Here is a 102,072-nt window from a genome sequence, read left to right as displayed (position 1 = left end):
CACGTCGAGGTGACGGGGGCGAGGGGGTCAGGGCTCGCCCGTGACCAGGCGGCGGAGGGTCTCGATCGGGAGCTTGGGGGTGCGGTCCGCGCGGAGCAGCCCGTTGGTCTCCTGGCCCGTGTCCGTGAGCTGCGTCCAGCAGAAGCCCGCGATCGGCGGGCACGCGCGCACGGCGTCGAGGAGGTCGCCCACGCGGGCCTCGAAGTCCTCGTCCGACGTCGCCGTCGAGTAGCCCCACGCGTCGTCGCGCCCGCCCGCGTAGCTGACGCCGCCGAACTCGGTGAGCATGAGCGGCTGCCCCCGGTCCGGGACGTCGACGAGCCGGACCCGTCGCCCCGCGGGCCCGATGCCGTCGAGCAGGGCGCGCACCGCCTCGGGCGTCCCGTACCGCGCGCGCAGCTCGTCGCCGCGCTCGGCGTAGTCGTGGATCGACCAGATGTCCGAGTCGGTGTGCTCCCAGCCGTCGTTGGACACCACGGGTCGGGTCGGGTCGAGCGCGCGCGTGAGGTGGGCGAGGCCGAGGGAGTACGCGCGCTGCGCCGGGTCGTGCGCGATGTGCTGGACGCCCCAGCTCTCGTTGAGCGGCACCCAGGTGACGATGCTCGGGTGCGACAGGTCGCGCCGCACGAGCTCGGCCCACTCGGTCGCGAGCAGCTGCACCGACCGCGGCGAGAACGCGTACGCGTTCGCCGTCTCGCCCCACAGCGTGAGCCCGAGCCGGTCGGCCCAGAAGAGGAACCGCGGGTCCTCGGCCTTCTGGTGCACGCGCGCCGAGTTGAAGCCCAGCTCCTTGATGAGCTCGACCTCGCGCCGCAGCGCGTCGGGGCCGGGCGCCGCGAGGTGGCTCTCCTCCCAGTACCCCTGCTCGAGCACCGAGCGCAGCGGGTAGGGCCGGTCGTTGAGCAGGAAGACGCCGTGCGCGACGGCGACGGTCCGCAGCCCGAGGTAGGACGCGACCGCGTCGTGCGCGGACTCGCCGCCCTCGCCGTCGGGGACGACGTCGACCCACGCGTCGAGCAGCGTCGGCCGCTCGGGCGACCACAGCAGCTCCTCGTAGCGCTGCCCGTTGTGCTGGGTCGGCAGGTCGACGGCGACGCGCACGTCCTGCTCGACCGTCCGCAGCCACTGCTCGGCGAGCACCTCGCCCTCGTGCGCGACCCGCACGCGCACGACGACGGCCTCGCGCGGCCGCTCGCTGAGCCGCACGGTCGCGTGCACCGCGCCCACCGGCACGTCGGCGCGCCACGCGAGCTCCGCGACGTGCAGGCGCGGGACGGCCTCGAGCCACACGGGCTGCCAGATGCCGGTCGTGCGGTGGTACCAGATCGAGTGCGGCTCGGGCCGCCAGTCCTGCTTGCCGCGCGGCTGCGCGACGTCGAGCGGGTCGTCCTCGGCGCGCACGACGAGCGTCAGGTCACCGCCGTCCGCGCCGGCGACGACCGACGTCACGTCGAACGCGAAGGGCGTCTGGCCGCCGACGTGCCGGCCGAGGTGGACCCCGCCCAGCCAGACGTCGGCCGCGTGGTCGACGGCGCCCAGGTGCAGCAGGAGCCGCTCGCCCTGGCTGCCGCGGCCGGCCCGCGCGAGGTCCGCCGCGCCGAGCGGCCGGCGGTACCAGACGACGTGGTGGTGCGGGTCCCCGATGCCGGACAGGCGCGACTCGGGCGGGAACGGCACCTCGATCCGGCGCGTGAACGGGTCGTCCGCGTCGCCCGGGAGGTCGAACCACCGCGCGTCGCGCCCGACGTCGTCCGGGTCGGCCGCGAAGTCCCACGCGCCGCACAGGTCCGCCCAGGCGGGACGCACGAGCTGCGGGCGCGGGTACGTGCCGTCGCCCTGGCTCGCGCGCGGGCGAGCGCCCGCCCCGCCCGGCGCCGTCCCCGGAGCGACGTCCTGCGCCGCGCCCACGTCCTCCGCGCCCAGGCTGCCGGGCGCCTCCCCGATCGGCGTGCTCATCGTGCGTCCCCTCCGTCGGTGGCCGGGCCGGTCCGCGCCGCCCGCGTGCTCTCGCGCTCCACGAGCCGGTGCCCGACGACGACCTGCGTCGCCCCCGCCGGCCCGCCCCCGTCCGCCCCGTCGCCCACGCCCGGACCCGCCCCGGCAGCCGTCGCCCGCCCGTCGAGCAGCAGCGCGATGGCGGTCTCGGCGATGGCGCGCTTGTCGGGCGCGACCGTGCTGAGGCTGGGCACGCTGTAGCGCCCCTCCTCGATGTCGTCGATGCCGATGACGGCGACGTCGTCCGGGGCCGTGAGGCCGCGGTCCCGGAGGGCGCGCAGCGCCCCGAGGGCGAGGAGGTCGTTGAAGCAGAAGACGGCGTCGGGCGGCTCGGGCAGGGCGAGCAGCGCGTGCATCGCGTCGGCGCCGTCGGCCCGGTGGAAGTCGTGCACCGGCGCGACGAGCTCCTCGCGCACCGGCATGCCGGCCCGCTCGAGCGCGCGGCGGTAGCCCTCGAGCCGCAGGATCGCGGTCTCGGCCGGCGTCGCGTCGTCGCCCGTCGCGTGCTTGGCGCCGATGGCCGCGATCCGCGTCCGCCCGAGCGCAACGAGGTGCTCGGTGGCGGCCTGGGCCGCGGCGCGGTTGTCGATCGCGACGTGCGGGAACGGCGCCTCGTCGCCCACGTGCTCGCCGAGGAGGACGAGCGGCGTGTCGTCCATCCGGTGGCGCAGGTCCTCGGCCGTCACCGCGAGCGGGCTGAGCACGAGGCCGTCCATGAGCGGCATGTCGATGCCGTCGCTGATCGCGCGCTCCGACGTCGCCTGGCCGTCGGTCTGGTTGAGCAGCACGGTGAGCTGGCGCGCCTTGGCGGCGCGCACGAGCTCCGACGCGATCTCGGCGAAGTACGGCTGGGTGAGCTCGGGGAGCGCGACCGCGATCATGCCGCTGTTGCCGCGGCGCAGGTGGCGGGCGGCGACGTTGGGCCGGTACTGGAGCTGGGCCAGCGCGTCCTCGACCTTGGCGCGCGTGTGCGCGGTGATGGCGCCCTTGCCGTTGACGACGTTCGAGACGGTCTTGATCGACACGCCCGCGCGCTCGGCGACGTCCTGCAGGCGGATCCTGGCCACGCCGCCACCTCCTTCGCTGGTCCTGCGGTGCAGGTCCTCGGCCCTGCACGCCATCGTGCCGTGGCCGCGCCCCGCCCGCCGTGCGGTCCGGACCGTGACCGGATCGTTGCCCGGACGCCCCCCGTCCCGAGTGGCGGACCCGGCGACCCGGGGCGACAGTAACGACATCGACACAACTCTTACAAGGTTTACCACTCCATCTGTACAAGGTTTACCGCGATGGGGTAGGAAACACCCGTAAAGGTTTACCGGGAGCGGCCGGGCGCTGCGCCTGGCCGGTCGACCTCACGAGGAGCTCAACGATGAGAACCACGACCCACACCCAGCGACGCCGGCTCGCCGTCGGCGCCCTGACCGCGGTGGCGGCCCTCGGGCTCGCGGCGTGCGGCGGCGGCATGACCCCCGAGGAGGCCGCGGGCGGCGGGGACGCCGCGGAGGCCCCCGAGTTCACGGGCGAGTACACCGGCCCGGACGTCGAGCTCGCCTACTGGAACGGCTTCACCGGCGGTGACGGCCCGTTCATGCAGGAGATGGTCGACCAGTTCATGGAGGAGCACGACAACATCACGGTCGTGCCCAACACGATCCAGTGGGCCGACTTCTACCAGCGCGTGCCCGCGGCCGTGAACGCGAACGAGGGCCCGGACGTCGGCGTCATGCACGCCGACCAGCTCGCGACCAACGCGGTGCGCAACGTCATCGTCCCGCTCGACAGCGTCGCCGAGGCGCTCGAGCTCTCCGAGGACGACTTCAGCACCGAGGTGTGGAGCGCCGGCCTCTACGAGGACCAGCGGTACGGCATCCCGCTCGACGTCCACTCGCTCGCGATGTACTACAACACCGAGCACTTCGCGGCCGCCGGCATCACCGAGCCCCCGACCGACGAGGCGTCCTTCATGGAGGCGCTCGACAAGCTCAAGGCGGCCGGCTACACCACGCCCTTCTGGATGCCCGCGCGCTGGCCGGCGCACCTCATGTTCCTGTCGCTCCTGTGGCAGAACGGCGGCCAGCCCTACTCCGACGACGGCACCGAGGCGACCTTCGGCGGCCCCGAGGGCGTCGAGGCGCTCGAGTGGATGCGCGGCATGGTGGACCAGGGCTACAGCCCGTCCGACGTCGCCCAGGACTCGCAGTACGTCGCGTTCAAGAACGGCGAGACGTCGATCACCTGGGACGGCATCTGGCAGATCAACGACCTCGAGGCGTCGGGCCTGCCCTACGCGCTCGCGCCGGTCCCGACGATCTTCGACGAGCAGGCCTTCTGGGCGAACTCGCACCAGTTCTTCATGACCAAGCAGGCCACGGGCGACGAGAACAAGGCGCAGGCCGCGCAGGTGTTCATCGCCTGGATGAGCGAGCACTCGGCCGAGTGGGCGGGTGCCGCGATGATCCCGGCCCGCACGTCGGTGCAGGAGGAGGGCGCGCTCGAGGGCACCGCCCAGGAGCCCATCGCCGGCCTGCTGGACAGCGTGCGCTTCCTCCCCGCGGTCCCGGGCCTCGGCCAGGTGACCACGGAGACGATCGAGCGCGCGGTGGCCGACAGCGTCCTCGGGCAGCAGGAGCCCGCGGCGGCTCTCGAGGCGGCCCAGGCCCAGGCGACCGAGCTCATGGCGGAGAACGCCGAGAGCTTCGGGGGCTGACATGACGACGACGCGCGTCGCGGCGCCCGGGGACACGGCGGATGCTCTGCAGCACAGCCGCAGGGCGCCGCGACGTGGCGTCGCCAAGCACGGCCCGGCCACCCCGTGGCTGTTCCTCGCCCCCTACCTCGCCCTCTTCGGGACGTTCGTGGTGGCGCCGGTGGTCCTCGGCGCCTGGATCAGCCTGCACCGGTGGGACTACACGCTGCCGGGCAAGCCGTTCGTGGGCCTCGAGAACTACCAGGACCTGTTCGACTCGGGCTCGACCGTGTACGCGGACTTCTGGAACTCGATGCAGGCCACGGGGATCTTCACGCTCGCGAGCGTGCCCCTGCTGCTCGTCATCCCGCTCCTGGTCGCGCTCGTGATGAACAAGAAGTTCCCGGGCCGGAACCTCTTCCGGGCCGTGTACTTCGCGCCCTACGTGCTCGGCGTCGCCGTCGTCGCCGTGCTGTGGCGCTACCTGCTCGACAACAACATCGGGCTGATCAACTACTACCTGGGCCTGCTCGGCCTGCCGGACGACACCGCCTGGACGACGTCGACGCCCGCGGCCTGGGTCGCGCTCGTCGGCGTCACGGTGTGGTGGACGCTGGGCTACAACTCGGTGATCTACCTCGCCGCGCTCCAGGACATCCCGCGCGAGCTCTACGAGGCCGCGCGCGTCGACGGCGCCAACGCGTGGCAGCAGTTCCGCAACGTGACGATCCCGGGGCTGCGGCCCGTCCTCGTGTTCATCACGATGATCACGATCCTGGCCTCGGCGAACATGTTCGGGCAGTCGTACCTCATCACCCAGGGCGGCCCCGGGCGCGAGACCCGGACGGCGATCTACGAGATCGCCGAGACCGGCCTGCGGCAGTACCAGATGGGCTCGGCGGCCGCGATGAGCTATGTGCTCACCGCGTTCCTCATGGTGCTGAGCGTCATCGTCTTCTGGCTCTTCCGGGAGAGGAAGTCGTCATGACCGCCGACGTCGAGACCCGTCCGGCCGCGCCCGCCGCCCGGCGGGGGAGCAGCTCCGGCGAGGTGGGGGACAGGGGCGGCGTGCGCGTCGTCCTGCGGTACGTCCTGCTCGTCGTGCTGGGCCTGCTGTTCCTCAGCCCGCTCATCTTCATGATCGTCACGTCGTTCAAGACGCGCGGCGAGGCGGCGGGCATCCCGCCGTCGTGGATCCCGAACCCCTTCACCACGCAGGCCTACGAGTCGATCCTCGCGGCGCCCGGCACGCCCGTGCTCCGCTGGTTCGCGAACAGCCTCGTGGCCGCGCTCGCGCACGCGGCGATCGTCGTGATCACCTCGGCGATGGCGGCCTACGCGCTGGCCCGGATGGAGTTCCGCGGGCGTGGGGTCGTCTTCGGCATGATCATCGCGACGCTCTTCGTGCCGCCGGTCATCCTCGTCATCCCGAACTACCTCATCGTCGGCGAGCTCGGCTGGCTCAACACCCTCGTCGCAGTCATCGTCCCGACGGCGGCGTCCGCCTTCGGGGTGTTCTTCCTGCGGCAGTTCTTCCTCAGCATCCCGGAGGAGCTCGAGGAGGCCGCGCGGCTGGACGGCGCCAGCCCGCTGCAGATCTTCCTCAAGGTGATCATGCCGCTGTCGCGGCCGGCGCTCGCGACGCTCGCGCTGCTCGCGCTCCTCACCAACTGGAACGACTTCCTGTGGCCGGTCTACGTGCTCTTCAGCCCCGAGCTGCAGACGCTGCCCGCCGGCCTGTCGACGCTCCAGTCGGCGAACTCGGTCCGGTACGACCTGCTCATGGCGGGCGCGGTCATCGCGAGCGTGCCCGTGCTGATCCTCTTCGTCTTCCTCCAGCGCTTCATCATCGAGGGCGTCTCCCGCTCGGGCCTCAAGGGATGAGCGCGTGAGGGCGCTCCCCCTCGTCGGCGCCGCCGCCGCAGCCTGCCTCCTCCTCGCGGGCTGCGGCGACGGCGGCGGCGGCGGCGCGAGCGGGGCCGGCGCGACGCCGTCGTCCGAGGCGTCGGGCGGTGCGCAGGACGAGCAGGGAGACCCGGACCCGGTCCACGGCGCCAACCCCGTCGTCGACGACGACTTCCCCGACCCCGACGTGCTCGAGGTCGACGGCACCTACTACGCCTACGCGACCAACGGGAACCTGCGGAACGTGCGGGTCGCGAGCTCGACCGACCTCGTCGGGTGGACCGAGCTCGACGACGCGCTCCCGACGCTCCCGTCCTTCGTCATCCCCGGGAAGACGTGGGCGCCCGAGGTGACCGAGGTGGAGCCCGGCCGCTACGTCCTCTACTACACGGCGACCAACTACCGCCCGACGCTCCAGTGCCTCGGCGTCGCCGTCGCGGACTCGCCGGAGGGACCGTTCGAGCCCGTCGGCGACGCCATGCTCGTGTGCCCCGAGGCGGAGGGCGGCGCGATCGACGCGTCGACGTTCCGCGACGCCGACGGCACGCTCTACCTGCTCTGGAAGAACGACGGCAACTGCTGCGGGCTCGACACGTGGCTGCAGATCGCGCCCCTCACGCCCGACGGCACGGCGCTGGCCGGCGAGCCCGTGCGGCTCGTCCAGCAGGACCAGCCGTGGGAGGGGAACCTCGTCGAGGCGCCGACCCTCGTCGAGCGCGACGGGACCTACGTGCTCCTGTACTCGGCCAACGACTACGGCGGCCCGGCGTACACGATCGGCTACGCGACGGCGTCGTCGGTCCTGGGGCCGTACACGAAGAACCCCGAGCCGCTGCTCACGACGTACCAGTTCGACAGCCGCTACGTCGGCCCGGGCGGGCAGGACGTCGTGGTCGGACCCGACGGCGAGGACCGCCTCGTCTTCCACTCCTGGTACGGCCAGAACACCTACCGCGGCATGAACGTCCTGCCCCTCGCGTGGCAGGACGGCCACCCGGTCGTCGCGCCCGGCTGACCCTCCCCGACCGGTCCGCGGACGGGGAGGGCCGGCGCAGGTCAGGCGGCGTCGAGGATGTCGACGACGAAGATCAGCGTCGAGTCCGGCGGGATCGTCTCGCCCGAGCCCTCGGGGCCGTAGCCCTTGTCGCTCGGGATGACGAGCAGCACCTGGCTGCCGACCGTCTTGCCGACGAGGCCCTCGTCCCAGCCGGGGATGACGCTCTGCGTGCCGATCGGCGTCGTGAACGGGCTCTCGCCGCCCCACGAGGAGTCGAACTCGGTGCCGTCGAACAGCCAGCCGGTGTACTGCACGGTGATCTGCTGACCGGTCTCGACCACGGGCCCGGAGCCCTCGATGAGGGTCTGCGCGACGAGCGTCGTCGGCTCGGCGGTGCCGGCGGGGACCTCGATCGACGGCTCGCCGTCGTCGGCGAGGGTCACGAGCGGCAGGCCGGCCGGGGGCTCGACGGCGTCGCCCTCGGCGCGCGTCGGGATGTCCCGCGCGTCCGTGACCTCGATCGCCATGAGCGTCGCGGGGTAGGCGGCGCTCTGCTCGGTCTCCTCGGCGCCGGGCGCCGCGAAGAGCACGCGCACGCCGACCTTCTGCCCGACGAGGGTGTCGCGCAGGGCCGCGATGAGGGTCGGGTCGTCGAGCGCGAGCTGCTCGGGGGCGTCCGACTCCCACGTCGAGCCGAGCACCGTGCCGTCGTCGCCCGAGACGGCCACGTACTGGATGGTGACCTTCTGCTCGGGACCGATCTCGTCGCCGTCGCCCTCGAGGTCGACGCGCGCGACCGGCGCGGAGACCGCGAACGGCTGGTCGAACGTCAGCGTCGGCGCCGCGCCCAGGTCGCCCTCGGCGACGACGGCCTCGAGCGCCGCGACGTCGTCGGGCGACGCCTCGGCGGCGGCGTCCGGCGAGGCGTCGGCGGACGCGGTCGGCTCGGCCTCGGGCGCGTCGCCCGTGCAGCCCGCGAGCACGAGGGCGGCGGTGATGGTCAGGGCGGTGGCCAGGTGTCGGCGCACGGTGATCCTTCGTCGTCGGTCGCCGTCCCGCGACGCGCTGGTGCGTCCGGCGGGCGGCTCGTCCGCGGCGGCGGACCTCCCGCAGGGTACGTGGTGTTCCTGGGAGCCCGCTGGGAGGTCCGACCCGGCAGCGGCTCGGCGTGCGGGGTCGGCAGGCCGGTGTGAGCCTGGACCCATGCGATTCGGGTACACGTTGATGACCGAGCAGAGCGGACCGCGCGAGCTCGTGCGGCACGCCGTCGACGCCGAGCGCGTCGGCTTCGACTTCGAGGTCTCGAGCGACCACTACTTCCCCTGGCTCGACGAGCAGGGCCACGCGTCGTACGCGTGGACCGTGCTCGGCGCCGTCGCGCACGCCACGAGCCGGGTCGAGCTCATGACGTACGTGACGTGCCCGACGATCCGCTACCACCCCGTCGTCGTCGCGCAGAAGGCGGCGACCATGGGCGTGCTCAGCGAGGGGCGCTTCCTGCTCAACCTCGGGGCGGGGGAGAACCTCAACGAGCACGTGGTCGGCGAGCGCTGGCCCGCGGTCGCCGAGCGCCACGACATGCTCGAGGAGGCGATCGAGATCATCCGCCTCCTGCTCGACGGCGAGCGCCTCAACTTCGACGGCGAGTACTACCGCGCCGACCAGGCCTACCTGTGGGACCGGCCCGACGAGCCCGTCGAGATCGGCGTCGCCGTCTCGGGCGCCGTGTCGATCGAGCGGTTCGCGCCGCTCGCCGACCACCTCGTGACGACCGAGCCCGAGGCGTCGATCCTGCAGAAGTGGGACGAGGTGCGCGACCAGCACGGCGAGGGCGGGTCGCGGAAGATCGGCCAGATCCCGATCTGCTGGGACACCGACGCCGAGGCGGCGAAGGCCCGCGCGCACCAGCAGTTCCGCTGGTTCGGCGGCGGCTGGAAGGTCAACGCCGACCTGCCCACGACGGAGGCCTTCGACAGCGCCTCCCAGTTCGTCCGGCCCGAGGACGTGGCGGGGTCCATCCCCTGCGGGCCGGACCTCGACGCCGTGGTCGAGGCGGCGTCGGCCTTCTGGGAGGCCGGCTTCACCGACCTCGCCCTGCTCCAGGTCGGCGAGGAGAAGCAGCAGGAGTTCCTCGACGAGGCGGCCGGGCCGCTGCTCGAGAAGCTGCGCGCGGCCGCGCCCTCGGACTGAGCGGAGCGGAGCCCGGCCCGGCCCGGCCGGCCCGCGGACCCGCCCCGGCGCCGCAGGCGCCGTCGGTAGAGTCACGGCCTGGGGCGCCCTGGCGGCGCCCAGCGTCAGGAGGCCGCCATCGACACCCCACGAACGACGATCTCGCAGATCGCCGCCGAGGCGGGCGTCTCGGTGCCGACGGTGTCCAAGGTGCTCAACGGCCGGGCCGACGTCGCCTCCGAGACGCGCGCGCGCATCGAGAAGATCATCAAGCAGCACGGCTACCAGCGCCGCCGCGCCGGCGTGCCCGTCGGGCCCCGGCTCGTCGACCTCGTCTTCCACGAGCTCGGCGGCCCGTGGGCGCTCGAGATCATCACGGGCGTCGAGCGCGTCGCGCGCGAGGAGGGCGTCGAGGTCGTGCTCTCCGAGTGCGGCGGGCACCGCACGCCGCGCCAGGAGTGGCTCGACAGCGTGCTGGCCCGCCGCCCCGCCGGCGTGATCATGGTCTTCTCCGACCTCGACCACGACCAGCGCGCGCAGCTCGAGGCCCGCTCGATCCCGTTCGTCGTCGTCGACCCGGTCGGGGAGGAGCAGGGCGGCGTCCCCTCGATCGGCTCGGCGAACTGGACGGGCGGGCTCGTGGCGACGCGCCACCTCATCGGCCTCGGGCACGAGCGCATCGCCGTCATCGGCGGGCCCGCGGAGACGCTCGCGAGCCGGGCCCGCATCGCCGGCTACCGCGACGCCATGGTGACCGCGGGCCTCGCGGTCGACGAGGCGCTCGTGCGCAACGGCGACTTCTACGTCGGCGGCGGCTACGAGCACGGCCGCAGCCTGCTGTCCCTGCCCGACCGCCCGACGGCGGTCTTCGCGGGCAGCGACCTGCAGGCCCTGGGCGTGCTGCGCGCGGCGCGCGACCTCGGCCTGGACGTGCCGCGGGACCTGTCGGTGGTCGGGTACGACGACCTGCCCGTGGCGAGCTGGATCACGCCGTCGCTCACCACCGTGCACCAGCCGCTGGTCGAGATGGCGGACGCCGCGACGCACCTCGTGCTCGCGCTCGCGGCCGGGCGGCGCCCCCGCACCACGCGCATGGACCTGGACGTCCACCTCGTCGTGCGCGAGAGCACCGCCCGGCGCGAGGCCTGACGCGGCCGAGGGGCGTCAGGCCGCGCGTCGCGCCGCGAGCGTGCGGCCGGCCTCGACCGCGGCCTCCTCCGCCGTCTTGCGCTCGAGCGCCGCGGCCTCCGTCAGGGCGTCCATCGCCGGGTTGACGCCGACGAGCGTCATCTCGCGCTCGACGACCGTGAGGTCGGCGCCCCACACGTCCGCGAGCACCCGCCGGAGGTAGGCCGTGCTGTGGTCCCAGCCCTCGCGCGGGGTCCCCGGGCCGTAGGCGCCGCCGCGCGTGGTGACGAGCACCGTCGGCGTCCCGTCGAGCAGCCGGGTCCCGGTGGGGGCGCCTGCGACGGCCAGGTCGATCCACGTCTTGACGTGCTGCGAGACGCCCCAGTTGTAGAGGGGCAGGGCGAGGACGGCGCCCGTCGCGTCCCGCAGCTCTCCCGCGAGCGTGCCGGCGAGCGCGAGCGCCTCGCGCTGCGCGTCGGTCCGGTCGCCCTCTGGCAGGAACCCGGCCCCGACCGCCATCGGCCAGGCGTCGGCAGGAAGCGGCTCGCGGCCGAGGTGGCGCCGGACGACGGGCACGTCCGGGTGGCGGGCGACGAGCTCGGCGAGCACGACGTCGGCGAGAGCGCTGCTCGCGGAGCGCTCGCCCTGGATGGAGGCGTCGATACGGAGGACGGTCATGAGGACTCCTGACTTGAACATTCAAGTGGACGTGACCGACGCTGGCGACACGACTTGAATGTTCAAGTGAGCGCTACGCTGAGCCGGTGGAGCCCGCCGCCGAGACGCCCGACGAGGTGCCCTGGCTCACGCGTCAGCAGCAGCTCGAGTGGCGGGACCTCTTCACCCTCCTCATGACGCTGCCCCCCGCCCTCGACCTCCAGCTGCGGCGCGACGCGGGGCTCAACCTCTTCGAGTACCACGTGCTCGCCGGGCTCTCGGAGTCGCCCGGGCGCACCCTCGTGCTGAGCGACCTCGCCGCGTCGGCGCGCGGGTCGCTCTCCCGGCTCTCGCACGCGGTCACCCGGCTCGAGCGCGCCGGCTTCGTCGAGCGCCGCACGCTCACCGACCGCGGGGGCCGCGCCGTCGAGGCGCGCCTCACGGACGCCGGGTTCGCCCGGCTCGAGGAGGTGGCCCCCGGCCACGTGCGCGCGGTGCGCCGGCTCCTCGTCGACCCGCTGACGCCCGAGCAGCTCACCGCGCTCGCCGCCGCGGCCCGCGCGATCACGGCCGCGACGCTCGCCGAGCCCGCGGACGACGCCGCAGCGCCCGACGCCTGCTGACCTGACCGGCCCGCCGAGGACGTCCTCCCGCGCTGCGGGCCGGTAGGGTGGGCGCATCCCATCACGAGCGGCCGAGAGACCTGGCTCCACGACGCCGCAGCAACCCCCCGCCCCGGCGGGTGCGGGTGCTCACGCCAGGACCGATGGAGCGGCATGGACGACGGCCTGACGACCTCCGAGCGCGCGCCCGCGCCCGACGACGCGCGTGCGGCGCACGAGCCGGTCATCCCGCGCCCGCCGCGCCCCGCGGGACTGCCCGGGCGGCTCACCGACGAGCGCCCCACGGTCTCGTTCGAGCTCTACCCGCCGCGCAGCGAGAAGGCGGCCGGCACGCTCCGGACGACGATCGCGCGCCTGGCCGAGGCGCGGCCCGACTTCTTCTCGGTCACCTACGGCGCCTCCGGGTCGTCGCGTGAGAGCTCGCGCGGCGTCGTCGAGCACGTCCTCGACACCTCGGACCTGCCCGCGGTCGCGCACCTCACGTGCCTGGGCAGCCCTCCCGACGAGGTCCGTGCGGTCGCCGAGCAGCTCGTCGCACTCGGCGTGCGCGACTTCCTCGCGCTGCGCGGCGACCCGCCCGCCGGGGACCCGGGCTGGACCCCGGACCCGCACGGCCTGCAGCGGGCGAGCCAGCTCGTCGAGCTGCTCCGCGACGTCTCGGCCGAGCTGCCCGCGGGGGACCGGCTGAGCGTCTCGGTCGCCGCGAGCCCCACGGCGCTCCAGGTCGGCGGCGCGAGCTGCGGCGATCTCCTCGCGCTGCGCGCCAAGCAGGACGCGGGCGCCGACTTCGCGATCACCCAGGTGTTCTTCGAGGTCGAGGACTACGTCCGGTACGTCGAGGCCGCGCGCGCCGCGGGCGTCGTCCTGCCGCTGCTGCCCGGCGTCGTGCCGCTCACCGACCCGCGCCGCCTGCGCCGGCTCGAGGAGGTCAGCGGGGTCGCCGTGCCGACGCACGTCCTGGCGGCGCTCGAGGCCGAGGAGGACCCGGAGGCGCGCACGGCCGTCGGCCGCGCGCTCGGCGCCGCGCTCGCGGCCGGCGTGCTCGCCGCTGGCGCCCCCGGCCTCCACCTCTACACGTTCAACCAGCACCAGGCGTCGCTCGACCTGCTCGACGACGTCGGCCTGCGCGCGAGGGCCGAGCCGCTCGCCTGAGTGGTCGGGGTCACGCCGGCCCGCGGCGAGGTCCCGGGTGCGGCGTGGCAGGCTGGTCGGGTGCGTACCGCGAGCCCGTCCGACCTGCGCCGGTGGCGTCGTCACCTCGCCGACGAGCGCGCCGAGGCCGCCGTCTACCGCGAGCTCGCGGGCCGGCGCTCGGGCGAGGAGCGGGAGATCCTGCTCGCCCTCGCCGAGGCCGAGGGCCGTCACGCGGCGCACTGGGAGCAGCTGCTCGGCGACCAGGTCGGCGCGCCCCGGCGCGGCGACGTCCGGTTCCGCGTGCTCGCCTGGCTCGCCCGGCGCTTCGGCTCCGTCTTCGTGCTCGCGCTCGCGCAGCGCGCCGAGGCGCGCGCGACCTACGAGCGCGACGCCGACGCGACGCCGACCATGGCCGCCGACGAGCGCATCCACGAGGAGGTCGTGCGCGCGCTCGCGGCCCGCGGCCGCAACCGGCTCTCGGGGACCTTCCGCGCCGCGGTCTTCGGCGCCAACGACGGCCTCGTCTCCAACCTCGCGCTCGTCATCGGCGTCGCGGCGGCGGGCACGCCGAACGGGACCATCCTCGTCACGGGCCTCGCCGGGCTGCTCGCGGGCGCGCTGTCCATGGGCGCGGGCGAGTACATCTCGGTGCGCTCGCAGCGCGAGCTCCTCGCTGCCTCGAGGCCGAGCCTCGCGGCGGGCGACGCCCTGCCCCACCTCGACGCCGACGCCAACGAGCTGGCGCTCGTCTACCGCGCCCGCGGCATGACCCTCGAGGAGGCGCGGACCCGCGCCGACGAGGTGCTGGCCGACATCGCGCTCGTGCGCCGCACCGGCCCGACGGCCGGTGGTCCCCAGCCCGGCGAGCTGCACTACGCGTTCCACCGGGACGCGACCGCGCCGCGGCGTGGCGACGACGCCCCGGACGGGGCCGACGGTGCGACGGAGGACGAGCCCGTCGACGAGCACGAGATCGTCGGCTCCGACGTCGGTGCGGCCCTGTCGAGCTTCTGCTTCTTCGCGTCGGGTGCCGCGGTGCCCGTGCTGCCGTTCCTGCTCGGGCTCGAGGGCACCGTCGCGCTCGTCGTCGCCGTCGCCGCCGTCAGCGTCGCGCTGCTCGGGACGGGCGCGGTCGTCGGCCTCATCTCGGGCGGACCGCCCGTGCTGCGCGCGCTGCGCCAGCTCGCGATCGGCGCGGGCGCCGCCGCGGTGACGTGGGGCCTCGGCGCGCTGTTCGGCACGACCGTCGCCTGACACCCGTCCGGCCGCCGGCAGGGGACCGGCCGGGTGACACCGCGGGTGAGAACGTGGCCCGGCGCGCCCGCACGCACGTTACGGCCGAGTAACCTTCGGCGCGGCAGACCGGACCGACCAGGGCAGGGCATGAGCGACGACGGCGTGCGCGGGGAGGACCCTGCGACCGACGACGCCCCGGCGCGCCCGCCGCTGGCCCCCGCGGTGCTCGGCGGCCTGACCGTCGAGGAGGTCTGCCGGCGCAACCTCCTCGAGCACTCGGACGAGGTCATCTACTTCAAGGACCTCGACAGCCGCTTCCTGCTGGTGAGCGCGGGGTGCGCGGCGCTCCACCGGATGACGCCCGAGCAGATGGTCGGCCTGTCGGACTTCGACCTCTTCGAGCCCGCGCACGCGCACATCGCCTACGCCGACGAGCAGCGCGTCATCGCGACGGGCGTCCCGATGGTCGACCAGGCCGAGCGCGAGCGCTGGGCCGACCGGCCCGACTCCTGGGTCGCGAGCAGCAAGTTCCCGCTGCGCGCGCCCGACGGCGCGATCATCGGCACCTTCGGCATCTCGCGGAACGTCACCCGGCTCGTCGTCGCCGAGCAGGAGGCCGCGCGCAACGTCCGCGCGACCGAGGCGGCCAACGCCGAGCTGCGCCGCGTCGAGGCCCAGCTGCGCGCCGTGCTCGACGGCACGACCGACGCGATCGCCCGCTACGACGCCGACCTGCGCTACCGCTACCTCAACCCTGCGGGCGAGCGGGTGCGCGGCCTCACGCTCGACCGGCTCCTGGGCCGCACGGACCGCGAGGCGGGCATGGTGGACCCGTTCGTGGGCGCGTGGGAGGCCGCGCTGCGGCGCGTCCTCGCCTCGGGCGAGCCGGACGACCTCGACTACGCGGGCGAGTCGGCCGACGGCGAGGAGGCGTTCTTCCACACGCGCCTCGCGCCCGACCGCGACGCGGCGGGCGTCGTCGTCGGCGTCCTCACCTCCACCCGCGACGTGACCGAGCTCAAGCGCGCCGAGCAGGCCCTCGCGCGCCAGGCGATGCACGACTCGGTGACCGGCCTGGCCAACCGGTACCTGCTCACCGACCGCGTCACGCAGGCGCTCGTGCGGATGGAGCGGTACCCGAGCCGGATCGCGCTGTACTTCATCGACCTCGACCACTTCAAGCACGTCAACGACTCCTACGGGCACGACGTCGGCGACAGCGTCCTCGTCGCGGTGGCCGAGCGCCTGCGCCGGCTGGCGCGCAAGCAGGACACGGTCGCGCGGCTGGGCGGCGACGAGTTCGTCGTCCTGTGCGACCGCGTCGTCACGGACGAGGACGCCCGGGACATCGCGGGCCGCATCGTCGCCGCGCTCGCCGAGCCCGTCGTCGTCGGATCGCGGCGCATCCCCCTGTCCGCGAGCGTCGGCGCGGTGCTCGCGGAGGACCCGGCCACGAGCCCGTCCGACCTGCTGCGCGGCGCGGACGCGGCGATGTACCGGGCCAAGCAGGAGGGCCGCAACCGGTTCACCGTCGTCGACCCGGACGAGCTCGAGCCCGTCGAGGAGACCGCGGTGCTCGAGCTCGAGCTGCGCGAGGCGCTCGAGGACGGGCACCTGCGCCTGCTCTTCCAGCCCCTGCTGTCGCTCAGCGACCAGCGCCTGCTCGGGTTCGAGGCCCTCCTCCGCTGGGACCACCCGACGCGCGGGACGCTCGCGCCCGGCGACTTCCTCGCCGCGGCCGAGGCGGCGGGCCTCATGGGCGCCGTCGGCGCCTGGGTGCTCGACGCGGCCTGCGCGCAGCTCGCCGCGTGGGACCCGCGCCGCCCCGAGGGGTCGGCCCGGCTGACCATGGCCGTCAACGTCTCGGGCCGCCAGCTGCGCGAGCCCGGCCTCGTGGAGCTCGTCCGCGAGGTGCTCGGCCGCTACGCCCTCGAGCCCGCCCAGCTGAGCCTCGAGCTCACCGAGCGCGCGCTCGTGCACGAGGGTCCGGCGGCGCACGACACGCTCGAGGAGCTCGGTCGGCTGGGCGTGCGCCTCGCGGTCGACGACTTCGGCACGACGTACTCCTCGCTCGCGCGCCTGCCCCACTTCCCGGTGAGCGTCGTGAAGCTCGACCAGCTGGCCGGCGCGCCGTGGCAGCGCGGCATGGTCGCCGCGGTCATCGCGATGGCGCACGGCCTGGGCATGAGCGTCGTCGGGGAGGGGATCGAGACGTCCGACCAGCTCGACGAGCTCGTCGACCTCGCGTGCGACGACGGCCAGGGCTACCTGCTGAGCCGCCCGCTCTCGCGCGACGAGGTCGACGCGCTGCTCGCCGCCGGCGGCACACGGTTCCCGGGCCTCACGTCGGACGACGGTCGCGCCGGGGCCGACCTGCGCTGACCGGCGCTCAGACGGGCGCGGGCCCCTCAGCCGCGGGCTCCTCGGCGGCAACCTCGTCGTCCCGCACCGCGAGCGCGGCGGCCTGCGCGTGCCGTGCCTCGCCGCGGCGCAGGATGGGGATCGCGGCGGCGACCGCGAGGACCGCGAGGGCGCCGGACACCATGACGACGAGGAAGCCCGCGTGGCTCCCGCCGCGGTCGATCTGCGCACCGGCGATCGAGGAGCCGAAGGAGACGCCGACCCCGAGCGACGTCCCGACCCACGTCAGCCCCTCGGTGAGCTGCCCGCGCGGCACGAGCTGCTGCACGAGCCCGTTGCCGTTGATGATCGTCGGGGCGATCGCGAAGCCGAGGACGAACATCACGGCGGCCAGCGCCGCGAGGTCCCGCACCACCGAGAAGAGCGAGACGCCGACCGCGAGCACGACCATGCCGATCGCGAACCGGCGCCAGAGCGGGCTCACCCAGTGGCGCGCGCCGTACGCGAGGCCGGACAGCAGCGAGCCCGCGGCGAACACCGCGAGGATGATGCCCGCGGTGCCCTTGCTGCCCTGCTCCTCGGCGAACGCCACGGTCGCGACGTCGGTCGCCCCGAAGATCGAGCCCATGCACACGAAGACGAGGGCGAGCACGACCATGCCGCCCGAGCGCATGACGCTGCGGTGCGCCACCCCGGCCTCGCGGACGACGACGGGGGGCTCGGTGGCGCGCAGCGAGACGAACCACGCCCCGCCCACGATCACCGCGACCACGGGCACGACGAGCCCCGCCACGGGGTGGACGCCGGTCGCGAGCAGCGTCGCGAGCACGGGGCCGACGATGAAGACGAGCTCGTCGACCGCCGACTCGAGCGAGTAGGCGGTGTGCACCGCGCGCGGGTCGGTGAGCACGTACGACCACCGGGCGCGCACGAGGGCGCCGATCGAGCCCGCGGCCGCGCCCGTGAGGACGGCGGCGACGTAGAGCCACGCCGGGTCCGCCCGCACGAGCGCGAGGCCCACGAGCCCGGCGATGCCCACGCCCGTGAGCACGACCGCGGGTCGCATGACCCGGGCCTGGCCGAACCGGTCGACGAGGCGCGAGAGCTGGGGCGAGCAGATCGCGTGCGTGATGACCTGGACCGCGGAGATGCGCCCGGCGAGCCCGTAGGAGCCGTAGACCTCGGAGACCATGAGCACGATGCCGATGCCGACCATCGACATGGGCAGGCGCGCGATCGCGCCGGCGACCGAGAAGGCGGCCGCCCCGGGGCGCGCGAAGACCTCGCGGTACGGCTGGAGCATGGGCACCAGTCTCCCAGGCCCCGCCGACAGGGTGCGCCGGCTCGCACCGCGACCAGGGCGGCCCGCCCGTGCGGACCGGTCATCCCACCTGTGACTCCCGAGGGCATTCACCCCGTCCCCGCCGGGACTTCACCCCGGCCCGGCCCGTCCGAGGTGGCCTCTGCGTGCGAGGATGCAGCGCACCGACGGCCGAGCGGCCGGGGCGCGGGCGCACCGCGGCAGTCACAGGGGGTAGGCGACGTGGGTCGCACGGGTGTCATGGAGGTGCGCTCGGACCGCGCGCGCGCCGACGTGGCCCCGGGCCGGGCGGACCTGCGACGTCGGCGGCCCCCCGACCCCGCGGTCGGGTACGGACCGCTGGGCCTCGCCGGGCTCGCGGCCGGCGTCTACCTCCTCGCCTACGTCGCGGTCGAGCTGGCGCCGACCGACACGGGCGTCGCCGCGTGGTGGCCCGCCGCCGGCCTCGCCGCGGTCGCGGCCCTGTGGGCACCGCGCGACCGGCGCTGGCTGGTCGCGCTCGTCGTGGCCGTCGCGAGCGGCCTCGCCAACTACGCCGCCGGCCGTCCCTGGTCCGCGAGCCTCGGCTTCGGCCTGAGCAACGCGGCCGAGGCCGTCGTCGTCGCCGCGGTGCTGCTGCGGCACGGGCGACCGCGCCTCGAGAGCCTCGAGGACATCTTCCGGCTCCTGGCCGCGACGCTCGCGGGCAACGTGGTCATGGGCCTCGGGGGCGGGCTCACGGTCCTGCTCACGACCGGCGAGGGGTTCTGGCTCACGGCGCGCACGGTGGTGACGAGCCACGGCGCGGCGATCCTCGTCGTCGCGCCGCTGGGGCTGAGCGTGCTCGCGGTGCGCTCGGCGGGCACGCTCGTCGAGCGGCTGCTCCAGTGGGCGACCCTGACGGTCGTCCTGCTGCTCACGTTCGCGCCGCAGCAGGACCTGCCCCTGTCGTTCCTCGTCGTGCCGTTCCTCGTGTGGGGTGCGCTCCGCCTCGGTGTGCGGACCGTGGGGGCCCAGCTGGTCCTCGTCGCCGTCGTGATCACGTGGTTCAGCCGGTACGACGGCGGTCCGTTCGTCCCCCAGCTCGGCGGGGAGACCGTGCTGCGCGCGTCCATGGTCCAGTCCTTCCTGCTCGTGTGCGCGCTCGTGACCGTGCCCCTCGCGGTGAGCGTCGCGCAGCGCCGCGCCGCCCTCGAGCGCGTCGCGGCGAGCGAGCGCCTCTACCGGCAGGGCTTCACGGACGCGCTGCTCGGCATGGTCCTGCTCCGGGGCTGCGCGGCCGCGCCGGCCCACGCGCACGCCGACGAGCCGGGCGCCCACGACGGTGACGGGCTCGACGTCGTCGAGCTCAACGAGGTCGCACGGCGCATGCTGGCGCGCGACGACCTCACGGGGACCTCCTGGACGGCCCTCCTGGACGACGACGACCGGCGCGAGCTCGCGCGGCGCACCGACGAGATGCGCACGGGCTCGCTCGACGGCTGGCACGGCGAGGTCGCGCTCCGGGGCGCGCGGGGATCGCGGTGGGTCGAGGTCGCGCTCTCCCCGCTCGCGCAGAGCGCGGGCGAGGACCTCTTCGTCGCCCAGATGGTCGACGTCACCGCCCGGCGCGCGGCCGAGGAGAGGCTCACCGCGCAGGCCCGTCAGGACGGCCTCACGGGGCTCAGCAACCGCACCCACCTGCGCGAGCGGATCGACGAGGCGCTCGCCGCGCTGCCCGGCGGCGGCGCCGACGGCTCCAGCGGCCGCGGCGCGCCCGGCCCGGGTGGCGTGGGCGGCCCGGACGGTGTGGGCACGGCCGTCCTGTTCTGCGACCTCGACGACTTCAAGGACGTCAACGACTCCGCCGGCCACACCGAGGGCGACCGCGTGCTCGTGGAGATCGCCCGGCGCGTCGAGCGCGTGCTCGGCCCGGGCGACCTCGCCGCCCGGCTGGGCGGCGACGAGTTCGTCGTCCTGCGTCCCCGCGCGTCCGGTGCGGCCGAGGCCGAGGAGCTGGCGGCCGCGGTGCTCGACGCGCTCGCGCCGCCGGTCGTCGTGCCGGGTCACAGCTTCACGCTCGGCGCGAGCATCGGGATCGCGTGGGGCGGCCCCGGAGGGACCGCCGACGGGCTCCTGCGCGACGCCGACGCCGCGATGTACGCCGCGAAGCGCGAGGGGAAGCGGCGCGCGGTGCTCTTCTCGGACGAGCACCGGGCGCGCGCGGTGCGCGCCGTGCGGATCGAGGCCGAGGTCCGCCGCGCCCTGGAGCGCGGCGAGCTCGACGTCTTCATGCAGCCCGTGGTGGACCTGCGCGACGGTCGCACGGTCGCGGCCGAGGCGCTCGTGCGGTGGCACCACCCGGAGCGCGGGCTGCTCGGGCCCGACGAGTGGCTCGACGTCGTCGAGACGTCCGGGCTCATGCCCGAGCTCGGGACGTGGGTGCTGCGCCGCTCCTGCGCGCTCGCGGCGGCGTGGCCCGAGGGCGCGTCCGGCGAGGCTCCCGTGATCCACGTCAACGTCTCGGCGCGCCAGCTCGAGGTCCCCGGCTTCGTCGAGGTCGTCCAGGCGGTGCTCGTCGAGACGGGCCTCGAGCCGGGCCGGCTGGTGCTCGAGTTCACGGAGACCCAGCTCGACACGGTGAGCGACGCGCTGCTCGCCGACCTCGCCTCGCTGCGGCGCGCCGGCATCGGGCTCGCCGCGGACGACTTCGGCACCGGCTACAGCCCGCTGACGCGCATCACGGAGCTGCCCATCTCGATGATCAAGGTGGACCGCAGGTTCGTCGCGGCCATGCTCGACGACGTGCGGAGCCAGGCGATCGTCACGACCCTCGTGCGGCTCAGCGACTCGCTCGCGCTCGAGCTCGTCGCGGAGGGCGTGGAGACCGAGGAGCAGGCGCAGGCGCTGCGCATGCTCGGCTGCCCGACCGGTCAGGGGTACCTGTGGTCGCGCCCCGTGCCCGCGGAGCAGTTCCACGAGAGCCTGCGGGTCGCCGCGCGGCGCTGAGCCGCGCCGTCGCCGTGCCGGCGGGCGGCTGCGGCGGGCGATCGCTCAGGCGCCGAGCGTCTGGGTCACCAGCTCCTGCGCCGCCGCCTGCACCTGCGCCAGGTGCTCGGCCGAGACGAACGACTCGGCGTAGACCTTGTAGACGTCCTCGGTGCCCGACGGGCGCGCGGCGAACCACGCGTTCGGCGTCGTGACCTTGAGCCCGCCGATCGGCGCGCCGTTGCCGGGGGCCTCGACGAGCCGCCCCGTGATCGGCTCGCCCGCGAGCGTCTCCGCGGTGACCTGCTCGGGTCGCAGCGACCCCAGCGCCGTCTTCTGCTCGCGCGTGGCGGGCGCGTCGACGCGCGCGTACCAGGACTCGCCGTGCCGCTCGACGAGCCGGCGGTGGAGCTGGGACGGCGAGTGGCCCGTCCGGGCCGTGATCTCGGACGCCAGGAGCGCGAGGAGGATGCCGTCCTTGTCCGTGGACCACACCGTGCCGTCGTGGCGCAGGAAGGACGCGCCCGCCGACTCCTCGCCGCCGAACCCGACCGAGCCGTCGAGCAGCCCGGGCACGAACCACTTGAAGCCCACGGGCACCTCGAGCAGCCGCCGGCCGAGGTCGGCCGCGACCCGGTCGATGAGCGCGGACGAGACGAGCGTCTTGCCGATCGCGGCCTCCGGGCCCCACCCCGGGCGCGCGCCGCCGTAGAGGTAGCTGATGGCGACCGCGAGGTAGTGGTTGGGGTTCATGAGGCCCGCGTCGGGCGTGACGATGCCGTGCCGGTCGGCGTCGGCGTCGTTGCCCGTCGCGACGTCGAACGGCGTCGAGCCGTCCTCGTCCGTCCGCTGCATCGCCTGCACGAGCGACGCCATGGCCGACGGCGACGAGCAGTCCATCCGGATCTTGCCGTCCCAGTCGAGCGTCATGAAGGACCACCGCGGGTCGACGCGCGGGTTGACCACGGTGAGGTCCAGGCCGTGCCGCTCGGCGATCTCGCCCCAGTACTCGACCGCCGCGCCGCCCAGGGGGTCGGCGCCGATGCGGACCCCGCTGCTGCGGATGAGGTCGATGTCGAGCACGTTCGGCAGGTCCGCGACGTAGGCGGACATGAAGTCGTGCCTGCGCGTCGTCGGCGCCGCGAGCGCCGCGTCGAGCTGGACGCGCCGGATGCCCGCGAGGCCCTGGCGGAGCAGCTCGTTGGCGCGGTCGGCGATCCAGCCGGTCGCGTCCGAGCCCGCGGGACCGCCGTGCGGCGGGTTGTACTTGAAGCCGCCGTCGCGCGGGGGGTTGTGCGAGGGCGTCACGACGATGCCGTCCGCGAGGCCCGTGCCGGCGGAGCTGCCGTTGCCCGGTCCGCCCGTGCCGACCCGGACGCCCTGCCCGGTGCCCGCGCCGTTGTGCAGCAGGATCGCGTGCGAGACCGCGGGCGTCGGCGTGAACCCGTCGCGCGCGTCGACGTGCACCTCGACCTCGGCGGCGGCGAGGACCTCGAGGGCCGTCTGCCAGGCGGGCAGGGAGAGCGCGTGGGTGTCGCGGCCGAGGAAGAGCGGTCCGTCGGTGCCCTGGCTGCGCCGGTACTCGACGATGGCGGCCGTGATGGCCACGATGTGCGCCTCGTTGAACGCCGAGTCGAGGCTCGAGCCGCGGTGGCCCGACGTCCCGAACGCCACCTGCTGGGCGGGGTCGGCGACGTCCGGGGTGCGGTCGTAGTACGCGCCGACGACGGCGTCGGTGTCGATGAGGTCCTCGGGCAGGGCGGGCGTTCCGGCGCGCGGGTGCATGGGGCGATCCTCGCACCGAGCGCCCTCCCGACGCACGGGGTGCGGACCGCCGGTAGGCTCGTCGGCCATGGCCAGGAGAGCAACCGTCGAGTTCGTGCTGCGCCCCTTCGAGGGGCTCCCGGGGGAGCCCGACTGGGTCGCGATGCGCGAGGTGGTCCCCGCGGCGACCGCGACCGCGCGCACGACGAAGGAGCACGGCGCGCGCGACGTCACGGTGACGACCGTGCTGCCGATGGCGTGGCCCGCGCTCCACCGCGGCGACGGGACGATCATGCTGGCGCTCCAGCAGCACGCCGGGTCGGGGGACGCGTCGCGCGACCTCGCGGCGCTGCTCCTCCGGGCGCTCGAGCTGAAGCCCGGCACCCCGATCACCTCGGCGCCGCTGCCCGAGCCCGGCCCGCGCCTGCAGGACGTCCTCGACCTGTCCGTGCCCTTCGAGGTCACGGTCCACGAGGGCTTCGACTACTGGACCTCGGCCGACGCCGAGCTGACGCCCGAGGTCGTCGCGTCGCTCGAGCGCATGAACGAGACGATCGTCCCGACGCAGCGCCTCACGTCCGTCGACGCCGCCTACTGGGCGCGCATGGGGGACCGCGAGTACCTGCGCTGGGCGATGCCGCACGACGAGCAGGACTTCCTCGACGCGCTCGCCCGCCTGCACGCCCAGCGCCGCTCGGGCCTCGGGGACGACGGCGAGGTGGGCAAGTTCATCGGGGCCTTCCGCTCGTGCGGGATCCTCGTGCCCGTGTGGGACCTCGAGTTCGGCACCGAGCCCGCCGAGCTCGAGCAGCCCGTGCGCGAGCTCGGCGAGCGGCTGTCCGAGGCGCTCGCGGTGACCGGCCCGCTGGACGCGAACGAGCGCCGCGCGCGGGCGGGCCTCGTCGCCCGCCAGCTCACGCTGCGCTGAACCGGCCCGTGCGCGCGGGGGGCGCGCACGGACACCGACGGCGGGATGACCCGCCGTTGACCAGGACCTGGCGCGCCGATGACGCGCCGTCGATCCGTCTATAAGGTGGACAGGTGCCCCCCAGACGCCGAGGCGAGACGCCGGCGACCACGCCCCAGCAGCGCGTCGCGGTCGTCATCCCTGCGAAGGACGAGTCGCGGCGGATCGCCGCCACGGTGCGGGCGGCGCGCGCCATCCCGCACGTGGACCTCGTGCTCGTGGTCGACGACGGGAGCGAGGACGCCACGCAGCACGTCGCCCGCGAGGCGGGCGCGGTCGTCGTGCGTCACTCGCACAACCGCGGCAAGGCCGCCGCGATGGAGACGGGCGCCGCGGTGGTCGCCATGCGGGACACCGAGGACCGTCCCGCGCGCCTCCTGCTGTTCCTGGACGGGGACCTCGGCGAGTCCGCGGTCAACGCCGCGCCCCTGGTCCCGCCGGTGCTCGAGGGCGCCGCCGACGTGTCGATCGCCCTCCTGCCGCCGCAGCCCGGGGCCGGCGGCCGGGGGATCGTCGTCGGGCTCGCGCGCCGGTCCATCCAGTCGATGACGGGCTGGACGCCCACGCAGCCGCTCTCGGGCATGCGCTGCCTCACGCGCGAGGCCTTCGAGGCGGCGACGCCGCTCGCCCGCGGCTGGGGCGTCGAGACGGGCATGACGATCGACCTGCTGAGCAAGGGTTTCGTCGCTGTCGAGGTGCCGTGCGACCTGCGCCACCGCGCGTCCGGGACGGACCTGCGCGGGCAGATGCACCGCGCCGCGCAGTACCGCGACGTGCTGCTCGCCGTGAACGCGCGCCGCGTGCGCGGCGCGGTGCGCGGCGTGACCCGTCGCGCCCAGGGCTGACGCCGCTCGGCGCGGGCGTGCTCAGCCGGGGCTGAGGGCGGGCTCCGGCACGGCCGCCCGTCGGCCCTGCGCGACGCCGAGCAGCCAGCCGGCGCACACCGCGACCAGCAGGGGCACCGCGACCGAGACGCCGATGGCCGGGATGACGATGCCCGAGTCGTTGACGGCGAAGCCGATGCCGAGCGTCACCGCGAGCGCCACGAGGCCGGGGCGCAGCATGGGCGCCTCGGTGCCGAGCGCCGAGAGCGGCTCCCCGGCCGAGAGCCAGCCGAACGCGCCGCCGTCGGGCGCCGTCGCGACGCCGCGCAGCGGCCGCAGCAGCACGAGCACGACGACGGCGATGCCCGCGAGCGCGAGCACGGTGAGCCAGGTGCCACCGAGGTTGGCGAGGTTCTGCGCGAGCTTGCGCGCGACGACGCCGCCCAGGCCGCCGTCGAGCACGGTGTCGACGAACCGGCCGAGGTGCGTGCGCTGGTCCGCGGGCCGCAGCCAGTCCAGCACCGCGAAGGCGGAGACGACCGCGACGCCCGCGCCGAGCACCGCGACGAGCCGCCACCACGACAGGCGCACGCCCGCGGCCAGGAGCGCGAGGACCGCGAACCCGGGCACGAGCGCGGGCGGGCCGCCGAAGTCGCTCCCGAGCCCGGGCATGCCGTCGAGCACGGTCGCGGTGACGCCGACGACGGCGACGACGAGCGCCGCGGCGCGGCGACGGCCCGCCCGCACGAGCGGGTCGGCCAGCACGAGCGCGCTCAGCAGGGTCGCCGCGGCGAAGAGCGAGAACGCGGTGTTGTTGAAGCCGTAGAACCGTCCCGCGACGACGGGCTGCACGCCCATCGGCGCGGACACCTGCAGCGGCGCGCCGAGCACGATGTCGACGGCGATGACGAGGGCCGTGACCCCCGCGACGACGCCCGCCGGGGCGAGCACGGGCCGGCGCCAGCGCGGGAGCAGCGCGAGTGCGGCGACCACCGCGATCCAGCCGACGATGACGCCGGTCAGCGCCCACGCGGGCGAGCCCGCGCGCCACCAGGGCACCAGGTTGGCCAGGATGCTGGCCACCGGCAGCGCACCCACGACGACCCCGGCGCCGCGCAGGCCGTGCAGCACGGTCCGCGGGTGCGAGCGGACGGTGTCGAGCACACGCGCGGCGACGCCGCCGGGGCGACGGTTCGCGAGGCGGTCGAGCGCGCCGAGCGAGCGGCCGTTGAGGCCGAGCGACACGAGCAGGTAGAGCACGAGGTTCGCGACGATGAGGAGCGTGTAGAAGCGCGGCGTCAGCGGGCGGACGGCCACCGAGTGCTGGTCGATGTCGAGCACCGCGGTGAGGCGCTGGTTGGCGTTCGCCGGTCCGTCGACCGGGAGCACCGGGGCGCCGACGAGCGCGCCGCCCGGCGCCTCGTCGAGGAGGCCCAGCGAGGCGAGGACCGTGGGTGTCACGTCGGTCGCCTGGACCATGCCCGGCTGGCGGGTCGACCGCGAGCCCAGCAGGGACGCGGCGTAGGTGCTGCCGTCCGGCGCGGGGCCGAGAGCGGCGGCGAGCTGCATCCGGGCGCGCGTGCCCGAGTCGGCGAGCGACACGAGCAGGACCGTGACCTCGCGGTCGCTCGCCTCGACGGCGGCGAGGACGGCGCCGATGCGGTCGTCGACCGGACGCACCTGGTCCGGGCGCGTGGGCTCGGTGATGACGTCGGGTCCGGCCGGCTCCTCGCCCGTGGGCGCGGGCTCGTCGGCGTCGTCGTCCGCCGCGGGCGGGGGCACCCGGTCCGGGTCGGCGCGCCCGACGGTCGCGCGCCCGGTGTCGCGGACCTCGCCGACGTCCACGACGACGAGGTCGGCCGTGTCGAGCGCGGTGCCGACGACCTCGCGCAGCGCGGCGGTCGTCGTGGGGCGGGCGGCGTAGGCGCCGGTCACGGTGCCGTCGCGGTCCGCGAGGGCGATCGCGGCGCCCGGGCCGATCGCGGCCGCCGGGCGGCCGGCCTCCGCGAGGGTCTCGCCGAGCAGCCCGAGCCGCGGGTCGTAGTCCTCGAGCGAGGCGGACTCGACGTAGTCGGCCCAGCCGCGCACCGTGCTCACGCCGCCGTCGGCCGTCGGGTTCACGAGGCGCCGGCACTCGCCGTAGGCCGCGCCCGGCAGGTCCGCGGCGCGCGCCCCCGCCGAGAGCGCGAGCCACCCGTCGGCGGGGCAGGCGGAGGACCGGACGCTGCGCGCCGCGAGCGTGCCGATCGCGGCGCGCCGCGAGACGTCCCACAGCGCGGGCGTCGAGAGCGTGTGCACGTCGTCCCAGCGCAGACCGGCCGTCCCGATGACGACGACGGCCTCGGCGCTCGCGGGCGCGTCCTCGGGTCCGGGCTCCTCGGCCGCGCCCGCGGGCGACGCGAGCAGGCCCGCCGCGAGCGTCAGCAGCGCCGCGGCGGCGGCCAGGGCGCGGACGGGACGGGGCACCGGTCCAGCCTAGGGGCGCACTACGATCGGCCCCGCGCCGGCGGCACGTCGGCGGACGATCGGCACAGGGTCCCGACGGACCTGCACAGGACGCGCGCACCGTCTCCGCACGACGCCCCGGAGGGAGCACCGATGACCGCTCACCAGGGCGCCGACCGGCCGCGCTACGCGTACCTCGGCCCGGCGGGCACGTTCACCGAGGCGGCCCTGCGCCAGGTCGTCACGCCCGAGGAGGCCACCTACCTCCCGCAGGTCGACGTCGTCGCGGCGATCGAGGCGGTGCGCTCGGGCCACGCGGACCGGGCCGTGGTCGCGATCGAGAACTCCGTCGAGGGCGGCGTGTCCGCGGTGCTCGACACGCTCGCCACCGGGGACCCGCTGATGATCCTCGGCGAGGTGCTGGTGCCCGTCGGGTTCGTGCTGGCCGGACGCCCCGGCACGGCGATCGGCGACGTCCGGCGCGTGGCCGCCCACCCGCACGCCTGGGCCCAGTGCCGGCGGTGGCTCGCCGCGCACCTCCCGGGCGTCGTGCACGTGCCGGCGACGTCGAACACGGCGCCCGCGGCGCTCCTCGCGGGGTCGGGCGACCCGGTCGGCTTCGACGCCGCGCTGGTCCCGCCGCCCGCCGTCGAGCACTACGGCCTCGCGCCGCTCGCGCAGGCGGTCGCCGACAACCCCCACGCGGTGACGCGGTTCGTCGTCGTCGGCCCGCCGGGCCCGGTGCCGCCGCGCACCGGCTCGGACAAGACCACGCTCGTCGTGCACCTGCCGAGCAACCAGGCCGGCGCCCTGCTCGAGATGCTCGAGCAGCTCGCGACGCGCGGCGTGAACCTGTCCCGCATCGAGTCCCGGCCCATCGGGGACTCGCTCGGCCGGTACTCCTTCTCCATGGACGCGGAGGGGCACGTCGAGGACGAGCGCGTGGCGGAGGCCCTCATGGGGCTGCACCGCGTCTGCCCGCACGTGCGGTTCCTCGGCTCCTACCCGCGCGTCGACGCGCCGCACGGCGACGTGCGCCCGGGCACGTCCGACGCCGACTTCCGCGCGGCCCGGACCTGGCTCACGGCGCTGCGCGAGGGCCGCGCGCACTGACCCCTGGACCGACCTGCCGGGCCTGGGCGAGGGGTCAGGACGAGGGCGCGGTGCCGTCGACCCGGACGAGGAGCGCGTGCCGCTCGACCCGCGCCGCGACCTCCAGCACGTCGCCGATCGTGTCGCCGTCGACCTGGACGGGCTGCGGTTCGCGCGTCCGGACGCGGGCCTGCCGCACGCGCTGGTGCTCGATCTTGCCGATCTTGTTGGGCAGGTCGGTCCGCAGCCCGTAGCGCTGGATCGCGACCTCGCCGAGCAGCTGCGTCCACCCCGCGAGCCCGCCCCGCGTGTCGATCGCGCCGATGTCCATCCAGCCGTCGTCGATCACGGCGTCCGGCAGCAGCGTGATGCCGCCGGGCAGCTTGCCGACGTTGCCGAAGATGAGGCTGCGCAGGCGGGCCCGGTGCCACCCCTGGTCGTCGTAGGCGATCTCGAGCCGCATCCGGCCACCGCGCAGGTGGCGCATGGCCGCGACGAAGTACGCGACCCAGCCCATCTTCGCCTTGAGCTCCTCGTCGGCGTCGCCGACGATCGCCGCGTCGAAGCCGAGGCCGGCCATGACGAGGAAGATGTGGTCGCGCGGGAGCTCGTCGGCATCGGGCGGGGTCTCCTGCGGCCGCACCGCCTCGGGGTCGGCCTCCGCGATGTCGTCGCTCACGTGCGCCTCGTCGCGCACGACGGTGAGCCAGCCGACGTCGATCGGCTTGTCGGTGCCCGTGAGCGCGATCCGCAGCTGCGCCTCGAGGTCGTCGATGGGCAGGTCGAGGTTGCGCGCCAGGAGGTTGCCCGTGCCCTGCGGCACGATCGCCATCGCGCGCCCGGTGCCCACGAGGCCCTCCGCGACCGCGCGCACCGTCCCGTCGCCGCCGACGGCGATGACGACCTGCGCACCCTGCTCGACGGCGTCCCGAGCCTGGCCGATGCCCGGGTCGTCCTCGGTCGTGTCGAACCACAGCGGCTCGGGCAGGTACCGCGCCGCGCAGGCGCGGACGGCCGCGTCCCGCAGCTCGGGCACTCCGGGCTTGGTCGGGTTCGCGACGAACGCGACCTGTGCGTGCGTCGCGTCAGCGCCCTCGGCCGCGGCCGTGCCGGCGCTCCCTGTGCCCGCGACCGAGCCGCCGCCCGTCGCGCCGCGCCCGGCCAGCGTGCGGCGGTTCTGCACGGCGATCCACAGGGCCGCGACGGCCACGAGGGCCACCACGGCCACGGCGATGCTCAGCCATCCAGCCCACGTCATGGCTGAACCGTATTGCCCGCGGGCGCATCCCACCGATCGAACGCCCGGCGCACCGTCGGGGCCGCGCGCCGGACGCCACCTCGCGCGCCTGGGTACCCTCGTCCGGTGATCGACCTGCGCCTCCTGAGGGACACCCCCGACGCCGTCCGCACGAGCCAGACGCTGCGCGGTGACGACCCCTCCCTCGTCGACACCGCGCTCGCGCTCGACGAGCGCCGCCGCGCCGCGCAGACCGACTTCGAGCGGCTCCGCGCCGAGCAGAAGTCGCTCGGCAAGGAGGTCGCGCAGGCGAAGGGCGAGGAGAAGGCCGCGCTGCTCGCGCGGGCCAAGGGGCTCGCCGAGCAGGTCAAGGCCTTGGGCGCCGACGCCGACGCGGCGGCCGCCGAGCTCGACGCCGTCCTGTGGCGGATCAGCAACGTCGTGCACGACGGCGTCCCGGCGGGCGGCGAGGACGACTACGTCGTGCTCAAGCACGTCGGCACCCCCCGCGACCTCGCGGCCGAGTACGGCCCGGACTTCCGGGTGCGCGACCACCTCGAGCTCGGCGAGCTGCTCGGCGCGATCGACACCGAGCGCGGCGCCAAGGTCTCGGGTGCGCGGTTCTACTACCTCACGGGCATCGGGGCGCGGCTCGAGCTCGCACTGCTCAACGCAGCCATGGACCGCGCGAGCGCGGCCGGCTTCACGCCCATGATCACGCCGACCCTGGTCAAGCCCGAGATCATGCGCGGCACGGGCTTCCTCGGCGCGCACGCCGACGAGATCTACCGGCTCGAGGCCGACGACCTCTACCTCGTCGGCACGTCGGAGGTCGCGCTCGCGGGCTACCACGCGGACGAGATCCTCGACCTACAGGGCGGCCCGGTCCGCTACGCGGGCTGGTCGGCCTGCTACCGGCGCGAGGCCGGCTCGTACGGCAAGGACACGCGCGGCATCATCCGCGTGCACCAGTTCCACAAGGTCGAGATGTTCGTCTACGCGAGCGCCGACGAGTCGCGCGCGGAGCACGAGCGGCTCCTCGCGCTCGAGGAGGAGATGCTCGGCCTCGTCGAGGTGCCGTACCGCGTCATCGACACGGCGGCGGGCGACCTGGGTTCGAGCGCCGCGCGCAAGTACGACTGCGAGGCGTGGCTGCCGAGCCAGCAGCGCTGGCTCGAGCTGACGTCGACGTCGGACTGCACGACCTTCCAGGCCCGCCGCCTCGGCGTGCGGGAGCGGACGGCCACGGGCGAGACGCGCGCGGCCGCGACGCTCAACGGCACGCTCGGCACGACGCGCTGGATCGTCGCGATCCTCGAGAACCACCAGCAGGCGGACGGCTCCGTCCGCGTCCCCGAGGGCCTGCGCCCGTACCTGGGCGGCCTCGACGTGCTCCGGCCGGCGGGCGCGTGACGGCTGCGGCAGGGGGCGCCGGCGGGCGGCCCGAGCTCGACGGGCTCGCGCGGCTCGTCGCGCTCGACCTCGACGGGACGCTGCTGACCTACGCGGGGGACCTGCGCGCCCCCGTCCGCGACGCCGTCGCGGCGGTGCACGCGGCGGGCCACCACGTCGTGCTCGCGACCGGGCGGTCGCTGCACGCGACGGTGCCCGTCGCGCAGGAGCTCGGCATCGACCGGGGCTTCGCGGTGTGCTCCAACGGCTCCGTCACCGTGCGCCTCGACCCGGCCCTGCCGGGCGGGTACGAGCTCGACGAGGTCGTGACGTTCGACCCCGGGCCGGCCCTGCGGCTCATGGCGCGCGAGTTCCCCGACGCGTACCTCGCGGTCGAGGAGGTCGGCGTCGGCTTCCGGATGAACAAGCTGTTCCCGGAGGGGGAGCTGAGCGGCCGGCACGAGGTCGTCGACCTCGACGACCTCGTCTCGCGCCACGTCACGCGGCTCGTGGTCCGCAGCCCGGGGCACACGAGCCAGGAGTTCCACGACCTGGTCGCGCGGTGCGGGCTCGCGGACGTGACCTACGCGATCGGCTGGACGGCCTGGATGGACGTCGCGCCCGAGGGCGTCACGAAGGCCAGCGCCCTCGAGCGCGTGCGCGGGCTGCTCGACGTCGCCCCGACGCGCACGGTCGCGATCGGCGACGGGAGCAACGACGTCGCGATGCTCCGCTGGGCCGCGCGCGGGGTCGCGATGGGCCACGCCGAGGTCCCGGTCCGCGAGGCCGCGGACGAGGTCACGGGCACGGTCGACGAGGACGGCGCCGCGGCCGTGCTGCACTCGATCGTGGCGGCCGACGTCGGCTGACGCGTGCCCGCTCGCGCGGCGCGCGCGTGGGAGCCGCGTGGGAACGGGTGGGAGGACGGGCGACCTGCCGGCTCGCCACGGTGGACCCCTGCACCCGCGAGGGAGCACAATCCGGCCATGGCGGCAGGAATCGAGGACGTGGCCCGCGCCGCCGGCGTCTCGACGGCGACGGTGTCCCGAGCGCTGCGCGACCTGCCCAACGTCACGCCGTCGACGCGCGACCGCGTGCGGACCGCGGCGGCCGAGCTCGGCTACGTCGCGTCGCCGTCCGCCGCGAGCCTGGCCTCGGGCCGGACGCGCGCCATCGGCCTGATCAGCCCGTACGTCAACCGCTGGTACTTCTCGAACGTCATCGAGGGCGCCGAGCGCACCCTGCGCAGCCAGGGTTTCGACGTGCTGCTCTACACGTTCGACGGCCGCCGCCGCGACGGGCGGCCCCGCCTGGACGCGGGCGTGCTGCGCCGGCGCGTCGACGGCGTGCTGGTCGTCGGCCTGCCGCTCGGCGAGGACGAGATCGGTGGTCTGCTGGCGCTCGGGCACCCGCTCGTGTGCATCGGCTGGGGCGGCTACGGCCAGGTGACCGTCCGGCTCGACGACCGCGCGACCGCGCGCGCGGCCACGCAGCACCTCGTCAGCCTGGGCCACCGCCGGATCGCGCACATCACGGGCGCGCCCGACGACGACGCGCCCTCGTCACCGCCCGTGGAGCGCGCGGCGGGCTGGCGGCAGGCCCTGGCCGACGCCGGCATCGTGGCGGACCCCGCGCTCGAGGCGTACGGGCACTTCGACGTCGAGGGCGGTCGGGAGTCCATGCGCGACCTGCTGGCGCGCGTGCCCGACGTCACCGCGGTGTTCGCGTCCTCGGACGAGATGGCGATGGGGGCGATCCTCGCGCTGCGCGAGGCCGGGCGGCGCGTGCCCGACGACGTCTCGGTGATCGGGGTGGACGGGCACGACCTCGGCGAGCTTGTCGGCCTCACGACGATGGCGCAGCCCGCCGCGATGCAGGGGGCGATGGCCGCGCGGCTCGTGCTCGACATGATCGACGGGCGGTCGCCCGAGCGGACGACGGTCGTGGGCACGGTCCTGGTGGACCGGGGGTCGACCGGCCCGGCCCCGGCGCGTCCGGCGTGACCCGCACGGCCCTTCGAGGCGCGTCGGGACACGCCCTGTCGGGCGCGGTGCGCGGAGTGCCGGGCAGCGCAGGGCTCGTCGGTCGACACGTGTCACCCGCCGAACGGGGGATCCCGGGGTCCTCGCGTTACACGATCGTTATTGGCCCGTGCTCGGCCCGTGGCCCGTACGGCTTGCACGCGCGGGCCTGCAAGCGCTTGCATGGCGGGTGGTGCCCGAGGCAGCTAGCCGCTGCGACGCGAGACGGGTGCGAACCGGGGCGAGCGCCTCACAACGACGTGGAGGAACCTGATGACCAGCACGACTAGGAGCCGCGGTCTCGCGGCCGCAGCCGCCGGGGGCATCGCCCTGGCGCTGACCCTCACGGCCTGCATGCCGGCTGACGAGGGCGACGGCGCGGGCGGCGGCGACGGCGGCGGCACGGCCGCCGAGGGCTGCGAGGACTACGAGCAGTACGGCGACCTGTCCGGCACCACCGTCTCCGTCTACACCTCCATCGTCGACGTGGAGCAGACGGACCAGGAGGAGTCCTACGACAAGTTCGAGGAGTGCACCGGCGCGACCATCGCGTACGAGGGCTCGCGCGAGTTCGAGGCCCAGCTCCTCGTGCGCATCCAGGCGGGCAACGCGCCCGACATCGCGTACATCCCCCAGCCCGGCCTGCTGCAGACGATCGTCCGCGACACGCCCGACGCCATCGTCCCGGCCTCCGCGGAGACCGAGGCCAACGTCGACGAGTTCTTCGCCCCGTCCTGGAAGGACTACGGCACCGTCGACGGCACGTTCTACGCCCCGCCGCTGGGTGCGAACATGAAGTCGTTCGTCTGGTACTCCCCGAGCGCGTTCGAGGAGGGCGGGTACGAGGTCCCCCAGACGTGGGACGACATGATCGCCCTCTCCGACCAGATCGTCGCCGACGGTGGCAAGCCGTGGTGCGCGGGCATCGAGTCCGGCGACGCGACGGGCTGGCCGGCCACGGACTGGATCGAGGACGTCGTGCTGCGCTCCGCCGGCGCCGACGTGTACGACCAGTGGGTCGCGCACGAGATCCCGTTCAACGACCCGCAGATCGTCGAGGCCATCGACATCGCCGGTGAGATCCTCAAGAACCCGGACTACGTCAACGGCGGGCTCGGCGACGTCACCTCGATCGCCACGACGCCCTGGACCGACGCGGGCCTGCCGATCCTCGACGGCAACTGCTACCTCCACCGTGCCGCGAACTTCTACCAGAACAACTGGCCCGAGGGCACGACGGTGGCGGAGGACGGCGACGTCTTCGCGTTCTACCTGCCGGCCATCAGCCCGGACAACAAGCCGGTCCTCGGCGGTGGCGAGTTCGTCGCGGCGTTCGACGACCGTCCCGAGGTGCTCGCGTTCCAGCAGTTCCTCTCGAGCGACACGTGGGCCAACGAGAAGGCCATCGCCACCGAGGGCGGCGGCTGGGTCTCGGCCAACAGCGGCCTGAACATCGACAACCTCGCGACCGACTTCGACAAGCTGTCGAGCTCGATCCTCGGTGACCCGGAGACCGTCATCCGCTTCGACGCCTCCGACCTGATGCCGGGCGCCGTCGGTGCCGGGACCTTCTGGACCGAGATGGTCAACTGGGTCGCCTCCGACAAGAGCAGCCAGGACGTGGCGGACGCGATCGAGGCCTCCTGGCCCGCGTCCTGACACGTCCCGTCTGACCAGGACTCAGCAGTGAGACCAGCAGGGGCCCGCACAGCTCGCGGGCCCCTGCTGGGTGTTCGGCTCCGGCGCTACGGTGGCGGGACGGACTGACAGACCCGGACGAACCGGGCCGTGACGAGGTCGTACGGGAGGCGGATGTGGACTACATCTCGACATACCTGAGCTGGCTGTTCGGAGAGATCACGAGCTTCATGCTCGACGCGACCACACCCGGTCACAAGCTCCTGCTCATGCTCGTGGTGATCGCGCTCTTCGTGGCGGTGATGGGCGCCATCCTGTTCGCGGTGGACAAGCCCAAGCGGGTGCCGCGATGGCTCGTGACGGTGGGCTTCATCGGCCCCGCGATGCTCGCCCTGGTGTTCGGGCTCGTGTACCCGGCGATCCGGACCACCTACACGTCGCTGTACAACCGCAACGGCCAGGAGTTCGTCGGCCTGGACAACTACGTCACGGCGTTCAGCCAGGACCAGTTCCAGATCGTGCTGCGCAACACCGCGCTCTGGGTGCTGCTCGTGCCCGTCGTCTCGACCCTCATCGGCCTCGTCTACGCGGTGCTCGTCGACCGCACCCGGTTCGAGAAGGTGGCCAAGACGCTGATCTTCCTGCCGATGGCGATCTCGATGGTGGGCGCGTCGGTCATCTGGCGCTTCGTGTACGAGTACAAGCCTGACCAGGAGGGCATCCAGCAGACCGGTCTGCTCAACCAGCTGATCGTCTGGCTGGGCGGTGAGCCGCAGCAGTTCCTCCTGGGTGCCCCCGCCAACACGTTCTTCCTCATCGCGGTCATGGTGTGGATCCAGACCGGGTTCGCGATGACCGTGCTGTCCGCCTCCATCAAGGCGATCCCGGACGACATCGTCGAGGCGGCGCGCCTCGACGGCCTCGCCGGATTCGGGATGTTCCGGCACATCACCGTGCCCAGCATCCGGCCCGCGCTCGTGGTGGTCGTGACGACCATCGCGATGGGCACCCTCAAGGTGTTCGACATCGTCCGGACGATGACGGGCGGCAACTTCGAGACCTCGGTCGTCGCGAACGAGTTCTACACGCAGAGCTTCCGCATCAACGACCGGGGCCTGGGGGCCGCGCTCGCGGTCATCCTGTTCGTCCTGGTCATCCCGCTCGTGATCTACAACGTCCGGCAGATGCGCATGGTGGAGGAGATCCGATGACGACGACCCCGCTCCCGCCCCAGGGCGTCGCGAAGTCCGAGCCCGGCGAGGTCGGCGGTTCCCGGTCCCCGCTCGTGCCCGACGAGAAGACCCTCGCGCGCCGCGCACGCCTCGCGTCCACGCAGCTCACGTCCCCGTGGGCGACGGTCGCGGCCATCGTCATCGCCCTGCTCTGGACGACGCCGACGGTCGGCCTCCTCATCACGTCGTTCCGGCCCGAGGCGGAGATCCGCAACAACGGCTGGTGGAACGTGTTCAGCCGGCCGGAGTTCACGCTCGCGAACTACGAGCAGGCGATGTTCGGCAACCAGACCGACCTCGCCGGCGTGTTCATCAACACGATCGTGATCACGCTGCCCGCCGTCGTCATCCCGATCAGCATCGCGCTGCTCGCGGCGTACGCCTTCGCGTGGATCGAGTTCAAGGGTCGCAACGTCCTGTTCGTCGCGGTGTTCGCGCTGCAGATCGTGCCGATCCAGATCACGCTCATCCCGCTCCTGCAGCAGTACGTCTCGTGGGACATCGACGGCTCGTTCTGGACCGTGTGGCTCTCCCACACGATCTTCGCGCTGCCGCTCGCGATCTTCCTGCTGCACAACTTCATGAAGGACATCCCGCCGTCCCTCGTCGAGGCGGCCCGGGTGGACGGCGCCGGCCACGTGAAGATCTTCTTCCGCGTGCTGCTGCCGCTCCTCGTGCCGGCGATCGCCTCGTTCGCCATCTTCCAGTTCCTCTGGGTGTGGAACGACCTGCTCGTGGCCCTGACGTTCGCGGGCACGGAGGAGCGCCCGCTGACGGTCCGGATCGCCGAGATGGTCGGCTCGCGCGGGTCCGACTGGTTCCTGCTCTCCGCCGGCGCGTTCATCTCGATGGTCATCCCCGTGGTCGTGTTCCTCGGCCTCCAGCGCTACTTCGTGCGCGGCCTGCTCGCGGGGTCCGTCAAGGGCTGATCGAGGACTTCGTCCGCCGAGGGGTCGTCGCCGCAGGGCGCCGGCCCCTCGGCGCGTCCCGACGCGGTCCTCGGGCCCGGCGCCGGCGACCCGCTGCCTAGAGTGACCCGGTGCGCGTGAGCCCCGGTGCCCTGGTGGCGCGTGTCCCGGCGCCCGCGCTCTTCGTCGGCTCGGGCCTCGCCCAGTACCTCGGCGCCGCCGTCGCGATCGGCCTGTTCGACCGGCTGCCCGCCGCGACGGTCGGCTGGCTCCGCCTCGCCGTGGCGGCGCTGGTGCTCCTCGCGTGGCGCCGCCCCTGGCGCCTCACGTGGACGCGGCCGGCGCTGCGGGCGGCGGTGGCGTTCGGGGTGGTCCTCGCGACGATGAACCTCACCTTCTACGTCGCGATCGAGCACCTGCCGCTCGGCACCGCGGTCGCGATCGAGTTCCTCGGCCCGGTCGCCGTCGCGGCGTTCACCGGGTCGGGCTGGCGCGAGCGGTCGGGCATCGCGCTGGCGGCGGTCGGCGTCGCGCTCCTCGCGGGCGTCACCCTGTCGGTCGGCGGGGACGACGTCGTCGTCGGTCTCGTGGCGATCGGGGCCGCGGCGGCCTGCTGGGCCGGCTACATCCTGCTCGGCCGCCGGGTCGCCGCCGGGCCCGACGGCGTCTCCTCGCTGGCCGTCGGCATGACCGCGGGGTCGCTGCTCTACGCGCCGCTGCTCGCGGCGTCCGGTGCGCCCGTCCTGCGTTCGGCCGACCTCGCGCTCGCGGTCGTGGGCGTCGCGGTGCTCTCCTCCGTCGTCCCGTACGCGCTCGAGCAGGGGATCCTGCGCCGGGTCACGGCGGCGACCTTCGCCGTGCTGCTCGCGCTGCTGCCCGCGACGGCCGCGGTGATCGGCGCCGTCGTGCTGCGGCAGTGGCCGCGCCCGCTCGAGGTGGTGGGCCTGGTCCTCGTCTCGGGCGCGATCGCCCTCACCTCGGGCGCGCGCCCGTCGCCCGAGGAGGCGCCGCCGCCCGCGCCGTGACGCGCGCTGGCCGGCGCCCCGCGGGCGGGGCTAGAGGTACTGGCCCGTGCCCTGGCGGGTCTCGTCGCCGCCGGTGCCGGCCGCGCCGGGGATCACGGTCGGCGCGCTGCCCGGCGCGCCGGCGGGCCCCTGGCCCGAGCCGGGCGGGAGCGCGCGCCGCATCTGCGTGAGCTGCGCCTGCGTCGCCATCTGCTGCGCGACGAGCGCCGTCTGGAGCCCGTGGAAGAGGCCCTCGAGCCAGCCGACGAGCTGGGCCTGCGCGACGCGGAGCTCGCCCTCGGTGGGGTTGTCGTCCGAGAAGGGCAGCGAGATGCGCCGCAGCTCGTCGACGAGGTCGGGGGAGAGCCCGTCCTCGAGCTCGCGCAGGGACCGCTCGTGCACCTCGGCGAGGCGCCCGCGGGCCGCCTCGTCGAGCGGCGAGGTGCGGACCTCCTCGAGCAGCTGCTTGACCATCGTGCCGATGCGCATGACCTTCGCCGGCTGACCGATGAAGGTCGCGTCGGGCGTGGCCTCGGGCGCCCCGTCCGGGGTCGGCGCGGCGTCGGCGTCGGGCGTGGGCTGCGTGGGGGCGGGGTCCATCGCGCCATCATCACCGATCCCGCCGACGCGTGCGCGACGCCTCGCCCGCGGACGTCCCCGGCTCCGGGGAGCGCCGGTAACCTGGCCGCCGACCCCCTCCCCACCCTGGAGCGCCGATGCCCTGGCTGCAGTCACCCGCCCACCACCGCTGGCTCGAGGGGGAGACGGACCGCCTGCTCGACTTCGGCCGTGCCTCGCGCGTGCCCGACGGCGGCTTCGGCCGGCAGGACGAGCAGGGCCGGCTCGACCCCGGGCACCCGACCGAGCTGTGGATCACGTGCCGGATGACGTACGTGTACGCGCTCGGCGCGCTGCTGGGACGTCCGGGCTGCGGTGCGCTGGTCGACCACGGCCTCGCGGCGCTCGCTGGCCCGCTGCGCGACGTCGAGCACGGCGGCTGGTTCGCCGCCGTCGGCCCGGACGGACCGCAGGGCGACGAGCAGAGGGCCAAGGGGGCCTACCCGCACGCGTTCGTCGTGCTCGCGACGGCGAGCGCCGCGGCGGCCGGGCGTCCGGGCGCGCGCGAGCTGCTCGACGAGGCGCTCGAGGTCCAGCTGCGGCACTTCTGGGACGAGGACGCCGGCATGGTGGTCGAGTCCTGGGACCGCGCGTTCACGACCACGGAGGCGTACCGCGGGGTCAACGCGAACATGCACACCGTCGAGGCGTACCTCGCGGCCGCCGACGTCACGGGCGACGTCGCCTGGCTCGAGCGCGCCGCGCGGATCACCGAGCGCGTCGTGCACGGGCTCGCGCGCGGCAACGCGTGGCGGATCCCCGAGCACTTCGACGCCGACTGGAACCCGCTGCTCGAGTACAACGCGGACGCGCCCGCGCACCCGTTCCGGCCCTACGGCGCGACCGTGGGCCACTGGCTCGAGTGGGCCCGCCTCACGCTGCACGTGCGCGCGGCGCTGCTCGCCGCGGGGCGCGAGGCCGGGGCCTGGATGGTCGACGACGCCGTCGCCCTCTTCGACGCGTCCGTCGCCGAGGGCTGGGCGGTCGACGGCGCGCCGGGGTTCGTCTACACGGTCGACTGGGAGGGCCGGCCGGTCGTGCGCCTGCGCATGCACTGGGTGCTGTGCGAGGCGCTCGGGGCTGCCGCCGCGCTGCACGCCGTCACGGGCGACGAGCGCTTCGACACCTGGTACGCGACGTGGTGGGACTACGCGGCCGAGCACCTGCTCGACCGCGAGGGCGGGTCGTGGTGGCACGAGCTCGGCGTGGACAACGCGGTCTCGCGCACCGTGTGGACGGGCAAGGCCGATCTGTACCACGCGGTCCAGGCCACGCTGATTCCGCGGCTGCCGCTCGCGCCCGTGCTCGCCCCGGCGCTCGCGCGGGGGCTGCTCGCCTGAGGGGCGGCCCACCGCCCGGGCAGTCCGGGCCGTCCGGGCCGCGCGCGCCGTCGGGCCGGGCGCAGGCTCTCCTGCCCACCAGCCGCGTCAGGGCGTGAGCAGCACCTTGCCGAACACCTCGCCCGAGCGCAGCAGCGCGTGGGCGTCCTCGGCGCGGTCGAGCGGCAGCGTCGCGTGGACCACGGGCCGCACGCGCCCCTCGGCGACGAGCGGCCACACGTGCCGCCGGACGCCTGCCACGATCGCCGCCTTCTCGGCCGCGGGCCTCGCGCGGAGCGTCGTCCCGAGCACGGTCGCGCGCCGGCTGAGCAGCAGGCCGAGGTCGAGCTCGCCGCGGCGGCCCCGCTGCAGGCCGATGACGGCGAGACGTCCTCCGGTCGCGAGCGCCTCGAGGTTGCGCCCGAGGTAGGCGCCGCCGACGACGTCGAGCACGACGTCGACGCCGCGGCCGCCGGTCGCCTCGCGCACCCGGGCGACGAAGTCCTCGGAGCGGTGGTCGACGACGAGCTCGGCGCCCAGCTCCCGGCAGCGCGCGGCTCGCTCGGGCCCCCCGGCCGTCGTCGCGACGTGCGCGCCGAGCGCCGCGGCGAGCTGGACGGCGTGGGAGCCGACGCCGCCCGAGCCGCCGTGCACGAGCAGCCAGTCGCCCGGCGCGAGGCGCGCGGCCTCGAGCGTCGACCAGGCGGTGCACGCCGCCTCGGGCAGCGCCGCGGCCTCGACGAGCCCGACGCCGTGGGGGACGGGGAGCACCTGACCTGCGGGGACGGCGACCCGCTCGGCGTACCCGCCGCCCGCGAGGAGCGCGACGACGTGGTCGCCGGGAGCGACGCCCGAGCCCTCGTCGGCGTCCGCGACCGTGCCCGAGACCTCGAGGCCGAGCCAGTCCGGCGCGCCCGGGGGAGCGGGGTAGCGGCCCGCCCGCTGGAGCAGGTCGGCGTTGTTGACGCCGGCGGCCGCGACGTCGATGAGCACCTCCCCGGCGCCGCGCCGGGGGTCGGGACGCTCGTCGAGGAGGAGGGCCCCGTCCTCGCCCGGCGCCGGCGGGTCGTCCACACGAACGAATCTCATGGTCACCGAGTCTGTCAGGCGGGTGAAAACGGCCGTTATCGTGTGGCGCGGGCCACCCAGATCATCCCCAGGCCTAATGCCGTGCCGGTACCGAGCCGATGACTCGTGGACGGCCGAGTTCCACCCCCGGTTCTCGTCGTCATCCAGCACCCTGTGCAACGGTGCGCACCGTCGCACCGTGAAGGAGACACCATGCTTCGCAGGTTGGGCATCCGCGGAAAGGTCCTCGCGGCCCTCTCCGTGCCTGTGCTCGTCATCCTCGCCCTCGCGGGCCAGGTGTCGTTGCAGGCCATCGAAGGCGCCCAGACGGCCCGGGCGGTGACGTCGCTGCTCCGGGTCCTGCAGGAGTCCCGGCAGGTGGTGGAGACCCTCCAGGCGGAGCGCGCCGCGGCGGTGCCGTACGTCAACCCGGACGTGGTCGCGAAGGACCTCGTGACCGTCATGCAGACCCGGGAGGACACGGCCGAGGCGATCGCGCGGTTCGAGGGTGCCGTCGAGGCGGTCGACTTCGACGCGCTCGACCCCGCCGTCGCGGCAGCGGTCTCCGACGTCCGCAACGCGTTCGCCACGCTCGACGGCGTCCACGGCCGAGTCGACTCCAACGTGCCGCTGGGCTCGATCGTCAACAACTACACCCGCGCCATCGAGGACACGGTGGCGTTCCCCGAGGCCGTCGCCGACGCCCTCGACGACCGTCGCCTCGCGGCGATCATCTCCGCGAACGCGGACCTGACGTCGCTCGTCGAGGACTACCGCGAGGAGCAGGTCCGCGGCGGCGAGGTGCTCTCCGGCGCCCGCGAGAACCTCGACGTGCTGAACCTGTCGAACCTCTTCCCCGCGTCGAAGATCGCCCACCAGCAGACGTCGTCCACGGTGCGCGCGCTCGAGCTCGGCGACGGGGTCGTCGTCCCGCCGCTCGGTGCGTCCTTCGACGGCTTCCAGTCCTACGACTCCTACCGCACCCTCATCTCCTCGGGCGAGAAGCAGAACTTCGACTTCATCGCACCCGACGACTGGCGTGCCGCGGCGGACCGCGAGATCGTCGCCTTCGAGCCGCTCGCGTCCGAGCTGCGCCAGGCCGCGACGCAGCGCGCCGACGCCGTCGCCGCCAACGCCGTCCGCGAGGCCGTCATCACGACCCTCGTCGCCCTCGGCGCCCTCGCCGCCTCGGTCGTCATCGCCCTGTCGATCGCCCGCCAGATCGTCGTCCCGCTGCGCCGCCTCACGGAGGCCGCCGGCAACGTCCGCGACGAGCTGCCCCGCCTCGTCGACCAGGTGGCCGTCCCCGGCCAGGGCCCGGACCTCACGCTCACGCAGATCCCCGTGACCAGCCGCGACGAGATCGGCCAGCTCGCGACCGCCTTCAACGAGGTGAACGCGACGACCATCCAGGTCGCCCAGGAGCAGGCCGCCCTGCGTGGCTCGATCGCGGAGATGTTCGTCAACGTCGCCCGCCGCGACCAGGTGCTCCTCAACCGGCAGCTGTCCTTCATCGACGCGCTCGAGCGCTCGGAGGAGGACCCGAAGACCCTCGCGGACCTCTTCCGCCTCGACCACCTCGCGACCCGGATGCGCCGCAACGCCGAGTCGCTCCTCGTCCTCGCGGGCATCGACACCGGCCGCCGCCTGCGCGACGCCCTGCCGCTGTCCGACGTGATCCGCACCGCCTCGTCCGAGATCGAGCACTACGAGCGCGTCCTGCTCGACCTCCCGGTCGACCCGATGATGCTCGGCCACACCGCTCTGCCCGCCGCGCACATGCTCGCCGAGCTGCTCGAGAACGCCACGGTGTTCTCCGAGCCCGGCACGCCGGTCCAGGTCTCCACCGGCATCGACGAGCGCAGCGTCATCATCACGGTGCTCGACCAGGGCCTCGGCATGACGCCCGAGGAGCTCGCCGAGGCCAACGAGAAGATCCGGACGACGTCGGCCGGCGACGTGCTCGGCTCGCAGCGCCTGGGCATGTTCGTGGTCGGCCGCATCGCGGCGCGCCTCGGCACGACCGCGGAGCTCGCCCTCGGCCCCGACGGCAAGGGCACGCTCGCGACGATCCGCATGCCCCTCGTGCTCTTCGTCGACCCGGGCTCGATCCCGCTCACGCCGCCCACGCGTCCCGCCGCGGCCCAGCCCGAGGCGTTCGTGCTCCCCGAGCAGGCCGCCGAGGTCGTCCACGACACCGCCTACGCGCCGGCCCCGGCCCACGTGCAGGACGTCGCGCCCGGCGCGTACGGCTCGGCCGAGAACCCCGCCGAGGAGGTCGACCTCCAGGCGCTCACCGACGGCACGACCGGCCTGGGCCTGCCGCGCCGGCGCAGCCGTGGTGGCGACGAGGAGGCCCCCGCCGCCCGCGTGAGCCACCGCGAGGCCGACGACGCCGCCGCCGCGCCGTCCATCCCCCTCGCTCCCCGGGCCGACGCCCTCGCGGGCGCCGCCGCCGCGGTCGACGAGGCGTGGGCCCCGCCGGTCGTGGTCCCGTCCGCACCGCTCGTGTCCCGCCGTGGGGCCGACGACGGCGCGGCCCTGCCGAGCCGCGCGCCCGCCGCCGGTGGTCTGCCGACGCGTCAGCCGGCGGCCGCCGCACCCGCGGCGCCGTCCGGCCTGCCCACGCGCTCGCCGGCCGCGGGCGGCCTGCCGACCCGTCAGCCCGCCGCGCCGGCCGGACCGGAGCCGCGCGCGGTGACCGGCCCCGTGCCGCCCGTCGCCCCCGAGGGTCGCGCAGCGATGTTCTCCGGCTTCCGGTCCCGCCGGGCCGAGCTCGCCGCCGCCGCCGTCCACGTCGACTCGGGCGAGACGACGTCGGAGGCGACGCCGGACGCGCTCGACGGGGTCGACGGCGCCGACCGCCTCGCCGCCGCCGCGGCGGGCGGCCAGGGTGCCGCCGCGTTCTTCAGCCGCCCGGAGACGCCCCCGGCCGACAAGCCGATGGTCATCCCGGCGCTGGTCGAGGACGACGAGGACGAGCTCCCGGCGGCCGTCGCCGAGACCGTCGCCGAGGAGCAGGCCGTGTGGTCGGCGCCCGAGGCGCAGGCGCAGCCGTGGGAGGCGCCCGCCGAGGCCCAGCCGCAGGCGTGGGAGCAGCCCGAGCAGCCGTGGGCCGCGCAGCAGGCGCAGCCCCAGCCGTGGGCCGCGCAGGCCGAGCCGCAGCCGTGGGCCGCGCAGGCCGAGCCGCAGCCGCAGCCGTGGGAGCAGCCGGCCCAGCAGTGGGAGCAGCCCGCCCAGCCGTGGGCGGCGCAGGCCGCCGAGCCGCAGCCGTGGGCGCCCGCCGAGCCGGTCGCGCCGCAGCCGTGGGCCCCGGCCCCGGTGGAGCCCGCCGCGCAGGCGCAGCCCTGGGCGCCCGCGCCCGCTCCGGTGGACGCGCAGCCGTGGGCCCCGGCCCCGGTCGAGGCCGCCGCGCAGGCGGAGCCCTGGGCCCCGGCGCCCGTGGACCCGCAGCCCTGGGCTCCCGCCCCGGTCGACGCCCAGCCCTGGGGCCCGGCCGAGCCGCAGGCGCAGGCGCAGCCGTGGGCACCGACCCCGGCGCCCGTGCAGCCCGAGCCGCAGCCGCAGGCCTGGTCGCAGCCGGTCGCGCCCGTCGCCCCGGCCGCCCCGGCCGCTCCGGTCGTGCCCGCCGCGCCGGCCGTCGAGACCCCGGCGTTCACCGAGCTCGTGCAGGGCCCGAGCCGCCGGGACATCCGGGGCAAGAAGCCGCGCCGGCGCCTCTTCGGCCGCAGGCAGGCCGAGGCCGCGGTCGTCCCGACGCCCGCCGCACCCGCCCCGGTCGAGCAGCTGCCCGCGCCGGCGCCGTACGTCGCGCCCGAGCCCGTCGTGCCGCCGGTCCGGCAGTCCGCGTGGGGCTCGCCCGACGCGGGCGCCCACGCCGCCGCCCAGGCCCAGCCCGCCGCGCCCGCGCCGGTCGAGGCCCCGGCCGCACCGCAGCTCCCGGCGCACGCGCCGCGGTCGCTCAGCAGCGCCTTCCAGCCGCGTCGTCCCGTGGACCCGGCCCAGGCCGCCCCGGCAGCGCAGGCGCCGTCGGCCCCCGTCGCCCCTGCGGCGCCGGCACCGACGCCCTGGAACCCGCCGCCGGCCGACACGGCCCAGGGCTGGCAGGGCGCGGCCGCCGCCGCGGTGGCCGAGGGGTCGTCCGGCTGGGCGCCGACCGCCGCGTGGGAGCCCGCCGCCCCGCAGGCGCCCGCCGCCCCTGCCGCCGCACCCGCCTGGGCCCCGGCCCAGGGCTGGGCGCCGACGGCCCCGGCGGACGCGTCCGCGATGCCGGCCCGGCCGACGGCGTCGGTCCCGAGCCCGCACCAGCCCGCGCAGACCACGTTCACGCCGCAGACGTTCTCGCCGCAGACGTCCTTCACCCCGCAGTCCGGCGGGGCGTTCGACGACGAGGTGACCAACATGCTCGCGCAGCGCGCGGACATCGCCCAGCAGGCGCTCGCCGAGCTGAGCCAGCTCTCGAGCTACCGACCGGCCGCCGCCAGCGGCGGCGGCTCGACGCTGGCGCGACGCACGCCCGGCACCATCCCGACGGCCCCGGAGATCAAGATCGCCCCGGCCGGCCAGCGGGTCGAGCGCGACGCCAACCAGGTCCGCTCGCTGCTGTCGAGCTTCCAGTCCGGCACCAGCCGCGGACGCCAGGCCGCGCCTGCGCCCGCGGGGCCGGCCGACCACCAGACCCCCGACGGGGCCACCCCCGTCGGCAAGGACGGTCCGGACGCGCACGGGATCCCCGTGACGACCCCGGACACCGACCTGACCGAGCGGACCACCTCATGGTGACCGCCAGCACCGCCCCCAGCCGCCGCTCGTCAGCTGCCGGCAACCTCGAGGAGGACAAGTGACAGCGCTCAGCTCAGAGGCAGCCAACTTCGGCTGGCTCCTGGACAACTTCGTGAAGACGGTGCCCGGCACCCGGCACACGCTCGTCGTCTCCGCCGACGGCCTGCTCATGGCCATGTCGGAGAACCTGGACCGCACCAGCGGCGACCAGATGGCGGCGATCGTCGCCGGCATGTCGAGCCTCACCCGGGGCGCGGCGCGGCAGCTCCACGCGGGCGACGTCCGTCAGGCGATCATCGAGATGGACGAGCTGTTCGTCTTCCTCATGAGCGTCTCGAACGGGTCCGTCCTCGCCGTGGTCGCGGACGCGACCTGCGACGTCGGCCTGATCGGCTACGAGATGGCCATGCTCGTGTCCCGCACCGAGACCACGCTCACCCCGCAGCTCGTCACCGAGATGCGTGGGAACCTGCCGGTCAACGGTGCGGTCCGGGCACCGGTCGGGTGAGCGAGCCCATGGCCAACCACGAGGAAGGCGTCGAGTACGAGGCACGCACGGTCCGGCCGTACGCGGTCACCGGCGGTCGCGTCCGTGCGGCGAACTCCGACCTCCCCCTCGAGGCCCTCATCGAGGTCCTCCCGGGGGCGGTCACCAGCCAGGGGCTGCCGCCCGAGAAGCGCGCCATCCTCCAGCACGCCGCCCACACGTTCGTGTCCGTCGCCGAGCTCTCCGCACTGCTGCGGCTGCCGCTCGGGGTCGTGCGCATCCTGGTGACGGATCTGTCCGAGTCCGGATTCATCCGTGTCCACACCTCAACGCCGGTCAGTGTCCACACCGGTCAGTCCCCCGCCCTGTCCCTGAGCGTGCTGGAGAGTGTTCTCAATGGCATATCCGCCCTCTGACACCGCCGCTGTGGCCGACCGCACACCGGTCAGCGGGGGTGTCGCACCCACTGTCGTCAAGATCGTCGTCGCAGGCGGCTTCGCCGTCGGCAAGACGACGTTCATCGGCTCGATCTCCGACATCGAGCCGCTCAACACCGAAGCCGCGATGACGGAGCACTCGGTCGGCGTCGACGACGCCGGCGGCGTGACCGACCGGAAGACGACCACGACGGTCGCGATGGACTTCGGTCGCATCGCCCTGCCGGGGTCGCTGTGGCTCTACCTGTTCGGCACCCCCGGCCAGGACCGGTTCCTGTTCATGTGGGACGACCTGGTCCGCGGCGCCATCGGCGCCGTCGTCCTCGTCGACACCGAGCGCCTGGACCAGTGCTTCCCGGCGGTCGACTACTTCGAGAGCCGCGGCATCCCGTTCGTCGTCGCGGTGAACTGCTTCGACGGCGTCGCCCGTCACCAGCTCGACGACGTGCGCGAGGCCCTCTCGGTCCCCGCCCACGTGCCGCTCATGTACACGGACGCCCGCTCGCGGGCCGCGACCAAGCAGACGCTGATCGCGCTCGTGCAGCTCGCCATGGAGCGGCTGCGCGGCTGAGCACCATCGGGACGCACGTCCCGGAGCAGGACGCCCGACGGCGGCCAGGGTCCACGGACCCGGGCCGCCGTCGGCGTCCGGGGCAGGGCGCTGGGTGCTGGGTGCTGCGTGTCGCTGGGCGCTGGGTGCTGCGTGGCACGTGACCGCGTGCGGGTCGGGACCGTCGCGGTGGGCTGGCTAGGCTCGGCACGGACGAGGCGCCCGCGCGCCCGCCCGGGGGTTGGGCCACGAGGACGGGACGGCGATGATCTACGCGGACGGCTCGGCGCTGAGCCGGGCGCTCGTCCCGGGCGTCGAGGCCGGTGCGTGGCTGCGCTGGTCGACCGAGCACGCCGCCGAGCTCGTCACGTCCCCGCTGGGGTTGACCGAGCTCCGTCGTGCCGCCCTCCCGCTGGGCCCGGTGGCCCGTGCCCAGGCCCACGCCATCGCGACCTCGGTCGAGGTCGTGCGGTTCTTCGACCAGTCCCTCGAGTCGGCTGCGATGGCCTCGTCCGTGCTGCCGCCGTTCCAGGCCCTCCACCTCGGGATCGCCGTCGCCCACCCCGAGGTCGTCGGCCTCGCGACCTACGACGTCCTCCTCGCGCGCGTCGCCTCGATCTACGCGCTCGACGTGGTGAGTCCGGGACGCGCCGAGGGCTGGTGGGACGCGTGAGGCGCGCGAACGGGTGACCGACGGCTCCGCCGCCGTCCCCAGATCGTCACACCGGCCGCCCGGTTCACCCGGACGGACGCACGGCGGGGTGGTCCGGGACGTGCGCGGCGGGTCGCGCTCAGGCCGACGCGACGAGCGCGCGGTGCAGGTCGCGCAGCAGCGCGATCTCGGCACCGTGGTGCAGCAGCTCCTGGTTGACCCACCACACGATCTCGAGGAAGGGCTGCTCCGCGTCGTCGCCGTCGGGGTAGGTGCTGCGGCCGACCTCGTCGAGCGCGGCGTCGTCGGCGGAGGTCAGCGCCTCGCGCCATGCGGCGAGGCCCGTGCGCAGGGCCTCGATGCCCGACGCGGCGTCGCCCGGCACCTCCGTCTCGTCGTCCACGCGGCTCCGGGTGCCCACCGTGTGGTCGGCGCGACCCGCCAGCATCGTCGACAGGTGCTCCATGCGCCACGCGATCGTCGTGAGCGGGGGCGGCCACGGGTGGGGGCGGCCGCCGTCGCGGCCCCACGCCCCCGACCCGGCCAGCACCGTCGCGCCCGGACCGGGACCGTCGGTGCGGCGACGCACGTTCCACGCCCCGGGCGCGGGCTCCCACAGGTACTCGGCGTCGGTGAGGGGGTCGACCCGGACGCGCTCGCCGTCGCCGCTGTCCATGTCCGGTCCGGTCAGGCGCGCGAGCAGGCGCTCGGCGGCCCAGTCGTACTGCGCGAGGAGCGGTGCGAGCCGGGGCGGCACGGTGGCGTCCATCGCCCCACCGTACGAGCACGGGCCGCGCCGCGGGACCCGGAAATCCAGGCGCGCGGGGGACGGCGCAGGGCCTAGCCTCCCGTCTGCTCCCGGTCAGCAGCCGGACGGCGTCGCCGTCGCGGGTCCTGCACGTCGGGCCGGGGAGCACCTGCCACATGGTGCAGCGCCTGTCAGCGCTCGGGTTCGACTCCCGACGGCCGGCCGGCGCGCGGTCGCACGGGTGGGAGCGGTCTGCGGCGCCGGGCACGCCCGGACGTCCCCCGCGCCCGCCCGACCGCGCGCCGGCCGGTCCTGACGCCGCCGCGCGGGGCAGGGCGGACCGCGCCGAGGGTCGGCGGGACCGGACGGGAGGAGGGCAGAGCGATGCGCATGATCGTGCAGGAGTGGGAGCGGGTGCTGGTCTACCGGGACGGGCGGTTCGAGGCGCAGCTCGAGCCGGGCCGCCACCGGCGCCGCGCCTGGCGGCGCCGGACCGTGCGGGTCGTCGTCCGGCCGCGGCTGCTCGTCGTGCCGCTGCAGGAGGTGCTGACCGCCGACGGGCTCGCGGTCAAGGTCAGCCTGACGTCGACCGTCCGCGTGGCCGACGCGCGGGCGTGGCACGAGGTCGCGGAGCACCCGGACGCCTTCCTCTACGCGGCGCTGCAGACGGCGCTGCGGGAGGCGGTCGCCACCCGGACGCTCGACGAGCTGCTCGCCGACCGCGCCGAGGTGCCCGAGCGCATGCGCACCTCCGTCGCCGCGACCGCCGCGTGGGTCGGGATGGCGGTCGACCAGCTCGCGCTGCGCGACGTCGTCGTACCGGCCGAGCTGCGGCGGGCCGCGGCCGAGGTCGCGACCGCGCGGGCCCAGGGCCTCGCGGTCCTCGAGCGCGCGCGGTCCGAGGTCGCCGCGACGCGGGCGCTCGCGAACGCGGCGAAGCTCGTCGCCACGCAGCCGGGGCTGCTGCAGCTCCGCACGCTGCAGGCGATCGAGGCCGGTGGCGCGACCGTCGTGCTCGGTGCCGACGCGACGGCGACCGTGCCGCGGGCGGGTGCGCGGGCGGACTGAGCGCGCCGTCCGCGGGCTGACCCGTGGACCGCCCGAACGCACGGCTGACCGGCCCGGTACCCGACAGGGTGCCGGGCCGGTGTGCGTGCCGAGGGCCGAGGGCCGGGGGACAGTCAGGCAGGTGCCACCGATCGGCGACCGGCCGGGCGGGCAGACGGGCGCGCGCGATCGAGTCGTCGCACGCTGCGCGCGTTCGGGTGCCCACCACGAGCGGGTCCACCGCGGCAGCGCTCGATCAGAAGGGTGGTGGGCCCAGGTCGACCGTCACGCCGGGAGGCGGGGGCAGTGACGGTGGCCGGTCAGGTGGCGTGTGCTCGGGCGTGCGGCGGTAGGGGCGGCCGTGGGGCGAGCTCCAGACCGTGTGCCCTGACGGCGTGCGGAGGGGCGTCCACTCGCGGCGGGTCTTGAGGTTGTGGTGGTGTCGGCACAGGGCGTGCAGGTTCGACAGGCGCGTCTGGTCCTCGCCGCCGGCGTCGGGCGCGTAGGCCTCGATGTGGTCGACGTCGCACCGACGTGCGGGCATGCGGCAGCCCGGGAACGTACACGTCGCGTCCCGCTGGACGACGGCGTCTCGTAGCCCCTGACTCGGCGCGTAGCGGCCGGTGGACCGCGCGAGGGGAGCGCCGGTGCGGGCGTCGACGAGCAGGGGCTCCCACGTGGCCCGGGCGCCGATCCGACGGGCGAGCGTCGCGGGGACGGGCCCGTACCCCTCGAGGTGCGCGGGGCTGTCGGTGAGTCCGGCGACGGCGAGCGCGGACGCGGTGAGGACGAGGTGCGGGCGCCGCCCTTGTGCGGTGCCCAGCGGCGTGCCGTCGGGAGCCGTGCCGGCGTCGAGCCACCGGGTCGCCAGGTCGACGAGGGCGTCGGCGCGCCGCGCGTCCAACGACCGGCTGTCGCCCTCGGCCCGGTCTGCGACGAGAGCCGTGAGGGTGGTGTGGATCGCGACCGCGTCGTCCGCGGGGAGGTATGCGGTCAGCCACGCCATCGAGTCCGGGGCGGGCTGGAGCTCGACGCGTCGGCGCTCCCGTGCGCGGTCGTGGCGACGTGCGGCGCCGTCAGGGTCGCGGACGAGCTCCAGCCTGCGCACCCGCTGTCGTAGCTGCGGTGCCGTGCACTCCCGCGCCTGGGGCAGCACCGCGGCCGCGACCTCGCGCGCCGCGTCGGCGGGCAGGTGCGCGAGGTCCTCGGTGAGGACGGTCGCGCGCCGCACATCCAGGTCGCCGCGACTGAGGGCGTCCGCGACCTCGGGCAGCGTGTCCAGAGCGACGGCGAGGCCGAGCTTGCCCTCCGCCGCCGCGCGCGTGACGTTCAGGCGGGCGGCGAGCTCGTCGGCCACGGTCCCGGCGTGCAGACCGCGACGTCGTCGGTGCAGCTCCTGGACCGCGCGGGCCTGGCCCGCGGCGGCCCACGACGCGACGCGCTCCCACGCCGCGGCCATCTCGACCAGGGCGGCATCGTCGACGTCGGCCGGCTCGAGGCCGTCGAGGCGGGCGACCAGGGCGGGGGAGGGCACCGACGCGTCGAGCTCGGACGCGAGCCGGTGCAGCACCGACCACGCCCACTCGTCGCCCCATGTGCCCGTCGGCACCCGCGATCCGTCCATACCGGGACACTACGGGCGACCACCGACACGACCCGTGCACGCGAGCGAGGGCTGAGGCGTGATCACCTGCGGGCTCTGACGAGATGCACGAACGGAGCCGGGTCGGGGTAACCCCAGCAGCCCGGCGTCGGCGCACCGGACGGCTACCGCGTGACCTGCGGGCGTCCCCGACAGGGCGGAGGGCAAGGGATTCGAACCCTTGGGTGCGAGGTCGTCGCACCAACGGTTTTCAAGACCGTCGCCTTCGGCCGCTCAGCCAGCCCTCCTCGACGGGCGGACCCTACCAGGGACGGTGTCTGACCTGCGGCGTCGCGAGCCGCGTCGCGTCCGGTCGCCACGGGGGCGACCGCTCAGCCCGCACGCTCGTCGTTGCCGAGCTCGTTGAGGTAGTTGTAGATCGTGAACCGCGTGACCTGGAGCGCGGCGGCCGCCATCTCGACGCTCTCCTTGAGCATGAAGAAGCCGCGGTCCTTGAGGTCCTGCACGACGGCGATCTTGTGCTTCTTCTGCATGAGGTCCACCGGGGCGCCGGACGCCTCGATCGCCTCGGCGAGCAGGTGCTGGGCGAGCTCGTCGATGTCCCGGACGAACTTCTCGGCCGGCGCCTCCTCTGCCTGGGGACCTGGGCCCGTCGCGTCCTCGGGGAGCATGGCCTCGGCGATGGCCTTGACCGCGCGCCAGATCATCACGTCGCAGTTGAGGCACAGCGCCGCGACGGGCTCGCCGGCCGAGTCGCGCACGACGATCGTCGTCGAGCGCAGGGACCTGCCGTCGGGCAGGCGCGTCTCGTAGCCGACGCTCGTCTCGAGCGTCCCGGCCGCGGCCTTGCGCAGCAGCAGGTCGGTCGCCGGGCTCCCGACGGCGCGTCCGGTGACGTCCCCCGCGATCGCGACCACGGAGTTCGGCAGCCGCCTCAGGTCGTGGAGGACGACCTCGGTGTCCGCGGGCAGCGTGCGGCTCAGCGGCTCGACGAGGCCGGACAGCACGGTGAGCAGCGCGTCGGCCTCCTGCGCACTGGGCCCAAGGGCCGCCTGAGACCCGGCTTCCATCGGCAATCCTTTCCACAGCGGGGTCACCATCATGACACGGCGTTGAGGACTTATGGCCTGTGTTGAGGACCTCACCTGAAGTGCTACGGTCGCCACCAGGAGTTGAGAGACTCGACAACGAGTGGAACTTCTGGACAGGCCGGACACCGTCGCCCGGCTCGCGACACGAGGAGACGTCATGCGCTACATGCCCGAACCGTTCAAGATCAAGATGGTCGAGCCCATCCGGATGACCACGCGCGAGGAGCGCGAGGGCTTCATCCGCGACGCGTACTACAACGCGTTCGCGCTCTCCGCGGACAACGTCTACATCGACCTGCAGACGGACAGCGGCACCGGCGCGATGAGCGATGCGCAGTGGTCCTCGATGATGCGGGGCGACGAGTCCTACTCGGGCGGCCGCAGCTACTACCGGCTCCTCGAGGCCGGCAAGGAGATCTTCGGCTACGACTACATCCAGCCGGTCCACCAGGGCCGCGCCGCCGAGAAGGTGCTCTTCCCGCTCCTCGTCACGCCGGGCCAGTACGTCATCTCCAACATGTTCTTCGACACGACGCGGGCCCACGTCGGCCTGGCCGGCGGCCGCGCGATCGACTGCGTCTGCCCCGAGGGCCTCGACTCCGGCGCCTACTACGACTTCAAGGGCAACATGGACGTGCCCCGGCTCGAGGCGCTCATCGCGGAGCACGGCGCCGAGAACGTCGCCGCCATCGTCATGACGATCACCAACAACAGCGTGGGCGGCCAGCCCGTCTCGATGGCGAACATGCGCGAGACGGCCCGCGTGGCGCGCGAGCACGGCATCGTCGTCGTCATCGACGCCGCGCGCTACGCCGAGAACGCGTACTTCATCAAGGAGCGCGAGCCCGAGTTCGCGGACGCGACGCCCCTCGAGATCACGCGCGAGATGTTCAGCTACGGCGACGTCTTCACGATGAGCGCCAAGAAGGACGCGCTCGTCAACATGGGCGGGCTGCTCGCGGTGCGCGAGGACGCCGAGCTCACCGAGGCGATCAAGACCCGCGTCATCTCGTTCGAGGGCTACCTCACCTACGGCGGGCTCTCGGGCCGCGACCTCGAGGCGCTCACCACCGGCCTCTACGAGGGCCTGGACCACGACTACCTGCGCTACCGCGTGGGTCAGATGCAGTACCTCGCCGACCGCCTCACCGCGTACGGCATCCCGTTCCAGAACCCCGTCGGCGGCCACGCGGTCTTCGTCGACGCGGGCAAGATGCTGCCCCACATCCCGTACGACCAGTTCCCGGGCCAGGCCCTCGTCGTCGAGCTCTACCTCGAGGCCGGCATACGCACCTGCGACATCGGCTCCTACCTCATGGACCGCGACCCCGAGACGGGCGCGCAGCTGCGGGCGCCGTTCGAGTTCACGCGCCTCGCCGTCCCGCGCCGGGTCTACACGCAGGCGCACCTCGACGTCGTCGCCGACGCGCTCGCCGCGGTCCAGGAGCGCGCCGCGAGCGTCAAGGGCTACCAGATCACCTGGGAGCCCAAGGTGCTGCGGCACTTCACCTCGCACCTCAAGCCGGTCGACTGACCGCGCGCACGCCCCCACCCACCAGCACGGCCTTTCAACGACGAAGGGACCACCGATCTCCATGAGCACCACCGCACAGGAGAGGTCGTCGGTCGCCGAGCCACCCCCGCTCGGCACCGGCACCGCTCCCGCCCCCGAGCCGGCCGCCGGCACCGGACTCGTGCGCGGGCTGAAGAACCGCCACATCCAGATGATCGCCCTCGGGGGCGCCATCGGGACGGGCCTGTTCTACGGCTCCGCGACGAGCATCGGCATGGCCGGACCAGCCATCACCGTCGCCTACCTCCTGGGCGGCGCCGTCATCTTCCTCATCATGCGCGCGCTCGGCGAGATGTCGGTGCACACACCGGTCTCGGGCGCGTTCAGCCACTACGCGTTCGAGAACTGGGGCCGGTTCGCCGGCTTCTTCTCGGGCTGGAACTACTGGTTCAACTACATCGCCGTCTCCATGGCGGAGCTCGCCGTCGTCGGCATCTACGTGAACTACTGGATGCCGGACGTGCCCAGCTGGGTCTCGGCCGCCGTCTTCCTCGTGCTCATCACGGCCGTCAACCTCATCAACGTCAAGGCGTACGGCGAGTTCGAGTTCTGGTTCGCGATCATCAAGGTCGTCGCGATCATGGCGATGATCGGCTTCGGCGCGGTCATGATCGTGCGCGGCGGGGGCGACGGCGAGGCCGGCCTGGCCAACCTGTGGGCCCACGGCGGGTTCTTCCCCAACGGCATCTGGGGCGTCGTCACCGCGCTGGTCGTCGTGATGTTCTCGTTCGGCGGCGTCGAGCTCATCGGCATCACGGCCGGCGAGGCGGACAACCCCCGGCGCACCATCCCCAAGGCGATCAACCAGGTCGTCTACCGCATCCTCATCTTCTACGTCGGCGCCATCTTCGTGATGCTCTGCCTCTTCCCGTGGAACCAGATCGGCGAGGGCGGCAGCCCCTTCGTCATCATCTTCGACCGGATCGGCATCGCCGGGGCCGCGACGCTGCTCAACGTCGTCGTGCTCACCGCGGCGGTGTCCGCGTACAACAGCGGCCTCTACAGCAACGGCCGGATGCTCTACAGCCTCGCGCTGCAGGGCAACGCGCCGCGCTACCTCGGCAAGCTCAACAAGAGCGGCTCGCCGTACGCGGGCGTGCTCACGTCGTCGGCCGTCACGGCCGTCGCCGTCGTGCTCAACTTCCTCTTCCCCGGGAAGGTCTTCCTCTACCTCATCTCGGTCGCGCTCATCGCGGGCATCTTCAACTGGACGATGGTCGTCATCACGCAGATGAAGTTCCGCAAGCGGATCGGGGCCGCCGAGGTCCGTGCGCTCGGGTTCCGGATGCCGTTCTACCCGGTCGCCAACTACGTCGTCCTCGCGTTCCTCGCCGGCGTCGTCGTGCTCATGGGCTTCCTGCCGGACTTCCGGTACGCCCTGTACGTGGGCCCGGTGTGGGTCGGCATCCTCTACGTCGCCTTCCGGGTGAAGACGGCCGCCGAGCGCCGGCGCGACGCCGCCGTCCAGGCCTGAGCCCCACCCGCGGCCCCGCGTCCCTCCTCGAGCCGAGGGCGCGGGGCCGCGGCCTTCCCCGGGCGCGCCCGCGCCCTCGCCTCGTCCCACCCCAGCCCACGGAGCACCCCATGGCCACGACCACCGACACGACGTCGACCCCCACCGTCCCGGCCGCGCCGGCCGCGACCTCGCCGAGCGCACGGCTCGCCGCCCTCGGCCTCACCCTGCCGCCCGTGCCCGCGCCCGTCGCGGCCTACGTGCCCGCCGTCCGCAGCGGGTCGTGGGTCTGGACGTCCGGCCAGCTCCCGCTGGTCGGCGGCGCGATGGCCGCGACGGGCAAGGTCGGCACCTCGGCCGGGTGCGTGCCGCCCGAGGAGGCGGCCGCGCTCGCGCGCACGTGCGTGCTCAACGCGCTCGCCGCGGTCGCGGCGGAGGTCGGCGGCCTGGACCGCGTCCGGCGCGTGGTCAAGCTCGTGGGGTTCGTCGCGAGCGAGCCGGGCTTCACCGGTCAACCCGCCGTCGTCAACGGCGCGAGCGAGCTGCTCCGCGACGTCCTGGGCGCGGCCGGCGCGCACGCGCGCAGCGCCGTGGGGGTTGCGGTCCTCCCGCTGGACGCCCCGGTCGAGATCGAGCTCGTCGTCGAGGTCGACTGAGCGCCCTCGGCCGGTGACGCGCGATGGTCGCGCGACCACCGGTGACTCGTGTCACCCGAGGGGTTCTCGCGGCGGGTGACGCTCGCTAGGGTCGGCAGCGCAGGGTCGCGGCGCGGTGGCTCGCCACCGGTCGCGCGGCACCGACGAGGGGGTCCCGGTGGCTGTGGTTCCGCGCGCGGTCTCGGCCGGGGACCGCGCACGACCGCTCGACGCCCTCGAGGCGCTGACCCACCTCGCGGAGCACGGCCTCACGCACGTCGCCCCGCACGTCGCCGAGCTGCTGGTCATCTCGCTCGCGGGGGAGCCCGACGCGGTCGTCGAGACGGCGCGGTTGCTCACCGCCGAGCAGCTCGCCGGCCTCGCGCTCGTGCCCGACCCCCTGCCGGCCGCGCCCGCGGTGCGCCGCGCCGTGGCTCCCGTGCTCGAGGCCCTGGCCGACGGCGACCGGCGCGTCCTGCTCGTCGCGGCGGTGTCCGTCGCCGGGCGCACCGACGTGCTCCTGAGGGCCGCCGGGATCGACCTCGACGCGCTGCTGGGGGGCGGGGCCGTGGCGTGCCTCGACCTCGTGGCGGGCCGGGTGCGCGTCCGCGACCCGCGCGTCCGGTCCGTCGTCCACGACGACGCGAGCGTCGCCGAGCGCACCGCCGTCCACCGCCGCCTCGCCGCCGTCCACGAGGCCGACGGCGACGAGGACGCGGCGACGTGGCACCGCGCCCTCGCGTGCCTCGCGGGCGAGCCCGACGTCGCCGAGCCCCTCGTCGCGGTCGCCGGACGGATGCTCGCGCGCGGCGACGCGGTGTGGGCCCAGCGCGTCGCGCACGAGGCCATGAGCCACGCCGAGGGAGCCGCGCGACCTCGTGCGGTCGCCGTCGCGGGCCGCGCGGCGCTGCACGCGGGCCACGTCGCCGAGGCCGCCGACCTGCTGCGCGAGGCCCTGCGGACGTGCCCGCCCGAGGCCGCCGACGACGTCCGCACGGGCCTGCTCGTCGCGGTGAGCCACCTCACGGGCCAGGTGCCGCGCGAGCTGGTCGACCGGGACGGGTCGGCGTGGTCCCGGCTCGTCGCGCGCGTCCTGCACGCCGCGCGCGGCGACGCGGAGCCGCCGCCCGACAGCCCCGACGCCGCGCCCGCCCGGGGCCCGGCGCCCGACCCCGGCGTGCGGGCGCTCGCCGAGGCGACCGTCACGCTGCTCGCGGGACGCGTGCCGCCCGTCCTGCCTTCGCCCGCCGACGGCGACCCCGTGCGCGCCGCCATGGTCGGCGTGCTGCGCGCCGCCGCGCTCGCCGCCGAGGGGCAGGTCGACGCCGCCCGCGGGGCGGTCGCCGCGGTGCTCGCGGCGCTGGCGCCGCTGCCCGGCGACCGCGCGTGGTCCTCGGCGTCCGCCGAGGAGGACGCCCGCGCCCTCACGCCGCTCGTCGAGGCCCACGTGCGCCTCGGCGAGGCGCTCGTCGAGACCTGGGCGGGCAACCCGCCGGGCGCGCTGGCGGTGCTCACCCGGGCGTCGCTGCGGCTGCCCGTCGGGCTGTGCGTGCACGGCGCGGCCGCCGTCGTGGCGGGCCGGGCGTCGGTGCTCGCGCACGGCGAGCGCGGCGTGCTCGCCGACGCGCTCGAGCGTCTCGTGCCCCTGCCGCAGAGCCCCGCGGTCCGCACCGGCCTGCTCACCGACCGGGCGTTCGCCCTCCTGCTCCAGGGCGAGGCGCCCGGCGCGGCGACCCTGTTCGAGCTCTGCGCCGAACGCTCGTGCCCGGCCGCGCTGCCGCTGCCCACCCTCCGGCCCGACGAGGCCTGCCTCCTCACGCCGACGACGGCGGCCGGTGACGTCCCGGGCGACGCGGCCCCGAGCGCGGCGACGGGTGCGGGCGACACGGACCTCGTGACCGCCCTGGTCCCGACGGCGTGGGCGCGGCTCGACGTCGCGCGGGGCGCGCTCGACCGGGCGCTCGCCGTGGCGCTCGCGCTCGGCCGCTCGCTCGCGAGCCCCGTCGAGCACGGGCTCACGCGGCTCGTCGCGGGGCAGGCGCTGGTCCGCGCCGGACGCGCCGCGGAGGGCGTCGACCACCTGCGCGCGGCCGCGGGGCTGCTCGAGGGCGCGGGTGCGGGCGCCGTCGCGCGGCTCGCGGAGCGCCTCGTCGCGCGGGCCGCGGCGCCTCGTGCGCCCCTGCGGGTGGCGGGCGCCGCGGCCCCACGCCTCGTCGGCGCGCGGCCCGGGCCCGACCCGGCCTGGGCGGACGCCCTGACCGAGCGCGAGTGCGAGGTCGCCCACGTCATCGCCGACGGCGCCTCCAACCGGCTCGCGGCCCGTCACCTCGGCCTGTCGGAGCGGACGGTCGAGGTCCACCTCACGAGCATCTTCCGCAAGCTCGGCGTCGGGTCGCGCACCGAGCTCGCCCTGCTCGTCACGCGCGCCGAGCGCGCCGTCTGACCCGGGACCGGCTACGGGATTCCCCCTAGCGGGGCCGGCCGTGGCACGGGACCCGGGCGCCGGGACCGGGCGGTACGAGGGATCCCCGAGGTACAGCGGTGCGCGTCCCTTCCTACGGTGAGGCCCGTCGCGCGGACGCGGTGCCGGCCCACGCCTGAGGGGGCGCCGAGCGCGAGAGCCGCACGGCGACCCGTCCGACCAGAGGAGAGTCTCGATGAAGCGATTCCGAGCGGCCGTCGTGGCCGCTGCGCTGGGCGCGTCGATGGTGGTGCCGGCCACCGGCGCCGCGAGCGCACCGGTCCCCGCGGGGCCCGCCAGGGCCGTCGTCGCAGCCGTCGCGTGTACCGCCCCGGCGTGGTCCGCCGGCGCCGTCTACACGGGTGGCACCCAGGTGACCCACGGCGGTCACCTGTGGAACGCGAGGTGGTGGACGCAGGGCGAGGCGCCCAGCACCGGAGGCTCGGGCGTGTGGGCCGACCTCGGCACGTGCTCGACGAGCCCCGACCCCGACCCGGACCCGCAGCCGGGCGGGTGCACCGCCGTCGCGTGGGCGGCGTCGGCCGTCTACACGGGCGGTGCGCGCGTCTCCCACCAGGGGCGCGAGTGGCAGGCTCGCTGGTGGACGCAAGGCGAGGCGCCCAGCACGGGCGGCTCGGGCGTGTGGTCCGACCTGGGCGCGTGCGCCGTCGACCCGGACCCGGACCCCGACCCGGATCCCGACCCCGACCCCGACCCCGACCCCGACCCGAACCCGTCGGAGCCCGGTGAGTACGTCGTCGGGTACTTCGCGCAGTGGGGCACCTACGCGCGCAACTACCAGGTCAAGGACATCGAGACCTCGGGCTCGGCCGACCGGCTGACGCACATCATGTACGCGTTCGGCAACGTCCAGAACGGCCGCTGCACCATCGGCGACTCCTACGCCGACCACGACAAGGCGTTCACCGCGGCGCAGAGCGTCGACGGCGTCGCGGACACGTGGGACCAGCCGCTGCGCGGCAACTTCAACCAGCTGCGCGAGCTCAAGGCGCTGCACCCGGACCTCAAGGTGATCTGGTCGTTCGGCGGCTGGACGTGGTCGGGCGGCTTCACGCAGGCCGCGCAGGACCCGGCGGCGTTCGCGGCGTCGTGCCACGACCTCGTCGAGGACCCGCGCTGGGCCGACGTGTTCGACGGCATCGACATCGACTGGGAGTACCCCAACGCGTGCGGCCTCACGTGCGACGCGAGCGGCCGGGAGGCCTTCCCGGACCTCATGCGCGCGCTGCGCACCGAGTTCGGCCAGGACGCGCTCGTGACGGCGGCCATCACGGCCGACGGGACGAGCGGCGGCAAGATCGAGGCGGCGAACTACGCGGGCGCCGCGCAGTACGTCGACTTCTACATGCCGATGACGTACGACTTCTTCGGCGCCTTCGACGCGGACGGCCCGACGGCGCCCCACTCGGCGCTCACGTCCTACCCGGGCATCCCGACGCAGGGCTTCGACTCGTCGACGGCGATCTCCAAGCTCCGCAGCCTGGGCGTCCCGTCGGACAAGCTGCTGCTCGGCATCGGCTTCTACGGCCGCGGCTGGCAGGGCGTCACCCAGGCGGCGCCCGGCGGCTCGGCGTCGGGCCCGGCGCCCGGCACGTACGAGCAGGGGATCGAGGACTACGAGGTCCTCAGGTCCCGCTGCCCGGCGACCGGCACGGTCGGCGGCACGGCCTACGCGTTCTGCGGCGGCCAGTGGTGGAGCTACGACACCCCGCAGACGATCGCGGGGAAGATGGACTACGCCCAGCAGCAGGGCCTCGCGGGCGCCTTCTTCTGGGAGCTGTCCGGCGACACCCCGGACGGCGAGCTGATCCGCGCGGTGAGCGCGGGGCTCGCGCAGTGACGAGGGTGGCGGTGGCGCCCGCCTGACGGCGGACGACGACAGGATCCGGAGGGCCGGACGGCGACGTCCGGCCCTCCGGCCGTCCCCGGCACGTGCCGGGCCAGGGCGGTCGTGCCCCTTCCCGTAGCCCCGACGGTGGGAGGAGAGTGCGAGCGTGAGCCACGTCGGCACGCCCACGGGGTACGACCACAGCCGCACGGTGCTGGACACCTACCGGTCCATCCGGCTCGCGATCGTCCTGCTCGTCGTCCTCCTCGCGGCGGCGCTCGTGACGCAGGCCGTCGCCGCAGGCTGCTGGCAGACGTCGATCAGCGCCTACTACTGGACCGCCGTCCACAGCGTGTTCGTCGCCGTCCTGTGCGGCGTCGGCGTCTGCCTGCTGGTCTACAAGGGCAGCTCGCCCGTCGAGGACGCGGTCCTCGACTTCTCCGGCTTCCTCGCGTTCGTCGTCGCGCTGGTGCCCACCGGCCGCGAGCCGATCTGCGGCGGCCCGAGCCTGCCGCCCGAGTACCTCGCCGCCGAGGGCGTCCGCAACAACCTGCTCGCCCTCGTCGTCGCGGGCGTCGTCGCGCAGGTGACGTACGTCGTGCTCGTGCGCCGCGGCGCGGTGACGCCCGAGCCGAGTCGGGCGGCGGCGTGGGTGCGCGCCGTGGGCTGGCTCGTCATCGCGGTCGGAGTGCTCGTGTTCTTCACCGAGCCCGACCGCCTGCTCACGTCGGGGCACAACATCGCCGCGCCCACGATGTTCCTGGGCGTCATCGGCGTGGTCGTGCTCAACGCGCGGCAGGCGGGCCGCGCGCGCGAGCGGCGCGCGTACGCGCGGACGTACGGGGTCGTCGCGGCCGCCATGCTCGCGACCCTCGCGGCGATCGGGCTGCTCCGGTTCGTCGTCGCGCGCGAGTGGGACCACGCGGTCGTCGTCGCCGAGGCGCTGCTCATCGTCGAGTTCGCGGCCTTCTGGGTCGTCCAGACGGTCGAGCTGTGGCACGTCGTGGACCGCCGCGAGCTGATGCCGGCGGACGCGCTGGACGAGCGGGCGCCCCTCGTCGCGCGCCCATGACCGCCCGGGGCTAGCGTCCGGGGATGAGCCCTCTCGCGCGGGTCGTCGACGCGGCCATCGTCACCTACCAGCGACGCCTGTCGCCCCGGAAGGGCTACACCTGCGCGCACCTCGTCGCTCACGGCGGACGGTCGTGCTCGGCGGACGTGCGCGACGTCGTCCGGCGGCGCGGCGTGGTCCGTGGCGCGGTGCCGACGGTCCTGCGCTTCGCCGCCTGCTACCGCGCGGCGACGATGCTGACGCAGACCGGCGTCCGCGGCGTCTGCTGCTGCGGGCCGATCCCCATCCCGTTCGGCTCCTAGGGCTCCGACGACCGGCGGGCGGCGCGCCGCCACCGGCGGGGTCCCGCCCCGCCGCCCGGACGACCGGGGAGGATGGAGCCGTGCCCGACCAGCCGGACCAGCCCCACGAGCCCGCCGCTCCCACCAGCGCCGCGCGCGCGCACCACCGTGACGAGGACGCGCTCGAGCCCGTCGAGCTCATCCGGCAGTCCGGCGCGGTGCTGCGCATCGGCAAGGCGATGCTCGCGTCCGGCACCGGCAGCTACCGCGTCAAGACCGCGATGCAGCAGGTCGCGCGGGCGTTCGGCCTCGACCGGCACGAGGCGCACGTGACCCTCACCGAGATCACGGCGACGTCGCACCGCGGGGCCATCTTCCGCACGGAGGTCGCGGAGGTCCGCGCCGTGGGCGTCAACGCCCACCGGCTCGGCGAGCTGACGAACCTCGCGAACGGCGTGCGGCCCGGCGTGACCGTCGACGAGGTCAACCGCGAGCTCGACCGGATCGAGGCGATCGGCCCGCTCTACCCGGCGCTCGCCAACGCGCTCTTCGCGGCGGTCGCGTGCGGCGCGTTCGCCTACCTCAACAACGGCGGCCCGGTCGAGGTGGTCGGCGTCTTCCTCGCCGCGGGGCTCGGGCAGCTCGTGCGGCGCACCATGCTGCACCGCCGGCTCAACCAGTTCGGCGTGACGATGGTCGCGGCGGCGGTCGCGTGCTTCGCCTACCTCGGCTTCGTGCTCGCGCTCGACGTCGCCTCGGGGAGCGGCTCGACGCACGAGGCCGGGTTCATCTCCGCGGTGCTCTTCCTCGTGCCCGGGTTCGCGCTCGTCACGGGCGCGCTCGACCTCGCCAAGCTCGACTTCTCGGCCGGCGTCGCGCGCATCACCTACGCGATGCTCATCCTCCTGTCCGCCGCGATCAGCGTGTGGGGCGTGACGTGGATGACCGGGCTGGACACCGCGCCGACGCCCGCGGCCGCCGCGCCCTTCTGGGTCGAGCTCGCGCTCCGCACCCTCGCGAGCGCGCTCGGGGTGCTCGGGTTCGCCCTCCTCTTCAACTCGCCGCTCCGGATGGCGCTGGGCGCGACGGCGATCGGCGCGGTCGCCAACGTGCTGCGGCTCGAGCTCGCGGACCTCGGCGTCGCGATGCAGGCCGCGACGATGCTGGCGACGCTCGTCGTGGGGCTGCTGGCGGCGTGGGTCGCGCCGGCCCTCAAGATCCCCCGGATCACGGTGTCGGTGCCGGCGGTCGTCATCATGGTGCCCGGCGCGGCCGTGTACCGGGCCGTCGTGGGGCTCAACAACGGCGACGTCGACGCCGCGGTGACGTCCGGCGTGCAGGCGGTCTTCGTCGTCGTCTCGATCGCCATCGGGCTCGCGGTGGGTCGCGTGCTCACCGACCGCGCGTGGGCGTTCGAGCGTTGACGGCGGACCTCCCGAGGCGCGCCCGGTCGGTCCCCGCGCAGGTCACGGCCCGCTTTGCCCCTGCTCCGTCCGCCCGGGTACCCTGACCTGCACACTGGAGACGTCGCATAGTCAGGTCTAGTGCGCGACCCTGCTAAGGTCGTGAAGGGGCAACCCTTCCGTGGGTTCAAATCCCACCGTCTCCGCTCGTCGCCGGTTCGCCGGCGCGCTCGATCCCCGCACCGCCCCGGCCCGCTCGTCGCGCCGGGGCGTCGCCGTCTCCGCTGCCCGTCGCGGGGCTACGGGGAATCCACTGCAGACCCCCGCCGTCGCTCGGAGTAGGAACGTCCTCGGTGGTGACACGTGTCCGTCACGTGCGCCGTGGCTCCCGAGAGACGAAGGAACGCCCATGCACCCCTCCCGTCCGAGCAGCGTCGCTCGTCGTCTGCGGACCGCTGTGCTCGTGGCGGCGGCCGCCGCGGCGGCGGTCCCGCTCTCCCTGCTCACCGCCGTCGCGCCCGCGCAGGCCGCCGTGCCCCCGCCGCCGAGCGGCTTCACCACCGTGTTCAGCGACGACTTCTCGGCCCCGGCCGGCACGGGCCTCGACCGCTCGCGCTGGCTCTACGACATCGGCCACGGCTACCCCGGCGGCGCCGCCAACTGGGGCACCGGCGAGATCGAGTACATGACCGACAGCACGGCGAACGTCTACCACGACGGCGCCGGACGCCTGGCGATCACGCCGATCCGGGACGCGAACGGCGGCTGGACGTCCGGCCGCATCGAGACGCAGCGCACGGACTTCGCCGCCCCGGTGGGCGGGGTGCTGCGCGTCGAGGCGTCGATCCAGCAGCCCGACGTCACGACGGCGAACGGCGCGGGCTACTGGCCCGCGTTCTGGATGCTCGGCGCCGAGGCGCGGACGAACGCGGCCACCACGTGGCCGCGCATCGGTGAGATCGACATCCTCGAGAACATCAACGGCAGGCCGAGCCACTTCGCCGCGATGCACTGCGGGACGGCGCCCGGAGGGCCGTGCAACGAGTTCACCGGCATCGGCTCGGGCGAGCGGGCGTGCCCGGGCTGCAGCACGGGCTTCCACACCTACGCCGCCGAGATCGACCGCAGCGTGAGCCCCGAGCAGGTGCGCTTCTACCGCGACGGGTCGAACTACTTCACGATCTCGGCGAACCAGATGGACGCCACGACGTGGGCGAACGCCATCCACCACGGCTTCTTCCCGATCTTCAACGTCGCGATCGGCGGCGGCTTCCCCGACGCGTTCGGCGGCGGTCCGAACGCCTCGACCGTCTCCGGCCGGCCGATGCTCGTCGACTGGATCCAGATCTCGACCCGGGGCGGCGGCGGCACGGGGCCGACGCCCGGCGCGACCGGACCCATCCGCTCGGCCGCGGCCGGCACGTGCCTCGACGTGGCGGGCGGGAGCACCGCGAGCGGTACCGCCGTCCAGCTCTGGGAGTGCAACGGCACCGCCGCGCAGAGCTGGACCGCGTGGTCGGACGGCACGCTGCGCGCTTTCGGCAAGTGCCTCGACATCGACGCGTGGGGCACCGCCAACGGCAGCAAGCTCCTCCTCTGGGACTGCGGCAACGGCCAGGCGAACCAGCGCTGGGAGCGGTCGGGCACCGCGTGGCGCAACCCGGTCTCGGGCCGCTGCCTCGACAACCCGAGCGGCACGGCACGGGACGGCAACCGGATCCAGATCTGGGACTGCTTCGGCAACGCGGCGCAGACGTGGTCGACGCCGGGCGGCACCGTCCCGGGCGGGACGGGCGGCGGCACCGGCACCGTGAGCGCGACGTCGACCATCCAGGCCGAGCGGTTCAGCGCGCAGTCCGGCACCGTCACCGAGACGACGACGGATGCCGGCGGCGGCCAGAACATCGGCGCGATCGGCAACGGCGACTGGCTGCGCTTCGACGGCGTCGACTTCGGCAGCACCGGCCTGCGGACCTTCGACGCGCGCGTCGCCTCCGGCGCCGGCGCGGGCGTGAGCGGGATCGTCGAGGTCCGGCTCGACAACCTCACCACCCCCGTGATCGGGAGCTTCTCGGTGGGGAGCACCGGTGGCTGGCAGAGCTGGCGCACCGTCCCGGCCGCGATCAGCGCGACGACCGGCACGCACACCGTCTACCTGCGCTTCGTCACCGGCTCGGGGCAGGACTTCGTCAACGTCAACTGGTTCAGGTTCCGCTGACGGCCACGCCCGCGGCGGGCCGGTCGGGCCCGAGCAGGCTGTGCGCGAGGAGCGTGGAGCCCACGATCGCGGCGGGCATCGTCGCCACCGCCCCGCCGGGCACGAGGAAGCACAGCTGGGTCGCGGCGCCGAAGCCCACCGCGCGCAGGCGGTGGGCGCGGAGCAGGCGGTTGCGCTCGCGGCGGTCGATGCCGCGCGAGACGAGCGCGCGCGTCGTGAGCTCGTGCGCGAGCACCCACCCGGTGAGGACCAGGCCCGCGAGCCAGCCCAGCGCGCCGCCCACCACGGGGACGAGACCGAGCAGCCCGGCGACGAGGGCGACGACCAGGCCGCGGGCCACCATCGCGAGGCCGTCGACCGCGCCGCGCCAGAACCCCGTGTCGCCCGTGGGGACCGCGCCGGTCTCGGCCTGCTCGGTCGCGCGCCAGATGCGGTCGTAGAAGGGCTCGCCGATTGCGAGCGTCAGCCCGGTGAAGGTCACGACGACGAGCACGACCGCGGCGGCCAGGACGACGACCTGCGCCGCGAGCGCGACCACCTGCGGCCACGGGTCCGGCCAGGCGTCCGCGAAGCCGGTGAGCGCATCGCCGACGCGGTCGAGGTTGAGCACGAGCACGACCATCGCGACCAGGACGATCGCGCCCGCGACGGCTGCCGGGACCATGCCCCACGCCATCGTCGACGGCCGCCGACGCCAGAAGCCCCAGCCGCGCAGGAGCAGGCGGACCCCGCCGAGGAACTCGTCCATGACGCGCGAGCGTAGGGCAGCGGGCGGCCCGGCCGCGCCACCGCGCGGACGCCCGCGCGACACCTCCTCGCCATGCCGCCGTCGCGCGCCGGGGTTAGCGTCCCGGGGTGACCACCACCGCCCACCGCGCGCACGCCGTCCCCGACCAGGACGCCCCCGTGCACGTCGTCTCCGAGCAGAGCGTCCCCGATCAGGCGCGTGAGCCCGCCGAGCCCGCGCGGGCGCCCGGGGAGGCGCCGCAGGCGTCGACCGCGCTGACGACCGACGTCGTGGAGCTGCCGGGCGTCGCGCCCGCCGACCCGCCGAGCGAGATCGTCCCCGGCCGGCTGTGGCAGGGCGGGGTCCCGGTCGACTACGACTGGGTCCGCGCGACCGGGCTGAGCGTCGTCGTCGACCTGTCCGACGCCGACACCTACCCGCCCGTCGGGGCGACCGAGGGCCTGCTGTACCTCAAGGTCCCGCTGGTCGACGCGGGCGAGCTGCCGGACGAGGGGCTCGTGCTGCGCCTCGCCGACCTCGTCGCCGGCCTCCTGCGGGACGGGCACCGCGCGCTCGTGCACTGCACCTTCGGGCGCAACCGGTCGGGCCTGCTCGTCTCGCTCGTCGTGCGCGAGGTGCTCGGGCTCAGCGGCGCGGACGCCGTCGCGCACGTGCAGGCGCACCGGCGGGACACGGTCAACAACGCGACGTTCGCCGCCTGGCTCCGCGGCCTCCCGGCGCCCGACCTCACCTGAGCGCCAGTGGGTGCTGCTCGTCAGAGCGGCGTGTGCCACTCCGCGACGGCGTCGTCGAGCCAGTCGAGCGTGCGGCCCTGACGGCGGTCGTCCCACAGCCGGAACGCGACGCCGCCGAGCGCGGCGACCCGGTCGAGCACGACCCGGCCGTCCCACCCGCGCACGTCCGCGCCGTACGCGCGGCAGAACGCGAGGTACGTCGCGGCGTCGAGCTCGCCCGCGTCGCGCCGGCGGGCGGCGCTGCCGAGGTCGTACTCGCGCGGCGCGCGCGCGACCCAGTCGAGATCGATGAGCACGGGACCGTCCGGGCCGCGCATGACGTTCGAGGGGGACAGGTCCCCGTGCACGACGCCGACGCCGAGCGGCGAGCGGAGCGCCGCGAGCGCCTCGCGCAGCGCGTCCCGCGCGGCGAGCAGCACGGTCGCTGCCTCGTCGGGCAGGTCGACGGCCTGCGTCTCGAGGCGGCGGAGCGGCTCCCAGGGCGCGACGTCGGCGTCGTCGTGCTCGGCGTGGAAGCGGCGCAGGACCGCGCCGGTCTCCGCCCACGTGACGGGCGTCGGGTCGGCCAGCCACGGCAGGACGGTGACGACGCCGGTCGACGTGACCACCGGGCCGGCCTCGGCCAGCAGGGCGCTCGCGCTGCCCGCGAGCGCGGTCGCGGTCCGGGCGAGGTGGGCGGGGTCGGTGCCGGGCGGGTAGACCTTGACCGCGCGGTCCCCGCAGCGCAGGACGACCGTGCTCAGCGCGCTGACGACGACCGGCTCGGCGGCCGGGACGGCGACGGCGAGGCGGGCCTCGGCGAGCGCCGCGAGGGCCTCGGGCACCCCCCACCCGGGCTGGGGCAGGGGGAGCGGCTCGGGTGCGCCGACGACGGGCGCGCGGAGGACGGCGGGGCCCTCGGGGAGGGGTGCGTCGAGGGTCAGCGACATGGGTGCTCCGGTCGGGTCGTGAGGGTGGTGCCACCGCACGACGTCGACGACGAGGGCTCGTCCCGACCGGGTTGGGAAGAGGAGCGTACGTCAGCGCGGGCGGCGCGAGAAGCCCCGGATTGGGACCAGCCCGCGCGGGCATGTATCCTCGTGCGCGGCCCTGTGCCACGCGCCCGTAGCTCAACGGATAGAGCATCTGACTACGGATCAGAAGGTTGGGGGTTCGAATCCCTCCGGGCGCACGCGAGCAGGACAGATCGAAGGCCCCGACCGTCACGGTCGGGGCCTTCGTCGTCGGTGGGCGCGTCACCGTGGCGCACTGCTGCGACGGGTGGTGACGACGGCGTACCCACGAGTCGCCCTAGGGCGTCGCCTCGCCCTCCTACGAGCGACGGCCTGTCTCTGCGCGCAGGTCACAGAGGCGAGCGCGCCCCGTAGCGTGAGCTGGCGGGCCAGCGGAGGGCCAACAGTCCTGGCGCCTACGCGCCCGTTCGCCGATAGGACCATCATGCAGCGCCCCACCATCAAGACCGCCTTCGTCGCCGTGCTCGCTTCAGTCACGCTGGCCGCGTGCACACCCAGCTCCCCTGGTGGGCCGGCGCCGTGGAGCGAGACGCCGACGGCATCGGAGCCCGTGGAGGTCGAGTCGACGACCCCCGCACCGCAGGCCACGCCCGAGCTGGTCGCCGACGAGTTCAGCCAGGTCCTCGACGGGGTGCTGTTCCAGGGGACCGAGACGGCCCCGGTCCGGATCGGCACGGACACGCCGGGACAGCCGCCCGCGGCAGAGGCCGGCTTCGTGGCTGCGGAGGGGTGGGAGCTCTACCTCGAGCAGAGCGACAAGTACGCCGTGTCAATCATGCCCGGGTACTCCGACAACGTGGGCGGAGTCAGCGGGGGGCACTTTGTCGGGTGGTTCTGGAAGGTCTTCGGCTTGAGCCGGTTCGGTTCGGTCCGCGAGCTGGACAACTCGGGCTACCAGGCTGGCAGCTACCTCCCGAACCGGGAGGCAGCCCTGGCCGGGCCGTACACCGTGGACGGGCGAGTCCTCGACCGCGCGGAGTACATCCTGGTCCCGATCAGTGACCGGTACGCCGCCATCCCCTGACGGCGGCGTCGGTGATGGATCGGCGACGTCGGCGTCCTCGGCTTCGGCGGCGCACACAGGAGATGCAGGCCGCATAGCGCAGCCACGTGCGGAACTCCTGGGCCGGGTGTCCCGGGGATCGGGCACCCCTTGGCCGATAGGGGCAGTATGAGACGAGCTCTCGCCCTGACCGCCGCCGCGACGATCACCGTGGCGCTCGCGGCGTGCAGTCCCGTCGCAGACAGCGAGACGAGGCCGGCGAGCACCGCAGCGCCCGTGGAGGTCACCGCACCCCCGGTGACCGCCAACCCTGACCCGATCCCTGGCGTCGGCGCGACGATCACCAGCCACGAGGAGGCCGTCGCGGCCGACACGGCAGGTCTGGGGGTGTACATCACGAATGACGGCACCCAGCTCGTCATCGACCCGAAGGCACCGACCCCGCAGGTCGTCATCGACGAGGCCCGCGCCAGCGGTCTCGGACCCGTCGCGCCCCCGGACCGGGAGACGATGGACGACCAGATCGAGGTCCTCAAGAGCGCGTTCGAGCGCGCCGAGGCCGCAGGAAAGAAGGTCGTCTTCATCTTCCAGACCGGCACCTACGGCGACTGGGACGACGACGATCTCAAGGCCACCCACTACGGCGCCTACCTCCCGCAGGAGCTGCGCACCGGACCGCTCGGTGCGTGTGCAACCCCGCAGGAGCTCCGCGACAAGCTCCAGCCGCGCATCGACGCCCAGTCCGACCCCTCCATCTACGAGTTCGTCGACCTGACCGTCTGAGGGCGCCGGCGACCGCCCCACAGGGCACCGTCAGCAGTGGTTGCGCGCCAGCACGGTGGAGAAACGGTGCGCGGCTGCAGGTCGCCATGGTGTGTGTGTGTCGGTGCCGGTCGTCATCGATCTCGTCAGAGTCCCTCAGCCCGCCGTCGGGACGTCGAGGCGCGCGATCTCCTTGCCGCCCAGCGCGATCAGACCGGCCGGGCCGAGGCGCTGGACGGTCCAGGTGCCCTCGGGGAGCGGCACCGACCACACCGTCTCGCCGTCGGCGATGCGGCGGGCGACGAGGCGCGTCTGCCCGTCCTCGCGCGCGCCGAGCAGGACGATCCGGCCGTCGGTCTGACCCGCGGTGACGGGCGTCCTCGGTGCCCCTGCGGTCCATCGCTCCTCGCCCGTGCGCACGTCGAGCGCCCGCACCTCGACGGAGTCGCGCACGACGAGCGTGCCGTCCATCTGCACGACGCCCGCGGCCTCGAGCCCGTCCGCGGTCCACCGCTCCTCCCCGGTCCGGACGTCGAGGCCGACCGTCGTCAGCGGCGACGCCTGGACGACGACGACGTCGGGCACCGACCCGTCGGTGAGCGCGGGCAGGACCGGCGGGCCGGGCAGCGCGAACCGCGTCCGGCCGTCGGGGCCCGTCACCTCGCCGCTGCCGAAGGGGAACGCGCCGTCGGAGGACGGCTCCCACGTGAGGGTGCTGCCGTCGGGGAGCTGCCGCGTCACGGGATCCAGGGACGGGGGGCCGAACGCCGACGGGTCGACCGGTGCGACCTCCTCGCCGGTGTCCAGGGAGATGGTGACGGTGCGTTCCCCGGAGACGGTGAGCGTGCCGGTCGTCGCGTCGAACCAGGTCGCCCAGCCGTCCGACGCGCCGAGGACCGCGGCCATCGAGACCTGCCAGCGGACCGTGCCCGTGGCGGGGTCCCAGCGCGTCACCTCGACGGCGTCGCCGTTCGCCGTGGCCACGGCGACGTCGCCGTCGCGCACCTGGTGGTGGACGTAGGAGCCGGGCAGCTCGACGGCGACGTCACGGCGTCCCGTCGCGGGGTCGACGAGGGCGACCGTCGTGGTGCCGGCGCCGTCGACCCACGCGCACACCAGCGGACCGGCCGGGGCCGCGAGCCACGTCCCGGCGATCCAGACCTCCACCGGGCTGATGAGGCGCGGTGCGACGTGGGCGGTCGGGTCGGCCTCGAGCGGCGTGCACGACTGCGCCCAGGACGAGGGCCCGGACTCGGCGGACGTCCACAGCACGGCGCCGGTCTCGGCGTCGAGCGCGGACGACGCCCCACCGTCGCCGCTCACCAGGAGCGAGTCGCCGACCTGTGCGGTCACCCAGGACGCGTCGGCGCGCCAGCTCTCGACCGGCGCCTGGTCGAGGGCGGGCACCAGGCCCTCGATCGCCGCGAGCTCCGCCGCGCGTGCGCGGTCGCGGGCGTGCTCGGCCACGCTCGCCGCGCCCGCAGCGAGCGCGGCGACGGCGACGGCGGCCACGGCGAGGCGCCGGCCCACGGTCCGCCGCGGGGTCGTGGCGGCGGGTGCGAGGTCCGCGTCGCCCTCGTCGAGGTGCACCTCGACGACGTCGCGGGCGCGGTCCATGCCCTGAGGCTAGGCCGTCCGGACGCTCGCACCGGCGTCGTCGGCGTCCTGGAACCGTGTGCGTGCCGCGACCCGGGTCCGGTCCAGAAGTCAGCGCCACGGCGCCGACGCCGCCTCCTCGAGGGCCGGGAGGGCGCGCGTGATCATGTCGCGCGTCGCGGTGAGGCACAGGCGGATGTGCCGCGGCTGACCGAAGATCGTCCCCGCCATGACGTGCACCGACCGCTGCCGCAGCCAGGCCGCGAACGCCTCGGCGTCGCCGCCCGGCGCGGCGCCCCAGAGGTAGAACGTGCCCTCGGGCCGCACGAGGTCGTAGCCCCACCCCGTGAGGGCGTCGTGGAGCAGGTCGCGCTTGGCCTGGAGCTCGGCGACGTCGATGGTCAGCGGCTCGAGCGCCTCGACCGCGTGCTGCATGACCGCCTCGGGGAACGCCCAGCCGAGCGACGCCTGGACCGGGAACGCGCCGGCCCGCAGCGCGTGCCGCTCGCGCTCGGGCATGAGCGGCGACAGCGCGAGGTAGCCGAGCCGCTGCCCGGGCGCGAGCAGGACCTTGCCGTACGAGTAGTCGATGAGCGTCCACGGGTAGTGCGCCGCGGGGCTGGAGAACCCGATGCCGTCGAAGCGGATGCGGCGGTACGGCTCGTCCGACAGCAGGTAGATCCGCCGGCGGATCCGCTCCGACGCGCGCTCGAGCACCTCGGTGAGCGCGTCCCACATCGCCGGCGGGTACACCCTGCCCGTCGGGTTGTGCGGGCTGTTGACGACGACGGCGCGCGTCCGGGTCGTGATGGCCGCGTCGATCGCGTCGAGGTCGAGGTCCCACGTCACCGGGTCCAGGGGCGCCTCGACCGGCACGACGCCGGCCTGGCGCAGGATCGGGTCGTAGAGGAACCAGCCGGGCCGGGGGATGACGACCTCGTCGCCCGGGTCCGTGAGCAGGTGGAACGCGACCGCGATCGCGCCGAACGCGCCCGCCGTGAGCAGGACGTCCTCGGGCTCGAACGCGAGGCCCAGCTCGCGGCTCAGCGACCCCGCGAGGAACGCGCGCGGCGCCTCGTCGCTCGCCTTGTAGGCGAACCAGTCGACGGACCGCGGCTCGGCGCTGCGGCGCAGCGCGTCGACGAGGCCCTGGAGCGGCATCTCGTGCGGGTTGCCGAACGTGAAGACCGCCGCGTCCGGGTCGGCCGCCTCGAACGTGCCCGACGACGCGATGAGCGCCTCGAGCCGGGCGGTCCCCTCGGCCGCCGCGCGTGAGCGCGCCGAGACGGGGGTGGCGGCGTCCATGGTGCTGGTCGCGTCGGTACCGGTGTCGAGCCCCATCGCCCTGATCTCCTGTCCGGCCGGCCGTGCGCGGCCCACCCCCATGCAAGACCCGTCGACGGGTGCGCGTCCAGGGGATCGCGGCCGGCCCTCCCCGAGCGGCCCTTGATCGCCTACCCTCGCGACGTCGACGGTCCGCGGGCGAGCGAGGTGGCGCGATGAGTCAGGAGAGCCTGGTCGGGCACGTGCGGCCACGGGTGACCGCGCCGCTCTCGGGGCGGGACCCGTCGGAGGCGCACCGCGCGGCGACGCCGCTCGAGCTCTTCTTCGACCTCGTCTTCGTCGTGGCGGTCGCGCTGGCGTCCGAGGGTCTGCACCACGGCGTCGCCGAGGGGCACGCGGCCGAGGCGGTGCTGAGCTTCGCGCTCGTGTTCTTCGCCATCTACTGGGCGTGGGTGAACTTCACCTGGTTCGCGTCGGCCTACGACAACGACGACGTCGTCTACCGGCTCGCCGTGTTCCTGACGATGACGGGCGCGCTGGTCTTCGCGGCCGGCGTGCCCGCGGTGTTCGAGGACTTCGACTTCCGGCTCGCCGTGCTCGGCTACGCCGTGATGCGCGTCGCGCTCGTCCTCCAGTGGCTCCGCGTCGCCCGTTCCGGTGCGAGGCGGCGCGCGGGGGCGTTGCGGTTCGTCGTCGGCCTCTCGGCGGTCCAGGTCGGCTGGCTCGTGGCGCTGCTGCTCCCGGACTCCTGGTGGGTCCCGGTCTGGCTCACGCTCGCCGTCGGGGAGCTCGTGGTGCCGATCTGGAGCGAGTACGGCTCCCGCACCCCCTGGCACCCGAACCACATCCGCGAGCGGTACGGGCTGTTCATGATGATCGTGCTCGGGGAGTCCGTCCTCGCCGCCTCGCGCGCGATCCAGGCCGCGCTGAGCGACGGGGACGCCGGCCGCGAGCTCGCCCCCGTCGTCGTCGGTGGGCTGCTCATCCTCTTCGCGCTGTGGTGGGTCTACTTCGAACGGCCGGACGACGACCTGAGGACGCTGCGGCAGTCGTTCACGTGGTCCTACCTGCACCTGCTGATCTTCGCCTCCGTCGCGGCCGTGGGAGCCGGCCTCGCCGTCGCGATCGAGCACGCGACCCACCACGGCGAGATCGGGGACGTAGCCGCAGGGGCGTCCGTCGCCGTCCCCGTCGCGATCTTCCTGCTCAGCACGCTCGCGCTCTACGCGCGGCGCCCGGACGCGGGTCTCGGCCGCGTCGTCCTCCCGGCGGCGGCCGTGGCCGTGGGGCTCGCCGTCCTCACGCCGTGGCCGGTGCTCGCCATCGGCGTCGTGCTGCTGTGCCTCGCGGCGCTCAAGACCGTCGCACGCCTGCGGCGCGGCGGGCCCGGGCAGGCGGTCGTCAGCGGCCCGTGAAGCGCGGCGGCCGCTTCTGCTGGAACGCGGTGAAGCCCTCGGCGTAGTCGCTGGTCGCCGCGGCCGCGCCCTGCGCCCGGGCCTCGGCCTCGAGGAGCTCGCCGTCCTGGCCGCGGCGCGCCTGGAGCCGCGCGACGAGGTGCTTGGACTGGACGAAGGACTGCGTCGGTCCCGCCGCGAGCACCGCGAGCACCTCGCGCGCGCGGGCCAGCAGGTCCTCGTCCGGCACGACGCGGCTCACGAGCCCCACGCGCGCGGCCTCCTCGCCGTCGAGCAGCTCGCCCGTGACGATGAGGTCCATCGCGCGGTGCGGGCCCAGGCGGTCGACGAGCAGCGCGTGGCCGCCCGAGTCCAGCACGGCGCCGATGCGCGCGAACGGCGAACCGACCCTCGCGCTCCGGGCGGCGTAGACGATGTCGGCGCTCGCCGCGAGGCCCAGGCCGATGCCCAGCGCGGCCCCCTGGACGGCTGCGACGACGGGCACGGGGACGGACCGCACCGCCGCGAGCACGGGGTGCACGAGGTCGCGCAGGAACGCCTCGGCGTCGTCGGTCGCCGGGTCGACGCCGCTGATGTCGCGCCCGGCGCAGAACGCGCGTCCCTCGCCCCGGAGCAGGACGCCGCGCAGGCCCCGCTCCTGCGCCGACGCCGCCAGGTCCTCCAAGGCCTCGCGCAGGGCGGCGAGCGCCGCGGGGTCGAGCGTGTTGAGCCGCGCGGGCCGGTCGAGGACCACCTCGGCGACCGTGCCACCGCCGTCGGCGACGTCCTCGACGGTGCGGCGCACGCCGACGTCGCCGGTCGTCCCGTCGGCGCTCATCGCGGCCACTCCTTCGCCACGAGGGTCAGCACGTCGTACGTCGCGACCGGGGTGCCGTCCTGGTTGACGACCTCGGCGTCCCACACGACCTCGCCGTAGTCGGCGTCGACCCGCGGCGAGATCGCCTTGGCCGTGAGAGTCACGGTGAGCGCGTCGCCCGGGTACACCGGCTCGAGGAAGCGCAGTCGCTCGAGCCCGTAGTTGGCGAGCACCGGCCCGGGCTCGGGGGACACGAAGAGCCCGGCCGCGAGGGACACCACGAAGTAGCCGTGCGCGACCCGCCCCTCGAAGAACGGGTTCGCCGCCGCGGCCTCCTCGTCGGTGTGCGCGTAGAACCGGTCGCCCGAGAGGTCGGCGAAGCGGTCGACGTCGTCGAGGGTCACGGTGCGCGGGCCGCCGACCACCGCGTCCCCGACGCGCAGCTCGGCGAGCGGCTTCCGGAACGGGTGCGTGCCCTCGGTCGTGCGCGGCGCGCCCGTGACCCACGTCCCGGTGATCGCGGCGAGCGCCCTCGGCGAGCCCTGGAGCGCGGTCCGCTGCATGAAGTGGAGCACCGAGCGGATGCCGCCGAGCTCCTCGCCGCCGCCCGCGCGCCCTGGGCCGCCGTGGACGAGCTGGGGGAGCGGCGAGCCGTGGCCGGTCGACTCGGGCGCCGAGTCCTGGTCGAGCACGAGCAGGCGCCCGTGCCACGGCGCGACGCCGAGCACGAGCTCGCGGACGACGTCGGGGTCGGCCGAGACGACCGAGCCGACGAGGCTCCCGCGGCCGCGCGCCGCGAGGTCGACCGCGTGCGCGGTGTCCCGGTAGCCGATGACCGTGCACACGGGACCGAACACCTCGACCTCGTGCGGCTCCGGCCGGCTCGCGTCCTTCGCCCACAGGACGACGGGTGGCAGGAACGCGCCGCGCTCGGCGTCCGCGCCGACGACGTCGAACGCGTCCGGGTCGCCGACGACGCGCTCGGCGCCCCGGGCCAGGCGGTCGAGGTTCGCGCGGACGTCGTCGCGCTGGCCGAGGCCCGCGAGCGCGCCCATGGTCACGCCCTCGGCCGCGGGGTGGCCGACGCGGACCTTGTCCGCGATGCGCGCCTCGAGGGCCGCCACGACGTGCGGGACGAGGGGCTCGGGCACCAGCGCGCGCCGGATCGCGGTGCACTTCTGCCCCGCCTTGGACGTCAGCTCGGTGACGACCTGCCGCACGTAGAGGTCGAGCTCGGGGCTGCCGGGCTCGACGTCGCGCCCGAGCACCGAGAGGTTGAGCGAGTCCGCCTCCGAGCTGAACCGCACGCCGCCGTGCTGCACGGCGCGGTGCCCGCGCAGCAGGGCCGCGGTCGCGGCCGAGCCGGTGAAGGCGACCGTGTCCTGCTCGTCGAGCAGGTCGAGCAGCCCGCGGCTGCCGCCGACGACGAGCTGGAGGCTCCCGGGCGGCAGCAGGCCCGACGCGGCGATCTGCTCGACGACCGCGGCCGTGAGGTACGCCGTCTGCGTCGCGGGCTTGACCACGGTCGGCACCCCCGCGAGGAAGGCCGGCGCGAACTTCTCGAGCATGCCCCACACGGGGAAGTTGAACGCGTTGACCTGCAGCGCGACGCCGCGGCGCGACGTGTGCACGTGCTGGCCGACGAACTGCCCGGCCTTGCCCAGGCGCTCCGTCGCGCCGTCGACGACGACGCGGGCGTTGGGCAGCTCGCGCCGGCCCTTGCCCGCGTAGCTGAAGAGCACGCCGATGCCGCCGTCGACGTCGACGAGCGAGTCCCGCCGCGTCGCGCCCGTCCATGCCGAGACGGGGTAGAGCTCGGCGCGCCGCTCGTTGAGGTGGAGCGCGAGGTTCTTGAGCGCGAAGGCTCGCTCGTGGAACGTCAGCTCGCGCAGCGCGGGTCCGCCGACCGACCGCGCGTGGTCGAGCACGGGCACCATGTCGATCGCGTCGGCGCCCACGACGGCGACCGGCTCGGCCGTCGACGCGTCCAGCAGGGTGGTCGTCGCGCCGCCCGGGCCCTGCCAGCGGTCCCCGACGTAGCTCCTCACGGTCATGGTCACGAGGTGGTTCCTCCGTTCGCGCGCCGTCGACGGTGACGGCGGATCGGCGTTCGTATGCTGCCCGGATGGACGACGACGACGTGCTGACGCGGGCTCATCCCGACCTCCGGCTGGGTGCCCTGGACGCCAAGATGGGGGTGCGGGTGCTCGAGGCGTCGCCCGAGCGTGTGGTCGCGACCATGCCCGTCGCGACCAACACGCAGTCGTTCGGCCTGCTGCACGGCGGCGCGATGGCGTGCCTCGCCGAGGCCGTGGGCTCGTGGGCCGCGGTCATCCACGCCGGCCCGGGGCGGACGGTCGTGGGCGTCGACGTGAACGCGACCCACCACCGCAGCGCGCGCGAGGGCGTCGTCACCGCGACCGCGCTGCCGCTGCACCGGGGCTCGCAGGCGGCGACGTACGAGGTCGTCATCCGCGACGAGCAGGACCGGCGCCTGTGCACCGCGCGCATGACGTCGCTCATCCTCGCGCCCCGGTCGTAGCGTCGCGCTCGCGGCGCCGGCGCTCGCGCTCGTCGAGGAACCGCGTCATGCGCTCGCGCTTGTCGTCGCTCTCGAAGAGCTCGGCCTGCGACTCGGCGTCGAGCGCGGTGGTGGCGGGGCGGTGCGCGCGCAGCGCGAGCTTGGTGAGCTCGAGCGCGCGCCACGACCGCGTCGCGATGCGCTCGGCGAGCCCGACGGCGGCGTCGAGCAGGGCGTCCGGCGCGTGGAGCGACGCGACGAGCCCGGCCGCGAGCGCGGCGTCGGCGTCGAGGACCTCGCCCGTGTAGAGCATGCGTCGCGCCATCGGCAGGCCCACGGCCTGGGGCAGGCGCCAGTGGGCTCCGGCGGCGGCGACGATGCCGAGCGCCGGCTCGGGCTGCGCGAACCGGGCCCGCGGCGAGGCGATCCTCAGGTCGCACGCGAGCGCGAGCTCGCAGCCACCGCCGAGCGCCGGCCCGTCGACGGCCGCGACGGTCGGCCACGGGTGGTGCTCGAGCGCGTCGAAGAGCGTCGCGTTGATCTGGCGGCGCGCGTCGTCGGCGTCGCGCTCGAGCAGCTCGGCGATGTCGGCGCCCGCCACGAACATGCCCGGCGTGGTCGAGTGGACGACGAGCACGCACGGCGCGGTGGCGGCGTCGCGGAGGACCGTGTGCAGCGCGTCGACCATGGCCTCGTCGAGCGCGTTGTGCTTGGCGGGCCGGTGCAGGCCGACGAGCAGCGCCGGGCCGCGCCGCTCGGTGACGACGACGTCGCTCACCGGTCGTAGTCCACGACGAGGCGGTCGGTGACGGGGTGCGACTGGCACGTGAGCACGACGCCGCGTGCGGTCTCCTCGGGCTCGAGCGCGTAGTTGGTGTCCATCTCGACCGCGCCCTCGACGACGCGCGCCCGGCACGTGCCGCACACGCCGTTCTTGCACGCGAAGGGGGCGTCGGGGCGCGCGGCGAGCGTCGCCTCGAGCACCGAGACGCCGTCGCGCGGCAGGCGGAAGGTCGTCGAGCGGCCGTCGAGCAGGACCGTCACCTCGGCGCCGTCCTGCGCGCTCTCGGTCGCCGGGCGGGCGCGGCGGGGTGCCGGCGCGTCCCCGACGTGGAAGAGCTCGCGGTGCACGTGGGCGGCGTCGACGCCCCGCTCGAGCAGCGCGCCGCGGACGGCGTCGGTGAGCAGCAGCGGGCCGCACAGGTACCACTCGTCGACGTCCTCCACCGGCAGGAGCGTGTCGAGGATGCGGTGCAGCCGCTCCACGTCGAGCCGGCCCGAGAGCAGCTCGACCTCCGACGCCTCCTCGTGCAGCACGTGGACGAGCTGGAAGCGGTCGGGGTAGGTGTCCTTGAGGTCCTCGAGCTCCTCGAGGAACATGATCGTCGCCGCCCGCCGGTTGACCAGGACGAGCGCCGCCGTGCTGGCCGGCTCGACCTCGAGCGCGGTCGCGAGGATGGACAGGACGGGCGTGATGCCCGAGCCCGCCGCGACCGCGACGTAGCGCCGCGCGCGGGTCGGGTCGAGGTCGGGCGAGAACGTGCCCGTCGGGGTCATGACCTCGAGCACGTCCCCCGGGGCGAGGTGCTCCGTGACGTAGGTCGAGAAGGCGCCGTCGGGCACGCGCTTGACGCCGATCCGCACGAGGTCGCCCGTCGCGGGCGCGCAGATCGAGTAGTTGCGGCGCACGTCGCCCGGGAGGGTCGGCGCCCGCACCGTGAGGTGCTGGCCGGCGCGGAAGCGGAACTCCTCGCGCAGGTCGGGCGGCACGTCGAACGTCACCGCGACGGCGTCGTCGGTGAGCCGGTCGACCGACGCGACGCGCAACGCGTGGAAGACGGCGTGCCGGCGCGGGGTCGCCCCGACGGGCACCGCGGTGTCCGTCGCCCCGGCCATCAGATCGCCTTGAACGCGTCGAAGGGCTCGGCGCAGTCGCGGCAGGCCCACAGGGCCTTGCACGGCGTCGAGCCGAAGCGGCTGATCTCGCGCGTGCGGGTCGAGCCGCACCGCGGGCAGCGCGCCGTGAGCGCGAGCGCGACGGGCGCGGTGCCCGCGCCGGCCGGCGCGTGGCACGCCCCGGGCGGCGCGATGCCGAACGCGAGGAGCTTGGCTCGGCCGGCGTCGCTCATCCAGTCGGTCGTCCACGCGGGCGCGAGCACGGTGCGCACGACGACGGGCTCGGCGCCCGCCGCGCGCAGGGCCGCCTCGACGTCGGCGGCGATGACCGCGGTCGCCGGGCAGCCCGTGTAGGTGGGCGTGAGCGTGACCTCGACGGTCCCGTCGGCGGCGACGTCGAGCCCGCGGACGATGCCGAGGTCGTCGAGGGTGAGGACCGGGATCTCCGGGTCCGGGACGGCGCCCGCGACCGCGCGCAGGCGGTCGACGTCCGCGCGGGTCGCGGCGGCCGGCGCGGCGGGGCGGTCGGTGAGGGTCACCACGTCGCCCCCGGGTGCGCGCGGTGCAGGTGCTGCATCTCCGGCAGCAGGTGGCCGAGGTGCTCGCTGTGCAGGCCGGCGCGGCCGCCGCGCGCGTGCCACGTCGGCGCCGGGACGTCGAGCGTGGCGTCGGCGAGGACGCCCTCGACGTACGCGGTCCACGCGGGCCGCAGCGACGCGGGGTCGACGGCGACGTCCGGCAGCGCCTCCACGGCGAGGTCGGTCGCGAACAGCTCGTCGACGTACGGCCAGACGCGCTCGAGGCCCGCCTGCATGCGCACGTGCGCCTCGGGCGTGCCGTCGCCGAGGCGCAGCACCCACTGGGTCGCGTGGTCGCGGTGGTAGCGGACCTCCTTGACGGCCTTGCCGGCGAGCGCGGCGAGCGTCGGGTCGGCGCTCGCGACCAGCGCGGCGTAGAGCTCGCACTGGTAGGCCGAGAAGACGAGCTGGCGGGCCATGGTCACCGCGAAGTCGCCGTTCGGGACCTCGACGAGCGTGACGTTGCGGAACTCGCGCTCGTCGCGCAGGTAGGTGAGCGCGTCCTCGTCGCGGCCGCGGCCCTCGACGTCGCCCGCATACGTGAGCAGCGTGCGGGCCTGGCCGAGCAGGTCGAGCGCGATGTTGCCGAGGGCGATGTCCTCCTCGATCTGCGGCGCGCGCGTGATCCACTCGCCGAGGCGCTGGGCCAGGACGAGCGCGTCGTCGCCCAGCCCCAGCGCGTAGGCGACGAGCGGTTGCTGCGCCTCGTGCCCGGAGAAGGCGGGCGACGTCGTGCGGCTCGGGCCGGCGACCTCGGCGCTCACAGGTGCTCGACCCCCTCGGGCACCTCGTAGAACGTCGGGTGCCGGTAGGCCTTGTCCATCGCGGGGTCGAAGAAGGGGTCCTTCTCGTCCGGGCTCGACGCGACGACGTCGCTCGACCGGACGACCCAGATCGACACGCCCTCGCCCCGGCGCGTGTAGACGTCGCGCGCGTTGCGCAGCGCCATCGCGGCGTCGGGCGCGTGCAGGCTGCCCGCGTGCTGGTGCGACAGGCCGCGCCGCGCGCGCACGAAGACCTCCCACAGCGGCCAGCCGTGGGGCGTGCGGGGTGCTGGGGGCGCCACGGGCGTCACGGTGGGTGCGGAGGTGGGGCGGGCGTCGGTCATGCCGCGGCCCCCTCGGCGCCGGCGGGCGACCGGACGGCGTCGTGCGCGTGCTTGGCGGCGTAGGCCATGGCCGACTCGCGCACCCACGCGCCCTCCTCGTGCGCGGTACGGCGGCGCTCCATGCGCTGCGCGTTGCACGGGCCGTCACCGCGGATGACGCGGTCGAGCTCGGACCAGTCGATCGCGCCGAAGCGCCAGTGGCCGGACGCCTCGTCCCAGCGCAGGTCCGGGTCGGGCAGCGTGAGGCCGAGCACCTGCGCCTGCGGGACGATCATGTCGACGAAGCGCTGGCGCAGGTCGTCGTTGCTGAAGCGCTTGATGCCCCAGGCCATCGACTGCGCCGAGTGCGGGGAGTCGGCGTCGGGCGGGCCGAACATCATGAGCGACGGCCACCAGAACCGGTCGACGGCGTCCTGCGCCATGGCCTTCTGCGCGGGGGTGCCGTGCGCGAGGGTGTGCAGGATCTCGAAGCCCTGGCGCTGGTGGAAGGACTCCTCCTTGCAGATGCGCACCATCGCGCGGCCGTACGGGCCGTAGGAGCAGCGGCACAGCGGCACCTGGTTCGTGATCGCCGCGCCGTCGACGAGCCAGCCGATCGCGCCCATGTCCGCCCAGGTCAGCGTGGGGTAGTTGAAGATGCTCGAGTACTTCTGGCGGCCCGTGTGGAGCAGGTCGAGGAGGTCCTCGCGGTCGACGCCGAGCGTCTCCGCGGCCGCGTACAGGTAGAGCCCGTGGCCGGCCTCGTCCTGGACCTTGGCGAGGAGGATCGCCTTGCGGCGCAGGCTCGGCGCGCGCGTGATCCAGTTGCCCTCGGGCTGCATGCCGATGATCTCGGAGTGCGCGTGCTGGGCGATCTGGCGGACGAGCGTCTTCCGGTAGCCCTCGGGCATCCAGTCGCGCGGCTCGACCCGCTGCTCGTCGGCGACCATCGCGTCGAAGCGCGCGAGCAGCTCGTCCTCGAGCCCGGGCTCGCGCTCGGCGGCCGTGGCAGGGCCGGGCTGTGCGGTCATCGTCGACCTCCGTCTGCGGGACCAAGGTCCCTCGACATTTCCTGAACGAACGTTCGTTATTCATCGTAGGGCAGACTGGGGGCGTGTCAACGCCGCCCGGACCGCTCGCGCCGCCGGTGGCCGCGGGACCGTCCCGCCCCGTCGGCCGGCCCGCGCGCTACACGCAGGACGACCTCGTCGCGGTCGTCGCCCGCGTCTTCATCGAGCGCGGCTACGAGGCCGCGAGCATGGCCGACCTGGCGCGCGCGAGCGGGCTGACCAAGTCGGCGTTCTACCACCACGTCAGCGGCAAGGAGGAGCTCCTCCGGCTCGCCACGAACCGCGCCCTCGACGCGCTCGACGGCGTCTTCGAGGAGGTCGACGACGTCGCCGGCGGGCCCGTGGACCGGCTCGAGCTCGTGCTGCGGCGCACGACGGAGATCCTCGTGGCCGAGCTGCCCTACGTGACCCTGCTGCTGCGCGTGCGCGGGAACACCGCCGTCGAGCGCGAGGTGGTCGAGCGCCGGCGGGCCGTCGACGCGCGGCTCGCCGAGCTCGTCCGCGACGCCATGGACGCGGGCGACATCCGCGACGACGTCGACCCGAGGCTCGTCACGCGCCTGCTGTTCGGCATGGTCAACTCGGTGACCGAGTGGTACCGCCCCGACCACCACGCGCCCGACGGCGACCGCGGCGGCCACGGGCGGGGCGACGTCGTCCGCGCCGTCGTCGAGCTCGCCATGGACGGCCTCCGCGCCCGCCGCACCTGACCCGCCCGTCGCACCTGCCGCCGGCACCGCCAGGACGTGCGGCGCACGGTGCCGACGGGGCTGGTGGGGCAGGTGTGGCCGCAGGTGACGTCACTCCGGACCCCCGCGCCCCGTGCGCCGCACGTCGCCACGGAAGGCCGGGCACGCCGCGGGCGGGCGCCCCTGGGTAGAGGCGGGCGTGCAGGGCGTCGACGGGGGGCGGGCTGCTCAGGGGGTCTCGAGGAGCAGCGCGACGCCCTGGCCGACGCCGACGCACATCGTGACCAGCGCGCGGTGGCCCGGGCCGAGGTCCGCGAGGCTCAGCGCGGCCGACAGCGCGAGCCGCGCGCCGCTCATCCCGAGCGGGTGGCCGAGCGCGATGGCGCCCCCGTGCGGGTTGACGTGCGCGGCGTCGTCGGGGAGCCCGAGCGTGCGCAGGACGGCGAGCGCCTGGGCCGCGAAGGCCTCGTTGAGCTCGACGACGTCGACGTCGGCCAGGTCGAGGCCCGCCCGGCCGAGCAGGCGCCGCGTCGCGGGCACGGGCCCGAGGCCCATCGTCCGCGGCGGCACCCCCGCCGCCGCCAGGCCGCCGACCCGCGCGAGCGGTTCGAGGCCGTACCGCTCGACGGCGGCCTGCGACGCGACGAGCACCGCGCACGCGCCGTCGTTGATGCCGGACGCGTTGCCCGCGGTGACCGTCCCGCCGCCTTCGAGCGGCCGGAGGCGCGCGAGCGCCTCGAGCGACGTCGCGCGCGGGTGCTCGTCCGTGTCGACCAGCGTCTCCTCGCCCCGCGGGCCCGGGACGGGCACGGCGACGATCTCGCGCGCGAGGCGGCCGCTCGCGACCGCCGCCGCCGCGCGGTCCTGCGAGCGGAGCGCGAAGGCGTCCTGGTCCTCGCGGGAGATGCCCAGCTCGCGCGCGAGGTTCTCGGCCGTCTCGGGCATGGTGTCCGTGCCGTGGAGGGCGCGCAGGCGCGGGTTGACGAAGCGCCAGCCCATCGTGGTGTCGTAGACCTCCGCGGTGCGCGCCCACGCCGACGTGGCCTTGGGCATGACGAACGGCGCGCGGCTCATGCTCTCGACGCCGCCCGCGAGCACCAGGTCGGCGTCGCCCGCGCGGACCGCCCGCGCCGCGCCGCCGACGGCCTCGAGCCCGGACCCGCAGAGCCGGTTGGTGGTCACGCCCGGCGCCTCGACGGGCAGGCCGGCGAGCAGCGCCGCCATGCGCGCCACGTTCCGGTTGTCCTCGCCCGCCTGGTTGGCGCAGCCCAGGACGACGTCGTCCAGCGCGCCCCAGTCGACGTCGGGCAGCCGCTCGGTGACGGTGCGCAGGACGTGCGCCGCGAGGTCGTCGGGGCGCACGGGCGCGAGCGCGCCGCCGTACCGGCCGATCGGCGTGCGCGCCCCGGCGACGAGGTAGGCCTCAGGCACCGGGGTCCGTCCCGCCTGCCGGGAGGTCCGCGGCCTCGTCGGCCGTCCCGTCCGCGCGGAGCATCGGCCGGCCCAGCGCCCGGCTGCGTCCCCGGTACTCGGCCACGACGTCGCCCGCACCCGTCGCCCCGCCCACCCGCGTGAGCGTCACGTCGTAGACGCCGCTGCGCCCCCGCCGGACGCGCTCGACGGCGACGGCGACCAGCTCGTCCCCGAGGTGCGCGGGCGCGGTGAAGACGATGTCGAACCCCGCGGCGACCGTGACGTCGTCGTAGGTGTTGCACGCGAACGCGAAGGCGCTGTCGGCGAGGACCGCGAGGTAGCCGCCGTGGCACGTGCCGTGGCCGTTGACCATCTCCGCCGTGACCCGCATCGAGAGCGTCGCCCGGCCGGGGGCGACGTCGTCGATCCGCATGCCGAGCCGCCGGCTGGCGAGGTCCGCGGACCACATCGCGTCGGCGCAGCGCCGCGCGAGGTCGCGGGCGTCCGTCGCGCCGGCGTCGGCGAGGTCGGGGGCGGCCGGCGTCGGGTCCGCCCGGTCGGGCGTGAGGTCAGTGGTCACGCAGCGTCCCTCCCGTCGTCGCGGCCCGGCGCAGCGTGCGCGAGACCCGGTAGCGCGGGTCGCCCGTCGCGGCGCCGACCGCGTCGAGCACCGCGGCCACGCGCGCGGGCCCGAGCCGGTCCCCCCACTCGAGCGGGCCGAGCGGGTACCCGGCGCCGAGGCGCATGGCGACGTCGACGTCGGCCGCGGCCGCCACGCCGGCCTCCACGACGACCGCGGCCTCGTCGACGAGCATCGCGACGGTGCGGGCCACGAGCAGGCCGGGCCGGTCCGGCAGCACGGTCACCGCCGCGCCCGTCGCGCGCAGGAGTCCGACGGCGGCGTCGAGCAGCTCGCGCGGGCAGCCCGGGGACGCGGCGACGGCGAAGCGGTCGGCGGCGGCCGCGTCGAGCGCGAGGTCGAGCACGACGACCGGGCACCCGGCCGCCGCCGCGTGGTCCGCCGCGGTCCGGCCGTCCGTCGGGACGAGGAGCCCGCCGGGCAGCTCGGCCGACGCCTCGCACACGCGCGCGGGCGGGCCGCCCGTCGCCGACCCGAGCGCGCCGTCCGGTCCCGGCCGGCGGTCGAGCGCGCCGTCGACCAGCACGGCCACGCCCGCCTCCTCGGCCCGCTGCCACAGCGACGTCCAGGGCCCCCAGGCCCCGCGGACGACCACCTTCTCCGGCGCGGGCGGCGTGCCCGGGGCGTCGGTCGCGGGCGCGGGGCCCTGGTCCGCGTCCCGGGCCCCGTCGCCGTGCGCGAAGAAGCCCTGGCCCGTCTTGCGGCCCAGGCTCCCCGCGGCGACGAGCGCCTCCTGCACGGGCGACGGCGCGTAGCGCGCGTCGGGCCCGAGCCGCTCCCACACCGACCGGGTCGCGGCGAGGTTGACGTCCTGGCCGATGAGGTCGGTGAGCTCGAGCGGGCCCATCCGGAACCCGCCCGACCCGCGCAGCACGGCGTCGACGGTCGCCGCGTCGAGCCCGTCCTCGAGCGCGAGCAGCGCCTCTCCGTAGAACGGCCGCGCGACACGGTTGACCACGAACCCGGGCGTCGACGCGACGCGCACGGGCGTCTTGCCCCACGCGCGCGCGACCTCGGCCACGCGCGCCGCGACCGCGGGGTCCGTCGCGTCGCCCTGGACCACCTCGACGAGCCGCATGACCGGCGCCGGGTTGAAGAAGTGCATGCCGACGACGCGACCCGGGTGGCGCAGGCCCGCGGCGACGTCGTCGACCGACAGCGAGGACGTGTTGGTCGCGAGCACGCACGACGGCGCGACGACGTCCTCGAGGGTCGCGAACAGCCGGCGCTTGACGTCGAGCCGCTCGACGGCCGCCTCGACCACGAGCGCGCACCCGGCGAGGTCGTGCACGGACCTCGCCGCGACGAGCGCCTCGCGCGCGGCCACCGCCCGGTCAGGGTCGAGGCGCCCGCGCTCGGTGAGGCGCTGCAGCGCGCGGCCCACCTGGCCGACGGCGGCCTCCGCGCGGCCCGGCGCCGCGTCGAGCAGCACCACACGGTGCCCGGCGAGCGCCGCGACCTGCGCGATGCCCGCGCCCATGGTGCCCGCGCCCACGACGCCGACCGGCGCGCCGGACGGCGGCGCGGAGCGGCGCGCCGGGGCCGGGGCGGGGGCGGCGGTCACAGGTCCGCCGCGTCCAGGAGGGCCGACGTCGGCTGCTCGACCGCGTCCGCGACGAAGCGCAGGAAGCCGCCGGCCGTGCCGCCGTCGCACACGCGGTGGTCGAAGACGAGGGACAGCTGGGCGATCGTGCGCACCGCGACCTCCCCGTCGACCACCCACGGCCGGGGCAGCAGGCGACCGATCCCGAGGATCGCGACCTCGGGGTGGTTGATGATCGCGGCGCTCCCGTCGACCCCGAGCACGCCGTAGTTGTTGAGCGTGAACGAGCCGCCGGCGAGGTCCGCCGTCGTCGCGCGGCCCTCGCGGGCCGCCGTCGTGAGCCGGCGGATCTCGGCGTCGAGCGCGCGCGTGCGCAGCGCGTGGGCACCGTGGACCACGGGCACGAGCAGACCGCGGTCGGTCTGCGCCGCGATGCCGAGGTTGACGCCCTCGAGGTGGACGATCTCCTCGCCCTCCACGTCCACGCGCGCGTTGAGCTCGGGGAACCGCGCGAGCCCCGCGACGACGAAGCGGCCGAGGATCGCGAGCAGGCCCGGCGCCGGGCGGTCGGGCGTGGCCAGCTCGGCACGCAGGGCCACGAGGCGCGTCGCGTCGACGTCGACCCAGGTCGTGGCCTCGGGGATCTCCTGGCGGCTGCGCGTCAGGCGTGTCGTCACGGCCTTGCGCACGCCGCGGAGCGGCACGCGGCGCGCGATCGCGAGGCCGGTGCGCTCGTCGCGCACGACGTCGGGTCGGGGCGAGGCCGCGAGCTCGGTGCCGGCGGGCGCCGTGCCCGGCCCGTCCGGCGTCGCGGGTCCGACCGTCCCGGGCGCCGGCTCGACTGCCGTCGGCGCCGTGCCGCGCACGGCCCGCTCGACGTCGGCCCGGACCACGAGGCCGTCGGGCCCGCTGCCCACGAGGGTGCGCAGGTCGACGCCGTGCGTCCGCGCCAGCGACCGCACGACGGGCGACGCGACGGCGACGGGCCCGGGGTGCGTCGGCGACGCAGTGACGGGCGTGACGGGCGCGGGCTCGGGGTCGCGGTGCTCGCGCAGCGCCGCCGCGCGCCGCAGCGCACGGCGGCCCGACCCGGTCACCGGTGCGTCGGACGTCCCGTACCCGATGAGCACGTTCCCCGACCCGGACGCCGCAGGCTCCGCCGCCTCGACCGTGACGAACGGCGCCCCGACCGCGACGACGTCGCCGGCCTCGGCGTGCAGCCCCGCGACGACGCCCGCGAAGGGGCAGGGCACCTCGACCATCGCCTTGGCCGTCTCGACCTCGGCCACGGGCGCGTCGACGGCGACGGTGTCGCCCACGCGCACGAGCCACCGGACGAGCTCGGCGTCCTCGAGTCCCTCGCCCAGGTCGGGGAGCGTGAAGACCTGCGTCACGCCGCGTCCCACTGGAGCTCGTCGACGGTGTCGAGCACCCGGTTCACCGACGGCAGGTGGTGGCGCTCGAGCTTGGGCGGGGGGAAGGGGATGTCGAAGCCGGTCACCCGGCGCACGGGCGCGGCCAGGTGGTGGAAGCACTGCTCGGTCACGCGCGCGACGATCTCGGACGCCACGGACGCGAAGCCCGACGCCTCGGCCACGACGACCGCGCGACCGGTCGCGCGCACCGCCGCGCACACCGTCTCGTCGTCGAACGGCACGATCGAGCGCAGGTCGACGACGGCCAGGCTGCGGCCCTCGCGCTCGGCCTGCTCCGCGGCCGCGAGCGCGACCGGCACCGCCGGACCGTAGGCGACGAGCGTCGCGTCCGTGCCCTCGCGCCGCACGACCGCGCGGCCGATGGGCGGCACGGCGGCCGTGACGTCGACCTCCTCCTTGGTGAAGTACTGGCGCTTGGGCTCGAAGAAGATCACCGGGTCGGGGCTCGCGATCGCGGCGCGCAGCAGCCCGTAGGCGTCCTCGTTGGTCGCGGGCGTCACCACCGTGAGGCCGGGCGTGTGCGCGTAGTACGCCTCGGACGAGTCGCAGTGGTGCTCGACGCCGCCGATGCCGCCGCCGTAGGGCACGCGCACGACGACGGGCAGGCGCACCTGGCCGTGCGTGCGGTTCCCCATCTTGGCGAGGTGGCTGACGACCTGCTCGAACGCGGGGTACGCGAACGCGTCGAACTGCATCTCGACCACGGGACGCAGGCCGTTCATCGCCATGCCGATCGCCATGCCGACGATCCCGGACTCCGCGAGCGGGGTGTCGAAGCACCGCGCGTCGCCGAACTCCGCGCTGAGGCCGTCGGTCACGCGGAAGACGCCGCCGAGGGGGCCGACGTCCTCGCCGAGCACGACGACGCCCGGGTCCTGCGCCATCGCGTCGCGCAGCGCCGCGTTGAGCGCGCCCACCATCGTCAGCTTGGTCATCGGTCCGCTCCCTCCGCGGCGAGCTCCTCGCGGAGCAGGTCCCGCTGCGCCCGCAGCTGCGGGGTCATCGCGCTGTAGACGTGGTCGAACAGGTCGTCCGGGCTCGGGCCGGGCCCGCCCGAGACGCCGTCGCGGATGCTCGCCGCGAGCTCCTCGGCCTCCGCGGCGACCGCGGCCTCCGCGGCGTCGTCGAGCGCGCCGCGGGCGCGCAGGTAGGCGCGGACCCGGGTGATCGGGTCGCGCGCGCGCCAGGCCTCGACCTCGTCGTCGGAGCGGTAGCGGGACGGGTCGTCGGCGTTGGTGTGCGCCGCGACGCGGTAGGTGTCGGCCTCGACGAGCACCGGGCCGCCCCCGGCCGCGGCGTGCGCGACGGCCGCGTCGAGCACCGCCCCGAGGGCGGCGACGTCGTTGCCGTCGACGAGCACGGCCGGCACCCCGTACCCCACGCCCTTGTGCGCGAGCGACGGCGCCGCCGTCTGCCGCGAGAGGGGGACGGAGATCGCGTACTTGTTGTTCTGGACGAGGAAGACGACGGGGCAGCGGAAGACGGCGGCGAAGTTCAGCGCCTCGTGGAAGTCGCCCTCGCTCGTCGCGCCGTCCCCGCACAGGGCGAGCGCGACCTCGTCGAGCCCGCGCAGGCGCGCCGCGTGCGCGACGCCGACGGCGTGCAGCAGCTGGGTGGCGAGCGGCGTCGTCTGCGGCGCGACGTGGTGCGCCACGGGGTCGTACGCGCAGTGCCGGTCGCCCTTGAGCCACGTGAGGATCTCGACGGGGTCGACGCCGCGGCCCATGACCGCGACCGTGTCCCGGTAGGTCGGGAACAGCCAGTCACCCGGGCGCAGCGCCGCCGCGGCCGCGACCTGGCACGCCTCCTGGCCGTGCGAGGAGGGGTAGACCGCGAGGCGGCCCTGGCGGGTCAGCGCGCTCGCCTGGTCGTTGACGCGCCGGCCGAGGACCATCGCGCGGTGGCGCTCGCGCAGGACGTCGTCGGACGGCATCGCCCAGCGCTCGGAGGGGACGGGCGAGCCGTCGGGGTCGAGCAGCCGGACGGTGTCGAGCACCGTCTCCAGCGGCCCCGGGGGACGGGCGTCCACGGGCGTCGACATCGAGCACCTCCACGCTGAGAGCCTGTGCTGATGATGGACCTCCGTGACCGATCTGGTCGCGGCGTGCGCCGAACGCCTGACAAGCGGCTGCTGGGACCTAGGTCCTGGGTACAGTCTGTGCAGCGGCCCACGGGCCGCGCGTGCCTGAGGAGGACACATGGACGGCGTCGTCCTGGACGAGACGGACCGGCGGATCCTGCACGAGCTCACGGTCGACGGCCGGATCTCGGTGCGCGCGCTCGCCGAGAAGGTCAACGTGTCCCGGGGGCACGCGTACAGCCGGATCGAGCGGCTGCGCGAGACCGGGGTGCTCGAGGGCTTCACCGCCGTGGTCAACCCCCTGCGCAGCGGGCTGGGCACCTCGGCCTACGTGACCCTCACCGTGCGGCAGAACTCCTGGCGCGACCTCACCGAGCGCCTGCGGCACGTGCCCGAGGTCAAGCACATGGCGCTGGTCGGCGGCAGCGACGCCGACGTCATGCTCCTCGTGCGGACGCGCGACAACGAGTCGCTGCGCCGCGTCGTGCTCGACGTCCTCCAGGGCATCCCGGGCGTGCTCGCGACGCACACGCTCCTCATCTTCGAGGACCTGGAGAACCGCGCGTTCGAGGAGGCCTGACCCCGCCGGCTCCGGGCGTCAGCCCTCGAGGTCGGCGACGAAGGCGGCCAGCAGGTCCGCGAAGCGACCCGGCTCGTCGAGGTGCGGCGTGTGCCCGCCGCGCTCGAAGGTCACGACGGTGACCTCGGGCGCCTCGAGGCCTGCGGCCCACTCGCGGGCGAGCACGTCCCGCCCGGGTGCCTCGTGCGCCCCCTGGACCAGCAGCACGGGGACCTCGAGCCGCCGCACCTGGGTGCGGAAGTCGATCTCCTGGAGCTGCGGGTACACGAGCGCGAACGTGTCGATGAGCGCCGCGGCCGAGCGCACCTGCTCGGTGAGGGTGTACTCGGCGACGAGCAGGTTGGCGGGGTAGGCGGAGCGCCAGTCGTGGTCGGGGCCGGACGCGTAGTCCTGCCACTCGGGGTTCGAGGCGATCGCGACGGGGTACAGGAGGGCGTCGTCGTAGGGCGGCTCGCCGATCTCCCGCAGCCGGGCCGCGAAGGCGTCGTCGCCCACGCGCTCGGCGTACGCGAGGGACTCGGCCCACATGAGGCGGTCGGTCTCCTGCTGGTCGACCATCTGCCCGGCGCCGACGTAGGCCAGGAACAGGTCGGGCCGGCTCTGCGCCGCGAGCACGCCGAGCGTCGTGCCCCACGAGCTGCCGACGAGCAGCACGCGCTCCTCGTCGAACCGGCCCGTGAGGTACTCGGCCACCTCGGCGGTGTCCGCGACGAGCTGCTCGACCGTGAGGGTCGCCGCGGGCTCGCGCACGTCGGCCGACCGGCCGGTCCCGCGCTGGTCCCACGTGGCCACCACGAAGTGCTCCTCGAGCGGCTCGCCCGCGTACCGCATCGAGCCGAGCGCGGTGCCGCCCGGTCCGCCCTCGAGGAACAGCAGGACGGGCGCGTCGACGTCGCGGCCGCGGATCATGAGGGACTGGTCGTGCCCGCCGACGGGCACGGTGACGAGCTCCGCGACGCTCCCGGGCACGACGTCGCCGTCGGCGTCCGTGATCGGCTCGGTCGTCGCGGGCCGGACGAGCGCCGCGACGAGGAGCACGACGACGGCCGTGGGCACCGCGAGGCGCGCACCGCGCGCGACGGTCCGGAGCGACGTCGCCGCGGTCGGGTCGGGGCGGGCGTGGCCGCGGCGCGCCACCCACGCGCCCCACGCCGCGCCGACGGCGAGCGGCAGGAGGACGACGACGGCGTCGAACCCGCGGCCCGTGACGAACGCGGCGGCCGCGTACACGCCGTCGAACCGGGGGGCGTCGACCGTCGGGCCCACGGCGTCCACGCGCACGACCTCGGTCACCGCGGCCCAGAGCAGCGGGGCGGCGAGCACCGTCCACCGCGTCGTGCCCAGGGCGCCGGCGACGACGCCGACCGTGACCGCGACGCCGAGCGCCGCGAGGGACTGCCCGCTCGTCATCGGGCCGCGCGGCAGGACCGTCGCGACGGCGCCCGCGGCGAGGAGGACGAGGACGGCGGCGGCGACCCGGCGCGCGCCGGGCCCGGTGCGGGCGGGCCCGCCGCCGCCGTGGCCGGTGCCGGGGTCGTCGGCGCCGCGCGCGCGGTCGCCCGGGAGCGCGGTCGCCCGCGCGGTCGGGGCCGTCGCCATCGTCGCCCTCCCGGGTGCTCCGCCTCGCCTCGGCTCAGCGCCGGCGGAGCCGCTCCATCTCGGCCTCGACCTGGCGCTCCGTCGGCTCCGGCGCGTACACGTCCCACACGTGGAACGCGACGCCGATGCCCCAGCCGAGGATCGGGAACACGGGCCAGAAGAACGTGCCGCCCGTCATCACCCAGACGACGACGAGCGAGAGGTTGACGGTCGCGTACGCCAGCAGGTGCTGCGCGAGGCCGCGGCGGGCGAGGAGGCGGCGTCGTGCTGCCGCTCGCAGGTCCTCCTCGACGACGGGACCCAGGTGCTCGCTCATGCCGACGCTCCCTCCGTGCCCGGACGGGGCGGAGGGCGCCGACGGTCCCGGCGTGGTGGCGTGGGGTGCCACTGCCCGTTCCGTCCCGATCCGGCACCTCGAGCGTCCACCCGGGCGTCAGGGCGGGCGAGGGTCCAAGGTCCCCGGCCGCAGCGGCCGGTCGACCTCCTTGAGGGTGCGGTCGCGGGGTCAGTCCGAGCCGAGGCGCACGAGACGGGAGAGGCGTCCCTTGGGGCGGGGGAGAGGCGCGCCCGAGCCCTCGACCGCGGTGACGACCGGCAGCTCGTCGGGCGTGCAGGGCTCCCGCTCGCCGGCGTCGGACGAGCTCTCGGCGAGCTCCCGGGCGGCGCCGACGACGGTCGCGACAGCGCTGAGCGCCGCGTCGGACGCGTGCGCCCGCCGCTCGGCGTCCGTGAGCGCGGCCTGGGTCAGGGCGAGCTCCGCCCGCGTCTCGGCCAGCTCGGCCTCGAGGGCGGCGACCGCGTCGGTGTGCGCGCCGGTGAGGCGGACGAGCTCGGCGTCGTGCTCCGCGCGCAGACGTGCGATCTCGCCGTCCCGCTGCGACACGACCGCGGCGAGGCGGTCCGCCTCGGCCGCGCGACCGGTCAGCGACTCGAGGCGCGCGGCGAGGCCGACGTCCTCGAACGCCTGACGCACGGCGACCAGCCGCGTCTCGCGCTCGGACTCGCGCAGGTCGTCCCACGCCTTGCCGAGCAGGCGCTCGTAGCGCACGCGCTCGATGCTCTCGGCGATGTCGTCTGTACTCACCCTGAGGTCATCGGTGCGCCCTGCCGGAGGTTGAGCGCGGGGACGGGTGATGCCGACGACGTTCACCCTTCCGGTCCCGGTGAACCGTCCGGGCCCCCGCTCCGTATCACCGGACGACGGGCGGCCGACGGCGTCCCATCCGCGACCGTCCTCGCGACGAACCACGACCTGCACGACGCACGACCGGCACGACCCACGACCAGCACGACCCACGACCAGCGAGGGTCCGACGAGAGGGGCAGGGCATGGCGCACACGACGGGGACCAGCACGACCGCGACGGCGACGGACGACCGCACGGACGAGCGCATCGACGACCGCGCGGAGGCGCGCACGGACGACCGCACGGGCGCCGCCGGGCGCCGCGCGGCAGCGGGCACCCCGCGCCGCCTCTTCCTGGGCGGGGCGGTCGCCGTCGTCGGCGCGGGCGCGCTCGCGGCGTGCGCGCCCTCCGGCGGCACCGGCGGCACGGGCGGCACCGACGGCACCGACGGCCCCGAGACCGGCTCCGCGGGCGACGGGGGCGGGGACGCCGCGGCCGCGACGGGCCTCGTCGCGCTCGCGGACGTGCCGGTGGGCGGCGCCGTCACGGCGACGACGAGCGGCGGCGACGCGGTCCTCGTGACCCAGCCGACCGAGGGCACGGTCCGCTGCTTCAGCTCGGTGTGCACGCACCAGGGCTGCGCGGTGTCGCCCGGCGAGGGCACGCTCGCGTGCCCCTGCCACGGCTCGGTGTTCGACCTCGACACGGGCGAGCCGCTCGAGGGCCCGGCGCCCCGGGCCCTCGACACGGTCGCCGTGGAGGTCAGGGACGGGCAGGTCGTGGAGGCGTGAGACCGCCGATGCGCTCGTCGCGGGCGGGGGAGGTGCCGGTCCGCCGGCGCAGCCCCCGCTCCGCGGCGAGCACGACGACGCCGAGCACCACCGCGGCGGACTCCGAGACGAGCGAGAGCGTGGCGGGGGTCCCGCCACCCGCCTCCTGCACGCCGAGGAACCCGACCGTGAGCGCCATGACGTACGCGCCGAGCGTCGCGAGGCCGAACCCGACGGCCGCGAGCGGCGGCAGCCAGTGGTCCCACAGCAGCAGCGCGAGGGCGACGACGACGCCGCCCACGAACGTCGCGAGGAACCCCGGCCCCAGGACGGGGTGCGCGCTCAGCCCGAGGGCCCACAGGTCGAGGTGGACCACCGCGGAGAGCAGCACCGCGGCCGCGGCGAGCCCGCGGGCGGCGTTGCCGATGGTCCGTCGTCGTACGTCCATGCTCGTCACCCTCTCGTGGTGCGGACCCCGGTCGGGGACCTGCGGCGCGCGCCCGGCGGTGCCCGTCGAGCCCCGGTCGTGCGCCCCGTCACCCCTAGGCACGTCGTGGGGACCGCTCTGGTTCACTGGTCGGGCAGATCCGTCCCGACGTCCCGCCCCGAGCGCGAGGTGCGGCATGCCCCTGACCACCCCGGCCGACGTCGCCCGAGCGGGCGCGCGTCGCGTCGCCGCGCCGACCGGTGGCGCGCCGTGACCGTGAGCTCGACCGACCTCATGATCGCGCTGCACGGCGAGCACGCGAGGGCGCTGTGGGGCTACGTCCTGCGCCTCGTGGGCGGCGACCGCGCGCACGCCGAGGACGTGGTCCAGGAGACGCTGCTGCGCGCGTGGCGCTCGCCGCGCGTCCTCGAGGGGGCGACCGGCGCGACGCGCGCCTGGTTGTTCACGGTCGCACGGCACCTGGTCATCGACGAGTGGCGCTCGGGCCGGTCGCGGCGCGAGGTCCTCGCCGACGAGGTCCCCGAGCCGCGCGAGCCGGACGCGTCGCGCACCGACGAGATGCTCGAGGGCTGGCTCGTCGCCGACGCCCTGTCGCGCCTGTCCGTGGAGCACCGCCAGGTGATCCTCCTGTGCTACTACCGCGGCCGCTCCGTCGCGGAGGCCGCCCGGCAGCTCGGTGTCCCGGAGGGCACCGTGAAGTCCCGCATCCACTACGCGCTGCGCTCGCTCCGGCTCGTGCTGCAGGAGATGGGGGTGACCCGGTGACCGGGTCCGTGAGCCACGACCGCTGGGCCGGCGACGTCGGCGCCTACGTGCTCGGTGCGCTCGAGGCGCGCGAGCGCCTCGCGTTCGAGGAGCACCTGCGCGCGTGCCCGGCGTGCCGCGAGGCCGTCGACGAGGTGGCGGTCCTGCCCGCGCTGCTCGACCGCGTGCCGGGCGAGCTCGTGGGCGACGTCGCGGTGGGCGCGGGCCTGCCCGACGAGGCGTTCCGCGTCGTCGACGAGCCGCCGACGGTCCTGCTCGCGGACCTGCTGCGCGTCGCGCGGCGGGAGGAGGCCGTGCGCCGACGGCGGCGCTGGGTCGCGAGCGGGCTGGCCGCGGCGGCCGTCGTCGTGCTCGCGATCGTGCTGCCGGGCAGCCCCGTCCCGGTCCCGTGGCGGCCGGCCGCGACGACCGCACCGGTGGTGAGCGAGGCGATCGAGCTGAGCCCGGTGGTCGAGAGCCCGGTCACGGCGACCGTGCGCCTCGACGACGTCGCCTGGGGCACCCGGATCGAGCTGGTCTGCCGGCACGCGGGAGGCGGCGACCCCGCCGGGGGCCCCTACGGCGAGCCCGGGCCCGCCCCCGGCTACGCGCTCGTCGTGCTCGCCGCCGACGGCGGGAGCGAGGAGGTCGCGACCTGGGGCGCCGTGGCCGACCGCGAGGTGAGCGTCCCCGCGTCGACGCTGCTCCGCCGCGCCGACATCGTCCGGGTCGAGCTGCGCGCCGCCGACGGGACGGTCCTGCTCGCCGCGACGACGTAGCGGCCCGCGCCGACCTCGCCGCCTGTGTCGACTCACCCCCCTGTGCCGCCCCCACCTCCGGTGCCGCCTCACCCGCGCGTGCCTGCGCCGACCTCACCCCCCGGTCCGCCCGAACGGCCCTCGTCGCGGTGCCGGTCGGGGCACTAGCGTGCGGCGCGGCCCGGCGCCCGCCGGTCGCACGCGTGGTCGGAGCAGGGGGCAGTGATGGGTACGGCACGTCTGGTCGGTGGGTTGAGGACGGTGACCGCGGTCACCGTGGGCGCCTCGGTGGCGCTCGCGCTCGGTGGGTGCTCGGTGATCGGGGACGCCCTCGCGGGTGACGCGGCGCAGCCCGTGCGGGACGCCAGCGGCGTGATCACCGAGGAGGGCGACGTCGACGCGATGGCCCTGCGGATCGGCGACTGCCTCACGCTCGACTGGGAGGACCCGGACGCCGAGACCGTCGAGGTCTGGACCGTCCACGTCACCCCGTGCAAGGCGGCGCACGAGAGCGAGGCCTACGCCGCGACCTCCGTCGCCGGCGACTCCTACCCGGGCGAGGACGCCGTCCTCGACCAGTCGGAGGACTTCTGCATGAGCGAGTTCGCGTCCTTCGTCGGCATGGAGTGGGAGAGCTCGGAGCTCGACTTCACCTACCTGTACCCGACGGTCGAGTCGTGGAAGCAGCTCGACGACCGGGAGATCCTCTGCATCGCGAACGACCCCGCGGGCGGCGTCGTCGGGAGCCTCGCGCAGGCGCAGCGCTGAGCCGGGCGCGACCCGCTCAGCGCGGGTCGCGCGCGACGCGGCGCACGACGACGTCCGCGACCTCGTGCCCGAGCGCGAGGCCGCGGCGCTCGAAGTGCGTCGTCGGGCGGTGCGCGGGGCGCGGGGCGAACCCGTCGTGGAGGTTCTCGAGCTCGGGGTCGGCCGTGAGCGTCGCGAGCATGACCTCCGCGTAGGGCGCCCAGTCCGTCGCGCAGTGCAGCACGCCGCCGGGCACGAGGCGCGAGCGCAGGAGCGCGACGTGCGCGGGAGCGATGATCCGGCGCTTGTGGTGGCGCGCCTTGGGCCACGGGTCGGGGAAGAAGACGTGCACGGCGTCGAGGGAGGCCTCGGGCACGCGGCGGCGCAGGAGCTCGAGCGCGTCGCCGTGCGCGACCCGGACGTTGGTGACGCCGCCCGCCTCGAGGAGCAGCAGGAGGTTCGCGACGCCGGGCAGGTGCGCCTCGACCGCGAGGTAGTCGCGGTCGGGGTCCGCCGCGGCCATCGCCGCGACGGCCTCGCCCATGCCCGAGCCGATCTCGACGACGAGCGGGGCGTCGCGACCGAAGAGCGCGGGCCGGTCGAGCGCGCCGTCGGCCGTGAGGGGGGCCGCGGCGTCGTCGTGCACCGAGAAGCCAAGACGCGGCCACAGGTGCTCGAGCGCGTCCCGGCGGGCAGGGCCGAGCGGCGAGCGCCGCGGGTGGAAGGTGCGCAGCGGGCCGTGGGGCGTGGGCGCGCCGAACGAGAAGTCGGGGTCGGGCATCGGTCCTCCGGGTGGGGCAGCCACGGTACCGGGGGGCGCCCGCCGGGCCCTGCGGGCCGGGCGTCGCGCCGCGGGGGGATCCCGTCGTCGGCCCGACGCCGGCCGGTCGTGGGCACGACACCGCGGTGTCGTCGTTGATCAGTACCATCGCGCCGCCGGGCGCACGGGCGCCTGCCGACCCGAGGGGAACCCCATGCGCATCACACGGACGTCCGCCGCCTGTCTCGCGGCGGGCGCGCTCGCTCTCACGCTCACGGCCTGCGGGCCCCAGGCCGCCGAGCGCGACGCCGAGACCGGCGAGATCACCGAGGCCACCGACGCCGACGTCTTCAGCATCAAGGTCGGCGACTGCATCAGCTCGGCCGAGCTCGGCACCGAGGTCGAGACGGTCCCGACCGTGCCGTGCGACGAGCCGCACGACACCGAGATCTACGCCTCGACCTTCCTGCCCGACGGCGAGTACCCCGGGGACGAGGAGATCGTCGAGCTCGCGAACGCGTACTGCCTGCCTGCGTTCGAGACGTTCATCGGGCTCGACTACGACAGCTCCGAGATCTACTACCAGCCGCTCACGCCGAGCCAGATGAGCTGGGACGAGGCCGACGACCGCGAGGTCCTGTGCCTCGCCGTCGACGAGGCCGGCGGCATCACGGGGACGCTCGAGGGCGCCAACCGCTGAGCGACCCCCGACGTCCGACGCCCCGGCCACCGCACGGTGCCGGGGCGTCGGTGCGTCCGGGGTCAGTCCTCGGGCAGGCGCTCGCGCAGGAAGGCGGCGACCGCGTCGAGGTACGCCCGGCGCGCGGGCCCGGGGGACAGGGCGAGGTCGTGGATCCCGCCGGGGACCTGGACCACGGTGACGTCGGGCCCGAGCCGCGGCGCGCGCTCGAGGATCTGCTCGACGGCCAGCACGCTGTCGGTGCGGTCGAGCGCGTCGTGGAACCGGTCGTGGGGGCCGGTCGCGTCGCTCGTGCACACCAGCACGGGCACGTCGACCGCGAGGCCGCGGGCGACGGCGCGGTGGCCGCGCCGGACCGTCCGGATCCACCCGGCGCGCACGCCGAAGCCGCGGTGCGGCTTCCAGGTGAGGTCGTAGTCCCACGGCCCGCCCGTGTCGCGGTGCAGCGCCTCGCCGTAGTGGTGCGCGATCTGCCCGACGACGAGCCGCGGCGCCACGCGCCCCACGACGTCGAGCGCGCGCGTCTTCAGGACCCGGTCGACCCACCCGCGGTTGAGGTCGAACCACGGGCTGTTGAGCACGAGCGCGTCGACCGTCCCGCGGCCGCGCCGCGCGTGCGCCCAGAGGGCCATGAGCAGGCCGCCGGTCGAGTGCCCGTGCCCGACGAGGACGCTGTGCCCGGCCGCGCGCAGCACGCCCGCGGCGAGGTCGAGCTCCTCGGCGTGGGTCGCGAGGTCCGTCGTGTAGTCGGGGATCTGGTGCGGCAGGTGCGAGCGGCCGTACGCGCGCAGGTCGAGCGCGTAGAAGCTGTACCCCAGGTCCTCCCACGCCTCGCCGAGGTGCCGCTGGAAGAAGTAGTCGACGTAGCCGTGCACGTAGAGCACCGCCCGGTCGTGCCGCGGGCCGCGGCGGCGCACGAGCGTGGCGACGGCCTCGCCCTGCTCGTCCGGCCGCAGCGGGAGCGTCAGCGCCTCCCAGTCCTCGCCGAGCACGTCGGTGCGCCAGCGGCCGTCCACCGCCGCGGTGGGTCCGGGTGCGGGGCTCGCGGGCTCGGCGGTGGGCTGCGGCGTCGTCGTCACGCCGCCCATCCTGGCCCGCGGTGTCGGCGACGTCACGTCGCCGCGGGCGCGTCCGGGGCCGAAGGTCCTCTCAGATCCGGGCCCGGAGTGCCGACGCTAGAGGGGAGACGACGCTCGCACCGCGAAGGACACCCGAGATGACCGCCACCCTGGACGCCCCGACCACCGACCGCCCCGTCGGCACCCCCGGCTTCCCGGTGACCGTCCACGGCACGGACCCGGTCACGGGCCACCCCGGGACCTGGCGCGTCGACCGCGACGGCGCCTCGGGTGGCTGCCGCGTCGAGTGGGCCTTCGGCCACCTCACCAACCCCGCGGTGTGGATGCAGGCCACCAAGGTCGTCGAGGTCGTGCCCGAGGCCTACGCGCTCGGCCTCCTGGAGCGCGTCACGCGCTGAGCCCTCACCCGTCGTCGCGGGCCGCCCGCGCGTAGCGGTCCGCGAGCTCGCGCGCCGCCGCGCGCAGCTCGGGCGGCCCGACGACGTCGACGTCGCACCCGAACAGGCCGAGCCACGCCGCGAGGCCGGTCCACGACCACGAGCCCGAGACGACGCGGCACCGCCCCGGACCGAGCGGCTCGACGACGCCCTGGCTGCCCGCCCAGCGCGCGATGTCCGCGGCCTCGGCGTGCACCACGGCCTCGCCGGTGCAGGGCCAGCGCGGACCCGCGAACCGCGCCGCGACCCAGGCGCCGACGTCGTCGCCCGGCAGCGCGCGCGGCGCGAAGCGTGACCCGGTGGGGGAGCGCGGTTCCATGCGGTCGACGCGGAAGGTGCGCCAGTCGCCGCGCTCGAGGTCCCACGCGACGAGGTACCAGCGTCCGGCCCAGGTGACGAGGTGGTGCGGCTCGGCCCGGCGCGGCGGGCCGACGGCACCCGGGTCCACGGCGGCGTCCGGCGCGCGGTAGTCGAACCGCAGCACCTCACGGGCGCGCACCGCCGTCCCCACGGCGAGCAGCCGGTCCGCGTCGACGGCCGTGCGGCGGGGACGGGTCACGGCGGTGACCTGGAGCGCGTCGACGCGCCCGCGCAGGCGGGCGGGCATGACCTGCCGCACGGTCGTCAGCGCCCGCAGCGCGGCCTCGTCGAGGCCGTCGACGCCGGTCGACGCCGTCTGGAGCGCGACGGCGACGGCCACCGCCTGCTCGTCGTCGAGCAGCAGCGGCGGCATGGACGTGCCGGCCGCGAGCCGGTAGCCGCCGTCGGGCCCCTTGGTCGCGAGCACCGGGTACCCGAGGTCGCGCAGGCGGTCGACGTCGCGCCGGACGGTGCGGGCGCTCACGCCCAGGCGTTCCGCGAGCGTGCCGCCGGGCCAGTCGCGGCGAGCCTGGAGCAGCGACAGGAGGCTGAGGAGGCGCGCGGGCGGTGACGTCATGCCCCGATTCTGCTCCCGGTGGCGGACAGGATCTGACCGCTACCCCGAGGACGGTGGAGGAGTACCGACCACCCAGCGAGGAGCAGACATGATCCGGACCCGCGGGCTCACGAAGGACTTCCCCGTGAGCCGCTCGCAGACCGTCCACGCCGTCCGCGGCATCGACCTCGACATCGCCCCCGGCGAGCTCGTCGCCGTGCTGGGCCCCAACGGCGCCGGCAAGACGACGACGATGCGCATGCTGACGAGCCTCGTCCGGCCCACCTCGGGCACGGCCGAGGTCGCGGGCTTCGACGTCGTGCGGCAGCCCGCGCACGTGCGCCGGCACATCGGCTACGTCGGTCAGGGCAACGGCGCGGGGCACCAGCAGCGCGCGGCCGACGAGCTCACCACCCAGGGCCGCATCTACGGCATGGACCGCGCCGCGGCCCGTCGCCGGGCGGGCGAGCTCCTCGAGGCGCTCGACCTGACCGACCTGGCGTCCCGCAAGGTGTCCGAGCTGTCGGGCGGCCAGCGGCGGCGGCTCGACGTCGCGCTCGGACTCGTGCACGCGCCCGAGCTGCTCTTCCTCGACGAGCCGACCACGGGCCTGGACCCGCACAACCGCGCGAACCTGTGGGACCACGTCACGCGCCTGCGCGGCGAGCACGCGATGACCATCGTGCTCACCACCCACTACCTCGACGAGGCCGACACCATGGCCGAGCGCGTCGTCGTCGTCGACCACGGGCGGGTGATCGCGGACGACACCCCCGAGGCGCTCAAGCGCGACCTCGCGGGCGACGCCCTCGTCCTCGACGCGGCCACGCCGGGCGACGCGGCTCGGCTCGCGGCGCTCGTGGACCGGCTCCCGGGCGCGCGCGACGTCGTCGTCGACGGCCCCCGGGTGAGCGCGCGCGTCGCCTCGGGAGCGACGGCGGCCGTCGAGGTGGTCCGCGCGGCGGACCGTGCCCACGTGCCGGTCCTCGGCGCCCGCTCGACCACGCCGACGCTCGACGACGTCTTCCTCGCCCTCACCGGGCGCAGCCTGCGCGAGGGTCCCGGGGCGCCGGACGCCCCGACCGCTGCCGCCGACGCCGCCGCATGAGCACCCCGACCCGGACCCAGGACCACGTCAGCCCGGGCGCTGCCCGCCGACCCGAAGGACGCACCATGACCACGCCGACCCTCACCGCCACGACCGCGGTCGCCCCGCCCCTGCGCGCGCACTGGCTGCGCGACGTCGCCCTCGTCACCGTGCGCGAGCTGCGCCCCGTGGTGCGCGAGCCGTTCGGCCTCGTCTTCGGGCTGGTGCAGCCGCTCGTCTTCCTCGGCCTGTTCGGACCGCTCCTCGCGGGCTCGACGCAGGCGGCGGGCGGACCCGTCGGCGCCGACGTGTGGCAGTGGTTCGTCCCGGCGATCCTCGTCATGACGACGCTGTTCGGGACGTCGACGACCGGCTCGAACCTGCAGTTCGAGATGCAGACCGGGGCGCACGAGCGCCTGCTCGTCACGCCGCTCGCGCGGTCGGCGCAGCTCGTGGGCCGCTCGCTCAAGGAGATGGTGCCCGTCGTCGCGCAGTCGCTCCTCGTCGTCGCCGTCATGCTGCCGTTCGGGTTCGACGTCGACCCCGTCGGCGGGCCGCTCGGGCTGCTGCTCCTCGCGCTCCTCGGCGTCGGGCTGGGGTCGCTCAGCTACGCGCTCGCGATCGCGGTGCGGACGCAGGAGTGGATGTTCTGGATGGTCCAGCAGACCGTGCTGTTCCCCGCGCTCATCCTCTCGGGGATGCTCCTGCCGCTCGACGCCGGCCCGCGCTGGATGCAGGTCGCGGCGTCGGTCAACCCCGTCGCGTACGTCGTCGACGCGGAGCGCGCGCTGTTCGCGGGCGACCTCGGGACGACGGCGGTCCAGGGCTTCGTCGCCGCGTTCGCGACGGCCGCCGTCGGCCTCGCGGTGGGCATCCGCACCATCGTCCGCAGCGCGGACTGACGCGGCTCCCCCACCCCGGGCGGGGGGGGGGGGGGGGGGGGGGGGGCGGGGGGGGGGGGGGGGCGCCCGCGCCGGCCGCGCGCCGC

90 protein-coding genes, 3 tRNA genes and 1 riboswitch are annotated in these 102,072 nt (G+C 75.3%); of the genes, 54 read left to right on the top strand and 39 right to left on the bottom strand.

All coding sequences use genetic code 11. The features are described 5' to 3' along the window. Positions 1 to 27: 27 nt before the first annotated feature. Both JIG38_RS14545 and JIG38_RS14540 read right to left on the bottom strand, forming a co-directional pair. Entirely contained in the window at positions 28 to 1,956 is a 1,929-nt protein-coding gene (locus tag JIG38_RS14545; protein WP_199424538.1) for a glycoside hydrolase family 2 protein, read from the bottom strand. Continuing rightward, a complete protein-coding gene (locus JIG38_RS14540) occupies positions 1,953 to 3,062 on the bottom strand; it encodes a LacI family DNA-binding transcriptional regulator (protein ID WP_199424537.1) in 1,110 nt (369 codons plus the stop codon). The genes JIG38_RS14545 and JIG38_RS14540 overlap by 4 nt, the downstream gene beginning before the upstream one ends. A 302-nt stretch (positions 3,063 to 3,364) precedes the next feature. On the opposite strand from JIG38_RS14540, the gene JIG38_RS14535 reads away from it, so the two are divergent. From JIG38_RS14535 to JIG38_RS14520, 4 genes are read left to right on the top strand one after another with little or no spacing between them, the layout of a single operon-like run. Further along, on the top strand, positions 3,365 to 4,702 hold the full coding sequence (locus JIG38_RS14535) for an ABC transporter substrate-binding protein (protein WP_199424536.1): 1,338 nt from the start codon (positions 3,365 to 3,367) through the stop codon (positions 4,700 to 4,702). Between the two features lies 1 nt (position 4,703). Then, positions 4,704 to 5,669 carry a carbohydrate ABC transporter permease gene (locus JIG38_RS14530; protein ID WP_199424535.1) on the top strand — a complete coding sequence of 322 codons (966 nt, stop codon included), beginning with the start codon at positions 4,704 to 4,706 and terminating at the stop codon, positions 5,667 to 5,669. Further along, the gene (locus tag JIG38_RS14525) at positions 5,666 to 6,565 is read left to right on the top strand and encodes a carbohydrate ABC transporter permease (protein WP_199424534.1); all 900 of its coding nucleotides are present in this window, start codon (positions 5,666 to 5,668) and stop codon (positions 6,563 to 6,565) included. Before JIG38_RS14530 ends, JIG38_RS14525 begins: the two co-directional genes overlap by 4 nt. A gap of 4 nt (positions 6,566 to 6,569) precedes the next feature. Continuing rightward, entirely contained in the window at positions 6,570 to 7,601 is a 1,032-nt protein-coding gene (locus tag JIG38_RS14520; protein WP_199424533.1) for a glycoside hydrolase family 43 protein, read from the top strand. Positions 7,602 to 7,642: 41 nt separating this feature from the next. On the opposite strand, the gene JIG38_RS14515 is transcribed toward JIG38_RS14520, so the two are convergent. After that, the gene (locus JIG38_RS14515) at positions 7,643 to 8,611 is read right to left on the bottom strand and encodes an FKBP-type peptidyl-prolyl cis-trans isomerase (protein WP_307844948.1); all 969 of its coding nucleotides are present in this window, start codon (positions 8,609 to 8,611) and stop codon (positions 7,643 to 7,645) included. Positions 8,612 to 8,786: 175 nt separating this feature from the next. Here JIG38_RS14515 and JIG38_RS14510 point away from each other — a divergent pair, with 175 nt between their 5' ends. Further along, a complete protein-coding gene (locus JIG38_RS14510; protein ID WP_199424531.1) occupies positions 8,787 to 9,773 on the top strand; it encodes a TIGR03557 family F420-dependent LLM class oxidoreductase in 987 nt (328 codons plus the stop codon). 78 nt (positions 9,774 to 9,851) lie between these two features. Beyond that, complete coding sequence (locus tag JIG38_RS14505; protein WP_233405057.1) at positions 9,852 to 10,901, top strand: LacI family DNA-binding transcriptional regulator; 1,050 nt, start codon at positions 9,852 to 9,854, stop codon at positions 10,899 to 10,901. 15 nt (positions 10,902 to 10,916) lie between these two features. Here the strand turns inward: JIG38_RS14505 and JIG38_RS14500 are convergent, their stop codons facing one another. After that, positions 10,917 to 11,558 (bottom strand): FMN-dependent NADH-azoreductase, encoded by a 642-nt coding sequence (locus JIG38_RS14500; RefSeq protein ID WP_199424530.1) that lies wholly within the window; start codon positions 11,556 to 11,558, stop codon positions 10,917 to 10,919. A gap of 86 nt (positions 11,559 to 11,644) precedes the next feature. On the opposite strand from JIG38_RS14500, the gene JIG38_RS14495 reads away from it, so the two are divergent. The 4 genes from JIG38_RS14495 to JIG38_RS14480 all read left to right on the top strand — a co-directional run bounded on the left by JIG38_RS14495 (position 11,645) and on the right by JIG38_RS14480 (position 16,912). Beyond that, positions 11,645 to 12,160, top strand: a complete 516-nt coding sequence (locus tag JIG38_RS14495) for a MarR family winged helix-turn-helix transcriptional regulator (RefSeq protein WP_307844947.1) — start codon at positions 11,645 to 11,647, stop codon at positions 12,158 to 12,160. A gap of 55 nt (positions 12,161 to 12,215) precedes the next feature. Continuing rightward, positions 12,216 to 12,310: riboswitch (SAM riboswitch) on the top strand. Between the two features lie 3 nt (positions 12,311 to 12,313). After that, positions 12,314 to 13,312, top strand: coding sequence for a methylenetetrahydrofolate reductase (locus JIG38_RS14490; protein ID WP_199424529.1), 999 nt, complete (start codon positions 12,314 to 12,316; stop codon positions 13,310 to 13,312). 60 nt (positions 13,313 to 13,372) lie between these two features. Next, the gene (locus tag JIG38_RS14485; protein WP_199424528.1) at positions 13,373 to 14,548 is read left to right on the top strand and encodes a VIT1/CCC1 transporter family protein; all 1,176 of its coding nucleotides are present in this window, start codon (positions 13,373 to 13,375) and stop codon (positions 14,546 to 14,548) included. 129 nt (positions 14,549 to 14,677) lie between these two features. Beyond that, positions 14,678 to 16,912 (top strand): putative bifunctional diguanylate cyclase/phosphodiesterase, encoded by a 2,235-nt coding sequence (locus JIG38_RS14480; RefSeq protein WP_199424527.1) that lies wholly within the window; start codon positions 14,678 to 14,680, stop codon positions 16,910 to 16,912. Positions 16,913 to 16,919: 7 nt separating this feature from the next. Here the strand turns inward: JIG38_RS14480 and JIG38_RS14475 are convergent, their stop codons facing one another. Beyond that, positions 16,920 to 18,194 carry an MFS transporter gene (locus JIG38_RS14475; RefSeq protein ID WP_199424526.1) on the bottom strand — a complete coding sequence of 425 codons (1,275 nt, stop codon included), beginning with the start codon at positions 18,192 to 18,194 and terminating at the stop codon, positions 16,920 to 16,922. Between the two features lie 240 nt (positions 18,195 to 18,434). Here JIG38_RS14475 and JIG38_RS14470 point away from each other — a divergent pair, with 240 nt between their 5' ends. Beyond that, positions 18,435 to 21,179: a bifunctional diguanylate cyclase/phosphodiesterase gene (locus JIG38_RS14470; RefSeq protein WP_199424525.1), complete on the top strand. Its 2,745-nt coding sequence runs from the start codon at positions 18,435 to 18,437 to the stop codon at positions 21,177 to 21,179. 45 nt (positions 21,180 to 21,224) lie between these two features. Here JIG38_RS14470 and pgm read toward each other — a convergent pair whose 3' ends face one another. Further along, positions 21,225 to 22,943 (bottom strand): phosphoglucomutase (alpha-D-glucose-1,6-bisphosphate-dependent), encoded by a 1,719-nt coding sequence (gene pgm / locus JIG38_RS14465; RefSeq protein ID WP_199424524.1) that lies wholly within the window; start codon positions 22,941 to 22,943, stop codon positions 21,225 to 21,227. A gap of 67 nt (positions 22,944 to 23,010) precedes the next feature. Here pgm and JIG38_RS14460 point away from each other — a divergent pair, with 67 nt between their 5' ends. Together JIG38_RS14460 and JIG38_RS14455 are read left to right on the top strand one after the other, a co-directional pair. Beyond that, on the top strand, positions 23,011 to 23,850 hold the full coding sequence (locus JIG38_RS14460) for a DUF5926 family protein (RefSeq protein ID WP_199424523.1): 840 nt from the start codon (positions 23,011 to 23,013) through the stop codon (positions 23,848 to 23,850). A 113-nt stretch (positions 23,851 to 23,963) separates the two neighbouring features. Continuing rightward, on the top strand, positions 23,964 to 24,734 hold the full coding sequence (locus JIG38_RS14455; protein WP_199424522.1) for a glycosyltransferase family 2 protein: 771 nt from the start codon (positions 23,964 to 23,966) through the stop codon (positions 24,732 to 24,734). 21 nt (positions 24,735 to 24,755) lie between these two features. Here the strand turns inward: JIG38_RS14455 and JIG38_RS14450 are convergent, their stop codons facing one another. After that, positions 24,756 to 27,179, bottom strand: a complete 2,424-nt coding sequence (locus tag JIG38_RS14450; protein ID WP_199424521.1) for a hypothetical protein — start codon at positions 27,177 to 27,179, stop codon at positions 24,756 to 24,758. A gap of 132 nt (positions 27,180 to 27,311) precedes the next feature. Between JIG38_RS14450 and pheA the strand changes: the two genes are divergently transcribed. Next, the gene (gene pheA, locus JIG38_RS14445; protein ID WP_199424520.1) at positions 27,312 to 28,271 is read left to right on the top strand and encodes a prephenate dehydratase; all 960 of its coding nucleotides are present in this window, start codon (positions 27,312 to 27,314) and stop codon (positions 28,269 to 28,271) included. Positions 28,272 to 28,305: 34 nt separating this feature from the next. Here the strand turns inward: pheA and JIG38_RS14440 are convergent, their stop codons facing one another. Beyond that, entirely contained in the window at positions 28,306 to 29,508 is a 1,203-nt protein-coding gene (locus JIG38_RS14440) for a diacylglycerol/lipid kinase family protein (RefSeq protein ID WP_199424519.1), read from the bottom strand. 105 nt (positions 29,509 to 29,613) lie between these two features. Between JIG38_RS14440 and serS the strand changes: the two genes are divergently transcribed. The 7 genes from serS (at position 29,614) to JIG38_RS14405 (ending at position 37,703) form a co-directional block, all read left to right on the top strand. Then, positions 29,614 to 30,900 (top strand): serine--tRNA ligase, encoded by a 1,287-nt coding sequence (gene serS, locus JIG38_RS14435; protein WP_199424518.1) that lies wholly within the window; start codon positions 29,614 to 29,616, stop codon positions 30,898 to 30,900. Beyond that, the gene (locus tag JIG38_RS14430) at positions 30,897 to 31,748 is read left to right on the top strand and encodes an HAD family hydrolase (protein WP_199424517.1); all 852 of its coding nucleotides are present in this window, start codon (positions 30,897 to 30,899) and stop codon (positions 31,746 to 31,748) included. The genes serS and JIG38_RS14430 overlap by 4 nt, the downstream gene beginning before the upstream one ends. 117 nt (positions 31,749 to 31,865) lie before the next feature. After that, positions 31,866 to 32,882, top strand: coding sequence for a LacI family DNA-binding transcriptional regulator (locus tag JIG38_RS14425; RefSeq protein WP_199424516.1), 1,017 nt, complete (start codon positions 31,866 to 31,868; stop codon positions 32,880 to 32,882). Between the two features lie 291 nt (positions 32,883 to 33,173). Then, positions 33,174 to 34,559, top strand: a complete 1,386-nt coding sequence (locus JIG38_RS14420; protein WP_199424515.1) for an ABC transporter substrate-binding protein — start codon at positions 33,174 to 33,176, stop codon at positions 34,557 to 34,559. 209 nt (positions 34,560 to 34,768) lie between these two features. Then, positions 34,769 to 35,749 (top strand): carbohydrate ABC transporter permease, encoded by a 981-nt coding sequence (locus JIG38_RS14415; protein ID WP_372419899.1) that lies wholly within the window; start codon positions 34,769 to 34,771, stop codon positions 35,747 to 35,749. After that, positions 35,746 to 36,699, top strand: a complete 954-nt coding sequence (locus JIG38_RS14410) for a carbohydrate ABC transporter permease (RefSeq protein ID WP_199424514.1) — start codon at positions 35,746 to 35,748, stop codon at positions 36,697 to 36,699. The genes JIG38_RS14415 and JIG38_RS14410 overlap by 4 nt, the downstream gene beginning before the upstream one ends. 110 nt (positions 36,700 to 36,809) lie before the next feature. Continuing rightward, the gene (locus JIG38_RS14405) at positions 36,810 to 37,703 is read left to right on the top strand and encodes an EamA family transporter (protein WP_307844946.1); all 894 of its coding nucleotides are present in this window, start codon (positions 36,810 to 36,812) and stop codon (positions 37,701 to 37,703) included. Positions 37,704 to 37,733: 30 nt separating this feature from the next. On the opposite strand, the gene JIG38_RS14400 is transcribed toward JIG38_RS14405, so the two are convergent. Then, complete coding sequence (locus tag JIG38_RS14400) at positions 37,734 to 38,282, bottom strand: bacterial proteasome activator family protein (protein ID WP_199424513.1); 549 nt, start codon at positions 38,280 to 38,282, stop codon at positions 37,734 to 37,736. 116 nt (positions 38,283 to 38,398) lie between these two features. On the opposite strand from JIG38_RS14400, the gene JIG38_RS14395 reads away from it, so the two are divergent. After that, entirely contained in the window at positions 38,399 to 39,640 is a 1,242-nt protein-coding gene (locus JIG38_RS14395; protein WP_199424512.1) for an AGE family epimerase/isomerase, read from the top strand. Between the two features lie 87 nt (positions 39,641 to 39,727). Here the strand turns inward: JIG38_RS14395 and JIG38_RS14390 are convergent, their stop codons facing one another. Beyond that, positions 39,728 to 40,708 carry an NAD(P)H-quinone oxidoreductase gene (locus JIG38_RS14390; RefSeq protein ID WP_199424511.1) on the bottom strand — a complete coding sequence of 327 codons (981 nt, stop codon included), beginning with the start codon at positions 40,706 to 40,708 and terminating at the stop codon, positions 39,728 to 39,730. Positions 40,709 to 40,900: 192 nt separating this feature from the next. On the opposite strand from JIG38_RS14390, the gene JIG38_RS14385 reads away from it, so the two are divergent. The 5 genes from JIG38_RS14385 (at position 40,901) to JIG38_RS14365 (ending at position 47,616) form a co-directional block, all read left to right on the top strand. Continuing rightward, on the top strand, positions 40,901 to 45,469 hold the full coding sequence (locus tag JIG38_RS14385; RefSeq protein WP_199424510.1) for a sensor histidine kinase: 4,569 nt from the start codon (positions 40,901 to 40,903) through the stop codon (positions 45,467 to 45,469). A 58-nt stretch (positions 45,470 to 45,527) separates the two neighbouring features. Then, positions 45,528 to 45,977 (top strand): roadblock/LC7 domain-containing protein, encoded by a 450-nt coding sequence (locus JIG38_RS14380; RefSeq protein WP_199424509.1) that lies wholly within the window; start codon positions 45,528 to 45,530, stop codon positions 45,975 to 45,977. Between the two features lie 8 nt (positions 45,978 to 45,985). Continuing rightward, positions 45,986 to 46,372 carry a DUF742 domain-containing protein gene (locus JIG38_RS14375; protein ID WP_199424508.1) on the top strand — a complete coding sequence of 129 codons (387 nt, stop codon included), beginning with the start codon at positions 45,986 to 45,988 and terminating at the stop codon, positions 46,370 to 46,372. After that, positions 46,353 to 46,964, top strand: a complete 612-nt coding sequence (locus JIG38_RS14370; RefSeq protein ID WP_199424507.1) for a GTP-binding protein — start codon at positions 46,353 to 46,355, stop codon at positions 46,962 to 46,964. Before JIG38_RS14375 ends, JIG38_RS14370 begins: the two co-directional genes overlap by 20 nt. A gap of 244 nt (positions 46,965 to 47,208) precedes the next feature. Continuing rightward, on the top strand, positions 47,209 to 47,616 hold the full coding sequence (locus JIG38_RS14365) for a hypothetical protein (RefSeq protein ID WP_199424506.1): 408 nt from the start codon (positions 47,209 to 47,211) through the stop codon (positions 47,614 to 47,616). Positions 47,617 to 47,734: 118 nt separating this feature from the next. Here JIG38_RS14365 and JIG38_RS14360 read toward each other — a convergent pair whose 3' ends face one another. Further along, positions 47,735 to 48,364, bottom strand: a complete 630-nt coding sequence (locus JIG38_RS14360; protein ID WP_199424505.1) for a DinB family protein — start codon at positions 48,362 to 48,364, stop codon at positions 47,735 to 47,737. Between the two features lie 363 nt (positions 48,365 to 48,727). Here JIG38_RS14360 and JIG38_RS14355 point away from each other — a divergent pair, with 363 nt between their 5' ends. Beyond that, a complete protein-coding gene (locus tag JIG38_RS14355) occupies positions 48,728 to 49,411 on the top strand; it encodes an SPFH domain-containing protein (protein ID WP_199424504.1) in 684 nt (227 codons plus the stop codon). A 235-nt stretch (positions 49,412 to 49,646) separates the two neighbouring features. Here the strand turns inward: JIG38_RS14355 and JIG38_RS14350 are convergent, their stop codons facing one another. From JIG38_RS14350 to JIG38_RS14340, 3 genes are all read right to left on the bottom strand, one after another. Beyond that, positions 49,647 to 51,014 carry an HNH endonuclease signature motif containing protein gene (locus JIG38_RS14350; RefSeq protein WP_199424503.1) on the bottom strand — a complete coding sequence of 456 codons (1,368 nt, stop codon included), beginning with the start codon at positions 51,012 to 51,014 and terminating at the stop codon, positions 49,647 to 49,649. Between the two features lie 176 nt (positions 51,015 to 51,190). Continuing rightward, a tRNA-Ser gene (locus JIG38_RS14345) sits at positions 51,191 to 51,280 on the bottom strand. An 84-nt stretch (positions 51,281 to 51,364) separates the two neighbouring features. Further along, on the bottom strand, positions 51,365 to 52,063 hold the full coding sequence (locus tag JIG38_RS14340) for a helix-turn-helix transcriptional regulator (RefSeq protein ID WP_199424502.1): 699 nt from the start codon (positions 52,061 to 52,063) through the stop codon (positions 51,365 to 51,367). A 178-nt stretch (positions 52,064 to 52,241) separates the two neighbouring features. On the opposite strand from JIG38_RS14340, the gene JIG38_RS14335 reads away from it, so the two are divergent. From JIG38_RS14335 to JIG38_RS14290, 10 genes are all read left to right on the top strand, one after another. After that, a complete protein-coding gene (locus JIG38_RS14335; protein WP_199424501.1) occupies positions 52,242 to 53,618 on the top strand; it encodes a tryptophanase in 1,377 nt (458 codons plus the stop codon). Positions 53,619 to 53,679: 61 nt separating this feature from the next. Then, positions 53,680 to 55,131, top strand: coding sequence for an amino acid permease (locus tag JIG38_RS14330; protein WP_199424500.1), 1,452 nt, complete (start codon positions 53,680 to 53,682; stop codon positions 55,129 to 55,131). A gap of 110 nt (positions 55,132 to 55,241) precedes the next feature. Continuing rightward, complete coding sequence (locus JIG38_RS14325; protein WP_199424499.1) at positions 55,242 to 55,766, top strand: RidA family protein; 525 nt, start codon at positions 55,242 to 55,244, stop codon at positions 55,764 to 55,766. A gap of 157 nt (positions 55,767 to 55,923) precedes the next feature. Then, positions 55,924 to 58,188: a helix-turn-helix transcriptional regulator gene (locus JIG38_RS21100; protein ID WP_199424498.1), complete on the top strand. Its 2,265-nt coding sequence runs from the start codon at positions 55,924 to 55,926 to the stop codon at positions 58,186 to 58,188. A 214-nt stretch (positions 58,189 to 58,402) separates the two neighbouring features. Then, on the top strand, positions 58,403 to 60,067 hold the full coding sequence (locus tag JIG38_RS14315) for a glycosyl hydrolase family 18 protein (RefSeq protein WP_233405039.1): 1,665 nt from the start codon (positions 58,403 to 58,405) through the stop codon (positions 60,065 to 60,067). A gap of 154 nt (positions 60,068 to 60,221) precedes the next feature. Continuing rightward, complete coding sequence (locus JIG38_RS14310) at positions 60,222 to 61,127, top strand: hypothetical protein (RefSeq protein WP_199424497.1); 906 nt, start codon at positions 60,222 to 60,224, stop codon at positions 61,125 to 61,127. 23 nt (positions 61,128 to 61,150) lie between these two features. Further along, positions 61,151 to 61,429, top strand: coding sequence for a membrane protein insertion efficiency factor YidD (gene yidD / locus JIG38_RS14305; RefSeq protein WP_199424496.1), 279 nt, complete (start codon positions 61,151 to 61,153; stop codon positions 61,427 to 61,429). An 80-nt stretch (positions 61,430 to 61,509) separates the two neighbouring features. Continuing rightward, positions 61,510 to 62,832 carry a threonine/serine exporter family protein gene (locus JIG38_RS14300; protein ID WP_307844945.1) on the top strand — a complete coding sequence of 441 codons (1,323 nt, stop codon included), beginning with the start codon at positions 61,510 to 61,512 and terminating at the stop codon, positions 62,830 to 62,832. A 96-nt stretch (positions 62,833 to 62,928) separates the two neighbouring features. Then, positions 62,929 to 63,017, top strand: a tRNA-Ser gene (locus JIG38_RS14295). Positions 63,018 to 63,220: 203 nt separating this feature from the next. After that, a complete protein-coding gene (locus JIG38_RS14290; RefSeq protein ID WP_233405038.1) occupies positions 63,221 to 65,029 on the top strand; it encodes a carbohydrate-binding protein in 1,809 nt (602 codons plus the stop codon). Here the strand turns inward: JIG38_RS14290 and JIG38_RS14285 are convergent. Further along, positions 65,016 to 65,777 carry an EI24 domain-containing protein gene (locus tag JIG38_RS14285; RefSeq protein ID WP_199424495.1) on the bottom strand — a complete coding sequence of 254 codons (762 nt, stop codon included), beginning with the start codon at positions 65,775 to 65,777 and terminating at the stop codon, positions 65,016 to 65,018. The two genes, JIG38_RS14290 and JIG38_RS14285, sit on opposite strands and share 14 nt — an antisense overlap. A 107-nt stretch (positions 65,778 to 65,884) precedes the next feature. On the opposite strand from JIG38_RS14285, the gene JIG38_RS21095 reads away from it, so the two are divergent. Next, complete coding sequence (locus JIG38_RS21095; protein ID WP_199424494.1) at positions 65,885 to 66,511, top strand: protein-tyrosine phosphatase family protein; 627 nt, start codon at positions 65,885 to 65,887, stop codon at positions 66,509 to 66,511. Between the two features lie 20 nt (positions 66,512 to 66,531). On the opposite strand, the gene JIG38_RS14275 is transcribed toward JIG38_RS21095, so the two are convergent. Beyond that, positions 66,532 to 67,440 (bottom strand): phosphotransferase, encoded by a 909-nt coding sequence (locus JIG38_RS14275; RefSeq protein ID WP_199424493.1) that lies wholly within the window; start codon positions 67,438 to 67,440, stop codon positions 66,532 to 66,534. Positions 67,441 to 67,609: 169 nt separating this feature from the next. Here JIG38_RS14275 and JIG38_RS14270 point away from each other — a divergent pair. From JIG38_RS14270 to JIG38_RS14260, 3 genes are all read left to right on the top strand, one after another. Then, positions 67,610 to 67,682 (top strand) — tRNA-Arg (locus tag JIG38_RS14270). A gap of 266 nt (positions 67,683 to 67,948) precedes the next feature. Next, the gene (locus JIG38_RS14265) at positions 67,949 to 68,548 is read left to right on the top strand and encodes a hypothetical protein (RefSeq protein WP_199424492.1); all 600 of its coding nucleotides are present in this window, start codon (positions 67,949 to 67,951) and stop codon (positions 68,546 to 68,548) included. 147 nt (positions 68,549 to 68,695) lie between these two features. Next, positions 68,696 to 69,310, top strand: coding sequence for a hypothetical protein (locus JIG38_RS14260; protein ID WP_199424491.1), 615 nt, complete (start codon positions 68,696 to 68,698; stop codon positions 69,308 to 69,310). A gap of 135 nt (positions 69,311 to 69,445) precedes the next feature. Here the strand turns inward: JIG38_RS14260 and JIG38_RS14255 are convergent, their stop codons facing one another. Next, positions 69,446 to 70,906: an outer membrane protein assembly factor BamB family protein gene (locus tag JIG38_RS14255; protein WP_199424490.1), complete on the bottom strand. Its 1,461-nt coding sequence runs from the start codon at positions 70,904 to 70,906 to the stop codon at positions 69,446 to 69,448. Positions 70,907 to 70,996: 90 nt separating this feature from the next. Beyond that, positions 70,997 to 72,226, bottom strand: coding sequence for an aminotransferase class I/II-fold pyridoxal phosphate-dependent enzyme (locus JIG38_RS14250; RefSeq protein WP_233405037.1), 1,230 nt, complete (start codon positions 72,224 to 72,226; stop codon positions 70,997 to 70,999). 158 nt (positions 72,227 to 72,384) lie between these two features. Here JIG38_RS14250 and JIG38_RS14245 point away from each other — a divergent pair, with 158 nt between their 5' ends. Further along, entirely contained in the window at positions 72,385 to 73,584 is a 1,200-nt protein-coding gene (locus JIG38_RS14245) for a low temperature requirement protein A (protein WP_199424489.1), read from the top strand. Here the strand turns inward: JIG38_RS14245 and JIG38_RS14240 are convergent. After that, a complete protein-coding gene (locus JIG38_RS14240) occupies positions 73,571 to 74,401 on the bottom strand; it encodes an enoyl-CoA hydratase/isomerase family protein (RefSeq protein ID WP_199424488.1) in 831 nt (276 codons plus the stop codon). The genes JIG38_RS14245 and JIG38_RS14240 overlap by 14 nt on opposite strands. Next, the gene (gene paaZ / locus JIG38_RS14235; RefSeq protein ID WP_199424542.1) at positions 74,398 to 76,434 is read right to left on the bottom strand and encodes a phenylacetic acid degradation bifunctional protein PaaZ; all 2,037 of its coding nucleotides are present in this window, start codon (positions 76,432 to 76,434) and stop codon (positions 74,398 to 74,400) included. The genes JIG38_RS14240 and paaZ overlap by 4 nt, the downstream gene beginning before the upstream one ends. A 71-nt stretch (positions 76,435 to 76,505) precedes the next feature. Here paaZ and JIG38_RS14230 point away from each other — a divergent pair, with 71 nt between their 5' ends. Continuing rightward, positions 76,506 to 76,922, top strand: a complete 417-nt coding sequence (locus JIG38_RS14230; protein WP_199424487.1) for a PaaI family thioesterase — start codon at positions 76,506 to 76,508, stop codon at positions 76,920 to 76,922. Here the strand turns inward: JIG38_RS14230 and JIG38_RS14225 are convergent. Genes JIG38_RS14225 through paaA form a run of 6 tightly spaced genes read right to left on the bottom strand, consistent with a single transcriptional unit; the run spans position 76,900 to position 81,493 of the window. Then, entirely contained in the window at positions 76,900 to 77,679 is a 780-nt protein-coding gene (locus JIG38_RS14225) for an enoyl-CoA hydratase/isomerase family protein (RefSeq protein WP_199424486.1), read from the bottom strand. The genes JIG38_RS14230 and JIG38_RS14225 overlap by 23 nt on opposite strands. Continuing rightward, positions 77,676 to 78,797 (bottom strand): 1,2-phenylacetyl-CoA epoxidase subunit PaaE, encoded by a 1,122-nt coding sequence (gene paaE, locus JIG38_RS14220; protein ID WP_199424485.1) that lies wholly within the window; start codon positions 78,795 to 78,797, stop codon positions 77,676 to 77,678. The genes JIG38_RS14225 and paaE overlap by 4 nt, the downstream gene beginning before the upstream one ends. Continuing rightward, positions 78,797 to 79,336, bottom strand: coding sequence for a 1,2-phenylacetyl-CoA epoxidase subunit PaaD (gene paaD / locus JIG38_RS14215; RefSeq protein ID WP_372419898.1), 540 nt, complete (start codon positions 79,334 to 79,336; stop codon positions 78,797 to 78,799). Before paaD ends, paaE begins: the two co-directional genes overlap by 1 nt. Beyond that, positions 79,333 to 80,139 (bottom strand): 1,2-phenylacetyl-CoA epoxidase subunit PaaC, encoded by an 807-nt coding sequence (gene paaC / locus JIG38_RS14210; protein ID WP_199424483.1) that lies wholly within the window; start codon positions 80,137 to 80,139, stop codon positions 79,333 to 79,335. Before paaC ends, paaD begins: the two co-directional genes overlap by 4 nt. Then, on the bottom strand, positions 80,136 to 80,483 hold the full coding sequence (gene paaB / locus JIG38_RS14205; protein ID WP_199424482.1) for a 1,2-phenylacetyl-CoA epoxidase subunit PaaB: 348 nt from the start codon (positions 80,481 to 80,483) through the stop codon (positions 80,136 to 80,138). Before paaB ends, paaC begins: the two co-directional genes overlap by 4 nt. Beyond that, on the bottom strand, positions 80,480 to 81,493 hold the full coding sequence (gene paaA / locus JIG38_RS14200; RefSeq protein WP_199424481.1) for a 1,2-phenylacetyl-CoA epoxidase subunit PaaA: 1,014 nt from the start codon (positions 81,491 to 81,493) through the stop codon (positions 80,480 to 80,482). Before paaA ends, paaB begins: the two co-directional genes overlap by 4 nt. Before the next feature lie 83 nt (positions 81,494 to 81,576). Between paaA and JIG38_RS14195 the strand changes: the two genes are divergently transcribed. Then, positions 81,577 to 82,242, top strand: a complete 666-nt coding sequence (locus tag JIG38_RS14195) for a TetR/AcrR family transcriptional regulator (RefSeq protein ID WP_307844944.1) — start codon at positions 81,577 to 81,579, stop codon at positions 82,240 to 82,242. Between the two features lie 207 nt (positions 82,243 to 82,449). Here the strand turns inward: JIG38_RS14195 and pcaF are convergent, their stop codons facing one another. From pcaF to pdhA, 6 genes are read right to left on the bottom strand one after another with little or no spacing between them, the layout of a single operon-like run. Continuing rightward, the gene (gene pcaF, locus JIG38_RS14190; protein WP_199424480.1) at positions 82,450 to 83,652 is read right to left on the bottom strand and encodes a 3-oxoadipyl-CoA thiolase; all 1,203 of its coding nucleotides are present in this window, start codon (positions 83,650 to 83,652) and stop codon (positions 82,450 to 82,452) included. Next, positions 83,645 to 84,214 (bottom strand): hydroxyphenylacetyl-CoA thioesterase PaaI, encoded by a 570-nt coding sequence (gene paaI / locus JIG38_RS14185; protein ID WP_307844943.1) that lies wholly within the window; start codon positions 84,212 to 84,214, stop codon positions 83,645 to 83,647. The genes pcaF and paaI overlap by 8 nt, the downstream gene beginning before the upstream one ends. Beyond that, a complete protein-coding gene (locus tag JIG38_RS14180; RefSeq protein WP_199424479.1) occupies positions 84,204 to 85,838 on the bottom strand; it encodes a 3-hydroxyacyl-CoA dehydrogenase in 1,635 nt (544 codons plus the stop codon). Before JIG38_RS14180 ends, paaI begins: the two co-directional genes overlap by 11 nt. Continuing rightward, positions 85,835 to 87,211 carry a dihydrolipoamide acetyltransferase family protein gene (locus JIG38_RS14175; RefSeq protein ID WP_199424478.1) on the bottom strand — a complete coding sequence of 459 codons (1,377 nt, stop codon included), beginning with the start codon at positions 87,209 to 87,211 and terminating at the stop codon, positions 85,835 to 85,837. The genes JIG38_RS14180 and JIG38_RS14175 overlap by 4 nt, the downstream gene beginning before the upstream one ends. Beyond that, positions 87,208 to 88,188 carry an alpha-ketoacid dehydrogenase subunit beta gene (locus tag JIG38_RS14170; protein WP_199424477.1) on the bottom strand — a complete coding sequence of 327 codons (981 nt, stop codon included), beginning with the start codon at positions 88,186 to 88,188 and terminating at the stop codon, positions 87,208 to 87,210. The genes JIG38_RS14175 and JIG38_RS14170 overlap by 4 nt, the downstream gene beginning before the upstream one ends. Continuing rightward, positions 88,185 to 89,294, bottom strand: coding sequence for a pyruvate dehydrogenase (acetyl-transferring) E1 component subunit alpha (gene pdhA, locus JIG38_RS14165; protein ID WP_199424476.1), 1,110 nt, complete (start codon positions 89,292 to 89,294; stop codon positions 88,185 to 88,187). Before pdhA ends, JIG38_RS14170 begins: the two co-directional genes overlap by 4 nt. A gap of 157 nt (positions 89,295 to 89,451) precedes the next feature. Between pdhA and JIG38_RS14160 the strand changes: the two genes are divergently transcribed. After that, the gene (locus JIG38_RS14160; RefSeq protein ID WP_199424475.1) at positions 89,452 to 89,913 is read left to right on the top strand and encodes an Lrp/AsnC family transcriptional regulator; all 462 of its coding nucleotides are present in this window, start codon (positions 89,452 to 89,454) and stop codon (positions 89,911 to 89,913) included. An 18-nt stretch (positions 89,914 to 89,931) separates the two neighbouring features. Here the strand turns inward: JIG38_RS14160 and JIG38_RS14155 are convergent, their stop codons facing one another. The 3 genes from JIG38_RS14155 to JIG38_RS14145 form a co-directional block, all read right to left on the bottom strand. Then, positions 89,932 to 91,512, bottom strand: a complete 1,581-nt coding sequence (locus tag JIG38_RS14155) for an alpha/beta fold hydrolase (protein WP_199424474.1) — start codon at positions 91,510 to 91,512, stop codon at positions 89,932 to 89,934. Between the two features lie 34 nt (positions 91,513 to 91,546). Continuing rightward, entirely contained in the window at positions 91,547 to 91,828 is a 282-nt protein-coding gene (locus JIG38_RS14150) for a 2TM domain-containing protein (RefSeq protein WP_199424473.1), read from the bottom strand. A gap of 189 nt (positions 91,829 to 92,017) precedes the next feature. Then, complete coding sequence (locus JIG38_RS14145; protein WP_199424472.1) at positions 92,018 to 92,596, bottom strand: hypothetical protein; 579 nt, start codon at positions 92,594 to 92,596, stop codon at positions 92,018 to 92,020. A 245-nt stretch (positions 92,597 to 92,841) separates the two neighbouring features. Here JIG38_RS14145 and JIG38_RS14140 point away from each other — a divergent pair, with 245 nt between their 5' ends. Further along, positions 92,842 to 93,429: a Rieske (2Fe-2S) protein gene (locus tag JIG38_RS14140; RefSeq protein ID WP_199424471.1), complete on the top strand. Its 588-nt coding sequence runs from the start codon at positions 92,842 to 92,844 to the stop codon at positions 93,427 to 93,429. Here the strand turns inward: JIG38_RS14140 and JIG38_RS14135 are convergent. Further along, positions 93,401 to 93,856, bottom strand: coding sequence for a hypothetical protein (locus tag JIG38_RS14135; protein ID WP_199424470.1), 456 nt, complete (start codon positions 93,854 to 93,856; stop codon positions 93,401 to 93,403). The two genes, JIG38_RS14140 and JIG38_RS14135, sit on opposite strands and share 29 nt — an antisense overlap. 249 nt (positions 93,857 to 94,105) lie before the next feature. Between JIG38_RS14135 and JIG38_RS14130 the strand changes: the two genes are divergently transcribed. The 3 genes from JIG38_RS14130 to JIG38_RS14120 all read left to right on the top strand — a co-directional run bounded on the left by JIG38_RS14130 (position 94,106) and on the right by JIG38_RS14120 (position 96,126). Next, a complete protein-coding gene (locus JIG38_RS14130) occupies positions 94,106 to 94,621 on the top strand; it encodes a sigma-70 family RNA polymerase sigma factor (protein WP_307844942.1) in 516 nt (171 codons plus the stop codon). Then, positions 94,618 to 95,379, top strand: coding sequence for a zf-HC2 domain-containing protein (locus tag JIG38_RS14125; RefSeq protein ID WP_199424469.1), 762 nt, complete (start codon positions 94,618 to 94,620; stop codon positions 95,377 to 95,379). The genes JIG38_RS14130 and JIG38_RS14125 overlap by 4 nt, the downstream gene beginning before the upstream one ends. Positions 95,380 to 95,619: 240 nt before the next feature. Then, positions 95,620 to 96,126 (top strand): septum formation family protein, encoded by a 507-nt coding sequence (locus tag JIG38_RS14120; RefSeq protein WP_199424468.1) that lies wholly within the window; start codon positions 95,620 to 95,622, stop codon positions 96,124 to 96,126. Positions 96,127 to 96,142: 16 nt separating this feature from the next. Here the strand turns inward: JIG38_RS14120 and trmB are convergent, their stop codons facing one another. Continuing rightward, entirely contained in the window at positions 96,143 to 96,886 is a 744-nt protein-coding gene (gene trmB / locus JIG38_RS14115) for a tRNA (guanosine(46)-N7)-methyltransferase TrmB (protein ID WP_199424467.1), read from the bottom strand. Between the two features lie 193 nt (positions 96,887 to 97,079). Between trmB and JIG38_RS14110 the strand changes: the two genes are divergently transcribed. Next, the gene (locus tag JIG38_RS14110; protein WP_199424466.1) at positions 97,080 to 97,565 is read left to right on the top strand and encodes a septum formation family protein; all 486 of its coding nucleotides are present in this window, start codon (positions 97,080 to 97,082) and stop codon (positions 97,563 to 97,565) included. A gap of 62 nt (positions 97,566 to 97,627) precedes the next feature. On the opposite strand, the gene JIG38_RS14105 is transcribed toward JIG38_RS14110, so the two are convergent. After that, a complete protein-coding gene (locus JIG38_RS14105) occupies positions 97,628 to 98,644 on the bottom strand; it encodes an alpha/beta hydrolase (protein WP_307844941.1) in 1,017 nt (338 codons plus the stop codon). Between the two features lie 137 nt (positions 98,645 to 98,781). On the opposite strand from JIG38_RS14105, the gene JIG38_RS14100 reads away from it, so the two are divergent. After that, positions 98,782 to 99,042 carry a hypothetical protein gene (locus JIG38_RS14100; RefSeq protein ID WP_199424464.1) on the top strand — a complete coding sequence of 87 codons (261 nt, stop codon included), beginning with the start codon at positions 98,782 to 98,784 and terminating at the stop codon, positions 99,040 to 99,042. A gap of 4 nt (positions 99,043 to 99,046) precedes the next feature. Here JIG38_RS14100 and JIG38_RS14095 read toward each other — a convergent pair whose 3' ends face one another. Beyond that, on the bottom strand, positions 99,047 to 100,018 hold the full coding sequence (locus JIG38_RS14095; RefSeq protein WP_199424463.1) for a helix-turn-helix transcriptional regulator: 972 nt from the start codon (positions 100,016 to 100,018) through the stop codon (positions 99,047 to 99,049). An 88-nt stretch (positions 100,019 to 100,106) separates the two neighbouring features. Between JIG38_RS14095 and JIG38_RS14090 the strand changes: the two genes are divergently transcribed. Both JIG38_RS14090 and JIG38_RS14085 read left to right on the top strand, forming a co-directional pair. Next, positions 100,107 to 101,105, top strand: coding sequence for an ATP-binding cassette domain-containing protein (locus JIG38_RS14090; protein WP_199424462.1), 999 nt, complete (start codon positions 100,107 to 100,109; stop codon positions 101,103 to 101,105). A 65-nt stretch (positions 101,106 to 101,170) separates the two neighbouring features. Further along, on the top strand, positions 101,171 to 101,986 hold the full coding sequence (locus JIG38_RS14085; protein ID WP_199424461.1) for an ABC transporter permease: 816 nt from the start codon (positions 101,171 to 101,173) through the stop codon (positions 101,984 to 101,986). Positions 101,987 to 102,072 lie beyond the last annotated feature (86 nt).

Source organism: Actinotalea solisilvae, from assembly GCF_016464425.1.
Lineage (GTDB): Bacteria > Actinomycetota > Actinomycetes > Actinomycetales > Cellulomonadaceae > Actinotalea > Actinotalea solisilvae.
Note: the sequence above shows the minus strand (reverse complement) of the source record. Positions and strands in the feature narration are given on the sequence as shown.

Coding starts and splice junctions, on each gene's coding strand:
- JIG38_RS14290 (WP_233405038.1), top strand. CDS start 63,221: ATGCACCCCTCCCGTCCGAGCAGCGTCGCTCGTCGTCTGCGGACCGCT.
- trmB (WP_199424467.1), bottom strand. CDS start 96,886: ATGCCCGACCCCGACTTCTCGTTCGGCGCGCCCACGCCCCACGGCCCG.
- paaZ (WP_199424542.1), bottom strand. CDS start 76,434: ATGACCGTGAGGAGCTACGTCGGGGACCGCTGGCAGGGCCCGGGCGGC.
- JIG38_RS14420 (WP_199424515.1), top strand. CDS start 33,174: ATGACCAGCACGACTAGGAGCCGCGGTCTCGCGGCCGCAGCCGCCGGG.
- JIG38_RS14530 (WP_199424535.1), top strand. CDS start 4,704: ATGACGACGACGCGCGTCGCGGCGCCCGGGGACACGGCGGATGCTCTG.
- JIG38_RS14265 (WP_199424492.1), top strand. CDS start 67,949: ATGCAGCGCCCCACCATCAAGACCGCCTTCGTCGCCGTGCTCGCTTCA.
- JIG38_RS14535 (WP_199424536.1), top strand. CDS start 3,365: ATGAGAACCACGACCCACACCCAGCGACGCCGGCTCGCCGTCGGCGCC.
- JIG38_RS14385 (WP_199424510.1), top strand. CDS start 40,901: ATGCTTCGCAGGTTGGGCATCCGCGGAAAGGTCCTCGCGGCCCTCTCC.
- JIG38_RS14260 (WP_199424491.1), top strand. CDS start 68,696: ATGAGACGAGCTCTCGCCCTGACCGCCGCCGCGACGATCACCGTGGCG.
- JIG38_RS14425 (WP_199424516.1), top strand. CDS start 31,866: ATGGCGGCAGGAATCGAGGACGTGGCCCGCGCCGCCGGCGTCTCGACG.
- JIG38_RS14375 (WP_199424508.1), top strand. CDS start 45,986: ATGGCCAACCACGAGGAAGGCGTCGAGTACGAGGCACGCACGGTCCGG.
- JIG38_RS14330 (WP_199424500.1), top strand. CDS start 53,680: ATGAGCACCACCGCACAGGAGAGGTCGTCGGTCGCCGAGCCACCCCCG.
- JIG38_RS14100 (WP_199424464.1), top strand. CDS start 98,782: ATGACCGCCACCCTGGACGCCCCGACCACCGACCGCCCCGTCGGCACC.
- paaA (WP_199424481.1), bottom strand. CDS start 81,493: ATGACCGCACAGCCCGGCCCTGCCACGGCCGCCGAGCGCGAGCCCGGG.
- JIG38_RS14155 (WP_199424474.1), bottom strand. CDS start 91,512: ATGGCGACGGCCCCGACCGCGCGGGCGACCGCGCTCCCGGGCGACCGC.
- JIG38_RS14370 (WP_199424507.1), top strand. CDS start 46,353: ATGGCATATCCGCCCTCTGACACCGCCGCTGTGGCCGACCGCACACCG.
- JIG38_RS14240 (WP_199424488.1), bottom strand. CDS start 74,401: ATGAGCGCCGACGGGACGACCGGCGACGTCGGCGTGCGCCGCACCGTC.
- JIG38_RS14545 (WP_199424538.1), bottom strand. CDS start 1,956: ATGAGCACGCCGATCGGGGAGGCGCCCGGCAGCCTGGGCGCGGAGGAC.
- yidD (WP_199424496.1), top strand. CDS start 61,151: ATGAGCCCTCTCGCGCGGGTCGTCGACGCGGCCATCGTCACCTACCAG.
- JIG38_RS14415 (WP_372419899.1), top strand. CDS start 34,769: ATGCTCGACGCGACCACACCCGGTCACAAGCTCCTGCTCATGCTCGTG.
- JIG38_RS14365 (WP_199424506.1), top strand. CDS start 47,209: ATGATCTACGCGGACGGCTCGGCGCTGAGCCGGGCGCTCGTCCCGGGC.
- JIG38_RS14090 (WP_199424462.1), top strand. CDS start 100,107: ATGATCCGGACCCGCGGGCTCACGAAGGACTTCCCCGTGAGCCGCTCG.
- JIG38_RS14510 (WP_199424531.1), top strand. CDS start 8,787: ATGCGATTCGGGTACACGTTGATGACCGAGCAGAGCGGACCGCGCGAG.
- JIG38_RS14475 (WP_199424526.1), bottom strand. CDS start 18,194: ATGCTCCAGCCGTACCGCGAGGTCTTCGCGCGCCCCGGGGCGGCCGCC.
- JIG38_RS14085 (WP_199424461.1), top strand. CDS start 101,171: ATGACCACGCCGACCCTCACCGCCACGACCGCGGTCGCCCCGCCCCTG.
- JIG38_RS14110 (WP_199424466.1), top strand. CDS start 97,080: ATGCGCATCACACGGACGTCCGCCGCCTGTCTCGCGGCGGGCGCGCTC.
- pgm (WP_199424524.1), bottom strand. CDS start 22,943: ATGCACCCGCGCGCCGGAACGCCCGCCCTGCCCGAGGACCTCATCGAC.
- JIG38_RS14135 (WP_199424470.1), bottom strand. CDS start 93,856: ATGGACGTACGACGACGGACCATCGGCAACGCCGCCCGCGGGCTCGCC.
- JIG38_RS14525 (WP_199424534.1), top strand. CDS start 5,666: ATGACCGCCGACGTCGAGACCCGTCCGGCCGCGCCCGCCGCCCGGCGG.
- paaB (WP_199424482.1), bottom strand. CDS start 80,483: ATGACCGACGCCCGCCCCACCTCCGCACCCACCGTGACGCCCGTGGCG.
- JIG38_RS14350 (WP_199424503.1), bottom strand. CDS start 51,014: ATGGACGGATCGCGGGTGCCGACGGGCACATGGGGCGACGAGTGGGCG.
- JIG38_RS14480 (WP_199424527.1), top strand. CDS start 14,678: ATGAGCGACGACGGCGTGCGCGGGGAGGACCCTGCGACCGACGACGCC.
- JIG38_RS14315 (WP_233405039.1), top strand. CDS start 58,403: ATGAAGCGATTCCGAGCGGCCGTCGTGGCCGCTGCGCTGGGCGCGTCG.
- JIG38_RS14490 (WP_199424529.1), top strand. CDS start 12,314: ATGGACGACGGCCTGACGACCTCCGAGCGCGCGCCCGCGCCCGACGAC.
- JIG38_RS14460 (WP_199424523.1), top strand. CDS start 23,011: ATGGCCAGGAGAGCAACCGTCGAGTTCGTGCTGCGCCCCTTCGAGGGG.
- JIG38_RS14340 (WP_199424502.1), bottom strand. CDS start 52,063: ATGGAAGCCGGGTCTCAGGCGGCCCTTGGGCCCAGTGCGCAGGAGGCC.
- JIG38_RS14095 (WP_199424463.1), bottom strand. CDS start 100,018: ATGACGTCACCGCCCGCGCGCCTCCTCAGCCTCCTGTCGCTGCTCCAG.
- JIG38_RS14390 (WP_199424511.1), bottom strand. CDS start 40,708: ATGAGATTCGTTCGTGTGGACGACCCGCCGGCGCCGGGCGAGGACGGG.
- JIG38_RS14250 (WP_233405037.1), bottom strand. CDS start 72,226: ATGGGGCTCGACACCGGTACCGACGCGACCAGCACCATGGACGCCGCC.
- JIG38_RS14160 (WP_199424475.1), top strand. CDS start 89,452: ATGGACGGCGTCGTCCTGGACGAGACGGACCGGCGGATCCTGCACGAG.
- pdhA (WP_199424476.1), bottom strand. CDS start 89,294: ATGTCGACGCCCGTGGACGCCCGTCCCCCGGGGCCGCTGGAGACGGTG.
- JIG38_RS14150 (WP_199424473.1), bottom strand. CDS start 91,828: ATGAGCGAGCACCTGGGTCCCGTCGTCGAGGAGGACCTGCGAGCGGCA.
- JIG38_RS14170 (WP_199424477.1), bottom strand. CDS start 88,188: ATGACCAAGCTGACGATGGTGGGCGCGCTCAACGCGGCGCTGCGCGAC.
- JIG38_RS14140 (WP_199424471.1), top strand. CDS start 92,842: ATGGCGCACACGACGGGGACCAGCACGACCGCGACGGCGACGGACGAC.
- JIG38_RS14325 (WP_199424499.1), top strand. CDS start 55,242: ATGGCCACGACCACCGACACGACGTCGACCCCCACCGTCCCGGCCGCG.
- JIG38_RS14245 (WP_199424489.1), top strand. CDS start 72,385: ATGAGTCAGGAGAGCCTGGTCGGGCACGTGCGGCCACGGGTGACCGCG.
- JIG38_RS14500 (WP_199424530.1), bottom strand. CDS start 11,558: ATGACCGTCCTCCGTATCGACGCCTCCATCCAGGGCGAGCGCTCCGCG.
- JIG38_RS14230 (WP_199424487.1), top strand. CDS start 76,506: ATGGACGACGACGACGTGCTGACGCGGGCTCATCCCGACCTCCGGCTG.
- JIG38_RS14440 (WP_199424519.1), bottom strand. CDS start 29,508: ATGACGTGGGCTGGATGGCTGAGCATCGCCGTGGCCGTGGTGGCCCTC.
- JIG38_RS14400 (WP_199424513.1), bottom strand. CDS start 38,282: ATGGACCCCGCCCCCACGCAGCCCACGCCCGACGCCGACGCCGCGCCG.
- JIG38_RS14335 (WP_199424501.1), top strand. CDS start 52,242: ATGCGCTACATGCCCGAACCGTTCAAGATCAAGATGGTCGAGCCCATC.
- JIG38_RS14360 (WP_199424505.1), bottom strand. CDS start 48,364: ATGGACGCCACCGTGCCGCCCCGGCTCGCACCGCTCCTCGCGCAGTAC.
- JIG38_RS14410 (WP_199424514.1), top strand. CDS start 35,746: ATGACGACGACCCCGCTCCCGCCCCAGGGCGTCGCGAAGTCCGAGCCC.
- JIG38_RS14285 (WP_199424495.1), bottom strand. CDS start 65,777: ATGGACGAGTTCCTCGGCGGGGTCCGCCTGCTCCTGCGCGGCTGGGGC.
- pheA (WP_199424520.1), top strand. CDS start 27,312: ATGACCGCTCACCAGGGCGCCGACCGGCCGCGCTACGCGTACCTCGGC.
- JIG38_RS14255 (WP_199424490.1), bottom strand. CDS start 70,906: ATGGACCGCGCCCGCGACGTCGTCGAGGTGCACCTCGACGAGGGCGAC.
- JIG38_RS14275 (WP_199424493.1), bottom strand. CDS start 67,440: ATGTCGCTGACCCTCGACGCACCCCTCCCCGAGGGCCCCGCCGTCCTC.
- paaE (WP_199424485.1), bottom strand. CDS start 78,797: ATGGCCGGGGCGACGGACACCGCGGTGCCCGTCGGGGCGACCCCGCGC.
- JIG38_RS14395 (WP_199424512.1), top strand. CDS start 38,399: ATGCCCTGGCTGCAGTCACCCGCCCACCACCGCTGGCTCGAGGGGGAG.
- JIG38_RS14355 (WP_199424504.1), top strand. CDS start 48,728: ATGCGCATGATCGTGCAGGAGTGGGAGCGGGTGCTGGTCTACCGGGAC.